This is a genomic window from Pedobacter nutrimenti (genome assembly GCF_032678445.1).
GTDB classification, from domain to species: domain Bacteria; phylum Bacteroidota; class Bacteroidia; order Sphingobacteriales; family Sphingobacteriaceae; genus Pedobacter; species Pedobacter nutrimenti_A.
Map to the genome: position 1 here is coordinate 1 of NZ_JAVTSQ010000015.1, position 115,343 is coordinate 115,343.

Annotated in this window: 87 protein-coding genes, 4 tRNA genes and 1 riboswitch (1 of these 92 running past the window's edge); of the genes, 46 read left to right on the forward strand and 45 right to left on the reverse strand. The window is 41.7% G+C overall.

Features of this window, described 5'->3' with window-relative positions:
• The first annotated feature begins 59 nt into the window (after positions 1–59).
• Positions 60–1,898, forward strand: a complete 1,839-nt coding sequence (glmS, locus tag R2S08_RS24165) for a glutamine--fructose-6-phosphate transaminase (isomerizing) (protein WP_316837542.1) — start codon at positions 60–62, stop codon at positions 1,896–1,898.
• 310 nt (positions 1,899–2,208) lie between these two features.
• Here the strand turns inward: glmS (R2S08_RS24165) and R2S08_RS24170 are convergent, their stop codons facing one another.
• Entirely contained in the window at positions 2,209–3,210 is a 1,002-nt protein-coding gene (locus R2S08_RS24170) for a helix-turn-helix domain-containing protein (protein ID WP_316837543.1), read from the reverse strand.
• A gap of 289 nt (positions 3,211–3,499) precedes the next feature.
• Between R2S08_RS24170 and glmS (R2S08_RS24175) the strand changes: the two genes are divergently transcribed.
• A complete protein-coding gene (glmS, locus tag R2S08_RS24175; protein WP_316837544.1) occupies positions 3,500–5,338 on the forward strand; it encodes a glutamine--fructose-6-phosphate transaminase (isomerizing) in 1,839 nt (612 codons plus the stop codon).
• Positions 5,339–5,403: 65 nt separating this feature from the next.
• Here glmS (R2S08_RS24175) and R2S08_RS24180 read toward each other — a convergent pair whose 3' ends face one another.
• From R2S08_RS24180 to R2S08_RS24190, 3 genes are read right to left on the reverse strand one after another with little or no spacing between them, the layout of a single operon-like run.
• Positions 5,404–6,291 carry a PorP/SprF family type IX secretion system membrane protein gene (locus R2S08_RS24180; RefSeq protein ID WP_316837545.1) on the reverse strand — a complete coding sequence of 296 codons (888 nt, stop codon included), beginning with the start codon at positions 6,289–6,291 and terminating at the stop codon, positions 5,404–5,406.
• A gap of 22 nt (positions 6,292–6,313) precedes the next feature.
• Positions 6,314–12,730 (reverse strand): MBG domain-containing protein, encoded by a 6,417-nt coding sequence (locus tag R2S08_RS24185; protein WP_316837546.1) that lies wholly within the window; start codon positions 12,728–12,730, stop codon positions 6,314–6,316.
• A gap of 19 nt (positions 12,731–12,749) precedes the next feature.
• Positions 12,750–13,304: a phage tail protein gene (locus R2S08_RS24190; RefSeq protein ID WP_316837547.1), complete on the reverse strand. Its 555-nt coding sequence runs from the start codon at positions 13,302–13,304 to the stop codon at positions 12,750–12,752.
• 316 nt (positions 13,305–13,620) lie between these two features.
• Here R2S08_RS24190 and R2S08_RS24195 point away from each other — a divergent pair, with 316 nt between their 5' ends.
• Positions 13,621–14,577 carry a hypothetical protein gene (locus R2S08_RS24195; protein WP_316837548.1) on the forward strand — a complete coding sequence of 319 codons (957 nt, stop codon included), beginning with the start codon at positions 13,621–13,623 and terminating at the stop codon, positions 14,575–14,577.
• Here R2S08_RS24195 and R2S08_RS24200 read toward each other — a convergent pair.
• The 4 genes from R2S08_RS24200 to R2S08_RS24215 all read right to left on the reverse strand — a co-directional run bounded on the left by R2S08_RS24200 (position 14,539) and on the right by R2S08_RS24215 (position 17,755).
• Complete coding sequence (locus R2S08_RS24200) at positions 14,539–15,069, reverse strand: adenylyl-sulfate kinase (protein ID WP_316837549.1); 531 nt, start codon at positions 15,067–15,069, stop codon at positions 14,539–14,541. The genes R2S08_RS24195 and R2S08_RS24200 overlap by 39 nt on opposite strands.
• On the reverse strand, positions 15,069–16,025 hold the full coding sequence (locus R2S08_RS24205; RefSeq protein WP_316837550.1) for a phytanoyl-CoA dioxygenase family protein: 957 nt from the start codon (positions 16,023–16,025) through the stop codon (positions 15,069–15,071). The genes R2S08_RS24200 and R2S08_RS24205 overlap by 1 nt, the downstream gene beginning before the upstream one ends.
• Positions 16,026–16,124: 99 nt before the next feature.
• Positions 16,125–17,075 carry a hypothetical protein gene (locus tag R2S08_RS24210; protein WP_316837551.1) on the reverse strand — a complete coding sequence of 317 codons (951 nt, stop codon included), beginning with the start codon at positions 17,073–17,075 and terminating at the stop codon, positions 16,125–16,127.
• A complete protein-coding gene (locus R2S08_RS24215) occupies positions 17,075–17,755 on the reverse strand; it encodes an aspartyl/asparaginyl beta-hydroxylase domain-containing protein (protein ID WP_316837552.1) in 681 nt (226 codons plus the stop codon). The genes R2S08_RS24210 and R2S08_RS24215 overlap by 1 nt, the downstream gene beginning before the upstream one ends.
• A 150-nt stretch (positions 17,756–17,905) precedes the next feature.
• Here R2S08_RS24215 and R2S08_RS24220 point away from each other — a divergent pair, with 150 nt between their 5' ends.
• Positions 17,906–19,087, forward strand: a complete 1,182-nt coding sequence (locus R2S08_RS24220; RefSeq protein ID WP_316837553.1) for an alginate lyase family protein — start codon at positions 17,906–17,908, stop codon at positions 19,085–19,087.
• A gap of 45 nt (positions 19,088–19,132) precedes the next feature.
• The gene (locus R2S08_RS24225) at positions 19,133–21,628 is read left to right on the forward strand and encodes an ATP-binding protein (protein ID WP_316837554.1); all 2,496 of its coding nucleotides are present in this window, start codon (positions 19,133–19,135) and stop codon (positions 21,626–21,628) included.
• On the opposite strand, the gene R2S08_RS24230 is transcribed toward R2S08_RS24225, so the two are convergent.
• The 3 genes from R2S08_RS24230 to dxs all read right to left on the reverse strand — a co-directional run bounded on the left by R2S08_RS24230 (position 21,613) and on the right by dxs (position 25,429).
• Positions 21,613–22,941 carry a sigma-54 dependent transcriptional regulator gene (locus R2S08_RS24230; RefSeq protein ID WP_316837555.1) on the reverse strand — a complete coding sequence of 443 codons (1,329 nt, stop codon included), beginning with the start codon at positions 22,939–22,941 and terminating at the stop codon, positions 21,613–21,615. The genes R2S08_RS24225 and R2S08_RS24230 overlap by 16 nt on opposite strands.
• Positions 22,942–23,025: 84 nt before the next feature.
• Entirely contained in the window at positions 23,026–23,337 is a 312-nt protein-coding gene (locus R2S08_RS24235) for a hypothetical protein (RefSeq protein ID WP_316837556.1), read from the reverse strand.
• A gap of 163 nt (positions 23,338–23,500) precedes the next feature.
• Positions 23,501–25,429, reverse strand: coding sequence for a 1-deoxy-D-xylulose-5-phosphate synthase (dxs, locus tag R2S08_RS24240; protein ID WP_316837631.1), 1,929 nt, complete (start codon positions 25,427–25,429; stop codon positions 23,501–23,503).
• A gap of 233 nt (positions 25,430–25,662) precedes the next feature.
• On the opposite strand from dxs, the gene glyA reads away from it, so the two are divergent.
• Positions 25,663–26,934, forward strand: a complete 1,272-nt coding sequence (glyA, locus tag R2S08_RS24245) for a serine hydroxymethyltransferase (protein ID WP_316837557.1) — start codon at positions 25,663–25,665, stop codon at positions 26,932–26,934.
• Positions 26,935–27,218: 284 nt separating this feature from the next.
• On the opposite strand, the gene R2S08_RS24250 is transcribed toward glyA, so the two are convergent.
• The 4 genes from R2S08_RS24250 to R2S08_RS24265 all read right to left on the reverse strand — a co-directional run bounded on the left by R2S08_RS24250 (position 27,219) and on the right by R2S08_RS24265 (position 30,670).
• Complete coding sequence (locus R2S08_RS24250; protein ID WP_316837558.1) at positions 27,219–27,908, reverse strand: ComF family protein; 690 nt, start codon at positions 27,906–27,908, stop codon at positions 27,219–27,221.
• A gap of 58 nt (positions 27,909–27,966) precedes the next feature.
• The gene (gene rlmN / locus R2S08_RS24255; protein ID WP_133782134.1) at positions 27,967–29,019 is read right to left on the reverse strand and encodes a 23S rRNA (adenine(2503)-C(2))-methyltransferase RlmN; all 1,053 of its coding nucleotides are present in this window, start codon (positions 29,017–29,019) and stop codon (positions 27,967–27,969) included.
• Between the two features lie 67 nt (positions 29,020–29,086).
• A complete protein-coding gene (rluF, locus tag R2S08_RS24260; protein ID WP_316837559.1) occupies positions 29,087–30,088 on the reverse strand; it encodes a 23S rRNA pseudouridine(2604) synthase RluF in 1,002 nt (333 codons plus the stop codon).
• An 84-nt stretch (positions 30,089–30,172) separates the two neighbouring features.
• The gene (locus R2S08_RS24265; RefSeq protein WP_316837560.1) at positions 30,173–30,670 is read right to left on the reverse strand and encodes a DinB family protein; all 498 of its coding nucleotides are present in this window, start codon (positions 30,668–30,670) and stop codon (positions 30,173–30,175) included.
• Positions 30,671–30,787: 117 nt separating this feature from the next.
• Here R2S08_RS24265 and R2S08_RS24270 point away from each other — a divergent pair, with 117 nt between their 5' ends.
• Entirely contained in the window at positions 30,788–33,862 is a 3,075-nt protein-coding gene (locus R2S08_RS24270; protein ID WP_316837561.1) for an AsmA family protein, read from the forward strand.
• Positions 33,863–34,016: 154 nt separating this feature from the next.
• Here R2S08_RS24270 and R2S08_RS24275 read toward each other — a convergent pair whose 3' ends face one another.
• On the reverse strand, positions 34,017–34,802 hold the full coding sequence (locus R2S08_RS24275; RefSeq protein ID WP_316837562.1) for a YafY family protein: 786 nt from the start codon (positions 34,800–34,802) through the stop codon (positions 34,017–34,019).
• Here R2S08_RS24275 and R2S08_RS24280 point away from each other — a divergent pair.
• The 22 genes from R2S08_RS24280 to R2S08_RS24385 all read left to right on the forward strand — a co-directional run bounded on the left by R2S08_RS24280 (position 34,801) and on the right by R2S08_RS24385 (position 63,097).
• The gene (locus R2S08_RS24280) at positions 34,801–35,973 is read left to right on the forward strand and encodes an amidohydrolase family protein (protein ID WP_316837563.1); all 1,173 of its coding nucleotides are present in this window, start codon (positions 34,801–34,803) and stop codon (positions 35,971–35,973) included. The two genes, R2S08_RS24275 and R2S08_RS24280, sit on opposite strands and share 2 nt — an antisense overlap.
• A gap of 7 nt (positions 35,974–35,980) precedes the next feature.
• Positions 35,981–36,952, forward strand: coding sequence for a nitronate monooxygenase (locus R2S08_RS24285; protein WP_316837564.1), 972 nt, complete (start codon positions 35,981–35,983; stop codon positions 36,950–36,952).
• A gap of 1 nt (position 36,953) precedes the next feature.
• Positions 36,954–37,226, forward strand: coding sequence for an acylphosphatase (locus R2S08_RS24290; protein WP_316837565.1), 273 nt, complete (start codon positions 36,954–36,956; stop codon positions 37,224–37,226).
• Positions 37,227–37,228: 2 nt separating this feature from the next.
• The gene (locus R2S08_RS24295; RefSeq protein ID WP_316837566.1) at positions 37,229–38,713 is read left to right on the forward strand and encodes an oligosaccharide flippase family protein; all 1,485 of its coding nucleotides are present in this window, start codon (positions 37,229–37,231) and stop codon (positions 38,711–38,713) included.
• On the forward strand, positions 38,710–39,141 hold the full coding sequence (gene dut, locus R2S08_RS24300; RefSeq protein WP_316837567.1) for a dUTP diphosphatase: 432 nt from the start codon (positions 38,710–38,712) through the stop codon (positions 39,139–39,141). The genes R2S08_RS24295 and dut overlap by 4 nt, the downstream gene beginning before the upstream one ends.
• Before the next feature lie 7 nt (positions 39,142–39,148).
• Positions 39,149–40,513 carry a tetratricopeptide repeat protein gene (locus R2S08_RS24305; RefSeq protein WP_316837568.1) on the forward strand — a complete coding sequence of 455 codons (1,365 nt, stop codon included), beginning with the start codon at positions 39,149–39,151 and terminating at the stop codon, positions 40,511–40,513.
• On the forward strand, positions 40,491–41,282 hold the full coding sequence (locus tag R2S08_RS24310) for a DUF4292 domain-containing protein (protein WP_316837569.1): 792 nt from the start codon (positions 40,491–40,493) through the stop codon (positions 41,280–41,282). Before R2S08_RS24305 ends, R2S08_RS24310 begins: the two co-directional genes overlap by 23 nt.
• Before the next feature lie 18 nt (positions 41,283–41,300).
• Positions 41,301–42,557, forward strand: a complete 1,257-nt coding sequence (locus R2S08_RS24315; protein ID WP_316837570.1) for a murein hydrolase activator EnvC family protein — start codon at positions 41,301–41,303, stop codon at positions 42,555–42,557.
• A gap of 58 nt (positions 42,558–42,615) precedes the next feature.
• Complete coding sequence (locus R2S08_RS24320; RefSeq protein ID WP_316837571.1) at positions 42,616–42,948, forward strand: twin-arginine translocase TatA/TatE family subunit; 333 nt, start codon at positions 42,616–42,618, stop codon at positions 42,946–42,948.
• A 10-nt stretch (positions 42,949–42,958) separates the two neighbouring features.
• Positions 42,959–43,165, forward strand: a complete 207-nt coding sequence (locus tag R2S08_RS24325; protein WP_133782155.1) for a twin-arginine translocase TatA/TatE family subunit — start codon at positions 42,959–42,961, stop codon at positions 43,163–43,165.
• A 37-nt stretch (positions 43,166–43,202) separates the two neighbouring features.
• The gene (gene gatA / locus R2S08_RS24330; protein WP_316837572.1) at positions 43,203–44,645 is read left to right on the forward strand and encodes an Asp-tRNA(Asn)/Glu-tRNA(Gln) amidotransferase subunit GatA; all 1,443 of its coding nucleotides are present in this window, start codon (positions 43,203–43,205) and stop codon (positions 44,643–44,645) included.
• Between the two features lie 102 nt (positions 44,646–44,747).
• The gene (locus R2S08_RS24335; RefSeq protein WP_316837573.1) at positions 44,748–46,016 is read left to right on the forward strand and encodes a lytic transglycosylase domain-containing protein; all 1,269 of its coding nucleotides are present in this window, start codon (positions 44,748–44,750) and stop codon (positions 46,014–46,016) included.
• Positions 46,017–46,080: 64 nt separating this feature from the next.
• Entirely contained in the window at positions 46,081–48,396 is a 2,316-nt protein-coding gene (locus tag R2S08_RS24340; RefSeq protein WP_316837574.1) for an NADP-dependent malic enzyme, read from the forward strand.
• Positions 48,397–48,401: 5 nt separating this feature from the next.
• Entirely contained in the window at positions 48,402–48,986 is a 585-nt protein-coding gene (gene ruvA / locus R2S08_RS24345; protein ID WP_199077060.1) for a Holliday junction branch migration protein RuvA, read from the forward strand.
• A 34-nt stretch (positions 48,987–49,020) separates the two neighbouring features.
• On the forward strand, positions 49,021–56,187 hold the full coding sequence (gene sprA / locus R2S08_RS24350; RefSeq protein ID WP_316837632.1) for a cell surface protein SprA: 7,167 nt from the start codon (positions 49,021–49,023) through the stop codon (positions 56,185–56,187).
• A 52-nt stretch (positions 56,188–56,239) separates the two neighbouring features.
• On the forward strand, positions 56,240–56,620 hold the full coding sequence (gene gcvH, locus R2S08_RS24355; RefSeq protein WP_316837575.1) for a glycine cleavage system protein GcvH: 381 nt from the start codon (positions 56,240–56,242) through the stop codon (positions 56,618–56,620).
• Between the two features lies 1 nt (position 56,621).
• Positions 56,622–57,026, forward strand: a complete 405-nt coding sequence (locus R2S08_RS24360) for a VanZ family protein (RefSeq protein WP_316837576.1) — start codon at positions 56,622–56,624, stop codon at positions 57,024–57,026.
• Entirely contained in the window at positions 57,010–57,144 is a 135-nt protein-coding gene (locus tag R2S08_RS24365; protein ID WP_316837577.1) for a hypothetical protein, read from the forward strand. The genes R2S08_RS24360 and R2S08_RS24365 overlap by 17 nt, the downstream gene beginning before the upstream one ends.
• Positions 57,145–57,253: 109 nt before the next feature.
• Positions 57,254–60,061 (forward strand): outer membrane beta-barrel family protein, encoded by a 2,808-nt coding sequence (locus tag R2S08_RS24370; RefSeq protein ID WP_316837578.1) that lies wholly within the window; start codon positions 57,254–57,256, stop codon positions 60,059–60,061.
• A 65-nt stretch (positions 60,062–60,126) separates the two neighbouring features.
• Positions 60,127–60,342 carry a ferrous iron transport protein A gene (locus R2S08_RS24375; protein ID WP_108555370.1) on the forward strand — a complete coding sequence of 72 codons (216 nt, stop codon included), beginning with the start codon at positions 60,127–60,129 and terminating at the stop codon, positions 60,340–60,342.
• Between the two features lie 4 nt (positions 60,343–60,346).
• Positions 60,347–62,464, forward strand: a complete 2,118-nt coding sequence (gene feoB, locus R2S08_RS24380; RefSeq protein WP_316837579.1) for a ferrous iron transport protein B — start codon at positions 60,347–60,349, stop codon at positions 62,462–62,464.
• A gap of 18 nt (positions 62,465–62,482) precedes the next feature.
• Complete coding sequence (locus R2S08_RS24385) at positions 62,483–63,097, forward strand: SprT-like domain-containing protein (RefSeq protein WP_316837580.1); 615 nt, start codon at positions 62,483–62,485, stop codon at positions 63,095–63,097.
• Here R2S08_RS24385 and R2S08_RS24390 read toward each other — a convergent pair.
• The 13 genes from R2S08_RS24390 to pdxA all read right to left on the reverse strand — a co-directional run bounded on the left by R2S08_RS24390 (position 63,046) and on the right by pdxA (position 76,476).
• Positions 63,046–63,849: a hypothetical protein gene (locus R2S08_RS24390; RefSeq protein WP_316837581.1), complete on the reverse strand. Its 804-nt coding sequence runs from the start codon at positions 63,847–63,849 to the stop codon at positions 63,046–63,048. The genes R2S08_RS24385 and R2S08_RS24390 overlap by 52 nt on opposite strands.
• Before the next feature lie 59 nt (positions 63,850–63,908).
• The gene (locus R2S08_RS24395; protein ID WP_316837582.1) at positions 63,909–65,888 is read right to left on the reverse strand and encodes a thiamine pyrophosphate-dependent enzyme; all 1,980 of its coding nucleotides are present in this window, start codon (positions 65,886–65,888) and stop codon (positions 63,909–63,911) included.
• A 33-nt stretch (positions 65,889–65,921) separates the two neighbouring features.
• On the reverse strand, positions 65,922–67,304 hold the full coding sequence (locus R2S08_RS24400; RefSeq protein ID WP_316837583.1) for a LutB/LldF family L-lactate oxidation iron-sulfur protein: 1,383 nt from the start codon (positions 67,302–67,304) through the stop codon (positions 65,922–65,924).
• A 222-nt stretch (positions 67,305–67,526) separates the two neighbouring features.
• A complete protein-coding gene (locus tag R2S08_RS24405; RefSeq protein WP_316837584.1) occupies positions 67,527–69,143 on the reverse strand; it encodes a M28 family peptidase in 1,617 nt (538 codons plus the stop codon).
• Between the two features lie 27 nt (positions 69,144–69,170).
• A complete protein-coding gene (rpiB, locus tag R2S08_RS24410) occupies positions 69,171–69,605 on the reverse strand; it encodes a ribose 5-phosphate isomerase B (protein WP_316837586.1) in 435 nt (144 codons plus the stop codon).
• A gap of 18 nt (positions 69,606–69,623) precedes the next feature.
• Positions 69,624–70,511 carry a twin-arginine translocase subunit TatC gene (gene tatC / locus R2S08_RS24415; RefSeq protein ID WP_316837587.1) on the reverse strand — a complete coding sequence of 296 codons (888 nt, stop codon included), beginning with the start codon at positions 70,509–70,511 and terminating at the stop codon, positions 69,624–69,626.
• Positions 70,512–70,594: 83 nt separating this feature from the next.
• On the reverse strand, positions 70,595–71,935 hold the full coding sequence (gene accC / locus R2S08_RS24420; protein ID WP_316837588.1) for an acetyl-CoA carboxylase biotin carboxylase subunit: 1,341 nt from the start codon (positions 71,933–71,935) through the stop codon (positions 70,595–70,597).
• Positions 71,936–71,971: 36 nt separating this feature from the next.
• A complete protein-coding gene (accB, locus tag R2S08_RS24425) occupies positions 71,972–72,454 on the reverse strand; it encodes an acetyl-CoA carboxylase biotin carboxyl carrier protein (protein ID WP_316837589.1) in 483 nt (160 codons plus the stop codon).
• A 67-nt stretch (positions 72,455–72,521) separates the two neighbouring features.
• Positions 72,522–73,511, reverse strand: a complete 990-nt coding sequence (locus tag R2S08_RS24430; RefSeq protein ID WP_108555153.1) for a beta-ketoacyl-ACP synthase III — start codon at positions 73,509–73,511, stop codon at positions 72,522–72,524.
• 11 nt (positions 73,512–73,522) lie between these two features.
• Complete coding sequence (gene plsX / locus R2S08_RS24435; protein ID WP_316837590.1) at positions 73,523–74,461, reverse strand: phosphate acyltransferase PlsX; 939 nt, start codon at positions 74,459–74,461, stop codon at positions 73,523–73,525.
• A 100-nt stretch (positions 74,462–74,561) separates the two neighbouring features.
• Positions 74,562–74,753: a 50S ribosomal protein L32 gene (gene rpmF, locus R2S08_RS24440; RefSeq protein ID WP_108555155.1), complete on the reverse strand. Its 192-nt coding sequence runs from the start codon at positions 74,751–74,753 to the stop codon at positions 74,562–74,564.
• Between the two features lie 18 nt (positions 74,754–74,771).
• A complete protein-coding gene (locus R2S08_RS24445; RefSeq protein ID WP_316837591.1) occupies positions 74,772–75,305 on the reverse strand; it encodes a DUF177 domain-containing protein in 534 nt (177 codons plus the stop codon).
• 91 nt (positions 75,306–75,396) lie between these two features.
• Entirely contained in the window at positions 75,397–76,476 is a 1,080-nt protein-coding gene (gene pdxA, locus R2S08_RS24450; protein WP_316837592.1) for a 4-hydroxythreonine-4-phosphate dehydrogenase PdxA, read from the reverse strand.
• Positions 76,477–76,576: 100 nt separating this feature from the next.
• On the opposite strand from pdxA, the gene rsmA reads away from it, so the two are divergent.
• Both rsmA and R2S08_RS24460 read left to right on the forward strand, forming a co-directional pair.
• Complete coding sequence (gene rsmA / locus R2S08_RS24455; protein ID WP_316837593.1) at positions 76,577–77,368, forward strand: 16S rRNA (adenine(1518)-N(6)/adenine(1519)-N(6))-dimethyltransferase RsmA; 792 nt, start codon at positions 76,577–76,579, stop codon at positions 77,366–77,368.
• A gap of 11 nt (positions 77,369–77,379) precedes the next feature.
• Positions 77,380–78,315, forward strand: coding sequence for an NAD(P)-dependent oxidoreductase (locus R2S08_RS24460; protein WP_316837594.1), 936 nt, complete (start codon positions 77,380–77,382; stop codon positions 78,313–78,315).
• Positions 78,316–78,338: 23 nt separating this feature from the next.
• Here R2S08_RS24460 and R2S08_RS24465 read toward each other — a convergent pair whose 3' ends face one another.
• Positions 78,339–80,213 carry a M1 family metallopeptidase gene (locus R2S08_RS24465; RefSeq protein ID WP_316837595.1) on the reverse strand — a complete coding sequence of 625 codons (1,875 nt, stop codon included), beginning with the start codon at positions 80,211–80,213 and terminating at the stop codon, positions 78,339–78,341.
• 290 nt (positions 80,214–80,503) lie between these two features.
• Here R2S08_RS24465 and greA point away from each other — a divergent pair, with 290 nt between their 5' ends.
• The 3 genes from greA to R2S08_RS24480 all read left to right on the forward strand — a co-directional run bounded on the left by greA (position 80,504) and on the right by R2S08_RS24480 (position 84,199).
• Positions 80,504–80,977, forward strand: a complete 474-nt coding sequence (gene greA, locus R2S08_RS24470; protein ID WP_133782200.1) for a transcription elongation factor GreA — start codon at positions 80,504–80,506, stop codon at positions 80,975–80,977.
• An 11-nt stretch (positions 80,978–80,988) separates the two neighbouring features.
• Positions 80,989–81,381: an HIT family protein gene (locus R2S08_RS24475; RefSeq protein ID WP_316837596.1), complete on the forward strand. Its 393-nt coding sequence runs from the start codon at positions 80,989–80,991 to the stop codon at positions 81,379–81,381.
• A gap of 352 nt (positions 81,382–81,733) precedes the next feature.
• Positions 81,734–84,199 carry a DUF5686 family protein gene (locus R2S08_RS24480; RefSeq protein ID WP_316837597.1) on the forward strand — a complete coding sequence of 822 codons (2,466 nt, stop codon included), beginning with the start codon at positions 81,734–81,736 and terminating at the stop codon, positions 84,197–84,199.
• Position 84,200: 1 nt separating this feature from the next.
• Here the strand turns inward: R2S08_RS24480 and R2S08_RS24485 are convergent, their stop codons facing one another.
• From R2S08_RS24485 to rsgA, 3 genes are read right to left on the reverse strand one after another with little or no spacing between them, the layout of a single operon-like run.
• Entirely contained in the window at positions 84,201–84,527 is a 327-nt protein-coding gene (locus tag R2S08_RS24485; protein WP_133782206.1) for a nucleotide pyrophosphohydrolase, read from the reverse strand.
• Positions 84,527–84,979, reverse strand: a complete 453-nt coding sequence (dtd, locus tag R2S08_RS24490; RefSeq protein ID WP_316837598.1) for a D-aminoacyl-tRNA deacylase — start codon at positions 84,977–84,979, stop codon at positions 84,527–84,529. Before dtd ends, R2S08_RS24485 begins: the two co-directional genes overlap by 1 nt.
• Entirely contained in the window at positions 84,976–85,896 is a 921-nt protein-coding gene (rsgA, locus tag R2S08_RS24495) for a ribosome small subunit-dependent GTPase A (RefSeq protein ID WP_133782210.1), read from the reverse strand. The genes dtd and rsgA overlap by 4 nt, the downstream gene beginning before the upstream one ends.
• Before the next feature lie 257 nt (positions 85,897–86,153).
• Here rsgA and thrA point away from each other — a divergent pair, with 257 nt between their 5' ends.
• The 3 genes from thrA to thrC are packed head-to-tail and all read left to right on the forward strand — an operon-like array spanning position 86,154 to position 90,867.
• Positions 86,154–88,601, forward strand: coding sequence for a bifunctional aspartate kinase/homoserine dehydrogenase I (gene thrA, locus R2S08_RS24500; RefSeq protein WP_316837599.1), 2,448 nt, complete (start codon positions 86,154–86,156; stop codon positions 88,599–88,601).
• Positions 88,598–89,533, forward strand: coding sequence for a homoserine kinase (locus R2S08_RS24505; protein ID WP_316837600.1), 936 nt, complete (start codon positions 88,598–88,600; stop codon positions 89,531–89,533). The genes thrA and R2S08_RS24505 overlap by 4 nt, the downstream gene beginning before the upstream one ends.
• A gap of 26 nt (positions 89,534–89,559) precedes the next feature.
• Positions 89,560–90,867 (forward strand): threonine synthase, encoded by a 1,308-nt coding sequence (gene thrC / locus R2S08_RS24510; protein ID WP_316837601.1) that lies wholly within the window; start codon positions 89,560–89,562, stop codon positions 90,865–90,867.
• 29 nt (positions 90,868–90,896) lie between these two features.
• Here the strand turns inward: thrC and R2S08_RS24515 are convergent, their stop codons facing one another.
• The 6 genes from R2S08_RS24515 to murQ all read right to left on the reverse strand — a co-directional run bounded on the left by R2S08_RS24515 (position 90,897) and on the right by murQ (position 98,726).
• The gene (locus tag R2S08_RS24515) at positions 90,897–91,334 is read right to left on the reverse strand and encodes an META domain-containing protein (protein ID WP_316837602.1); all 438 of its coding nucleotides are present in this window, start codon (positions 91,332–91,334) and stop codon (positions 90,897–90,899) included.
• A gap of 61 nt (positions 91,335–91,395) precedes the next feature.
• On the reverse strand, positions 91,396–92,352 hold the full coding sequence (locus tag R2S08_RS24520; protein WP_316837603.1) for a methylenetetrahydrofolate reductase: 957 nt from the start codon (positions 92,350–92,352) through the stop codon (positions 91,396–91,398).
• A gap of 58 nt (positions 92,353–92,410) precedes the next feature.
• Positions 92,411–96,130, reverse strand: coding sequence for a methionine synthase (gene metH / locus R2S08_RS24525; protein ID WP_316837604.1), 3,720 nt, complete (start codon positions 96,128–96,130; stop codon positions 92,411–92,413).
• A 52-nt stretch (positions 96,131–96,182) separates the two neighbouring features.
• Positions 96,183–96,293, reverse strand: a riboswitch (SAM riboswitch).
• A gap of 236 nt (positions 96,294–96,529) precedes the next feature.
• Complete coding sequence (locus tag R2S08_RS24530) at positions 96,530–97,294, reverse strand: Bax inhibitor-1/YccA family protein (protein ID WP_316837605.1); 765 nt, start codon at positions 97,292–97,294, stop codon at positions 96,530–96,532.
• Between the two features lie 49 nt (positions 97,295–97,343).
• On the reverse strand, positions 97,344–97,913 hold the full coding sequence (locus R2S08_RS24535; protein WP_199081212.1) for a hypothetical protein: 570 nt from the start codon (positions 97,911–97,913) through the stop codon (positions 97,344–97,346).
• Positions 97,914–97,916: 3 nt separating this feature from the next.
• Positions 97,917–98,726, reverse strand: coding sequence for an N-acetylmuramic acid 6-phosphate etherase (gene murQ / locus R2S08_RS24540; RefSeq protein WP_133782224.1), 810 nt, complete (start codon positions 98,724–98,726; stop codon positions 97,917–97,919).
• A gap of 344 nt (positions 98,727–99,070) precedes the next feature.
• Between murQ and R2S08_RS24545 the strand changes: the two genes are divergently transcribed.
• Positions 99,071–100,678 carry a S41 family peptidase gene (locus R2S08_RS24545; protein WP_316837606.1) on the forward strand — a complete coding sequence of 536 codons (1,608 nt, stop codon included), beginning with the start codon at positions 99,071–99,073 and terminating at the stop codon, positions 100,676–100,678.
• A gap of 6 nt (positions 100,679–100,684) precedes the next feature.
• On the opposite strand, the gene der is transcribed toward R2S08_RS24545, so the two are convergent.
• Positions 100,685–101,986, reverse strand: coding sequence for a ribosome biogenesis GTPase Der (gene der, locus R2S08_RS24550; protein WP_133782228.1), 1,302 nt, complete (start codon positions 101,984–101,986; stop codon positions 100,685–100,687).
• A 58-nt stretch (positions 101,987–102,044) separates the two neighbouring features.
• Complete coding sequence (era, locus tag R2S08_RS24555) at positions 102,045–102,923, reverse strand: GTPase Era (RefSeq protein WP_316837607.1); 879 nt, start codon at positions 102,921–102,923, stop codon at positions 102,045–102,047.
• Positions 102,924–103,034: 111 nt separating this feature from the next.
• Between era and R2S08_RS24560 the strand changes: the two genes are divergently transcribed.
• The 4 genes from R2S08_RS24560 to R2S08_RS24575 all read left to right on the forward strand — a co-directional run bounded on the left by R2S08_RS24560 (position 103,035) and on the right by R2S08_RS24575 (position 103,443).
• Positions 103,035–103,107, forward strand: a tRNA-Met gene (locus tag R2S08_RS24560).
• Between the two features lie 42 nt (positions 103,108–103,149).
• A tRNA-Glu gene (locus tag R2S08_RS24565) sits at positions 103,150–103,221 on the forward strand.
• Positions 103,222–103,266: 45 nt separating this feature from the next.
• Positions 103,267–103,339, forward strand: a tRNA-Met gene (locus R2S08_RS24570).
• A 32-nt stretch (positions 103,340–103,371) separates the two neighbouring features.
• Positions 103,372–103,443, forward strand: a tRNA-Glu gene (locus R2S08_RS24575).
• Positions 103,444–103,482: 39 nt separating this feature from the next.
• Here R2S08_RS24575 and R2S08_RS24580 read toward each other — a convergent pair.
• On the reverse strand, positions 103,483–103,920 hold the full coding sequence (locus tag R2S08_RS24580; protein ID WP_316837608.1) for a GNAT family N-acetyltransferase: 438 nt from the start codon (positions 103,918–103,920) through the stop codon (positions 103,483–103,485).
• Positions 103,917–106,652: an amino acid adenylation domain-containing protein gene (locus R2S08_RS24585; protein ID WP_316837609.1), complete on the reverse strand. Its 2,736-nt coding sequence runs from the start codon at positions 106,650–106,652 to the stop codon at positions 103,917–103,919. The genes R2S08_RS24580 and R2S08_RS24585 overlap by 4 nt, the downstream gene beginning before the upstream one ends.
• 238 nt (positions 106,653–106,890) lie before the next feature.
• On the opposite strand from R2S08_RS24585, the gene R2S08_RS24590 reads away from it, so the two are divergent.
• The 4 genes from R2S08_RS24590 to R2S08_RS24605 all read left to right on the forward strand — a co-directional run bounded on the left by R2S08_RS24590 (position 106,891) and on the right by R2S08_RS24605 (position 113,282).
• Positions 106,891–107,025: a hypothetical protein gene (locus R2S08_RS24590; RefSeq protein ID WP_316837633.1), complete on the forward strand. Its 135-nt coding sequence runs from the start codon at positions 106,891–106,893 to the stop codon at positions 107,023–107,025.
• 383 nt (positions 107,026–107,408) lie between these two features.
• On the forward strand, positions 107,409–108,332 hold the full coding sequence (locus R2S08_RS24595; protein WP_316837610.1) for an AraC family transcriptional regulator: 924 nt from the start codon (positions 107,409–107,411) through the stop codon (positions 108,330–108,332).
• Positions 108,333–108,516: 184 nt separating this feature from the next.
• The gene (locus R2S08_RS24600) at positions 108,517–111,747 is read left to right on the forward strand and encodes a SusC/RagA family TonB-linked outer membrane protein (RefSeq protein WP_316837611.1); all 3,231 of its coding nucleotides are present in this window, start codon (positions 108,517–108,519) and stop codon (positions 111,745–111,747) included.
• Between the two features lie 53 nt (positions 111,748–111,800).
• A complete protein-coding gene (locus tag R2S08_RS24605) occupies positions 111,801–113,282 on the forward strand; it encodes a SusD/RagB family nutrient-binding outer membrane lipoprotein (protein ID WP_316837612.1) in 1,482 nt (493 codons plus the stop codon).
• A 53-nt stretch (positions 113,283–113,335) separates the two neighbouring features.
• On the opposite strand, the gene R2S08_RS24610 is transcribed toward R2S08_RS24605, so the two are convergent.
• Both R2S08_RS24610 and R2S08_RS24615 read right to left on the reverse strand, forming a co-directional pair.
• Positions 113,336–115,045 (reverse strand): hypothetical protein, encoded by a 1,710-nt coding sequence (locus tag R2S08_RS24610; RefSeq protein WP_316837613.1) that lies wholly within the window; start codon positions 115,043–115,045, stop codon positions 113,336–113,338.
• A gap of 10 nt (positions 115,046–115,055) precedes the next feature.
• Positions 115,056–115,343, reverse strand: partial view of an MFS transporter gene (locus R2S08_RS24615; protein WP_316837614.1) — the 3' end only. The gene runs 1,002 nt beyond the window's last position; 288 of the gene's 1,290 nt are visible here — the last part of the coding sequence; the start codon falls outside the window, past its right edge; its stop codon occupies positions 115,056–115,058.

The window sequence follows — 115,343 nt, forward strand, 5'->3', positions numbered from 1 at the left end:
TGACTACATAAAATATTATGACAATCAATATCAATCATAAACATCTTACCTATTAATTTATGTGTGGAATCGTCGGATACATCGGTCACAGAGAAGCGTGGCCAATTGTCGTTAAAGGACTAAAAAGATTAGAATACCGTGGCTATGATAGTGCTGGTATTGCACTGATCAATAATGCCGGTTTAAATATTTTCAAAAAGGCCGGGAAGGTTGTGGAACTGGAGAATTTTGCCGAAGGTAAAAATTTGACAGGAACCATTGGTATAGGCCATACGCGTTGGGCAACGCATGGTGAGCCTTGTGATCGTAACTCTCACCCGCATACTTCTAATGCCGGTGATTTAACCATTATCCATAATGGTATCATAGAAAACTATGCTACGCTTAAGGAAATGCTCCAAAGCAAAGGCCATGAGTTTAACAGCGATACGGATACAGAAGTATTGATCCACCTTATTGAAGAGATCTACAAAGTTGAAAATGTAGATCTTTTGGAGGCGGTAAGGTTAGCACTTCATAAGGTGAACGGTGCTTACGCGATTGTGGTGATGGATGAGGCGCAGCCTGATCAACTGATTGCTGCAAGAAAAGGCAGTCCAATGGTGATTGGAGTTGGAGATGGCGAGTATTTTATTGCTTCCGATGCCACACCGATCGTGGAATACACGAAAAATGTAATTTATCTGAATGATAATGAAATTGCACTTTTAAAGCGCGACGAGTTGGTGATTAAGCGTTTGGACAATGTGATCCAGACTCCATATATCCAGGAATTGGAACTGAAACTCGAAATGCTGGAAAAAGGCGGCTATGATGATTTCATGTTGAAAGAGATCTATGAGCAACCGAGATCTGTAAGAGACTGTCTGAGGGGCCGTATTTACCCTTCAGAAGGAAGAGTTCAGCTGGGTGGTATCAATGAATATGCAGATAAGCTTAAAAATGTAAAGCGGATCATTATTGTGGCCTGCGGAACATCCTGGCATGCAGGTTTGGTTGCGGAGTATTTAATCGAAGAATATGCGCGTATTCCTGTTGAAGTGGAATATGCTTCGGAATTTAGATACAGGAACCCGATCATCAACGAAAGCGATGTGATTATTGCCATTTCTCAATCTGGTGAAACTGCAGATACGATGGCGGCTATTGAGATGGCTAAAGAAAAGGGCGCAACCATTTTTGGGGTGTGTAACGTAGTTGGTGCTTCTATTCCAAGAATCACGCATGCGGGTGCTTATACCCATGCAGGTCCTGAGATCGGCGTGGCCAGTACCAAGGCATTCACGGCTCAGGTAACCGTATTGACTTTAATTGCCTTTAACCTGGCACAGCAGAGAGGAACAGTAACCAATTCTAAGATGGTTGAACTCTTAACTGAACTGGAGAATATTCCTGAAAAAATTGAATTGGCTTTGCAGTCTGACGCGCTGATTAGAGAAATCGCTGAAAAGTTTAAAGATTCCAGAAATTGTCTTTTCCTTGGAAGAGGAAGTGGTTTCCCGGTTGCCCTGGAGGGTGCTTTAAAATTAAAAGAGATCTCGTATATCCATGCAGAGGGATACCCTGCTGCCGAAATGAAACATGGCCCGATTGCTTTAATTGATGAGGAAATGCCTGTTGTAGTAATTGCAACAAAGAATTCTTCGTATGAAAAGGTGATCAGTAATATACAGGAAGTAAAAGCCAGAAAAGGGCAGGTTATTGCTATTGTTACTGAAGGTGATACTGAAGTTAAAAAGATGGCGGATTATTGTATTGAGATTCCGGATGCGAGTGAGGCATTTTTACCACTACTGGCAACTATACCATTGCAATTGTTGTCTTATCATATCGCTGTTTTGAGAGGCTGTAATGTCGATCAGCCAAGAAATCTGGCCAAATCGGTTACCGTTGAATAAGGCATTGAGAAGAAATAAAAAAAGGCCTTTTGGATATCCAAAAGGCCTTTTTTTATTTCTTCTCAAGTATATGAATCTTTGCCTGACAATTGCTGCATCTGTACCTTTTATAAGGCATCCAAAAGAGAAAATGTTTAAATAGCGGGCCTCTTGGAACTCTGGTGTCCAGTTCTCCCTGACGGCATTTTGGGCATTCCCTATATGTGCGTTCCTTGTTGATCCAGTCCATTTTTATATTACTACTTAACATATTTTCCATTTCAGTGTAAATTTATCACCTTATTTCTACTGTAACTAATCTATTACGATACTATGTAGTCTCAAATTCAAATTCTGGACTTCTTCCTGCCATTCTAGCAAACTCTCCGGGGGTAATTCCGGTTTGTTTCTTAAATTCCGAAAAGAAGACACTCCTGGATTTGAATCCGGCATCCATACCAACAGCTTCTATAGTGAGGTGTTTCCATTCATTTTCTTTGGCTAATTTTTCTTTTACGTAATTAACTCTCAAACTATTAACGTATTTCGTGAAGCTTTTGTTGTATTTATTCTTTAAAAGAAAGTTTAGTTGATTAGCAGGAATATTTGATTCTTTGGCTAATTGTGCCAGGGTCAGGTTATTTTGACGAAAATTCTGATGTTGTGCGATATGCTTTTCTAATTTAGCGTGCAGGTCTATCCATTGTGATTGATCTTGCTCCGCCTGTAATTCTTTTTTGATCCTGATCAGTGTTTCCGGTCTGATGTCCAGATAGCTCGCCGTATGTGCCAGTGGAATGCGGGGAATATGCTCCGGTATATAGGATTGGAGATACAGATATTTTTCTTTTGCCGTATTTAGCCGGATCATATTAGAACGTTCGTGAGCACCTTGAAAATAATCTTCAAAGATTTTACGCAGGACAATATTAAACTCCGGAAAGCGGTCATACATCTCCTGCATGTCATCAGCATGTAAGGCTAAAAGTAAAGCATCCTCTACGGCATACACGGTGTCCTCGGAAGGTACATAGCCATACATTCCTGTTACTGAAGTGACGAAATTGCCATCGGTTACAATAAAAGTAGTCAGTTCTTTATGGTTCCTGTTGGTTGTAGCGACTAATATGCCATTGACCAGAAAATAGAAATAATAACAATGTTCACCCTGTTTCATCAGGAACTCCTCCTTCTTCAGCTTTACGGTTTGGACTCTGGCGGTGATTTCGTTTTTGAGGCCTTCACTGAGGGGATGGAAGGAAGACAAGGCTGCAATCAATTGTTCAATTGCTACGGGTTCATTTATGGTTTGAAAGGTTGATTCAGGTGACATGAATTGTTAAAGCAACAGGAAGCAAGTAATTGTAATATAATTGTTATGCAATGTAGTGTTATTATTAATTAAAAGGATATTAATCATGTTAAAATTTGATTAAAATTTTGGAAAATGTAAATATTGTTAATTTCTAGGATTCTCTGGATCTGAATGGAGTTGAATAGAAATGTAACGTGGCTGGTAAAAAAATGAGCGGATGTACATTGCTGATGTTAAGTAATATATATAAATTTACAGTACCATTTAATTTAAAATTAATTCATAGAAATTATATAAAAAGGACCATATGTGTGGAATTGTAGGATATATTGGTTACAGGGAAGCCTGGCCAATCGTTATAAAAGGACTAAAAAGACTGGAATACAGGGGATATGATAGTGCGGGCATCGCGCTGATCAACGATGAGGGGATGAATATCTTCAAAAAGGCGGGTAAAGTGATTGAGCTGGAAAATTTTGCAGAAGGAAAGAACCTGTCGGGTACTATTGGGATAGGACATACCAGATGGGCTACCCATGGTGCGCCATCTGACCGGAATTCACATCCTCATACTTCAAATGATGGTAAATTGAGTATCATCCACAACGGAATTATAGAAAATTATGCCACCCTTAAAGAAGAACTGGAGCGCAGAGGGCATGTATTTAAGAGTGATACGGATACTGAAGTACTGATCCATCTGGTAGAAGATATTTACAAGTCTGAGAGTGTAGATCTTCTGGAAGCAGTAAGGCTTGCACTTAACGAAGTGAGTGGTGCTTATGCCATTGTGATTATGGATGAGGATCAGCCGGATCAGCTGATTGCGGCAAGAAAAGGAAGCCCTATGGTGATTGGTGTTGGTGCAGGAGAATATTTTATTGCTTCTGATGCCACACCTATTGTAGAATATACCAAAAATGTAATCTATCTGAATGACAACGAAATCGCATTTTTAAAACGCGATGAATTGGTGATCAAGCGTCTGGATAATGTCGTTCAGACACCATATGTTCAGGAACTCGAGCTGAAACTGGAGATGCTGGAAAAAGGTGGATATGATCATTTTATGTTAAAAGAGATCTATGAACAACCACGCTCTATCCGGGATTGTATGAGGGGTAGGATCTATCCTTCTGAAGGGAAAGTACAATTGGGTGGAATTAAGGAGTACGCGGAGAAGCTCAAAAATATAGACCGGATCATTATTGTGGCCTGTGGTACTTCCTGGCATGCTGGTTTGGTTGGAGAATACCTGATTGAGGAATATGCACGTATTCCTGTTGAAGTAGAATATGCTTCTGAATTCAGGTACAGAAATCCGATCATTACGGAGAAAGATGTGGTTATCGCAATTTCACAGTCAGGGGAAACGGCAGATACGATGGCAGCTATTGAAATGGCCAAAGAAAAAGGGGCAACTATATTTGGTGTATGTAATGTGGTGGGTGCATCTATTCCACGTATTACACATGCAGGTGTCTATACGCATGCAGGCCCTGAGATTGGTGTGGCTTCGACAAAGGCATTTACAGCCCAGGTGACGGTATTGACGCTGATGGCATTTTATATGGCTCAGCAAAAAGGTACGGTAACCAATTCTAAACTGGTCGAGTTGTTAACCGAGCTGGATAATATTCCACAGAAAATCGAAGTTGCTTTAAAATCAGATACCCTGATCAGAGAAATTGCTGAGAAGTTTAAAGATTCCAGAAACTGCCTGTTCCTGGGTAGAGGAAGCGGCTTTCCTGTGGCGCTTGAAGGTGCCTTGAAGTTAAAAGAAATCTCTTATATCCATGCCGAAGGTTATCCGGCTGCGGAGATGAAGCATGGTCCGATTGCTTTGATTGACGAAGAAATGCCGGTTGTCGTAATTGCAACCAAAAATTCTTCTTATGAAAAAGTGATCAGCAATATTCAGGAAGTGAAAGCGAGAAAAGGAATTGTGGTGGCTATTGTTACAGAGGGTGATACCGAGGTGAAAAAGATGGCCGATTATTGTATTGAAATACCTGATGCGAGCGAAGCATTTCTGCCGCTGCTGGCAACGATTCCTTTGCAGCTGCTTTCTTATCACATCGCAGTGTTGAGGGGCTGTAATGTAGATCAACCAAGAAATCTTGCCAAATCAGTTACCGTAGAGTAACTGAATTTTATCCATAAAAAAAGCCGGTCTGAAATACTCAAACCGGCTTTTTTTATGGATGCTGGTTACCTGAAACTGATTCTTAGATCAAGTTCAAAGCTTCCGTTGGTATAATTGGTCAAAGCAGAAGTTTGGGTGGTATAGGTACCGCTGATCATATATTTATTCTGGTAATCCATACCAACTCCAAAAGTGGCATTTTTGGTGCTGTGGTATAGGCCCAAAAGAAAAACCTGTTGGTTTGCAAATCCAAGCTGCGCACCGGCATCTACGATATTGCTGTGGTTTTTAACACCTCTAAAGGCAACTTTGGGTTCTATCTGTGCTGGTCTTTCATCTGCATTTAAATTGATCTTGTAACTGATTGCACTGTAAAAAGTAGCGACATCGGCCATTTTGATCTCATCCTTTTTGAAGAAGGTTTTTAAATTTGGAATGGAGGCCTGAATGTTCAGGTGGTTGCTGGTATAAGCCACGCCGAAATCTCCGTCAAGATAGGTTTTGCGATCATTGTACTGTCCAACTGAAGGGTCGTTAGGATCACCATTGATGTCGGCGGTTTCGAGCCTCTGGTTTAAAAAGCCAAGGGATACACCGAAATTCAGTTGTTGACCATCTCCGTTAAGTGGCAGGTGGTAAGCATAACTGCCTACTACCCTTGTTTGCCTCAGGAGACCTGCCTTTTCGTTGTAAACATTCAGACCAATACCGACCTTCTGGAAACCATAATCTGCGGTTACGTTTTGTGTAAGTGGTGCTCCGGGAACATTGTTCCAGAGTTTACGGTAGGCTGCATTTATTTTTACGCCTGGTGTATAACCGGCGAAGGCTGGGTTGATCAGGTATTGGTTGGTAAAGTATTGGGCACTTAAGGGGTTCAGCTGCGCTTTTGCAGCTGTTCCCATAATTGTGATTAGAACCAGGTTAATTAATATCTTTTTGATCGTGTTCATAATGTCTAAATCTTTGTATTAGTTAATTGTTTCTAACTACGGTGATGAATCCTTTTTGCTTTAACTGGCCGGTACCAAAATCAATAATGTAATAATAAGTGCCTTCCTGTAGGGGTACACCATTATAGGTTCCATCCCAGGTATTGTTATAGCCTTTCTGTCCAAAGACGATCCGTCCTGCACGGTCAAATACTTTAACCTCATTGTTTGGATAAAGGTCTATGTTTCTCACTACCCAAAGATCATTCTTGCCGTCTCCGTTAGGGCTTAGGATGTTTGTTGCATCGACAGCCTGGTAGTCAGAACGGACTTCAAGAGTAAAGCTCTCTGTCGTACTGCATCCGCTGGCATTGGTGGCCGTTACGGTATAAGTAGTGGTCACGCTTGGCCTCACGCTAAGTTTGGCTGTATTCTGGCCACCCAGGATACCAGATGCTGTTGCCCAACTGTAGCTGGTTCCGCCTGTTGCTGTTAACTGGGCGGTTACACCTTTGGAAATACTCTTACCCTGATCGCTGCTAATGGCCACTACCGGAAGCGGGTTAACTGTGATGGTGAACGTTGTACTGTAACTGTCTGTACCACCATTGGCCTGCCCGCCACTGTCCTTAACGGTAACGGTTAGGGTTGCTGTTCCACTTGCACCGTTTTTAACCTTGTAGGTTAACGTTCCGGCATTGCTGCCATTTTTGACAATATTCAGGCTTTCGAAAAGTGCAGTATTTGTACTGCTGACGCTTAATGTGGTGGTTTGTGCGCTTTCTGGTCCCGGACTGATACCTGTTAATTTAACATTCTGAGATGTGGTTGTATAACAGATGGTCTGGTTTGCAATGTTGTTCAATGTTGGGATTTCGTTTACATCACTGATGTTGATCTGTAGTACTTTATCCAGGCTAAAACCATATTGGGTAGTACTTCTTACCCGAATACTGTAGCTGGACTTGGTTTCGTAATCAAGGCTTGCTGTTGTTTTAACCTGATTTCCAGTAATTGCGAATAAAGCATTGTCCGTATCTCCCGCTCCGCTCACCAGGGTATAACTGAAAGTAGCTAACGGATCATCGGCGGTACTGCTTAATGTACCTGCATTGGTGCCCGCAGGTCTGTTCTCGTATAAAGTAACAGCAGCAAGGCTGATGCTTGTCGGATATCCTGGTTTCACTTTCAGGGTTCCGTCTACATAGGTAATGCTATAGTTTGTTGCAGCAGCTCCTGAGGCTTTGATTGGGTAATCTCCAATTGGACTGCTTGTTGTCGCAGTAGTGCTCAGCATAGGGGCTGTCGTTAAGATTGCACTTGTTTCCTGGTTGACAAAGCCCTGATAGCTGGCTGTTAACGGAGGATTTGCTGTTCCGGCAAATTTCTCTTTATTGTCAGCAGTGATCACCAGTGCTGCGCGTGTAATGGCGAAATTGTTAGGGACAAAAGTAATGGTGTAGTTATTGCCTGCACTTAGTGTTCCCTGGTTAATGGCATAAGCTGTGCCTACGTTTTCGCCTGTCGTTCTTGCCAGTTTACCGGTAAAGGCATCACCGCTTTGCAATGGACCGCCGCTGGTGATTGTGTAAGTGAATAGTGGATCTGCCGAACCATATACCTTGCTTTGACCAGCCGTTGCAGTGACCGTAATTGGTTTTGCAGTAATGGCAAAGATATCAGGTACGAAAGTGATGGTGTAGTTGCTACCTGCACTTAAGGTTCCCTGGTTAATGGCATAAGTAGTTCCTATGTTTTCACCAGCCGCTCTTGCGAGCGCACCTGTAAAGGCATCACCTGTTTTTAGTGGACCACCATTGGTGATCGAGTAAGCGAGTAATGGATCAACTGCACCATATACTTTGCTTTGACCAGCCGTTGCTGTTACCGTGATTGGTTTTGCGGTGATGGCAAAGTTATCAGGTACGAAAGTGATGGTGTAGTTGTTACCCGCACTTAAAGTTCCCTGGTTGATGGCATAGGTGGTTCCTATGTTTTCACCCGTTGCTCTTGCGAGTGCACCTGTGAAAGCATCACCTGTTTTAAGCGGGCCTCCACTGGTAATGGTATAAGCCAATGTTGGATCAGCTGCGCCATATACTTTGCTTTGTCCTGCTGTTGCAGTAACTGTAATTGCTTTTGCAGTGATGGCAAAGTTATCCGGAACAAAAGTGATGGTATAATTATTACCCGCGCTTAAAGTTCCTTGGTTAATGGCATAGGTGGTTCCTATGTTTTCTCCTGCTGCTCTTGCAAGTGTACCTGTGAAAGCGTCGCCTGTTTTCAATGGTCCACCGTTAGTGATCGTGTAAGCGAATAATGGGTCTGCTGTACCATATACTTTGCTTTGTCCTGCAGTTGCAGTAACTGTAATTGCTTTTGCAGTGATGGCAAAATTGTTCGGAACAAAAGTGATGGTATAGTTACTGCCTGCAGTTAAGGTTCCTTGATTGATGGCATAAGTCGTTCCAACGGTTTCGCCGGTTGCTCTTTCCAATGTTCCCGTAAAAGAATCACCAGTTTGCAATGGACCGCCACTGGTGATGCTATAGGCGAATGTTGGATCGGTTGAACCATATACTTTGCTTTGACCAGCAGTTGCAGTGACCGTAATTGTTTTTGCAGTAATGGCAAAATTGTTCGGAACAAAAGTGATGGTATAGTTACTGCCAGCGCTTAGGGTTCCCTGATTAATGGCGTAGGCGGCTCCTATGTTTTCACCAGCCGCTCTTGCGAGTGCACCTGTGAAAGCATCGCCTGTTTTCAGCGGGCCGCCACTGGTAATGGTGTAAGCGAATAATGGATCAACTGCACCATATACTTTGCTTTGACCAGCAGTTGCTGTTACCGTGATTGGTTTTGCAATAATGGCAAAGTTATCAGGTACGAAAGTGATGGTGTAGTTGTTACCCGCACTTAAAGTTCCCTGGTTAATGGCATAAGTAGTTCCTATATTTTCACCAGCTGCTCTTGCGAGTGTACCTGTGAAAGTATCGCCTGTTTGAAGTGGTCCTCCACTGGTAATGGTATAAGCCAATGTTGCATCTGCAGAACCATATACCTTGCTTTGACCGGCAGTTGCAGTAACTGTAATTGCTTTTGCAGTGATGGCAAAGTTGTTCGGAACAAAAGTGATGGTATAATTATTACCCGCGCTTAAAGTTCCTTGATTGATGGCATAGGTGGTACCGATGTTTTCGCCGACAGTTCTTCCAAGTGTACCTGTAAAGGCATCCCCGGTTAGAAGCGGACCCCCACTGGTAATGGTATAAGCGAATGTTGGATCAGCTGCACCATATACCTTGCTTTGTCCAGCCGTTGCCGTTATCGTTATCGGTTTTGCAGTGATGGCAAAATTATCAGGAATAAAAGTGATGGTGTAGTTACTGCCAGCGCTTAGGGTCCCTTGATTGATGGCATAAGTCGTTCCAACGGTTTCGCCGGTTGCTCTTTCCAATGTTCCCATAAAAGAATCACCGGTTTTCAACGGTCCACCACTGGTGATGGTGTAAGCCAATATAGGCTCAATTGCACCATATACCTTACTTTGACCAGCAGTCGCGGTTACAGTAATTGGTTTCGCAGTAATGGCAAAATTGTTCGGAACAAAAGTGATGGTATAGTTACTGCCAGCGCTTAGGGTTCCCTGATTAATGGCGTAGGCGGCTCCTATGTTTTCACCAGCCGCTCTTGCGAGTGCACCTGTGAAAGTGTCACCTGTTTTCAGTGGTCCACCACTGGTAATGGTGTAAGCGAATAATGGATCAACTGCACCATATACCTTGCTTTGCCCTGCTGTTGCGGTAACTGTAATTGGTTTTGCAGTAATGGCAAAGTTATCCGGAACAAAAGTGACGGTATAATTATTACCAGCGTTTAAGGTTCCCTGGTTAATGGCATAGGTGGTACCGATGTTTTCGCCGACAGTTCTTCCAAGTGTACCTGTAAAGGCATCCCCGGTTAGAAGCGGGCCCCCACTGGTGATGGTATAAACGAATGTTGGATCAGCTGCGCCATATACCTTGCTTTGCCCTGCTGTTGCAGTAACCGTAATTGCCTTTGCAGTAATGGTTAAAGTTTGAGATACTTGTGGTGCAGCAAGGTACTGACTGTTACCTGTCTGATCCGCATAAACAGTTACTGTACCTTTTCCAACAATATGGATTTTTCCGGCGATAACTGTAGCAACTGCAGGATCACTTGTGCTGTAGGTAACAGGAAGGAGGCTTGTGCTGGTTGCCCCAGGATCAAAATCTGATGTTCCGTAAATGGATGAGGCAGTTGTTGCTAAGGTAATGCTTTGCGTTAGTTTCGCAATAGTCAGGCTATAAGAATTGCTGACTGAAAAAGGGCTGCCGGTTCCGGTAGATGCATCTGTTGCTTTTACAACAAAATTATAATCCCCGGCAGTAGTTGGCGTGCCAGACAGGGTTCCGGAAAGCAAGTTGATCCCCGGAGGTAAACTTCCTGAAGATATAGTGTAGGAATAAGGAGCTGTTCCTCCAGATGCCGTTATCGCCTGGCTGTATGCGGAGTTCAGACTTCCATTTGGAAGGCTGGCGGGGTTAAGTACAATGGTAGGTATGAGTATGGTTACCGTATAAGCTTGCGATCCTGTGAACGAAACGGCGTCTGTACTTGTGATGGTAAAATTGAATGCACCAGAGGCTGTAGGTGTACCGCTCAGTACTCCACCAGAAGACAAGGACAGGCCGGTGGGCAAAGTACCTGCCATTACAGTATAGGTGTATGGAGTTGTTCCTCCTGACGAAGTTAACGTTGTACTATAGGTAACGCCTATTTGTGGATTTGTTAAAGTTATGGGTGTAAGGGCAATAACAGTAGGTGCGGCTTTGGTAATGATAATGGTATAGGTTTTGGCTGTAGAGCCATCTTGCGCGGTTACAATTGTTGTAATCGTGTTGCTGCCAGCTGCAAGTGCTATGGCTCCGGAAGCCGCTCCGCTGGCCACCGTAGTTCCGTTTACTTTTATGGTTGCATGGCTCTCTGCAACGGTAGGGGTTATGGTTACGCTTGCTGTAGAGTTTGGTACACTTGCCGTATACGTTAGTGTTCCGGCTGCAAAAACAGGGTTTAACGCTCCGGAACTTAAAACAAGAGCATTTAAATCTGCGTTGTTACTTAATGCAACTGAAGGTGTATTTACCTTAATGTCATTTAAAGCAATATAAGCACCCGCGCCGTCTGCACGGGAAAGCCTCACTTCATCAATGTTTTTAAAGAAAGCCGGTAATTTAAAGGAGGGGTTGCCGGAAGTCTGGGAAAGTGGAATGAACGCGACACTGGTGTTTCCCGGGAAGGTAAAAGAGCCTTTGGAAACACCGCCATCAAAACCCTCTATTTTGAACACGATTCCAGGAGTTTGATCGCCCCAATCCATGAAATTTAAAGATTCAAGGGAGAAATTGGTTCCGCTTGTGGATTTAATAGTCCAGCCATAATTGGGGTTGATATCACCGTAGGTAATAATAGGTGGATACCCTGTCCAGCTGGGTTGGCTTGAATCATGATATTGCAGAGGATCTGCGGCTAACAACACAGCTGAGCTGTTGATCGGGTAGGTTTGAAGGTCAAGATCTGTTATGGTTACAGATCCTCCATCTCCATCTTGTGCGATATGGTCTCCAAAGCCAGTTGCATTTGAGAATGTAAGCGTTGGAGCGGTAGATAAAGCTACGCCTGGCGTGGTAATGGTAAAGGAGGGGTTGGGTTGTGTAAATATCGTCCCTCCAGGATTCAGATTTTTTGGCGTGTCTTCGCTGCTTTGCCAGGAGCTGGTCGTTCCTATGGCAGCGAGAATTTGCGCTTTGGTACCACTGATAATACCTGTGTAAACCGTATTGTCTCCATGCAATGTGCTACCGGTTAGGGCCACAGCTGTAGTTCCTGAAGTAAGGCCAGATGGTTTATAGGAGGTGGTCGCAGAAGGCGTTCCAGAACTTAACCAGTTTCCTCCCCCGGCAAGGTCTGTAGACCAGTTTGCAAAGCCATAAATAAAAGTAGGAGCGGCTTCCGTTCCAGTATAAATGAACCAATTGTCTCCTCCGCTGGCTACTGCAAAATCTGTCCAGCCCGAATGACTTACTGTTCCGTAGGAGGTCAGGGTACCGCCGGTACCACCACCTGCAGCAATAGTGAGTTTAAGCAAGGTCCCGGCAGGAATAACCGAGGTTGTTGTCCATGTTAACAGCCCTTCGGCCGTGGTATTGCTCACGTCAAATGCATTTGACCCCGTCCATGCCCTGTCGGTTATTTTAATGACCTGGCCCGAGGGGATACTGGCCAGGGTAACCAAGGCGAGTTCATCGGGTTCTGTGTCAGAATTAAAACCGACGATAGCGATGTCTCCCGGACTGAGTTGAGCAAAAGTTCTTAAAGAGCAAAGAACAATGAATAGAAATGTGGTGAGAATGAGGCGTAATGAAGATGACTGTTTCATGGACTTTATATCTTTTGAATTAGTTCCTTGATGGGAAAATGCCTACCAAGGCAATGATATAGTTCACACAAAGAACCGGTTGGAGGAGGGAAAAGGGTTGGCTGCCGCCGGCCATGCCATTTGTGTTTGTAACGGCATTGGTTAAGCCTATATCTGGAGTCTGGGAACTAAAACCCTTGGCTGGATCACCATTAATGTCTTTAACTGCTGAAATAGAACTGGCTGCTACTGGTGTTACCTGGTCACCCTGCTGACTGCTTACTTTCATCGCAGTTGTGGCAACATGCGTATGCATAGGCATTTGATTGACGGTTAAAGTGGTGTTTTCTACCCCAGTTTTTTCCCCTAAAACATAATTGGAAAGTCCAGGTCCCTGCCCTTGTCCAACAGGTACTCTTCCCCTCAGATCGGGTAATGCGAATGTGGTCACTCCATCTCCTCCATAAGTAGTGCCCAAGATGGAAAAGAGTGCTTGATTCTGTGAAATTGCCATGAGTTGGCCCAAGCAAAGCGCCCAGCCTCGTGGGGCAAAATTACCAGCGAAAATGATAACTGTTCCTAGTATAGGATCCATAAAATTTGATTTTGATATGTGTACTGAATAAACCGAATATGCCGATGGGGATTTAACGGGCGAAGTATCTCACTATGGACAGAAGATAAACCAGTGATGGAGAAGATTGCTTTCATAAAACAATTCAAAAGGCCCGTTAATTTGGTGTGTCAAAAATTTAATTCTGTTGATTGATGAATTCACTCAATAAAATTAAATTTAAATATAAGACAATATTAAATTCTTTCAAATAGAATTTGAATAAAAATATAATATTTATACAAATGTTGCGTTACCTGCTTTTTTTCCCTATAATTACTTTATAAAACTATTAATTATGTCCTCTCCCAGAAGATCATTTTTGAAAAGCTCGGGCATTTTAGCTGGAGTTACTATGCTTGGTAAACCCCTACAGGCATTAGCTGATGTTAGTAAAAAGATCAATACTGTTGATGCAGGAAAGTGTATCAATATCTTTCAGACCAATGATATGAACAGTCAGATCAAAAGTAATCAGGACGGTTTTGGAGGCTTGGAGAAAGTTCTTGCTTTGATGGCCAATGAAGATGTATCTGGATTGGTTGTTGATGCAGGTAATTTCCTCGATGGGCAACAAAGCCGGGAAAGGCATGAAAAAGCGGTTGGTCTGATGAACAAAATTGGCTACCACGCTGTAACCATCGGAATTAACGAGTTGTCTATGGGCCAGGCCGGTTTTTCGGAATTGATCCCACAGATGAATTTCTCCCTGGTGAATTGCAATTATAGGTTTAGCCATTCCGTATTGAGCTCTGCAATTAAACCTTACATAGTGATCAAAACAAAGGGATTGAAAGTTGGTGTAACAGGTGTCGGCCCGCGGCTGGATATAGAAGGGGTTTTGTTCGAAAATCCTTATACTGCAGCCAACAGAACTGCGGAATATCTAAAGGGGGAGGTTGGTTGTGATCTGGTGATTTGCTTGTCCCAACTGGGTTTTGACGAGGATAAATTTAGCAGTAAGGAATTGGCAGAGGTCTCTGCTCACATTGATTTTATAGCCAGTGGCAGCAGCAATAAGATTTTGCAGGGTGCAATGATCTTAAAAAACAAGGAAAAGTACGATGTTGTATTAAGTCAGGCCGGAGAAAATGGAATGATCATAGGGAAAACCAGGTTTGGTTTTAACGAAAATAAGCAAAGAATTGATTTTCATCATAAATACCTTATTACGGGTTTAGCGCATAAAGATCAGTTTGCTCTGGCACACGTGGTGCTAAGGAATCTTTCTGCTGCTCAGAAAATCAACAGTTAACCGGAGGCATTGATCAAGGTTTAATGTGCTGGTGTCCAGGGTTAAATCTGCCAGCTGCGGCGTTTCAAAAGTGTCGTTGAGACCGGTAAGATTGTATATTTTGTCGGGATGACCATTTGGAAGCATTGCCTTTTTATATAAGCCCTTGGGATCTCTCTGAATAAGTGTTTCCAAATCACACTTGAGCCAGATTAATAAGGCTCCATATTTTAGTTTCAGCTGTAGCCTTCCCTCTTCGTATGGATTAATAGCGGCTATGCATATGAAATCATAATCTGTTAGAAGACTTGAAGCATAATTGCCCAGGCGGAAGATGTTCTCAAGACGGTCTGCTTTGCTAAAACCCAGATCCTTGCAGAGGGTTTGACGATAAACGTCTCCGTCTATGAGTTTAATTCTTAGACCAGATTGCTTTCCCCATTGAAGAAGGGCATTTGATAAAGTTGTTTTCCCGCTTCCGGATAAACCTGTAAACTGAACAATATGACCCATTATAATTTTGAGAAACTGAGGTATTGAACAAATCTTGGCAAAGAGGAGTGGTTGGCACTTGCTGCATGAGGAAGCGTATTGAGCCAGACAATGATATCTCCTTTTTTTCCGGGTACTGGTGTGCCTTGTACCTGGCTTCGCATAACATGGTGCGCGTCTTCAAGAGTTCTGAACGATTTTATCCATTCGTTAAATTGACGGTGTACTCCTGGAACCAAAGTTAATGGTCCCCGGTCTTCTGGAACATCGTCCAGGTAGATGAGTCCCTGTATGGTATATTCTACCGGCTTGTCCAGATCTATATCCCAGTGAAGATCACCGCTTCTGAACAGCCAGTATGGGGTTTCGGGCGGGTTGAAGCTCACTTTTTCTGTATTGGCAATGATTTGCTGGCCAGCGTAAAGTTCTGAAAACAGCTGATGTACATTTGGATGTCTCCTGATCGCTTCTTGTCTGGTGTCCTGATAGACTTGTACCATAAGCCCTTGCCAGTCTGGATGTGGCGTATACCAGGTATATGGATTTGATAAATTGATGCCCAGGTGTGTGCAGATCAATTCTTTGACTTCATCACAAAGTTCTGGTTCAATGAGATCACTTATTTTGAGGTAGCCATATTGCTCCCAGAACTGCAATTGCTCTTCATTGAGTAATTGTTTTTGCGTAGGGAGGGGGGCTGGATCGGAATCTGGTTGTTGTGTTAGCCAGTTGTTGAACTGAATTGCGGCCTTTTCCAGGAATTCGTTGCCCTTAAGCTGATCTAACCATTGATTGAAATGATTAAAATGTCTGCATTCTGCATATATAAAATGATAGGTTTCGTACTTTCCCAGGCCATAAATGCTTAGCCATATGTTTTCAAGGTGATCAAAATTGGGGTACTCAGGCGTAAGGTCTCTTTGTTTTTTACTTTGATGAATTTCATAAAAAACACGAAGGAAAGTGCACTCTGTCATTTTTAATAGGATATTCTTAAATGGTATATTCGGTTTAAATTTGAACTGCAATCTACAACATTAAACCTTGCGGAAAAAGAAAAGCTTGGTTGATTGTGCTTAGCTATTGATGGCTCTTAAATGTTCATAACTGTGGTGGCAATCGTCGAAGTAGAATCTTCCGGGCTCGGGACTGGCTTCGGGTCTGAATGATTCATTTGAAGATTTGCTGTGGTAATTTAACCGTCCGAGCAGATTCTCATTTACTGGTATTCCCGTAAAGGAACTGAAAGCGAATACCATTTCTTTTACACCCTTTGCATAATCAAAAAACAGGTTTTCCGAATGTTTCAGCTGATGTATTACGGCCAGTTTTTGATAGTACTGCTGTAAGACTTCTGCTGTATAACCGTTAAAGTCACTTCCATAATGGTCCGGCCTTTTGGTCTTAAGGAGGATGTTACTGACCATTCCGGGAACACTGTGAATACCTCTTCGCTTATCATGAGAGGCGATTACTTCTTCTGGTTTGCGGTAAAGGAAGAAAAAGGGAGTCGTTGGAAACCATTGACGCAAGGTCTCATAAAAGTGAATATGCCAGCTGTCCAGTTTGATGAGGTAATTGCTTTCCTTAAAATTCCGGTGCTGGCCCATTAAGTGGAGTGCAGATCTGAACCAGGTTTCCAGAACAGGTAATTGGATTTCAGGTTGTTTTTCCCCGGCCCTTAAAATCTCGTCGAGTAAGGGTGCTTCTGCAATGACGATATTTTCGTCTGACTGCGAAAAAGCTTGTGAAAGTAAAGTCGAGCCGCATCTGGATACATGAAAAATGAAAGCTGAGGGCGCCAGAAAATGTAATCCTTTGCAGGCCTCAATCATAAAATCTGGGTTGGAAAGGCTTTGTAAAGCAGATCGTTCTCTTTGTTTGGAACGGCAAATTTGTATGGTCTCGTCAAAAAAAGGGTCGTCTATGATTTTTTTTCCGAGGTCAAGCCATTTGAGCATCCAGCCGCTTTCACTGGTGTAGTTCATCTGATAGGGGATCCAATTGGCTATTGGAGTGATTTGCATTATATTTCTGTTCTTAATTGAGCAATTAAACGTCTGGCGGTTTCTGTATTCATTTGTTCCAGTTCCCGGATCATGCCATTTCTTGTCGCCTCATCATGGACCACTCCGGCAGATTTTTCGCTGAGGTTATACCCATGTTGGGCAAAGTACTGGTCTGTCCAGTCGTTGCGTATCCCATCAATGATCAGGTGTACTCTTGCGGAACTACCTGCGTTAACAATGCTATGTGTGGCACTGAAATCCATATACCAGCATTCTCCCTCGGCCAGATGGAGTCTTTCATCTTCAATGGTGAAGTATACCTCTGGATTGGTTACAATCGGGATATGAATTCTGAATTGCCCATCTGCGTAACTGCATCCCTGGTCTTGATGAGGTTTGATGAAACTTCCGGGTGCCAGCGATAGCAGGCGTACGGCTTCTTTGTCGCACTTCCAGGAATCAAGAATCTCTTTTACATAGGGCATCAGACCAAGTGCAGGTGTGTCTTGATAGGTAACGTCCGGATGGGCGTAGATGTCTTTGTTTTGTCCACTGGCGGAACGAAGGGAAATACTCCTCCAGTCGCCATTAAAATCCCTTGTATTAAAATGTAAAGGCCATTCTTCTTTTAGAACCTCCGTTAATTCTGACTGGAGTTTTCCGGTATGGTAAGAGGTAGAGAACTTTATATAATTCATGAGCTGGAAAAAGAAAGACTAAGATAGTTTTAATGCTTAATGAATGAACAGGCCAGAAATAAATTAATTTGAAATAACAAATGTGTTACAATTTGTATGGTGGCTTTGATCCTGATATCTTAACTTTGATTTAATCTAACCAAATTATCTATGTTTTTACGCAGAGGCAGGTTCCTGTTGATACTCAGTCTTATTTTATCAGGATGTTCAGTTATAAAGAACAACAAAAATTCTTCACAAGTATTTCAGACTGCAGAATCCGTACTTAAGGAACAAATATTACGGGAAGCCAATGCTGCTCTAAAGGCAGATCCGATCACTGTAACTGCGGCCTCTTCTCCAAGAAGCGCAGGAGGGAAGCATGATTTCTTTTCTGAGGGTGATTACTGGTGGCCGGATCCAAAAAATCCAAACGGGCCTTATATCCAAAGGGATGGTATGACCAATCCGGAGAATTTTACTGCACACAGATTGGCCATGATCCGGTTTAGCCGGATCATCGGGGCACTGGCCTCGGCCTATAAAATTACAGGGAATGCGAAGTATGTTCAGGCTGCGGAGAAACATTTGAGGGCCTGGTTTATTGATGAACAGACCCGGATGAACCCTAATCTCTTGTATGCGCAGGCGATAAAGGGGTTGTATACAGGAAGGGGTATTGGAATTATTGATACCATTCATTTGCTGGATGTGGTGATGGGAATTCATGTGATGCACAGCAAAATGCAGGGTGAGGACCTGCAGAAAATTAAACAATGGTTTGCTGATTATACCACCTGGCTTATGGAACATCCCAACGGCAAAGCAGAAATGAACGCGAAAAATAATCATGGGACTTGTTTTGTGTTGCAGATTGCTGCTTTTTCCGGGCTGACCAATAATACAGCACTGCAGAAATTCTGTATTGACCGGTATAAAAATGTACTTCTGCCAGACCAAATGGCAGCAGATGGAAGCTTTCCACTTGAACAGGCCAGAACCAAAGCCTATGGATATTCGCTTTTTAACCTGGATGTAATGACCACCTTATGCAGGGTGCTGTCTACGCCCGAGAACAACCTGTGGAATTATTCTACACCAGACGGGAGATCCATTAAAAAGGGAATTCAATACATGTTTCCTTACGTTGCTGATAAATCCTTATGGAAGTTGAAGCCGGATGTGATGCACTGGGACGAATGGCCGGTGGCACAGCCGTTTTTGGTGCTGGGGGCGGCTGCTTACGGTAATGAAGAGTGGCTGGCCACCTGGGTAAAGCTGGACCACGATCCGAAAGGAGAAGAAGTCATCAGGAATCTTCCGGTAAAATATCCGCTAATTTGGCTGGATTAACACAGATCTCAGAGCTTGGCATCATTTTTCCTGTAATAAATGCATATGATGCGTGTTTCTAAGGAAGGTTTTATTCATGCCATAAGAGGTAAAGTGATTTTGGCACTTGTACTGGCCTGCTTTGCCCTTTTTATGGCCTGGTTGGTGAGTAAGGTAGCTTTTCGGGAAATGATGAATACGGTGGAGAACATCTCTTCGCCAAATGAGAAGCTTCGTGTGGTTAACGAATTGTCCCGGAGAATATCTGCACTGGACCAGGTGCAGAAAAAACAGGCCCTGAATGATCCGGGTAATTATAATAAGTTTTTTAAAGATTCAAAGCAATTGAGAACGTTGCTGGATACACTTGCGGGCTTATATGCGGGCGATTCTGTTCAGCTCCGGAGGATTGCCTCTATTGATGGACTTTTGACGGTTAGAGATAAACAATTTGTAAATTATTTAAAAGTTCGCGAAAAACTGATCAATAACAAGTCTTTCTCAACCCAGGTGCAGAAGTTCAATGATCTGGTCAATAAAAATTCGGCAGAGGCAGACAGTACAGTCGTGACTTCTGAAAAAAGGACCTCTACCACTACTGTGATACCCTCGGAAGAGAAGCCGAGAAGTTTTTTTAGTAAAATTTTTGGAAAGAAAAAGACGGAAGGCGAAGAAGATAAAACCTTTAAGATTGTTAATGAAGAAAAGGTAAAAAGAGATACCATCGCTTTATCCAACGAAAGAAAAATTGTGAAGGGAATGGAAGAATCCCTTCGGGCCATAGAAAAAGAGCAAAAAATCAAGAGTCAACGCTTTTTGAACAGAGAGGCGGTTCTGGCCAATGCCAATAGTTTGCTCATCAGCCAGATGCTGGGCATCCTTAAAAAGGTAGAAAGTGAAGCTGTGGCACAGATAGAACAGAACGGTATCCAGGCAAAAAAAGTGGTCAATACGGGTATTAACCGGATCAGCATTATCATGGTGGTTTTCTTTCTCCTTATGGTGTTGTTGCTTTACCTGATTCTGACCGATATTACCCGGAGCAATAAATACAGGAAGGAAATGGAGGCCGCTACAGAAGAAGCGGAATATCATGGAAAGGCCAAGCAACGTTTCCTGTCCAATATGAGTCATGAGATCCGCACGCCCCTTCAATCTATTATTGGTTATGCGGAGCTGATCAAACAGCAGGAAAATCCTGGCAGGAAATATATTGATGCCATTTACCATTCTTCAGAGCACCTGTTGCAGATCGTGAATGAAATCTTAGACTATAACCGTTTGATTTCCGGCAAATTTACATTTACGAATAAGGTTTTTAACGTCAGGGAACTGCTCGACGAGGTTGTGCTTATTGTGAAACAACAGGCCGATCGGAAGGCTTTAAGCCTGGCTGTTAATTTTGAGCTTAACGGCATAGAATACATACAAGGGGATCCCTTCCGTCTGAAGCAGATCCTGTTTAACTTACTGAGCAACGCCATTAAATTTACTGTGGAGGGTGAGGTGCTTTTTTCCGTGTTTTATAAGAGACAGGGAGATTTGCTTCATTTTACTTTCCTGGTAAAGGATACAGGAATTGGTTTGTCTGAGGAGGAAACCCAATATATTTTTAATGAATTCGAGCAGGCCGAAGCTCCGGAGAAATCTATTTTGAATCAAACCGGGGCTGGCCTTGGATTAACCATTGTTAAATCTCTGGTAGAGAATCAGGGTGGAAGAATCTATGTGAAAAGTAAAAAGGGGCTGGGGAGTAGTTTTACGGTTTATTTGCAGTTTGCAGTGGCAGAAGCGCCAGAACTAGATGCTGTAAAAGAGCGGCTGACCTTTCCATCCGGGGGAAATAAAGTATGGGTGATTGACGATGATCAGTTGATCCTGAACCTTTGTAGTTTGATCTTCAAAAATCACCAGATCAACTATACCTGTTTTAATAAACCGGGCGATATGTTGAATGCGGAATGGGATCCTGAAGTGCAATTTATTTTTATGGATATCCGGATGCCGGAAATTCCGGGAACTGAGCTTTGCCGCCTCATGAGAGAAAAGATTGGAAAAGAAGTGAAGATTTATGCCATGACGGCCCAGGTCATGCCGGAGGAGCGTGCCGGACTTCTGGCTGGCGGTTTTGATGGCCTGATTATGAAACCTTTTAAAGAGCTGGATTTATTGTCTGTACTGGAAAATGAATTGCCTGTCCCTTTGGATACGGAGCCAGATATCGTTTTTGACCCTTCCTATATAGAAAAAATGACCTTTGGTGACCAGGAACAGTTCGATAAGATCATGAACCGTTTTGTTCAGGACTGCATTCAGGACGACCAGGAAATAGAAGATGCGATTGCTGGTGAAGATGTTGCGCATGTTTCTTTGGTCACTCACCGTCTTGCGGGCCGTATTGCACAGATGGGAAGCAGGGAGCTTGCGGCTGCTTTTAGAAAAATGGAAATCGAACTGAATGAATCAAAAAAAATAGCCCCCGCTCAGGTTAGACAAGTAAGAATGCTGCTGGGAAGATTGAAAAAGTTAATCTATGAGATTGAGCATTACTCGATCTCATAGCGTTCCATTTTACTGTATAGCGTTTTCCTGTCTATATTAAGAAGTCTTGCAGCCTGGGATTTATTGTATTTTACTTTGATCAGGGTTTCAATAATCAGAGACTTTTCATTCACTTCATTGATGGCTTTAAGGTCTGATGTATTGGGCTTAGGACTTTGGTTTACAGAAATGATCATTTCATCCGGGAGCGAAGTGGCTTCCGCAGTTTCTCCTGCGGTTAGCAAGACCATTCTTTTGATCACGTTTTTCAGTTCCCGAAGGTTTCCCGGCCAATCGTATTTATATAACAGTTCTTTTGCTGCATCTGAGAGGTATTTTACATTCCTGCCCAGTTCTGCATTAGAAATTTCAATAAAGTGGTTGATGAACAAGTCGATGTCTTTTCCCCGGTCACGCAGGGCAGGGAGCTGGATCTTGAATTCATTCAGGCGGTGGTAAAGGTCTTCCCTGAAAGTCCCTTTGCTTACACTGTTGTTGAGGTCATCGTTGGTTGCAGCTATAATCCTTACGTCTACCGCAATGGTCTTGGTGCTGCCTATAGGCTGTATCACTCTTTCCTGTAAGGCTCTAAGTAGTTTTACCTGTACTTCATAACTCAGGTTTCCCACTTCATCCAGGAATAATGTGCCGCCATCTGCGGCTTCAAATTGTCCCTTTTTGTCGTTCAGGGCACCCGTAAAGGCCCCTTTTACATGTCCAAACAATTCGCTTGCTGCAAGGTCTTTGGACAGGGCGCCACAATCTATGGCCACAAAGGGTTTGTTGCTGCGTTTGCTTTGCAAGTGAAGGGTCCTGGCCGCATATTCTTTTCCGGTGCCACTTTCGCCCTGAATCACCACAGACATGTCGGTAGGGGCGACCAGACTAATGTGCTCATATAGTTTATCTGAAGTGGAACTTTTTCCTTTGATGGTGTCTGCATGCTGTTCCTGGTTTACAGGTTCAGCCGGATCATTTTTGTCCAGTGCACTTTTTACGATCATCAGCAGTTCATCGGGATTTACAGGCTTGGTGATGTAATCAAAAGCGCCCAGCCGGATAGACTTTACTGCTGTCCTGACATCGTTAAAGCTGGTCATGATCACCACTGGAACGGTGGATCCTTTTTCCCGTAAATGAGACAATACGTCAAGACCAGTTCCATCGGGTAAGCGGTAGTCTACCAGGAACAGGTCGAAATCCTGTTGATTTATGATCTTCAGACTTGCTTTCACATCGTGAACTGCTAGTGGCTCATATTGATGCTTTTTAAGAAAGCCTTCTAACAACTGAGAGAACGTAAGATCATCTTCAATAATCAGTATTTTTGCCATAGGGTAGTTTTTCATGATATAGCAAAAATACAAAAGCCGGAACGATATCCGGCTTTTGTTGATGTTATTTGTTTAATTTGTGGTTTATTCTACAACTTTACCATCTTTTCCAACTTTTAAAGAAGCAGTTTGTTCTCCTTTTTTAACATCGATCTGATACCATGAAGTTTTATCTGCTGCGGTAATCAGGAATGCAGTTTGAGGTACCCATTCTTTATACTTGTCTGATTTTAAGGTTGTTTTAACCGCATCAGGCAACTCTTCCAATTTAACAGGAACTTTTGTAGTACTGTCTTGTGGTACGGTAATAGCTACAGGAGCTTTAATGTCGTTTGCCTGAACTGATGCTACTCCTGCGAATGCTAAAAATGCTGCTGATAAAATGAACTTTTTCATAACTATTTATTTTAAATTTAATTATTCTTGTTAATATGATTAGTTAGGTTACATAATGATGCCACAAACTAATTTATTTTTAACAAGCTGATAAATAGCTATTTAAATTTTTGTATTCAGCAAAGTGCTGTAGAGAAACTCCACAGCTTGATGCGCTTTTCCTTTAAGATGCAATGGTTTCTGTGGTTCTTCTGACCGCCATCGTTTTAACCGTTCTAATGATGGCTGCTGTATCATAACCGCATAAGGCCCACAATTCCGGCTGTTCACCATGCTCTACCAGTTCATCCGGCATGCCCAGGCGTACAACTTTTGAGCTATAGTCATGATCCGCCATGAATTCCAGCACTGCCGAGCCCATTCCACCTTGTAAGCAACCATCTTCAACAGTGATCACATTTTTGTAGCGGCTGAAAACATCATGGAGCAAAGCCTCATCCAGAGGTTTTACAAAACGGAGATCATAGTGAGCAGGATGAATACCCTCGCTGTTTAGCTCTTTACAGGCTTCAACAGCAAAATTTCCTACGTGTCCTATGGTCAGAATGGCTACATCTTCACCGTCGCATATTTTTCTTCCCTTACCTACCTCAAGTTCCTTTAGCGGTCGCTTCCAATCTGGCATCACACCATTTCCACGAGGGTAGCGAATAGAAAAAGGTCCTTTGTTTTCCTTTTGAGCGGTATACATCAGGTTACGGAGTTCTTCTTCATTCATTGGAGCCGCAACGGTCATATTTGGAATACACCTCATATAAGCAAGATCATAGGCACCATGATGTGTTGCGCCGTCTGCACCTGCCACGCCAGCGCGGTCCAGGCAGAATACGACATTCAGGTTTTGAATGGCAACATCGTGGATCACCTGGTCATAAGCCCTTTGCATAAAGCTGGAGTAGATATTGCAAAATGGAATTAAGCCTTGAGTAGCCAGTCCTGCAGAAAAAGTTACCGCATGCTGTTCTGCTATCCCCACATCAAATGCCCGGTCTGGCATCGCTTTCATCATGATGTTCATGGATGATCCTGAGGGCATTGCAGGTGTTATTCCAACAATGTTTTTATTGGCTTCTGCAAGTTCTACCAGTGTATGGCCAAATACATCCTGGTATTTTGGAGGCTGAGGCTTATCACTTACACTTTTCTTAATTTCTCCTGTAATCTTATCAAACAGACCTGGCGCATGCCATTTGGTTTGATCTTTTTCTGCAAGAGCAAAGCCCTTTCCCTTTAAGGTTACGCAGTGCAGCAGTTTTGGACCAGGAATATCTTTCAGGTCACGTATAACTGCGGCTAGTTTTTTTACATCATGTCCGTCTACCGGGCCAAAATATCTAAAATTCAGGGCTTCAAATAAATTGCTTTGCTTCAGTAGTGTACCTTTGATGCTTTTTTCTATTTTCTTAACAAACTTGTGTGCATTTGGCCCAAGTTCAGAAAGTTTGATGAGCATATTAGAGATGTCATCTCTGAAACGGTTGTATGATTTTGACGTGGTGATGCTGGTCAAATATTCTTTTAATGCACCTACATTGGGGTCAATGGACATGCAGTTGTCATTCAGGATCACCAAAAGATTCGAGTTCTCGATTCCAGCGTGGTTGAGGCCTTCAAAAGCAAGGCCAGCAGTCATTGCACCGTCTCCGATTACAGCGACATGTTGTCTGTCTGTTTCTCCTTTGTAGTGCGAAGCTACTGCCATACCCAAAGCGGCAGAAATGGAGGTGGATGAATGGCCAACGCCAAAGGTATCGTATTCACTCTCTGCCATATTCGGGAAGCCACTGATGCCGTGAAGCACGCGATTGGTATGGAATACAGACTTTCTTCCTGTTAATATCTTATGGCCATAAGCTTGGTGCCCTACATCCCATACGAGCTTGTCGTAAGGGGTATTGAGCACATAATGAAGCGCTACGGTTAATTCTACTACACCAAGACTGGCAGCAAAATGGCCTCCGTTTACACTCACAGTGTCAATGATATACTGACGGAGTTCCTGGCTGATCTGCTCCAGGTCTTCTTCTTTATACTGCTTTAGGTCAGCAGGATAATTAATGTTTGGTAATAATGGACGCTTACTGTCTTCCATATAGGTCTTAATAGAATTTACAAAGTAAGGGATTTTGTTTAATATAATCAGCATAAATATTCCCTGTTAACAGGCTGCAAGTCCAGATTTCGATGAATAGATTTTGGTTAACAACATTTTACTAACCAAACTCCGCCAGAAATCATTATTTTTACCGAAGAAAACACAGGGCTGTACAGAAGCTTTCTTTGTAGGCTTTATTCATGCGTAATAAATAAAAACAAAACATATAAATGAAACGTGATACTTTAATTTTTGATTTGATTGACAAGGAATTAGATCGTCAGGAAAATGGACTTGAGCTGATTGCTTCTGAAAATTTTGTAAGCAAGCAGGTCATGGAAGCTGCAGGTTCGGTTTTAACCAATAAATATGCTGAAGGCCTGCCTGGCAAACGTTATTATGGCGGTTGTGAAGTTGTAGATGAAATTGAAAATATAGCGATTGAACGTGCTAAAAAATTATTTGGTGCAGCATGGGTAAATGTACAGCCACACTCAGGTGCGCAGGCAAATGCAGCTGTAATGCTTGCCGTTATACAGCCAGGAGATAAAATATTAGGTTTTGATCTTTCTCATGGAGGACACCTGACACACGGATCGCCGGTAAATTTTTCTGGTAAATTGTATCATCCGTTATTTTATGGTGTTAAAAAAGAAGACGGTTTAATTGACTATGCCAAGCTGGAAGAAGTTGCTTTGGCAGAGCGTCCAAAATTGATCATTTGCGGTGCATCGGCCTATTCAAGAGAGTGGGATTATGCATTTATCCGTAGTGTTGCAGATAAAATCGGCGCTTTGGTTCTTGCTGATATTTCTCATCCGGCAGGTATGATCGCGCGTGGATTGCTGGCTGACCCGCTACCGCATTGCCATATCGTAACCACAACTACACACAAAACTTTACGCGGTCCGCGCGGTGGTATGATCATGATGGGCAAGGATTTTGAAAACCCGTTTGGATTAAAAACACCAAAAGGAGAAGTGAGAATGATGTCTTCTGTATTGGATATGGCTGTTTTCCCAGGAACTCAAGGTGGTCCTTTGGAACACATCATTGCAGCAAAAGCCATTGCTTTTGGCGAAGCCTTAAGTGATGAGTACCTGGAGTATATCAAACAGGTAAAATCGAATGCACAGGCAATGGCGAAAGCCTTGGTAGCAAAAGGTTATGGTATCATCTCTGGTGGTACAGATAATCACCTGATGCTGATCGATCTTCGCAATAAAAACATCAACGGAAAAGTGGCTGAAGCTGCTTTGGGTAAAGCTGATATTACAGTAAACAAGAACATGGTTCCTTTCGATGATAAATCGCCGTTTGTAACCTCGGGAATTCGTGTTGGTACTGCAGCTGTAACCAGCCGCGGACTAAAAGAGCAGGATATGGAAACCATCGTGGATCTGATTGATCAGGTATTGGTTAATCCTGAAGATGAAGCCAGTCTTGCAAATATTAAAAAACAGGTTTTAGCTTTGATCAGCAAATTTCCTTTATATAAATAACAGGAAATGATTTTATAATCTGGCTGTTGTACAATGGCCGGATACAATTTTCTAAAGAAGCAGTAGTTTAAGTAAAAAAGCTACTGCTTTTTATTTGTACAAAAGCCATCAGGCTGAATTTTACCGGTGAAATTGTCTAAGGATATTTGGAATAAGACGTAATCTGTATGGGCTTAAAGAATAAAGGGCCGATGTCTTCCGAAGGAATTATCGACCCTTAAATTAACGCTCTCGTAACAAAGGAACAAAAATATTTTTATTCTACCTCATTTAATTTGAAATATTTAACGCACATAGGCGGCGGCTGCAATACTGAGTTTTTTTACACTATATTTTTGAAGTTCAGTTGCACAGGATTCCAAAGTAGCGCCGGTTGTTACCACATCGTCTACAAGCAGGATATGTTTGCCCTGGAGGACATTCTTGTCCATCACTTTAAAGGTGTGTTGTAAGTTTTGAAACCTGGTATACCGGTCCTTTTTCGTTTGGCTTTGCGTCGCTGTTTTTCGAATTAAGGTTTTGTTGTTGATCTGTATGCCAAGTATTTCTGCAATGCCCTCTGCAAGAAACTGGCTTTGGTTATAACCTCTTGCCCGCATTTTACGGGGATGTAAGGGTACGGGGATGATCAGATCAATATCCTGATAATGTTCTGTATTTAACAAGTGTTCACCTATCTTTCTTCCTAAGAACAGGCCTATTCCGGTTTGCTGCTGGTACTTTAGGTTGTGGATCATCTTTTGTGTCTTACCTCCCTTGTTGAAATAAAGAAGCGCTGTAGCGCCATGTAGGGGTACTCTTCCCCAGAATTGCCTGGCCAGAGGATTATCAACAAAAAGATGGAAATCTGTATAGGGAAGATCATACCCGCATTTTAGGCAAATTATCCGTTCTGCTTTGAGCAGAGGACTGCCGCAAGCATTACATAGCCTTGGAAAAAGCAGGCCCGCCAGATCATAAAATAAATTGAACATTGACCACATATGGCCAATGTAGATTTCTTTCCAGGAAGACTAACTATTCAAACGGAATTTATTTTGCCTGATCTTTTACCGCCAGCTGACCGCAAGCCGCATCGATGTCTTTTCCACGGCTGCGTCTGATATTGGTATTAATGCCCTGGCTTTTCAGGTAATTTGAAAAGGCATCAATTTTATCCCCTTCCGCATTGATAAAATCAGCAAACTGAATTGGATTGTATTCAATCAGATTCACTTTACAAGGCACATGTTTGCAAAACTTTGCCAGATCCATGGCATCTTCAATTTCATCATTGAAATTGTTGAAAACAATGTATTCGTAAGTAACCGGATTTTTGGTTTTAGAAAAATAATACTTTAATGCCTCTTCGAGTGCCTTTAAGGAGTTTTGCTCATTAATTGGCATGATCTCGTTGCGCTTTTTATCGTTCGCCGCATGAAGTGAAAGTGCAAGATTGAACTTAACACCATCATCACCTAGTTTTTTAATCATTTTGGCGATGCCGGCAGTAGAAACGGTAATCCGTTTATAAGACATGTTCAGGCCGTCAGGTGCAGTGATCCTTTCAATAGACTTTAATACGTTCGCGTAATTCAGCAGGGGTTCTCCCATACCCATATATACGATATTGGTTAAAGGAGCATTGTAGTTTTGTTTGGCTTGCTGGTCAATAAGAACCACCTGATCATAGATCTCATCTGCATTCAGGTTTCTTTTGCGGTCCATATAGCCCGTTGCACAGAATTTACAGGTCAGACTGCAGCCTACCTGCGAACTTACACAAGCGGTCATTCGCTCTTCCATAGGAATCAGAACACCTTCTACAATGTTTCCATCATAAAGTTTAAAGGTGTTTTTTATCGTATGGTCGTTGCTGAACTGGGAGTTGTTTACTTCTACTACATTAATCGCAAAGTTCTCATCCAGTTTTTTACGCAAGTCTTTGGATAAGTTGCTCATCTGTTCAAAAGTGCGGGCAGATTTTTCCCATAACCACTGATACACCTGTTTGGCGCGATAAGAGGGTTCCTGAATAGAAATAAAATGCTGCTGTAACTGATTCAGGTCTAGCGCACGAATGTCTGTTTTTTTAGTGATAGCCATTTGGCTGCAAAGTTACCTAAAAAAACGTGATTATTTGTCATAAGGACTTACTAATCAATTCACCTGGTTAACGCTTTGGGCTTCTGGTCTTAGCAGCTGGTGCACCTGGTCTTCCTTTGGATGGTCTTACCGGTCTTTTGCTTGGGCCATTAGATTTATGCCAGTCGGTTACACCTGCAGCGTTTGTTGCTCTTTTGGAAGAAGAAGCATTTCTGCCCTCTGTCTTCGGTTTTCCTGCGCGGGAGGAGGCTGCCGGCTTTGGCCTTGAAGAGGTTGTGCGTTTGGTTACCGGAGCTTCGGGTGCTTCAGCTCCTTTTTTAGTGATTCTCTTAGGTGCAGCTGATTTTTCAGAGCTGGATTTGGCCACCATTTTATAGATTCCGTCCTGTTCTTCAGGTGTAAGCTCCCTCCATTCTCCTAATGGCAGGCCTTTCAGGCTAATGTTCATGATCCTTACCCGCTCCAGTTTGGTTACTTCGTACCCAAAATGTTCGCACATCCTTCTGATCTGTCTGTTCAGGCCCTGGATTAAAACAATTTTGAAGACTTGGGGAGCCTCTTTGGTTACTTTACATTTTTTGGTCATCACACCCAGTACAGGAACGCCTTTTGACATACCTTCTATAAAACGATCGGTGATTGGCTTATTGACCGTCACAATGTATTCCTTTTCGTGGTTGTTGCCTGCTCTTAATATCTTGTTGACAAGGTCGCCATTATTGGTGAGGAAAATTAAGCCCTGGGAATCTTTATCCAACCGGCCAATCGGGAAAACACGTTCACTATGGTTTACATAATCTACTATATTGCTTTTAACACCAGCTTCTGTTGTGCTGGTAATGCCGGTAGGCTTGTTAAAAGCCAGTAAAATGGAGTTTTCTGCAGCTTTAGGCTCTATCGTCTGGCCGTTAACAACAACAACGTCTCCAAAAAACATTTTATCGCCAACCTTGGCCTTTCTGCCATTAATATATACATTACCCTGTTCTATATATCTGTCTGCCGCCCGTCTGGAGCACAAACCGCTTTCACTAATGTATTTATTTAATCTTGTAGTAGAATCTGACATGGGGAAGGGTTTAAATTGATTTCCTTTTGCAAAGGAATCAATTTAAACCCATATATACTATCAAAATGTTTTTATAATAGGATTTTAGAAGGCATTTTCATCGGCGCTTGGACCATAACTTCCCGGAATTGGAATGTTCAAAAGACGAAGATAAACCCCTAATTGTGCCCTGTGATGTACAATTTGGTTCAGCGACATCCGGATCACCGCATATTTAGGCGACACATCATAAATCTGGTCAGCATTTCTAAGCGTCCATTTTTCTTCGAGTTTGGTTTCGTTCCCCGGCACCAGCTGAGCTCTGGATTTAGCCAGGCTTTTTTCAAGAAGGGAAAGTAGTTCCTGAGGAGTATTCACATCGTCAACCTGGTAAGGCATATTAGAAAAATCCAGTTCATCTGTGCTCAGTACCAATCCAATCCAGCTGTGCAGATCTGCCAGATGTGTAGCAAGAGTTTTAATGTTCATGCTTTTTTCATGTGGTTTCCATCCAAATTTATCCTCCGGAATTCTTTCCAGCATTTTTCTTGAAGTCAGGGCTTCCTGGTCCAGTTCTTCCAGGTACATTTTTATCAGTTCCATAGTTTTATTTTGTTTTATAACACAAAGTAAATAAGCGGCACTGACAGCCCTATGGCAGCGTGTTTTTTTGAGGAAAACAATTAACTTTGCACCGTCTATATTTACAGACTCCTCAGATTGAAAAAAGTTCTTAAAATTACAGGCATAAGCCTGATCACGATCGTATTGCTTGCGTTTGTAACGCCTTACCTGTTACCTGATACCATTTCTAAGGAAGCGCAGAAATGGGTAAATAAAAATATACAGGGGGAAGTGAAATTCGGGCACAGCAGCCTTTCCTTTTTTAAGCATTTTCCTTCTTTAACTTTAAGCTTAAATGATTTTACTTTGAAAGGTGCGGCGCCTTTTCAAAAAGATACACTTCTTTATGCAAAAGAATTATCATTCCGGGTAAACCTCGGCTCTCTTTTGTCTAGCGAGATAAAGATTGACCAGATCTTTTTAGACCAGGCAAATATTCATGTAAAGGTGGATGAAAAGGGAAATGCGAATTACAATGTCTTTAAAAGCAAAGCAGATACTTCTGTTAAAGTGCAGGACACCAGTTCTACGGCGGTGAAGATTGAAGGGATATTTATCAATAAAAGTAACCTGATTTATGATGATCTGTCTATTCCGATGATGGTAAAGGCTACAGGCTTGAACTATTCGGGAAAAGGAGACTTAAGCAAGGCGATCTTTGACCTGAAAAGTAATGCCATCATTGATACACTTGACCTTTACTACGATCGGCAACCTTATCTGGTTCATAAAAAGATCAACGCTAAACTGCTGACGAAGATCAATACGAATTCCCTGGACCTGATCTTTAATGAAAATGATCTGAAAATCAATTCACTGCCGATCCAGTTTGTGGGCCGTTTTTCTTTTTTAAAAGATGGTTATGATATCAATTTTAAGACAGTAGCTAAGGAAACAGATTTGCACAATATTTTTACTGCCCTTCCACCAGCTATTGCTGAACGCATGGAAAAAACCAATATTAAAGGTTATGCCGAAATTAATGCTTCCCTGATCGGGAAATACCTGGTCAAAAGCAAAACCATGCCTGCCCTTGCTTTTAATATGAAAATACGTGATGGGGAAATCAACAATCCGAAAGCCCCATTGCCGATTCGCAACCTGTTTTTGAACCTGCAGACACGTCTCCCAAGTTTAAATCCAGATAGCTTATATATCAATATGGATAGTCTGTACTTTACCATGGGAAAAGACCATGTGAATGCGGTGGTGAAGCTTAATGGCTTAAAAGATCCCGAAGTTCATATTAAAACCAGGGCCGCTATTGATCTGGAAAAGTGGGCCAGGGTTTTTCAGCTGGAACATTTAAAGGGGCGTTTGGTTTTGGATCTTAAAGCAGATGGTAAATACACCAAAAAAGTGGTTAAAAGTGGAATCAGACAGGTAGATACGGTTATTGCAACGATTCCAAGGTTTGAGCTGAAATCTTCTCTAACCGGAGGATATTTTAAATATGCTTCCCTTCCGGTAGCTATTGATCATATTAATTTTAAGCTTACCGGGGAAAACAAGGATGGACAATATAAAAGTACCTGGTTTGATGTCAGTCAAATTCATATCCAGGCATTGGATAATTATATTCGTGGTTTTGTGAATTTCCGGACTACAGATAACATCACTGTAAACTCAGACCTAAAATCTGTGTTTAATTTCGCTGAACTGAAAAGTTTTTATCCGGTAAAGGATCTTGATTTAAACGGCGTGCTGAATCTGGATGTAAAAACAAAGGGAAGCTATAATAAACGTAAGAGATTATTTCCGGTCACAGAAGCTACAATTCATTTGAATAACGGACGGATAAAGACCAAGAATTTTGATCAGGCTTTAGAACATATTGTAGTTGATGCTTCACTGGTTAATCAGGATGGTACGCTGAAAGGTACCCGCTTAAATATTAAGCCTGTTTCCTTCCAGCTGGGCACGCAGCCCTTTTTATTAAAAGCGGATGTGAAGAATTTTGACAATGTAGCGTATCACGTTCAATCGAAAGGGACTATAGATATAGGTAAAATCTATAGGCTTTTTGCATTGAAAGGTTATGGCGTAAAGGGAACTGTTTTTACCAATGTATCTCTTCAGGGTTTGCAAAGTGATGCGGTGGCGGGCCGGTATGCTAAACTCAATAATAAAGGAAAGGTTGTTGTTCACGATCTGGCCCTCCAATCTGATCTTTTTCCAAAGTCTTTCCTGATTAAAAATGGGGTATTCTCTTTCTTTCAGGATAAAATGAAATTTGAACAATTCAATGCGACTTACGGCGCATCAGATTTTAAACTGGATGGGGAACTCGGAAATGTGGTTAATTATGCGCTGAGTAAAACAGCCAAGCTGACCGGACAGTTCAATTTAAAAAGTAAACATCTGTTTGCAGATGAATTTATGGTGTATAACGAGGGGCCTGGAACAACAGCACCATCTTCTGGCTCCGGAGTGATCCTGATCCCTGATAATTTGAATGTTTCTTTAACGGCAAGTGCCGATGCGGTACATTATAAAGGTATGCTGATTAAGAACGCTAAGGGGAGTCTTGGCTTAAATGCTGGCGTGATGACTTTAAGCCAGACAGGTTTTAATATCATTGATGCACCGGTAACTATGGATGCGACTTACAAAAGTTTAACGCCTAAATCTGCCCTTTTCGATTACCATATTCTGGCCAAAGAATTTGATATTGCCAGGGCTTATAAAGAAATCAAAATGTTTAGAGAGCTGGCCAGTTCAGCAGGCAAGGCTAAAGGGATTGTTGGCCTGGACTATCAATTGTCTGGTAAATTGAATCAGGATATGGCGCCGGTTTACCCTTCTTTAAAGGGAGGAGGGACCTTGTCTCTTAAAAAGATCAGCCTAAGTGGATTTAAATTTATGAATGCAGTGGGTAAAGCCACAAAAAGAGATAGTTTAAGTAATCCTGACCTTTCAGAAGTCAATATAAAAAGTACGATCAGTAAGAATATCATTACCATTGAGCGGTTTAAAATGCGTGTTGCCGGATTCAGGCCAAGGTTTGAAGGACAGGTGAGTTTTGACGGTCGGCTTAATATGAGTGGGAGGCTTGGACTTCCTCCTTTTGGTCTGATTGGTATTCCATTAAGTATTACAGGGACCCAGGAAAAACCGAAGGTGAGCTTAAAGAGAAATAAAGAAGGTAAGCTGGAAGAAACAGAGGAATAACCGGGTTAAAGCAGGAGGCGTATGACTCTGCTTTTACAAGATGAGAAGTCTATATCTAATCCGCATTTTATCGTGAAAACGCGGACTAGATGCGGATTATATGCGGAGTATATGCGGATTCATATGCTCTTTGCCTCTTTTATTCCTGGTTTCATTAATAATTGACAGGTAGTTTTTTCATATAATCTGCAACCGACATGTGATCTTGTTTTCTAAAAGGCAATTCCAGACATCTGATCCTTCCAATTCTGGAAACTCTGAAATCACGGTATTCTGCACGCAGATGGCACCAGGCAATCAGGTGCCAGTTAAAGGCATAAAAAATGAGGCCTATGGATTCCACAGTCCTCAAACTGCTTTCGTTATTGTTATTGATGTAGTCCAGTTCTATAAGTATTTTGGAGGAGATTACATGTTGAAGAACTGATAAATGCTGAAATTCGTTCTTTATATAATCAGGTAATTGCAGTTTGATGTTTTCGTTTAAAAATTCCAGTTTTTCTTTTTGCTGACTTCTGAGTACTGCTTTGACTTTATTCAGCGCGCTTGAATAATGTGTCTGGATGGACTGGTCTGTAAATCCGGCAACAAGCCTTTCCATAATGAGCAGGGCATTGGCTTCTTCTGTATTAAAAGAAACCGGCGGCAGGAAATATCCCTGTACTATAAAATAGCCTTTCGGCTGTTCAAAGCTGATGGGTATACCTTGTTCAATCAGTGCCTTTATATCTCTGTACACCGTTCTTATGCTGATCTGGTAATGATCTGAAATTTTTTCTGCTGTAATGTATTTCTTCGTTTGAAGTAAGACTAGTATTCCAAAAAGCCTGTCTATCCGGTTCATTAGGGTGAGGTTGATGATGTATGCAAATGTAATAAATTTGAAAGGCCTCCGGCTTAATTTGCTGGATTGATTTGTATAGCCGTAATTTGTGCCCATGCTTCAATATATATCTGCGTCTGTTGTTTATCCGGTTTCTTCTCCGCCTATAGAAAATGGGGTAATTGCCCTTAAAGAGGACGGGACAGTTCATGCTGTCCTCCAGGCACAACAGGCAAGGGAACAGGATATTGAAAATATAAAGCATTACCATGGTTTTTTGGTTCCAGGCTTGGTCAATACGCATTGTCATTTAGAGTTGTCGCATCTTTTTGAGAAAATTCCCGAGCAAACAGGACTCCAGGCTTTTGTTCAGCAGGTGATTAAACATCGCGATAGCAGTGAAGAAATGATTTTAGAGGCGATGCAAAAGGCTGACCGGGAAATGCTGGCAAATGGCATTGTGGCCGTAGGAGATATTTCCAACCAGCTGGTGTCTGGGGCCACTAAGACAGGAAGCAGATTATATTACCATACTTTTATTGAAACATTAGGCTTTAATCCTGCGCAGGCCAAAACAATATTTGAAAGGGCATTAAAGATGAAAGAGGAGTTTGCGCCTTTAAAGGCCTCGATTGTTCCACATGCGCCTTATTCTATATCTAAAGAACTCTTTGCAGCTATTAAAGATTATAGCCTGAAGGAGGATAATCTGGTGAGTATGCACAATCAGGAAACGGAGGACGAAAATCTTTTTTTCCAATTCAGGCAGGGTGCATTTTTGAAATTATATGAATTTTTAGGGCTGGATATTTCTTTTTTTTCTGCTACAGGGAAAAGTTCCCTGCAAAGTGTTGTTGAAGAATTACCCGGGAGTAAAGTGCTCCTGGTTCATAATACTTTGACCACAGCAGAGGACGTTCGTTTTGCGGAGTCCGTCCATAGCGGTTTGTACTGGTGTTTGTGCCCTAATGCCAATCAATATATAGAAAACAGGCTGCCTGATGTGCCGATGCTTGCCGAAGCAGGTGTTAAAATAACCCTGGGGACAGACAGTCTGGCGAGTAATCATCAATTGAGTATACTGTCGGAAATGAAAACACTCCAGGAAAATTTTAACTTAAGTTTTGAAACCTTGCTGAAATGGGCTACATGGAATGGGGCTGCTTTCTTGGGTATTGAGGGAGAGTACGGAACGTTGGAAAAGGGAAAGCGACCTGGAATTAACCTCGTGGAATTTGCTCCTGAAGGAAAAATTAGTGATAAAACCAGTATTAGAAGGATAATTTAATTTGCACATGTCCAACAGAATAACTGATTTATTTAAGATAAAATATCCGGTGATACAGGCCGGAATGATTTGGTGCAGTGGCTGGAAACTGGCTTCTGCGGTTTCGAATGCCGGAGGTTTAGGGATCATTGGGGCAGGCTCTATGTATCCTGATGTGCTTAAAACGCATATTCAGAAGTGTAAAGCAGCAACGGTTTATCCCTTTGCGGTGAATGTACCCCTGCTTTATCCAAATGTGGAAGAAATTATGCAGATCCTGGTTGAAGAGGGTGTAAAGATTGTTTTTACTTCTGCGGGAAATCCGGATACCTGGACGGGTTTTTTGAAGCAACACGGCATTACCGTAGTGCATGTGGTGGCCAATAGAAAGTTCGCGCTTAAAGCAGAATCCTGTGGAGTAGATGCAGTTGTTGCCGAAGGTTTTGAGGCCGGGGGACATAATGGAAGGGAAGAAACAACGACTTTATGTCTGATTCCACTGGTTAAAAATGAAGTTAAAATACCTGTTATTGCTGCTGGAGGAATAGGCAGTGGTGCAGCGATGCTGGCTGCTTTTGCTTTAGGAGCGGAAGGTGTACAGGTCGGGTCGGCTTTTGCTGTTGCCCGGGAATCGTCGGCCCATGACAATTTTAAAAAGAAGATTATTGGTGCCGGAGAGGGCGATACAAGATTAAGCCTGAAAAAATTGGTGCCGGTGCGGTTATTAAATAATACTTTTGCAGAAAGAGTAATAAAAGCAGAAAATGATGGGCTTGATGCCGACCAGTTGCGAGCGTTGCTGGGGCGGGCGAGAGCTAAGGCCGGAATGTTTGAAGGCGATATGGAAGAAGGCGAACTGGAGATTGGTCAAATCGCTGCTGCATTAAACCAGGTGGAGCCTGCTGCTGATATTTTGCAGCGCATCTGGAAAGAATTTTTATCAGAAAAAAAGAGAATTAGTGAAATGGACTTTGAAGTTCATGGTGAAAAGCAAGTATAAAATGAAGCATATTAATATCAGAATAACGGGAAAGGTACAGGGTGTTTCCTTCAGGGCTACGACCAAAGCTATCGCAGATCAGATGGGGGTAAAAGGCTTGATCAGAAATGAAAAGGATGGCTCTGTCTATATAGAAGCGGAAGGCGATGACCTGCAGCTGGAGGTTTTTACCGAATGGTGCCATGAAGGACCGGACCGTTCTAAAATTGAACTTGTAGAGGTAAGCCCTGCAGAGTTTAAAAACTATCGTAATTTCGAAATTCTTAAAAGGTAGCCGTGTCTGTATTTAAAAAGTTTCTGGGCCAGACAGCCATTTATGGTTTGAGTACTGTATTCTCCAGGTTATTTAATTTTATACTTACGCCGATTTATACAGGTAAGTTTGCTGCGGGTACTTACGGGATATTTACCACCATGTACGCCTATGCGTCAATGATCAATGCGGTCCTGGCCTTTGGGATGGAAAGCACCTATTTTCGTTATCTGAACAAACATGAAGATAAGAAACAGGAAGTCTATAATAATTCTTTTCTGTGCATCGCTTTCATTTCTACGCTGTTTTTAATTACAGGATTGGTTTTTTCCAATCCAATTGCGGCTTATCTGACAGATGATCCTCATCAGCTCGCAGACTATAAACGTTATCTGCAGTTATTTATCTGGATCTTGTTCATTGATGCGATATGTGTCATTCCGTTTGCAAAGTTAAGGGCTGATGATAAGGCCTTTAAATATAGCCTGATCAAATTTCTGAATATTGGGTGTTTTGTAGGCTTTAACCTGGTCTTTATTTATATTATTCCACTGATCATTAAACATCACTGGCCCTTGTCAGAGTGGCTGGGATCCTGGTACCGGGGTATTTGGGTAGGTTATGTATTTGTGGCCAATCTGATTGCGAGTATCGTTACTTTCTTTATGCTGCTTCCTGAATTTTTAAAACTGCAGTTAAGATTTGACAAAGAATTGTTTGGAAAGATGTTTTCTTATTCCTGGCCGATCCTTGTGGCTAATTTATCTTTTATTGTCAATGAAAACCTGGATAAAATTGTATTGAGCAGGTTGTTGCCACATAAGATTGCAGATCATCAGGTGGGGATTTATGGTGCGGTATGTAAAATTGCCATTTTTATGAGCATTTTTATTACGGCTTTCAGACTGGGGGCGGAACCCTTCTTTTTTAGCCATGCAAAAAATGCAAATGCAAAAAAGACCTATGCTATTATATTGCATTATTTTGTCATTGCCTTAGCCGTTTTATTTGTTGGCTTGATTGCCAATATTGAGATTCTAAAGTATTTTATACGTAAGAATGAATATTGGGTAGGCTTACCAGCAGTGCCGTATTTACTGTTTGGCTACGTTTGTCTGGGGATTTATATGAACCTTTCTATTTGGTACCGTTTATCCGACCAAACCCGTTTTGGCTTATATATTTCCATCATAGGGGCAATTATTACCATTGTTCTGAATTTTGTACTGATTCCAAAATACAGTTATATGGGCTCTGCATGGGTGTCTATGCTGGCTTATTTTGTGATGATGGTCATCTCTTATGTACTCGGACAAAAATATTATCCGATTCCTTATGACTTGAAAAGAATTTTAAGTTATCTGCTCATCTCTGTTGTCCTGGTTGTTTTATCCTTTTGGATATTTAACAGGAATATTTATATTGGAAATGCCTTGCTTCTTGCTTTTATTGGAGGTATTTTCTATTTTGAAAAGGATCAATTGAAAACTATATTATTTAAAAAATGAAGATAAATATTATCAATAATTCAGGCCATGCGTTGCCAGCTTACGAAACAGAACATGCAGCAGGTATGGATATGCGTGCCTTTGTTGAACAGGAAGTTGTGATTAAGCCTTTGCAAAGGGTTTTGATCCCAACCGGACTCCATATAGAATTGCCTGTTGGTTATGAGGCTCAGATTCGTCCAAGAAGCGGCTTAGCGTATAAACACGGGATTAGTATTGTAAATTCGCCTGGTACGATTGATGCGGATTACAGGGGAGAGATTAAGGTGCTTCTGGTCAATCTTTCTGATACAGATTTCGCAGTGAACAATGGGGACCGCATTGCTCAGATGATCATTGCTAAACACGAAACAGTGAGCTGGGCTCCTGTAGAAGAGCTGAACGATACGGCTCGTGGTGCAGGTGGATACGGTCATACTGGTAAATAAAAAGAAAATGAAATACAGGGCCTTAACTATTTTTCTATTTGTTGCGTTTCCTGCTTTTGCTCAAAAGCCGGTTCAACCAGATAGTAATCTGGTTAAGGGCTTTTTTTTTGATGGCATCCGCTACAAAATCAATGAAAACTATATTAAAGCCGTAGAGAGCTTTAATAAGGTGGTTAGCCTGGACCCTAGACAGGCAGATGCTTATTACGAGATTGCCAGTTTGGATTACCGGCAAAATAAACTGCAGGAATCTGAGTTCGCGCTGAAGAAGGCCATGGACCTTAATTCCAATAACATCTGGTATTGGAAACTCTGTGCCGAATTGTACAAGAGAAAAGGAGATATGCCTGGTTTGGTACAGGTACTTGAACGCCTGATCGTCATGGAGCCTGATGTCGAAGCTTATTATTTTGACCACTGCAATGCACTGGCCATTTCCGGGAATGTACCGGGTGCTTTGAAGGCCTATGATGAATTAGAGAAAAAATTCGGTGTATCTGTGGAATCTTCCAGAGGGAGAAAACGTTTAAATCAGGAGAAAAAGTCAAAGACGGCAGAATATGAAGCCGGCGAGGTGATTGCAGACAACCCTGAAGATATAAAAAGCTATTTGTACGCCGGTAATTTGCTGCAGAAAGATGGTAAAAAGTCGGAAGCGCTGAACATGTTAAAGAAAGCTAAAGCTTTGGATCCTTCCAGTCTGGAGGTGGATCTGGCTATGGTGGATTACTATGTGGCTGAGGGGCAAATCCCTTCGGCAGGCAATATCTTGAGAGACTTGGTTGCTGTACATCAGGACGACCCTCGTCTGTTTGCAATGTACGGTGATTTGTTGTACAAACAAGGTGATGCAAAGGAAGCATTGGTCCAGTATTTAAAATCTCTGCAGCTATCTGAGCAGATTTATGTAGTTTGGGAGCAGGTCTTGAATATATATCTTTCTCAAAAGGAATTTAAAAAGGCAATAGAAACGGGTTCTGCGGCAGTATCTGTTTATCCTAATCAAGCGGTTTTATATTATTATCTTGCCTTTGCACAGCACCGTGAAGATCAATATGCGGCTGCACTCGAAAATATAGCAACGGCAGAGGAACTGGCGGCGGGAGAACAGGAATTGCTGGCTTCTGTGGAAGATGTATATGCCCTGGTATTGATGAACCTGGCAAAATTTGATCTTGCAGAAGCGAAAATACAGAAGGCATTACAGTTGAACCCGGTTAAAAAGATGCTTTATCTGGAGCATTATGGCGATATTCTTGCTTTAAAAGGAAATAAGGAAAAGGCTCTTGATCTGTGGAAACAGGCCAGGGACCTGGGAAGTAAATCGGAGAAATTAAAACAGAAGATCAATGAGAAAAGATATTTTAAATAGGGGCCTGCTCTTCACTTTTGTCATCATTTCCATGGCAGCCTGTAGACCGAAGAAGGCTATTGTTGTGGCACCTCCGGTGCTGAAGTCAGATACGGTTAACGTAAAGAAAAAGGAAAATCTGCAAATGCTCAGGGATAAGGATTTGGTTTTCAAGACTTTGTCTATGAAGGGGAAAGCCCAGATCAGTATCAATGGGAACAGCAACAGCGCTTCTGTAAATGTACGGATGTTAAAGGATAAGAAGATTTGGGTAAGTGTGACGGCTTTTGCCGGGATAGAGGTTGCCAGGGCTTTAATTACTCCAGACAGCGTGTTAATGATGAACCGCGTAGATAATATTTACCTGAGTAAGCCCTTTAGTTATATCCATAGTTTTACCAATAAACAGGTGAATTTTAAGATGCTACAGGATGTTTTTACAGGAAATGCTATTGGTAGTTTTATGGAAGAAGATGCAGACCTTGATTTGCAAAATGGGGTCTGGTTGTTGAAGGGAGAAAGAAAAAGCCTTGCTTATCAGATCTTATTTAATACGTTGCTGAAGTCTTCGGAGACGAATCTTAATGATGTCCAGTCTGGTCAGGCGCTTAAAGTTGTTTATGGTGAATATCAGCAGGTTGGAGATTATTTGTTCCCGTCCAATATTCAGATCAACTCTCAGGCGGGGTTGAAAAAGGCGGCTATTGAACTTGCCTTTTCAAAAATAGAAAGCAATGTAGAACTGGATTTTCCGTTTACTGTTCCTAAAAGGTTCAAAGTAATAAACTAATTTTATACTTTTGAGTTAATGAAGCTATACAAAATATTTTTCTTCTTTTTATTGATATCCATTACTTCGCAGGCTGTTGCCCAGAACAGTGCAGAACTTAAAAGGAAGAAGGAAGCGATACAGCGGGAAATTGAATTGCTGCAGAAAAATCTGAATAAAGCGGCAAGTGCAAAGAAACTCACCCTTGGGGAAATCAGAGCCTTAAATGCCAAGATTAGCTTGATGCAGGGCAAGATTACAGTGATCAATTCAGAAATTAAGAATCTGGACCACCAGATTCATGAAAACACCAATACGGTGCACTCTCTTCAGGAACAACTGGGCTTGTTGAGAAAGGAATATGCAGGTATGATCCGTTTTGCCCAACGCAATAAGAATGCTTATGATAAGATGATGTTTGTGTTTGCGGCCAAGGATTTTAATCAGGCTTATAAGAGAATCAAATACCTGCAGCAGTTTGGACAATATCGAAAAAAACAGGCCGACTATATTCAGGGAACGGAAAAAAACCTGAAGAATAAGATTGGTGTGCTGGATAAGAACCTGAAAGAAAAGAGTAATTTATTAAAAGAGCAGCAAAGCGAGCAGCAAAAGCTTGGTAAGAATAAATCAGAACAGTCTGCCGTCCTTAAGACTTTCAGTAAACAGGAACGACAATTTAGTCAGGATATCGCCAAACGTAAAAAACAACAGCAGGCTATAGACAGGGAGATCAGGAATGCCATTCAGCGGGAAATTGCCCTGGCCAAACAGCGGGCCGAAGAAGAGGAACGCCTGGCTGCGGCGAAAGCCAAAGCAGAGAATAAGCCGGTTCCAGTAGCTTCTAAAGCTAAAACAAGTGGTGGGTATCTGACGGCTACTCCGGAGGCGGCAAAGTTATCTGCTGCATTTGAGAGCAACAGAGGTTCGCTTCCTTGGCCGGTGGCACAGGGGTCTATTACCGAAAGTTTTGGCCGGCACAAGGAAGGGCAGGCCAACTATGATAATACGGGTATCACGATTCAAACTGCAGAGGGCGCGAGTGTAAGAGCTGTATTCAATGGTAAAGTTCTAAGGGTAATGAGTTCTCTGGGTAAATATTTTGTGCTGATCAAACATGGCGAATATTTTACAGTCTATCAGAATTTACGTTCTGTAAGTGTAGCTGCGGGTGATAATGTAGCTACTAAGCAGTCTATTGGGGTTGTAGCTGCTTCTGAGGAAATTCCTGAACTGCAGTTCCAGATCTGGAGAGGTACAGTTGCGCAAAATCCTGAAGCATGGATTGCTAAATAAATTTTTGGAGATTAAAAATGCATATATTTGTTTTATAAAACATTAAATACAGCTTAAAATGTACACAGGAACATTATTGGAATTCTTAAATATGGGAGGGGGAGAGGTAATGCTGATCCTTGCTGTCGTACTTTTGTTATTCGGAGGTAAAAAATTGCCTGAACTGGCACGTGGGTTAGGAAAAGGGATCAGAGATTTTAAAGATGCATCGGAAGGTGTAAAAAGAGAAATCCATCGCAACATTAATGCCGTAGATATAGATGAGGATCTTAGAAGAGAGACTCCTAAAGCAGACACTGAAGTGAAAAATGATTTGCCTAGAGAAACGCCAATTGAAAATGCGACTGGTGCCAGTCATTTGGAAAGTAGTGAACCAAGTAATAAAATTTAATTAAATAATCATGTTAAACACAACGGTATTGGCCGCATTAGGCGCTCCGGAAATCGCAATTATTCTTGTCGTGGTATTACTGCTTTTTGGCGGTAAAAAAATCCCTGAGCTGATGCGTGGATTAGGAAGAGGTGTTAAGGAATTCAAAGAAGGTAAAGATGGAGCTGATGACGATCACTATGACCGTGACCGTTCAAATACCAATAAACCTTTGTAATTTTCCTGTAGCTTAACCCTTAATCTATTTTGTAGTTTTGAAGAAGTATAACTCTTTACAAGAGATAAGAACTCTTATTGACCAAAAAAAAGTCAGCCTGACTGAATTGCTGGATTATTATTTCGCTCAAATAGAGCAATTCAAAGATTTGAATGCATTCAATGAGGTTTTTTTTGATTCGGCAAGAGACCAGGCCACGGAAATACAGAAAAAGATAGACAATGGCACTGCTGGGAAACTGGCAGGAATGGTCATTGGGATTAAGGATAATATTTGTTATAAAGGACATCAGGTCACGGCTTCTTCCAAGATGCTGGACGGATTTGTTTCGCCCTACTCTTCGACAGTTGTTCAGCGTTTGCTCGATGAAGATGCTGTTATTATTGGTCGTCTGAACTGCGATGAGTTTGCTATGGGCGGTTCCAATGAAACCTCTTATTTTGGTGCGGTGAAAAACGCAAGAGACCCGCAACGGGTTGCAGGCGGATCTTCTGGTGGTTCTGCTGTTGCAGTACAGGCTGATATGTGTTTGTCTGCACTTGGAACAGATACCGGTGGCTCGGTACGACAACCTGCCGCTTTTTGCGGCTGTATAGGTTTAAAACCTACCTATGGACGGATTTCCCGTTATGGTGTTATTGCTTATGCCTCTTCATTTGATCAGGTTGGTACCATTACCTCTTCTGTAAGTGATGCGGCGGTTTTGCTGGAAGTACTGGCCGGGGCAGACGATCAGGACTCGACGGTTTCAACCTTGCCCGTTCCAGATTACAGCGCTTTAATGACAGGTGAGAGGAAATACCGGGTAGCTGTTTTAAAAGAGACCCTGGAGAGCGAGGCACTTGACCCAAGTATAAAAGAAGCCATATCTGCATCCATTGAGAAATTAAAATCGCAGGGGCATACGATTGATTATGTGTCATTTGATCTGCTCGATTATTTAGTGCCTTCTTATTATGTGTTAACCACGGCAGAAGCATCTTCTAATCTTTCCAGGTATGATGGGGTGCATTTTGGTTACCGCAATACTTCTGCTAAAGACCTCAATAGTTTATATAAACTATCCAGAGCAGAGGGTTTTGGAGAAGAGGTAAAAAGAAGGATATTGCTGGGGACGTTTGTTCTGAGCGCTGGTTATTATGATGCCTATTATCAGAAAGCCCAGAAGGTAAGGCAGCTGATCAGGCAAAAAACAGAGCAATTACTGGAAAAATACGATGTAATTCTGAGTCCTGTGGCACCTACCCCTCCGTTTAAGATCGGAGAAAACATTGAAGATCCCCTGGTCATGTATATGGCCGATATTTATACCGTTCTGGCCTCTTTGGCCGGAATTCCTGCTATTGCTATTCCACTGGGCAATAATCAGGAAGAACTGCCGTTAAGTTTACAGTTAATGACCAAACATTTCAAAGAAGAAGTTTTGCTCAACTTATCAGAGAATTTCTTAACTTCATCTTCTGAACATGCTGGGAATTAGTGTATACCAAACATAAACCGGGTTTAAACCGCCTGTGAAACCACCATACTGAACCAGGGCAGAAATAGAAATGCTTGTGGTGGCTTCCTAAGAAAATAGCCTATGAAAAAAAATGTACTCCTGCTCTCATTTTGTATTGTAGTTTCTATTCACTTCGGTGTAAAAGCACAGCAGATCAATCCGGTTTCTTCAGATACCAGTAGCCTACCAGTTTTGGTGGAAGAAGCCCCTACATTTAACAATTACAATTTTGTTTATAAGCAACGCCTGGATTCTATTCAGAAAATGGTGCCGTTGAAATACAATGAATTTGTTCAGAAGTATATTGATATTTACAGCAGCCGTAAAGACATGATTGGTAAAATGCTGGGTTTGTCCAGTTATTATTTTCCAATCTTTGAACAGGCGCTCAGGGCTTATAATGTTCCCGAAGAAATTAAATACCTGCCTATAATTGAATCTGCCATGAACCCACATGCGGTATCGAGGGTGGGTGCTACCGGTTTATGGCAATTTATGTTTAGCACAGCTAAAGGCTATGGATTAAACATGGATAATTTTGTGGACGAGAGAAAAGATCCGGTGCAGGCGAGCAATGCTGCAGCAGCTTATTTTAGAGATGCTTATGCCGAACTTGGAGACTGGCTACTGGCCATTGCCGCTTACAATTGCGGAAAGGGAAATGTACAGCGTGCAATTGCGAAGGCAAATTCCCATGATTTTTGGGAGATTCGGCCATATCTTCCATTAGAGACCCGGAATTATGTGCCTGCATTTATCGCAGCCATGTACATCATGAACTATTCAAAGGCACATCAGATAGAACGTTTAAGTCCGTCAATGGCCATTAAGACAGATACTGTGCAGGTAAACAAGTTCGTTTCCCTACCTTTATTGGCGCAGGCCCTTAAAATGGAAGAGGAAGATCTTTGCATCCTGAATCCTTCTTACAAAAAGAAAATTGTGAACGGAACGGAGGAATCTCCAAGGCGAATTGTGATGCCGCGGGTGACCGGGGGTGATTTTGCAATGATCTATGAGGTGTTAAACAACCGTCCGCCGGAGGTAAGTACACACGTGGTACTGGCTTCCAATGATGACCGCAGGCTGCATAAAAAGCATACCTCCGTAGCGTATCACCGGGTAACCCGCGGGCAGAATCTGCAGACAATTGCGGACAAGTATAACGTTGAGGTTCAGGATATTAAGGTTTGGAATAAGCTGAAGGGATCTCAGATCATGCCGGGGCAGCGTTTAATTGTATCTAAAAATTCAGGTACGGGAAATGCGGTTTCTGCCTCAAAGCATTCCAGACAATATATGTCTTATAAAGGAGATAAAGAACGATCACAGCGGGAGGGGAAGATTTAGGATCTTTTTTATTTTAGGCTCATTAAAAGAATTGTAACTTTGGCGCTTTACAACGCAAAATTTTATGAGTAAGACGAATAGAAAACAAGACGCTTTAGATTACCACTCGCAAGGGAGGCCTGGTAAAATACAGGTTATACCGACCAAACCAACGAATTCTCAAAGAGATTTAACGCTGGCATATTCACCGGGGGTAGCTGAGCCTTGTTTAAAGATCGCTGAGAACACAGAGGATGTCTATAAATATACAGCTAAAGGTAATCTGGTGGCTGTAATCAGTAATGGTACTGCTGTACTTGGTCTTGGAGATATCGGCCCGGAAGCAGGAAAACCTGTGATGGAAGGTAAAGGCCTCTTATTTAAGATTTTTGCGGATATTGATGTCTTTGACCTGGAACTGGATACAAAGAATGTGGATGATTTTGTAAAGATCGTTAAAGCACTGGAGCCTACTTTTGGCGGGGTGAACCTGGAGGATATTAAAGCTCCCGAATGTTTCGAAATAGAACGCCGCCTGAAGGAAGAAATGAAAATTCCTGTCATGCACGATGATCAGCATGGTACAGCGATTATTTCTGCTGCGGCTTTGATCAATGCTTGTGAACTACAGAAAAAAAAGATAGATAAAGTTAAGATTGTGGTCAACGGTGCTGGTGCCGCTGCAATTTCCTGCTCGAGGTTATATGTTTCTTTGGGTGCTAAAAAGGAAAACATTGTGATGTGCGACAGATCTGGTGTGATCAGGGATATTCGTGAAAACCTGGACCCGATCAAAGCAGAGTTCGCCACAAGCAGAACGGTCAATACGCTGGAAGAGGCGATGAAGGATTCTGATGTCTTTATTGGTTTGTCTTCTGCCGACTGCGTAACTGCAGACATGTTGAAATCAATGGCCAAAAACCCTATAGTTTTTGCAATGGCCAATCCTAACCCGGAAATCGCCTATGACCTGGCCATCAGTTCCCGTAAGGATCTGATCATGGCTACAGGCCGTTCAGATTATCCGAACCAGGTAAACAATGTTTTAGGTTTCCCATATATATTCAGAGGGGCGCTTGATGTCAGATCAACGAGCATCAATGAGCCCATGAAAATAGCCGCTGTAAAAGCAATTGCTGAACTGGCTAAAAAATCTGTTCCTGAAGCCGTGAATATGGCTTATAATGAAAAGAACATTAAGTTTGGAAAGGAATATATCATTCCAAAGCCAATGGATCCGAGGTTGATCACGAATGTTTCTATGGCAGTTGCAAGGGCCGCTATGGAATCTGGTGTTGCGCGTAAAGCGATTACAGACTGGGATGCTTACGCTGAGGAATTGAAGCTTCGTTTAGGTAAAGACGATGCCATTATGCGCGCCATTACCAATAAAGCAAAATCTGACCCTAAGCGTGTTGTTTTTGCTGAAGCAGACAACTATAAAATTCTGAAGGCTGCTCAGATTGTTAAAGATGATAACATTGCGATTCCAATATTATTAGGGAATAAAGAAATCATCCAGCAAATTATTGAAGAGAATGCCCTGGATCTTGAAGGTGTGCAGATCATGGATCCGTTTCAGGAGCCGGAGCGCATGCAGAAATATTCGGAATCTCTTTATCAGAAGAGACAAAGAAGAGGGGTTACCTTATTTGAGGCTACAAAACTGATGCGCGACAGGAACTACTTTGGTGCCTCTATGGTGGAGTTTGGTGAAGCGGATGCGATGATCTCCGGATTGACGAAAAACTATGTTTCTACCATAAAACCTGCTTTACAAATTATCGGTACAGAAGCGGGCGTAAACCGCGTTGCAGGGATGTATATGATGATGACGACTAAAGGTCCGGTATTTTTTGGGGATACTACTGTCAACGTGGATCCGACAGCTGAAGAATTGGTGGATCTGACCATTTTACTGGAGCGTGCAGTCAATAAATTCAATATCCAGCCAAGGGTGGCGCTGTTGTCTTATTCAAACTTTGGGTCCAACGAAGGAATCGTTCCGGAAAAGGTTAGAAAAGCTGTAAAGATATTACACGAGAAACACCCGGAGATTTTGGTAGACGGGGAAATGCAGGGAAACTTTGCAATAAATAATTCTTTACTTAAAGATAATTTCCCTTTTAGTAGATTAGCGGATGCGCCGGCGAATACACTGGTTTTTCCAAATTTGGAATCTGGAAATATTGCCTATAAATTGTTACAGGAACTTGGCGGGGCAGAGGCGGTTGGGCCAATTTTGCTGGGCTTGAAGAAACCTGTACATATTGTGCAGTTGGGAAGTTCTGTAAGGGAGATCGTCAATATGGTGACCATTGCCGTATTGGATGTACAAGGAAAAGAGAGTGAGGCCGGTGAAAAGAAAACTGGTTTATTGAGACGTAAGACTAAAGTTTAAAAAATATGTTTGAGTATATTGATGGAAAACTAACCTTTAAATGTCCTACTTACATTGTTGTAGAGGCGGGGGGGATAGGATATCACATCAATATCTCTCTTAATACCTACAGCGGCCTGGGAAATGTGGAGCGGTGCAAAATATATACCTGGCTGCATGTAAAGGAAGATGCGCATACCCTTTATGGCTTTGCTGATGAAGGGGAGCGCAGACTTTTCCTGCACCTGATCTCCGTTTCCGGGATTGGGCCAAATACCGGAAGAATGATGCTTTCTTCCATCACACCTAATGAAATCCAGACGGCTATTGTTAACGGCGACCTACCTTTGATACAACGGATTAAAGGTATTGGTGTTAAGTCGGCACAGCGCCTGGTACTAGAATTACAGGATAAATTAAAAAAAGAAGGTACAGGATCTTTGATCGCTGCGCCGTTAAACCATACCGTCAAAGAAGAGGCACTCTCTGCACTTATGATGCTTGGCTTTTCCAAACCTCCAGCGGAAAAGGCAATCGATAATGCAATTAAGAGTGGTGGTTCGGAACTGACGGTTGAAGAAATGATAAAAATAGCTTTGAAGAACCTCTAAACCCTAATCGCTCTTGAGAAAACTATCTATCTTAATGATCTCTTTGGTTGTTACCTTTTGGGGACAACAAACTTTTTCTCAAGTTAAGCCGGCAAGATCCAGATCAGATACGACCAGGAATGACTTCAGCTTAAAAGAGAAACAACGCCTTGGTTTAAGACAGGGTTACAATCCTTTTGACCCATTGCCGACCAATGTGACCCGGGAGGTCGAATTTGATGCGGTCAATAAACGTTACATCATCAGGGACAGAGTTGGTGGCCGCTTTCTTGGGCCCCCGCAATACCTGACCATAGAAGAATATCAGCGTTTGATCAATAGCGAGATCAAAAGGGAGAACTGGAGGCAGTTTTCGAATACGGAGGTGGAGGGTGTAAGACGAACGGGTATCATTCCGAGCTTAACGGTGAACAGCAGGTCTTTTGAAAGAATTTTCGGGGGAACAAATATTGATATTCAACCCCGGGGAGAGGCTGAGCTGACGCTTCTGGGCAGGATTAACAAAAATGAGAACCCTTTATTTAATGAACGTCAGAGGGTTCAGAGTAATTTTGATTTCAACCAGCGGATCCAAATGGATGTGATCGGTAATATCGGTTCCAAGCTGAAGATCAATATGAACTACAATACTGAGGCGCAGTTCGACTTTGAGAACCAGGTGAAACTGGATTATACGGGTGGGGAGGATGACATCATTAAAAAGATCGAAGCAGGTAATGTCAGCCTGCCTTTAAGCAGTACGCTTATCCATGGTACCCAATCTCTTTTCGGGATCAAAACTCAGCTGCAATTCGGAAAGCTGAACGTAACCTCGGTTTTTTCCCAGCAGAAATCGCAGACCCGGCAGATCAATATTAACAATGGTGCCCAGCAAAATGAGTACCGGATAACGGGGGATAACTATGAGGCCAATAAGCACTATTTCCTGGCCCAGTATTTCAGGGACAACTACAATAAGGCCCTGGCCAGCGCACCTTTTGTGACCTCAGGAGTCAACATTACAAAGATAGAAGTCTGGGTAACCAATAAAACGGGGGCAACGCAGGATTCACGGGACATTCTGGCCTTCCTGGATTTAGGGGAGAATAAACCTTATAACAGAACCCTAGTAGGCGGCGGATCTGCACTGCCTTCTGGCTTTACTTCCACACAGTTTCCGAGGCAATCCAATAATTTACTTCAGCAGGTTCCTGCAGATGCCCGGTTTACGAATTCAAATGCCATCATTCCATTCTTTCAGGCTACGGGCGCTACAGATAACTATGCAAAGTTAACCTATGCCCGGAAATTATCTGACAGGGAATACAAGTTGAACCCACAGTTGGGTTATATTTCCTTAAACACCGCTTTAAACTCAGATGAAGTGTTGGCTGTAGTTTACCGGTATACCTATTCTGGTGTAGAATACCAGGTGGGGGAGTTTTCAACCGATGTGCCTTTTGATCCGACCACACCAAAATTGCTGTTTGCAAAATTATTGAAGAACGAAACCACCAAGACCAGTCTGCCTACCTGGAACCTGATGATGAAAAATATTTATTCTATTGGCGGATATCAGATCAGCCAGCAGAATTTTAAACTCGATATCTACAGGATTGATGAAACGAATGGTGTGGAGAGCCCCTTGATCCTGGAAGGTGAAAAGATAGATAATGAGACAAAAACGCCGCTGAAAAACAAGCAATGGATCCAGGTGACCCGCCTGGATCGTTTAAATATGCAGGGTGAAAAAAAGCCGGATGGTGTTTTCGATTTTCAGGTGGAAAACAAACCTTTTACGGTGGGTAATACACCCAATGCAAATGACATTAACACGCCCATAACGTCCAGTACGGTTAATTCTAATGCGAGTCTGGCGAGCTTTGGTTCCAACACCAGCAGCGGGTACATCACCATTGATCCATTGAACGGAAGGATTATATTTCCTGTACTGGAGCCTTTTGGAAGGGATCTGGCAAGCCAGTTTTTACCGGGCGAACAGAATTTAATCGATAAGTATACCTATACAGCTTTGTACGATTCCACGAAGGTGATCGCACAGCAGTTGTTCACCAATAAGAACCGTTATGTAATTAAAGGAACTTATCAGTCTGAGATTTCAACAGAGTTTTCTTTAAATTCCATTAATGTTCCTCAGGGATCGGTTAAAGTACTTGCGGGAACCATGCCTTTGCAGGAGGGTGTAGATTATACCGTAGATTACCAGGGCGGAAGGGTGAAGATTCTTAACGTGGGCCTGCTCACTTCGGGACAGCCCATAAAGATCACAACGGAGAATAATGAAATGTTTGGTCTTCAGCAGCGCAGTTTATTCGGGACGAGGATGGATTACCGGGTAAACAATAAACTGACGCTGGGTGGAACATTTATGAACCTGAGTGAAAAGCCATTGACGGCAAAGGTGAACATCGGGGAAGAGCCCATTTCCAATACCATGTGGGGGCTTGATCTGAACTACAGTTCCCCTTCCAGGTTTTTGACAAAGATGGTGGATAAGTTGCCATTTATTTCTACTAAAGCACCGTCGAGCATTACTTTCTCTGGAGAGTTTGCGCAGTTGATCCCCGGGCATCCCAGCGCAATTAATGCAGATGGAAGTAAGGGCGGTACAAGTTATCTGGATGATTTTGAAGCTTCCCGTTCGGTCATTGAGTTAAAAGGTGCCATATCCTGGCAGCTATCGGGAACACCGCAGTTGTTTCCGGAAGCGGCGCTTATTGATAACCTGGCTTATGGATACAACAGGGCAAAGATTGCATTTTATAATATAGACCCCAGCTTTTATAATAAGATTTCTTCCAACATTCCTGATTATCTTAGAAATGATAAAACGGAATTGTCGAATCATTATGTAAGGGAGATCCTGGAACAGGAGGTTTTTCCTTTTAAAGAGATTCCTACAGGGCAACCTACAACCTTACCTACACTTGATGTGGCCTTTTATCCTATGCTTCGTGGTCCTTACAACTATACCCCGACAGGTTTTAATTCGGATGGAACTTTAAAAAATCCTAAAACCAGATGGGGGGGGCTTTTCAGGCCTATTTCTACCAATGATTTTGAAGCGCTTAATATTGAGTATATAGAGCTTTGGGTAATGGATCCTTATATCTATAAACCTGGTTCTGCTGGTGGGGACCTTTATTTTAATCTTGGGAACATCTCTGAAGATATTTTGAAGGATGGGCGTAAGTCTTTGGAGAATGGCTTGCCTGCCGATGGAGACCCCAGTAAATACGATGAAACCAATTGGGGCAGGGTACCCAAGCTTCAGCCGGTGGTGCAGGCTTTTGATAACGATCCTGATGCAAGAAAGGCACAGGATGTAGGACTTGATGGTCTGTCCGACAATGATGAAAGAAAGAAATTCAATGCGCAGATCAATCAGATCAGAGGACAGCTGAATCCGGATGCAGCGGCTAAATTTGAAAATGATCCATCTTCCGATGACTATGCTTATTTCAGAGGCACGGCACTGGATCAGGCGCGTGCAAAGATTTTAAGAAGGTACCAGGACTATAACGGACCAGAGGGGAATTCCAAGACCTCAAAACAATCTCAGGATGATTTTGGAGTTGATAACTCTGCTTCAACTTCTTTGCCGGATGGGGAAGACATCAACAGGGACAACAACATGACCCAGTCTGACGAATACTTCCAATACAAGATATCGATGCGCCCGGCAGATCTGATGGTGGGTAAGAAATACATTACGGACAAGGTGACTTCGCAGGTTAAACTGGCCAACGGGCAAACACAGGCCGTCAACTGGTATCAGATTAGGATCCCTATTGCTGATTTTGATCAGAAGATAGGTGGTATACAGGATTTTAAGTCTATACGTTTCATCCGGATGTTCATGACAGATTTTGCAGATACGACGATATTGAGGTTTGCGAAAATTCAACTGGTGAGGGGAGAGTGGAGACAGTACAATTCGAACAATGATCCTTCTCAGATTATTGTCGATCCATCGGTGGGTGCCGTAGGTCCTGACAACTCTACTATAGAGATTGCGACGATTAATATCGAGGAGAATGGCAAACGTTCGCCGATTCCTTACGTGGTTCCTCCTGGTATTCAACGTCAAAAAGACTATACCAATTATCAGAACAATACGCAGTTGAATGAACAGTCATTGACCCTTACAGTAAAGAATTTAAGGGATGGCTATGGTCGGGCGACATTCAAAACGGCTTACAGTGATTTCCGTTCATATAAAAGGCTGGAGATGTTTATCCACCTGGAGGCGGTGGGTAATTCGGTGGTTAATGACCGGGACTTGAGCGCGTTTTTAAGAATAGGTACAGATAACCAGGACAACTATTACGAGTACAATCAGCCTTTGGTGGTTACACAACCTGGAACCAGTAATCCTTACTCCATATGGCCGGACCAGAATAAAATGGACATCCAGCTGGAGCTGTTCCAAAAGGCCAAGCTGGCCAGGAACAATGCCCGTACATCGGCTGGACAGTTATGGCCGCCAAATATTCCTTTTGTGTATATGGATGGTGAGCGTTCGGTTATCATTAAAGGGCAGCCTGATATGAGTAAGGTCAGGGTATATATGCTTGGGGTTAAAAATCCGCATAAAAACCTGGCCAATCCGGGATCTGATGATGGTCAGGATAAAAGTGCTCAGTTGTGGTTTAATGAATTGCGGTTAACCGAGTTTGATGAGAGAGGGGGCTGGGCAGCAACTGCGCGTGTCAATGCCAAGCTGGCGGATTTTGCTGATGTGAACATTTCAGGTAGCAAATCTACAGTGGGTTTTGGTGCGCTGGAGGATCGTGTAAGTGAGCGTAACCGGGCCGATAATATCTTTTTTGATATTTCTTCGAGTATGGAGCTTGGTAAGTTTTTTCCAAAGAAAACGGCCCTGAGAGTGCCTATGTTTATCAGCTATTCCAAGCAGGTGAGTACGCCTCAGTATGATCCGATGAAACCGGATATAGAACTAAAAAATTCCCTGGATGCTGCGACTAAAGAAGAGAAGAAAGCCATCCTGAACTATGCCCAGGATTACACCACGCGGAACAGTATCAATTTCACCAATGTGAGAAAAGAACGTACAGATGCAAGTAAAAAGGTGCATCTGTGGGATGTGGAAAATCTAAGTGCGAGCTATGCTTATACCAGTTATTCGCACAGAGATTTTATTAATGAGAATTCCATACAGCGTACTTACAGGGCGTCGCTTGCCTATAATTATGCGGGTCAGTCCAATTCGATTACCCCATTTGATAAGATTATCAAGTCGAATACCATGGCCTTGCTGAGGGATATTAATTTTAGCTTATTGCCAAGTTCCATCAATTTCAGGATTGATGTAGACCGCTATTACGCGGAGAATAAACTTAGGGACAATAGCCCGGTGAACGGAATACCGATCAATACCACCTATAATAAGAATTTCCTGATCACCAGGGTGTATGGGATTTCCTGGAACCTGACCCGTTCATTAACATTGGATTTTGATGCGACTAATTATTCCATCATCGATGAACCTGATGGTAAAATTGATGGGATGAAAAGGGATACTGTATGGCAGAATTTGAAACGGCTTGGGCGTACAACGGATTATAGTCATAACCTGAATATAACCTATAACTTGCCAATGAATAAAATTCCGGGTATGGATTGGGTGAATGTGGCCACCCGGTACGGAACGAACTTTAACTGGCAAACCGAGCCGCTGGCTACTTTGAATGATCCAAATATCAATTTAGGGAATACCATTCAGAATTCCAGAACAATTCAAATTAATCCTACACTGAATTTAACCAGCCTTTATAATAAATTTGGTTTCATCAGACGGAACTCCGGACCTGATAAAAGTGGGGCTTCAGCATTCTTCGTTAATCTTTTAACCAGTATCAAGACCATCAATGCTGCTTATACGCAGACTAAAGGTATCTTTCTTCCGGGTTATCTTCCCAGAACGAAGTTCTTTGGTATTGACGGGGCTACAGGTGCTCCTGGATTGGGCTTTGTATTTGGTAGTCAAAGGGATATTAGTCAGATGGCTATTAACAATGGCTGGATTACGACGGATACGCTGCAATCGCAATTGTACATCAATACACTTCGCGAGGATTTGAGTTTAACGAGTACGGTGGAGCCTATTCGTGATCTGCGGATTACCTTAACCGCAAATAAGAACCAGACACTGAATTATTCTACCAATTTCAGATACAGGGAAAGTACACATAGCTTTGACGAGCTCAGTCCAACTACGACGGGTGATTACAGTGTGAGTTTTATTTCTCTTGGAACTGCTTTTTCTGATAAGAATGGCAGTATTGTTTCCAAGTTGTTTGATAAATTCATGGCCAACAGGCAGGTTATTTCTCAAAGGCTGGGTGGTCAGAACCTACATTCAAGTGGCAGTGTAGATGGATTTGCAGATGGGTATGGGAAGGAAGCTCAGGATGTAGTGGTTTCTGCATTTATTGCGGCCTATACAGGGAAGGATGCTTCTTCAGTGAGCCTGAATTCCTTTCCTAAAATACCGTTGCCTAACTGGAGGATCAATTACAGTGGACTGACGAGAATTCCTTTCCTGGAGGAGTATTTTAAATCTATTGACCTGAGACATTCTTATCGTTCTATATACAGTGTAACAGGGTTTAATTCTCTTTTGAAGTATGCGGAACGGGATGGTTCGGTAACCAGCAGAGATGACAATCAGAATTTCCTTCCGCGTTATCAATATTCGCAGGTCACTATTGCAGAGCAGTTTGCTCCGCTTATTGGAATAGATACCCGTTTAAAGAGCAATATCACGGCTAATTTTGAAATTGGAAGGACCCGCTTACTTGGATTGAGCCTGGCCAATAGCCAGCTGGCCCAAATGTCAGAGAACAATATGATCTTTGGTCTGGGCTACAGGACTTCAAAGTTCAGGTTCCCTTTTGGTTTATTCAAACAGCTCAAGATGAACAACAATATGGATTTTAAACTGGATGTAGCGGTAAGGGATAACAAGACCGTGATCTACAGGGCGGATGTAACGGAGGCAGAGGTTTCTTCAGGTGCCAAAAATATTACATTCAGGCCAAGCGTGGATTATATCTTGAACCAGCGTTTTAACGTTAAATTGTTTTATGACTCCAATGTTACTAAACCCTACACGTCACAAACATTTAATACGTCCTTTAGTAATTTTGGTTTTAGTTTAAGGATTACACTGAATTAAGGTTGGTATAAGAGCACAAGATTAATTAACTTTGACATAAAAATAAATAAGAATGAATTTTCCATCAGAATTAAAATACACTAAAGACCACGAATGGGTTAGAGTGGAAGGCGCTGAAGCTTATGTAGGTATAACTGATTTTGCGCAGCGTGAGCTGGGTGATATTGTTTATATTGATATCAACACCGTTGGCGATGAAGTTAAAAAAGATGATGTTTTTGGAACTGTAGAAGCTGTAAAAACAGTGTCTGATTTGTTTATGCCGGTAACTGGAACTGTTACTGAAGTAAATGCGGCGCTGAATGATAATCCTGAACTGGTAAATTCTGATCCTTATGGAGAAGGATGGATGGTAAAGGTAAGTTTAACAGATGTTGAAGCTGTAAATGAATTGTTAGATGCAGATGCTTACAAAACTTTAGTAGGAGCTTAGAATGAATTATTTAAAAGGGTTAAAATACCAGGTCTGGGCAATTCTCTGGACTATATTTATTTTAATACTTTGTTGCATTAAGATGCCAGACTCTAAAGAGACTGGCATTTTTTTTACAGGGTTTGATAAGTTGGTGCATCTTGGTTTTTTTTATGTGCTTACAGTCCTGTTGCTGTATGGCAAGATCAACCATCAACATAGTTATAGTTTCCGCTCGCTTACTATATTTAAAATCATTTTAATCACTGCTTTAGTTGGGGGTGGAATAGAGATGATCCAATATGCGTTTTTTCCTTACCGCTCTGCAGAATGGTGGGATTTTGGCTGTGATATGATTGGTGTTGCGATGGGAATTTTTAGTTATATTTTATTGCATAAATCAGATTATCATGAAAAGAAAGCTTAGTATTGCTGCACTGCTCTGTATGGTTTTGCTGAGCAGTTGTAGTGTGTTTAAACCAGGTTGTGGCTGCCCTAAAGTGAGTGCTTTAAATAGCCGTCAAAAGAAAACGGGGAACTCTTAAGGGAGGACCATCATCCGTGTATTTAAATTGTTACCAGGATTTTCTGACCTTCAACTAATCCATTGCCGTCCTTAAAGGTCTATAAGGATAAATTGTATATATTTAATTTATGACTAAAATTTTTACGCCCGGACTGGTATTCGTTATACTGGTGTTTTTAAGCTCACTTTTATCAGCTCAAACCAAAAATGGATCTGTCGCCGGAAGAGTAATTACAGCCAAGGACAAACAGCCTGTTGATTATGCGACAGTTGCTATAAAAAGTTTAAAAGACTCTAGTGTTGTTGGAACGATCAATACGGAAAAAGATGGTCGTTTTGAAGTAAAAGGACTTGCTCCAGGTGCATATCGTCTGTATGTGGCTTATCTGGGGCTTCAAAATGTAACCAAAGATTTTACAGTCACAGCTGATGCTGCTGCGGTTAGTCTGGGTGATCTTGCGATGCAAAATACAGGTCTTGATTTAAAGACGGTAGAGATTAAAGGCCAGGCGCCACCTATAGTAGTTAAAAAGGATACAATTGAATTTAATGCGAGCACGGTAAAAGTAAGGGAGAATGCAGTTGTAGAAGATGTTTTAAAGAAGTTGCCGGGTGTTGAAGTTGCTAAAGATGGAAGCATTAAAGCACAGGGAGAGACGGTTACCAAAATCAAGGTAGATGGCAAAGAGTTTTTTGGGAGTGATCCCTTGCTGGCCACAAAAAATTTACCGGCAGATATGGTGGATAAAATACAGGTGATTGATCAGATGTCTGATCAGGCCCAGTTTACAGGTGTGGATGATGGTAACAGGGAAAAAATCATCAACATCACGACCAAAAAAGATAAGAAGAACGGAATCTTTGGAAACAGTTCTGCCGGGTATGGAACTGACGGTAGATATGATGTTAACCTGAATGTCAATAAATTTAAGGGTGATGAGCAGATGTCTGTTGTTGGCCAGTTTAATAATGTGAATAAACAAAACTTTGGCGGCGGCGGCGGAACAGGTGGCGGAGGTGGAAGAATGGCACAACTGGTTAGTGGCAGTGCTGCTCCGCCTCAGGGTATTACAACAACTAATGCTGCCGGTTTTAACTTTGCGACCATTACGAAGAATAAGACGGAGATCAACGCCAGTTACTTCTTCAATAAGACATCATTGTTCAATGAACAGAACAGTTTAACGCAAAATTTGCTGGGCAATACCAAAACGACTTTTGGAAATGACCTGAACAGCACGACTGACCGTCTTAATCACAGATTGAATTTTCTTATAGATACTAAAATTGATTCGGCCACCTCGATCAAAATACAGCCAAACCTGAGCTATACGGATACAAAACTGAATCAGAAGAGTACCTATACCAATCAATATGCTCAGTCTTCGACAAATGGTACTCAGGGCTATAATACAGAATCTACTTCTCCTACATTGTCCAATAATTTGTTGTTGCGCCATAAATTTCTTCGTAGGGGACGTACAATTTCCCTGAACGTGGGTACAAATATTAACGACAATACTTCAGATAATTATAATAATATTGTTGCCAATACCATTGATGCTACAGGAACATCACAATCGCTGACAAACCAGTTTAATGACGTAAAAACGAATTCTATTGGTAATACAGCCAGAGTGGTTTATACAGAGCCATTGTCAAAAACGCTGAACCTGGAGTTGAATTACCAGAACGGTTATAATCACGACAGATCGGAACGATTTACCTACAATTTTAATCCGCTTACTTCTCAGTATGATCTGATAGATAATACCTATTCTAACACCTATGAGAATACGACCCTGACGAATTCCCTTGGTTTCAGCTTTACAAAAACCGGGAAGAAATACAATCTGAATGCGGGTGTTGCTGTGCAGAATACAGATCGGAAAAATGACAACATCACGACTGGAAATGTGTTCAATCAGAATTTTTATAATATTACGCCAAGTGCGCAGTTTAGATATACTTTTAGTAACAGCAAACGTTTAAGGATCAATTACCGTGGTTCTACCACACAACCCACAATTTCCCAGATCCAACCAGTCCCGGATAATTCCAGTACACAAAGTATTGCATTGGGAAATCCTCAGCTTAAACCTTCATTTACCAATAACCTGAGTATTTTCTATAACAATTTTGATTTCGCCCATTTCAGGTCATTGTTTGTTTTTGCGAATATCTCGCAGACCTTTAATGCTATAGGGAACAGCAGTACATTGATCGTTAATGATCCGGATACGACAAAGAATGGAAAGATTGCGGTACTTCCTGTTAACGTTAAGGGTGTTTATCAGTTTAATGCAGGTTCTTTTGTTGGGCTCCCTATCATTCCGGAAAACAAATTAAATGTGAATATTAATTTAAGTACATCGTTTTCAAAAGGAGTGAACATTACCAATTCCATCAATAACGTTTCCACGAATTTCAGTGTGACAAATGGCTATAAACTGGTTTCCAATTTTGAGAAGTTTGATCTTACAGCAGGTATTAACGGAACTTTAAACAGAAGTATTTACTCGGCACAGCCCAATGCAAATACAACTTATTATACTTTAAATCCGACCATGGATATCAGTTATGTATTTCCCGGCGATATTCGTTTAGCGGCCAATGTGGATTATTTTCAAAATACTGGAAGGGGTGAAGGCTATGATAGCAAATACACACTGCTTAATTCTTACATCAGCAGACAATTCTTTAAAAACAGAGGAACATTTAAATTTGAGGTATACGACCTGCTGAACCAAAACCGTGGTGTGAGCCGTACTTCTACCAGTAACACGATTACTGATTTAAATTACAATGTGCTTAAGCGCTATTGCTTATTGTCATTTACCTACTCGTTGAACCGGATGGGCGGCAAAAATATGCAAGGAGATATGAAAATGCCAGGCAGAGGTGGCGATAGAGGTGGTATGCGGATGAGAATGTAACATAAGTCGGCCTTTATTTGGAATTATTATCAATAAAGGCTAACTTGCCGACCTAATTTAGGACAATGAAACTTTCGCAGTTAAACGTAGGAGAAACAGGAACTATAGTCGCATTTACAGATTTGGAGATGTCAGTGAAGTTAATGGAAATGGGATGTTTGCCTGGAGAACTCGTTGAAGTGGAACGTTTTGCACCTCTTGGTGATCCTATGGCTATACGTGTAGCCGGCTATCAGCTTTGTTTACGTAAAAATGAAGCATCCGTTATCATAATACAATAAAGATTTGGCTTCTGTTTTTAAAATTGCCCTGGTTGGTAATCCTAATACAGGAAAATCGACTCTGTTTAATCTGTTAACTGGTTTAAACCAGAAAATCGGGAACTTCCCGGGGATTACTGTTGATAAAAAGGTAGGTTATTGTAAGCTTTCTAGTCAGCAGCAGGCCGAGATTATAGATCTTCCCGGAACGTATAGTTTGTATCCGAAGAGCAGGGATGAGAGCATTGTTTTCCAGGTGCTTGCCGATAAAAGTAATTCCAGCCATCCGGACTTGGTTATTTTGGTTGCTGATACCACCAATCTCCGCAGGAACCTGTTGTTGTATTCGCAGGTTGCAGATTTAGGCTTGCCGGTAATTTTGGTGCTGAACATGACAGACATGGCTAAAAAGGAAGGCTTGACTGTAAATATTGATCTGTTGTCCAAAAGACTCGGTATCCAGGTTGTGGCCATATCCGCCAGAAGCAATATCGGTTTAGAGGAACTTAAGCAGGCCATTGTCAACAGTACAAGTATTCCGACTCAGCTGGATGGAACAGATGTACACGTGCTTGCGCCTGAGGCCGTTGATAAGGCTAAGGCTTTATTAAATACAGAAAACGATTATTTTGCCTTACAGCTGCTTCATCAGCATCAACACCTCGATTTTTTATCTGCAGAGCAACATAAAACCCTTGATGAGATAAAAGCAGGAGCTGATTTCGAATCTTCGAAACAGCAGGGAGCAGAAACGATTGCCCGTTACAGGTATCTGAGTACCGTTCTTTCTGGTGTGATAGAGGATACTGGTGCCAAACGTAAATTTATCTTTAGCGATAAACTGGATGCCATATTAACCAACCGTTTCTGGGGATTTATTATTTTTATAGCGATCCTGTTCTTCATTTTTAACTCTATTTTTTCCTGGTCATCCTATCCGATGGAACTGATTGAAGGAAGTTTTGCCTGGTTAACAAATTATGGGCATCAGCACCTTCCGGATGGTATTTTGACCAATCTTTTTCTGGATGGAATTCTTGCTGGTTTGGGAGGGGTAATGATCTTTATTCCTCAGATTGCTATTTTATTTGCTTTTATCTCTGTATTGGAAGATACAGGTTATATGGCAAGGGTGACTTTTATGATGGATAAAGTGATGCGTAAATTTGGGCTGAGCGGAAAATCGGTTGTACCGATGATCGGCAGTCTGGCCTGCGCTGTGCCTTCTATCATGAGTGCCCGGAATATTGAAAGCTGGAAAGACCGGATCATTACGATTATGGTGTCTCCATTGGTGAGTTGTTCTGCCCGTTTACCTGTTTATACCTTGCTGATCTCCCTGATCATTCCTAATAAACATGTTTTTGGATTTATCAATCTGCAGGGCCTGACATTAATGGGCATGTATGTGATCAGCATCCTTGCCGCTGTATTGGTGGCCTTTGTCATGAAGTTTCTGATCAAAGCGAAAGAAAAATCGTATTTCATTATGGAGCTGCCGGTATACCGGATGCCAAGGTGGAAGAACGTGATCTTTACGATGTATGAGAAATCAAAAACCTTTGTTTTTGAGGCAGGTAAAGTGATTATCGCGATTTCTATTATTCTGTGGGTGCTGGCAACCTATGGGCCGCCAAAGCGTATGGAGCAGATTGAAAAAAAATATGCGCAAATTGAGGCTTCAAAAGATAGCGTACAGGTGAGTACACTGGAAAGGGATAAAGCTGCAGAACGTCTTGAAAATTCTTATGCGGGGATATTGGGACAGACCGTCGAGCCTGTGATCAGACCTCTTGGTTTTGACTGGAAGATTGGTATAGCTCTAATTACCTCTTTTGCTGCCAGGGAAGCATTTGTGGGTACAATGGCTACAATCTATAGTGTAGAAGGCGGTGATGCGCAGACGGGTACGATCAGGGCTAAAATGCTGGCGGCAAAAGATGCCAATACCGGATTACAGATTTTTACATTTGCGACTGGTTTTTCTTTGATGTTGTTCTATGCTTTTGCCATGCAATGTATGAGTACTGTTGCTGTTGTATTCAGGGAAACGAAATCCTGGAAATGGCCGCTGATCCAGATTGTATATATGACAGGGATGGCCTATATAGCCAGTCTGATTGCCTATCAGTTATTAAAGTAATTTTCTATCTTAGCCTCTGTGGAAAAGGTACAGGTTCTTACGCAATATATGCCGCCGGCTGCTGCGCCGCTGATCGCGAAATGGATAGATTATTTCCAGTGTGAGTTTAAAATATCCAGAAACAGGGCAACTAAGCTTGGGGATTACCGGCATCCATTTAAAGATGCGGGGCATAAGATTTCTGTCAACAATGATTTGAACCGCTACGCTTTTCTGGTCACTACAGTTCATGAATTTGCACATTTGCTGACCTGGAATGAATATAAGAATAAGGTAAAACCTCATGGACAGGAGTGGAAGAACAATTTCAAAAGGATGATGAGTCCTTTTTTGGAGCAGTCCGTTTTTCCGGAAGATATTCACCGGGCGATTTTAACTTATCTGAGTAATCCTTCAGCATCCAGCTGTACTGATCTACAGCTCTCCAGGGCGCTTAAAAGGTATGATCAGGCATACAACTCCTCAAGACTTGAAGAAATCCCTTTAAACACTGTATTCACCATTAAGGACGGCCGGAAGTTTCGCAAAGGAGAAAGACTCCGAAAAAGGTACCGGTGCCTTTGCCTGGACAATGGAAACATTTATTTGTTCAATCCTTTGGCCGAAGTAACTTTGCTGGCCACTGGAACATAGATGGCCTGTTTGTCTTTGATGATCCAGTTGAACCGGATCTTTTCACCTTTGTATTTTAGCGGGTCTGCGATAAGACTGTCGATGAGTGCGTCCTTTTCTTCTATAAGAAGGGTGGCCTGATAAGCGCTGTTGGTTTTACTTTTTAAACTCATATAGCTTTCCTCGGGGAGAATGTGGATGGCCTCAAATACCATCTCAAATTGATTTTGCTGCGCCAGGGCGTCTTGTAAAAATTTGATTTGTTGCTGGTAGGCCTCTGGATTTCCTGTATTGGAAGTGCTGATTATTTTATAGGAAGGTTTTTTTTGCTGATTTTCATTGGAGCTTTCCCTTTGCGTCATTTTAAAAATGGTGTTGTTTCTTAAATAGGTTAGTGTGTCTTTTAACATAGTTCCCTGAATGTTGCTGGTTTTTACCAAAATAAGGCTGTCATTTTTAAAATAGAATGCTTTTCTTGTGTTCTTTAGGGCGCCATTGTCTCCATTGGAGAGGAGTAATATGGTGTTTCCGTTGTCCTGGTATTGTTCAACGTAGAGAGAATGGTCTCTGATGGTATAAAGAAGGCTGCTTTTCTTTTCTGTCTTGTCTATATTTTTGTCGATAGAATCAGTATAGCTGTTGATGATCTTTTCGTTTATTGCAGTTGCAACCGAGTCTTGTGCAAGTTCAGCCTGCGGATGATTGGATTTAAGGTTACAACTGTAGAGTACACACAAGAGGTAAACGGAAGCTGAGGCAGTAAAGAATTTCATAACAGGAAATTTATGTAGATATGGATTCTGAATTACAGACCATTATCGTGCCAATGCCGCTAATAGGTCCGTAGCTTCTCTACATTCTCGTGAAGTCTGCTTTTTGCAAGAAAACTGTCTTCCAGTACTTTATTCATTGGGATTGCAGTGTCCAGGCTTCCGCACCTGATCACTGGAGCATCGAGGTATTCAAAGCAATATTCGGAGATCCAGGCGGAAATTTCTGCACCAAATCCAGAACCCAGTGTATCTTCATGAAGAATTAATACTTTTCCGGTGGTTTGAACAGCGGTTTTTACTGTTTCTTTATCCCAGGGCTGTAAACTGCACAAATCTATCAGCATAATGGAATATTCTGGGTATTGGTTGAGATAGGAGAGTGCCCAGTGTACCCCCAAGCCATAAGTGATGATTACCATGTCTTTTCCTTCCTTCAGGATATTGGCTTTTCCAATTTCAACAGTATAATGGCCCTCGGGTACTTGTCCGGATAGACTTCTGTAAAGGTATTTATGTTCAAAATAGATCACTGGATTGGGATCTTCAACTGCGGCGAGCAGCAGACCTTTGGCGTCATAGGGGAATGCAGGGTAAACGACTTTAAGTCCCGGAGTTTTGGTAAACCAGGCTTCATTGCTCTGAGAATGGAAGGGACCTGCGCCGGTGCCTGCTCCGGTTGGCATGCGAACGACCACATCTGCCTTTTCGCCCCAGCGGTAGTGTGTTTTGGCCAGATTGTTTACGATTTGGTTAAAGCCACAACTTACAAAATCGGCAAACTGCATTTCTACAACGGCTTTATATCCATTAATGGAAAGGCCGAGTCCTGCGCCAACAATTGCAGATTCACAAATTGGGGTGTTGCGAACCCGAGCTTTGCCGAAGGTTGTACTGAACCCATCAGTTATTTTAAATGCGCCCCCGTAATCGGCAATGTCTTGTCCCATTAACACCAGATTAGGGTATTGCTGCATGGAAATTTTCAGTGCATCGCTGATGGCGTCCAGGTATCTCATTTCTGAACTAACTTCTCCTGGAGGAGCTACTTTTTGCTGATAGGGAAAGTACATATCCCGAAGTTCATTCTCTGGATTTGCAACAGGCTCGGCTTCCTGAAAAGCACTTTCTACTTCCTGTTCTATTTCTTGTTTTAGACTGGACTTTAAGGCATCAGCCAATTGGTCGTTGAGTATACCCTGTTCATAGAGGTAGGTTTCAAAAGTTTTTACAGGATCTTTTTTTTCCCATTCTTTAAACAATTCTTCAGGCACATATTTTGTTCCGGAGGCTTCTTCGTGCCCCCGCATTCTAAAAGTAAGGCATTCCACGAGCACTGGTCTGGGGTTTTTCCTGATGCTTCCGGCAACCTCGTGTATGGTATCGTATACCTCCAGCACATTGTTGCCGTCCACCTGGATGCCTTCAATGCCGTATCCTATGGCTTTGTCTACCAGATTTTTACAGTGGTATTGTTCTGCAACAGGGGTCGATAAGCCATATCCGTTGTTTTCAATCAGGAAGATGACCGGAAGGTTCCATACTGCAGCAACATTTACGGCTTCGTGAAAATCACCTTCACTGGTTGCACCTTCGCCTGTAAAAACTAAGGTAGCCTGTGGTTTTCCTTCAATCAGATCCGCCAGGGCAATTCCATCTGCTAAAGCCATTTGTGGCCCAAGATGAGAAATCATTCCTATGATTTTGTAATCCCGCGTACCGAAATGAAAGGAGCGGTCTCTTCCTTTGGTAAATCCGGTTAATTTGCCCTGCCATTGGGCCATTAATTTTTTAAGGGGAACTTCCCTTGCTGTGAAAACCCCCAGGTTGCGGTGCATAGGAAGGATATATTCAGTTTCCTTCATAGCCAGTGTACTGCCAATGGCAATGGCTTCCTGTCCAATTCCTGAGAACCATTTGCCTATGCGGCCCTGACGAAGTAAGATGAGCATTTTTTCCTCTATCATTCTGGGATAGAGCAGTTGTTCATATAAGTTTAATAAAGTTGCATCATCCTTACTTTTTCTGTCAAAACGCATCATACTATTTGGTTTTTAGCAATCGGTTTAGGTTTTTTATTTCTGCTCCTTATTCCTTTCTTCCCATTGTTTAGAGAAAGATTTCGGGGCAATTTCCGGCATGGAACGATATTTACCCCACACTTTTTTGAACAGAAATTTAAGGAAAAAATTCTTCAGTTTTCCACCGATCATGTCCATTCTGGATCTTTTCTGCATACCTGCCTTCCAAACCTTCCAGCCCATATCTTCCGATTTGGTGTTGTCGTGTTGAGCTGCAGCATCTCTTCGGTTCAGCAGGAGCATTTTGTGAATGTCGATTTTAACCGGGCAAACTTCAGAGCATTTTCCACATAAGCTGGAGGCATAGCTCAGGTGTTTAAAGTCTTTCATTCCCTTTAAATGAGGGGTAATGATGGAGCCTATAGGCCCGCTGTAAGTGGTGTTATAAGTATGGCCTCCTATATTTTTATAGACAGGGCAAGCATTTAAACAAGCACCGCATCTGATACAATACAAACCTTGGCGTTGTTCCTTCTGCGCCAATAGATTGGTTCTGCCATTGTCGAGCAGGATGACATACATTTCTTCCGGCCCATCAGTTTCGCCGGCTTGTCTGGGGCCACTTAATATGGTATTATAAACGGTGAGGTTCTGTCCGGTTCCATGGCTTGCGAGTAATGGCCAGAAGAGGTCCAGGTCTGCCATAGAAGGAATGATCTTTTCAATGCCCACAATGGCAATATGTATTTTTGGAAAAGTAGTACATAACCTTGCATTACCTTCATTTTCTGTCAATGCAATACTTCCGGTATCGGCAATCAGGAAATTACCGCCACTAATTCCAATATCTGCTTTCAGGTATTTTTCGCGAAGTAATTCCCGTGCCTTTTGTGTCAGTTGCTCTGGTGTAGCATCTAAAGGGGTTCCGAATTTTTCGTTGAAAAGTTTGGCGATGTCTTCCTTGCTCAAGTGCATTGCAGGGGTAACAATATGGTAAGGTGGTTGCCCCAATAATTGAACGATATATTCTCCAAGGTCACTTTCCAGTGATTCTATGCCTTGTTCTTCCAAAAAATCATTTAAATGGATTTCTTCTGTCGTCATCGATTTTGACTTGATGACCGATTTGCCTCCACTTTTGCTAATGATGTTCAGAATCTCTTTCTGTGCTTCATTTGCATCATTGGCCCAGATCACTTTGCCCCCTCTTCGCTGAAAATTGGACTCGAATTCCGGTAAGAATTTATCCAGGTTCTCCATCACACGCCATTTGATTACATGGGCTTTTTTCTTGGAATTGTCCAGGTTTTCAAATTTAGACAATCCTCTTTCCACAGCAATATTGTATTTGCCAATATTGTGGTTGATCGTTTTACGATGTTCCAGATCAAACGCCTTCTCGTCAGCCTTTACCAAAAAATCCTCAGCAGTTTTCATCGTTATATTTTTTTATAGGTTATGAATCTCTCCTGGTAGCAGGCTTATGCAGGCCACTTATGGAGATTTCATTAGAATATATTTGTTTTTCCTTAGCAGGTGATGATTTCATCACGTTCAAATATAAATAATTAGGGTATAGCTAAAAGAATTAAATCTTTGAAATGGTTTTAAAATAGAAAAACCTGCTTGGACGGCAGGTTTTTCTATTCATAAATTTATTTAGTGCTTTGGCGTTCCATCTTCATTCTTGTCTACAACGGGTCTTTTCAGGCCGTTGGCGAGTTCCCATGCAGTATAGTAAACCAGCTGTGCTCTTCTGGCCAGTAAAGGGAAATTAATCTTGCTCACTTCGTCTCCGGGTTGGTGATAGTCTGCATGTACCCCATTAAAATAGAAGATCACCGGAATATTATGTTTTGCAAAATTATAGTGGTCTGAACGATAATAGAATTGGTTAGGATCTGTTCTGTTGTTGTATTTCATGTCCAGATTCATTTTGACATAATCTGCATTTGTCTTTTTACCAATCCGGTCCAGGTCAGAACTCAACATGTCAGAACCAATGATATAGATGTAATCGGGTTGTTTTTCGTGTTCAGGATCTACGCGGCCGATCATGTCAATGTTCAAATTGGTAATTGTTTTCTCCAATGGGAAAACCGGATGTTCTGAATACCATTCCGAACCTAGCAAACCTTTTTCTTCCCCAACTACAGTCATAAAAAGAATACTTCTTTTTGGGCCTTTTCCTGCTTTCTTTGCCTTAGAAAAAGCCTCTGCAATCATAAGAACTCCGGTTGTTCCTGAGCCGTCATCGTCCGCGCCGTTGTTTACTTTATCCGGGCCTGAAGAAGTCAGACCGATATGATCGTAATGTCCTGTAACAACCAGGATTTCTTTTTTAAGCTTTGGATCTGAACCTTCCAGAAAACCAAGGACATTTTCTGCCCTTACTTTAACTTCCTTTTTTACGGCTGTAGCACATAAGGAAACCTCTACTTCTTTAGAAGCGGGTTTTTTGGTTTCGGCAATCTGCTTCTGTAAAGATTCGATTGTTACGCCACCTGATTTTAACAAATCATTGGCCAGGGCGGGAGAAATGGAAATAACGGGAAGTGTCTTCTGGCTCTTTATTCTGGCTTCCAGTTCAGGTGTTTTTAACATGGGCTGCCCTTCACCGTTGTTATAACTCCCCTTTATTTGATCCCGGTTTTTTTCCCATGAAGCATCGATCAGTAAAACGGCACTTGCCTGAAGATCCAGAAGGTTTTTTAATCTGGCCTGTTTGGCTACCATGGCTTTGCGCATAGCGGCCCGGTCTGCAGGCTTTTCTTCGTTTTTGAAAGGATCTCCATCGGCGAAAATCATCACAACTTTGCCCTTGAGATTTAAGCCTTCCAAGTCATTGTATCCCTCTCTGTTTAAACCATATCCGGCAAACAGAACGGAATTTTTATTGAATGTAAACCCATTCAGGCTAACATTATTTGGATAGATGATGAAATCTTTAAGGACTTGCCTGGGTTCACCGTTAACAGTTACAATGCTCTGGGTGAGGTTATAAGTAACCATGTCGATCGGCTGAAAATAATCGCCATTTACCGGCCCCTTTAGTCCGAATGATTTAAAGTGATTTCTGATATAGTCTGCAGCCATCCATGCTCCCTTTTTACCAGTTTCTCTTCCTTCATATTCATCAGATGCCAGAACTGACAGGTGCTTGTAAGCGTTATCTTTAGTTATGCTTTGACTAAATCTAACTGCAGTTTTGTTTTGTGCATATGTACTTATACCAAGGAAAAGTACGAAGCTGGTGTAGAGGAAGTGTTTCTTCATGAGCGGGTGAATTTACAGAACTTAGTTTTAACAGGATATTTTATCTACGCGGTTGGCATGTCTGCCACCTTCAAATGCTGTGCTTAGAAAAGTAGTTACCATTTCTTTCGCCAGATCTTCGGAAACAAACCTTGCGGGGATACAAATGATATTGGCGTTATTGTGCTGCCTGGCCAATGAAGCAATTTCATTTTCCCAGCATATTGCTGCACGAATGTGCTGATGTTTATTGGCAGTGATAGCTACGCCGTTTGCGCTTCCGCAAACGAGTACGCCAAAATTAAATTCACCGCTTTCTACTGCATTTGCAACAGGGTGTGCAAAATCAGGATAGTCAACAGATGCCGGGGAGTGGGTACCAAAGTCTTTTACTTCATATTCAGCTAAATAGGCTTTTATGATTTCTTTGTACTCATACCCGGCATGATCGGCCCCGATTGCAATTTTAAGTTTAACAGACATATTTAGTTTTAAATGGTTTTAATTTGGACGTTTTGAAGTTCCGTATAATTCTTTATTTCTTTTTCTTTCAATGTGAGCGGAGATAAAGATACTCAGTTCGTATAAGATGAATAATGGAAAAGCAACCACCAGCATCGTAATGATATCGGGAGTAGGGGTAACCACTGCTGCTATAATTAAAATAACCACTGTAGCATATCTTCTGCTGGCACGCATAAATTTGGGCGTCATGATACCAAATTTAGAGAGAATGTAAATCACCACAGGTAATTCAAATATAATCCCTGTTCCAATGGTTAGCGTTGCAACAGACGATAAATAGGAATCGATAGTAAATGTATTTTCAATTTCAGCACTCACTGAAAAGTTGGTCAGAAAGTTAATGGATAGCGGGCAAATGACAAAGTACCCAAACAGGATACCAATGATGAACAAGCTGGAGGCAAAAAATACAAATCCACTTGTCGACTTTCTCTCATTTTCATGCAGGGCTGGTTTGACGAACAACCAGAGTTCAAACAGAAGATAAGGAATTCCAAAGATGATCCCGGTCATTACACAGGAGTTGATCTGTAAGGTAAACTGACCTGCCATTTCGGTATTGATAATTTTCCCCTTGATGGTTTTAATGCAGAAGTCGGAACCCAAAGAAGGGAAATAATCAACCATTCTACACATCATTCTATATGTCCAGAAATCGGGCTTTTTAGGGCCCATGATAACGGTATTGAAAATGAAATCATAGAACCAGAAAGCTAGCCCTGTAAAGATCACAATCACCAGCAAAGCCCTTAATAAATGTTTTCTCAATACATCAATGTGGTCAAAGAAAGACATTTCTGATTCCAGATTTTTACCCTTGTTTTTTATGGAATCAATTAGATCCTGTGTTTTATTATCGCTCATGTAAATTACTAGTTAAACAAAAATACCATTCTGTTTTATATAGAATGGTATTTACGTTTTAAATATTACAAATAGATTTTTTCTTACTCAGAAAAAACAAAAGTTTCCATAAACTTCGTAGTAAAGTTACCCGCTCTGAAGTTTGGATCTTTCATTAATTTCAAATGAAAAGGAATCGTTGTTTTAACACCTTCGATCACAAATTCACTTAATGCTCTTTCCATCGTACTGATGGCCTCTTCCCTGGTTTGTGCAACACAGATGAGCTTGGCGATCATTGAATCGTAGTTAGAAGGGATTTGATAACCTGCATAAACATGCGTATCCACCCGTACACCATGACCACCTGGTGAGTGGAAATTAGTGATTTTTCCAGGACAAGGTCTGAAATTATTAAACGGGTCTTCTGCATTAATCCTGCACTCAATAGCATGCATATCCGGCAGGTAATTTCTTCCCGAAATTGGTACACCTGAAGCCACTTTAATTTGTTCTTTGATCAAATCATAGTTAATGACTTCTTCGGTTACAGGATGTTCTACCTGAATCCGGGTATTCATCTCCATGAAATAGAAATTACGGTGTTTATCTACCAAAAATTCTATGGTTCCTGCACCTTCGTATTGAACTGCAATAGCACCTTTGATGGCTGCTTCTCCCATTTTCTCCCTTAATTCCGGGGTCATGAAAGGAGATGGTGATTCCTCTACCAATTTTTGGTGCCTGCGCTGAATAGAACAGTCTCGCTCAGATAAATGGCAGGCTTTACCGTATTGATCTCCGATGATCTGGATTTCGATGTGGCGGGGATCTTCAATGTATTTTTCTAAATAAAGGCCATCATTGCCAAAAGCAGCACCAGACTCTTGTCTCGCACTGTCCCATGCATTTTCAAAGTCCTCATCTTTCCAAACTACACGCATTCCACGGCCACCACCACCAGCAGTTGCTTTCAGAATAACCGGATAGCCCATTTCATTGGCAATTTGAATTCCTTCTTTTACGCTTTCCAGCAAACCGTCTGAGCCAGGAATGGTTGGAACACCAGCCTTTTTCATCGTCTCTTTTGCTGAAGCTTTATCACCCATAGAGTTGATCTGCTCCGGTGTTGCTCCAATGAATTTAATTCCATAATCGCGGCATACAGATGAAAATTTTGCATTTTCTGATAAAAATCCATAGCCTGGATGTATAGCGTCTGCATTGGTCAGCTCCGCGGCAGAGATAATATTTGGAATGCTTAAATAAGAATCCTTACTTGGTGGCGGACCTATACAAACGGCTTCGTCTGCAAAGCGAACATGTAAGCTTTCCCTGTCAGCCGTAGAGTATACAGCTACAGTCTTAATGCCCATTTCCTTACAGGTCCGTATGATACGTAAGGCAATTTCGCCCCTGTTGGCAATTAGTATTTTTTTAAACATATAATTGATTGGATAATGATCTGCCCAAGGCAAATATTACATAGGTTCTACTAAAAATAATGGTTGGTCATATTCTACCGGAGATGCATTATCAACCAGTACTTTAACAATTCTTCCTGATACTTCACTTTCAATTTCATTGAATAATTTCATGGCCTCAATAATACAGATGACCTTGCCAATACCGATTTCATCTCCCACATTTGCGAAAGAAGGCTTATCCGGACTTGAAGAACGGTAAAATGTTCCTATCATTGGCGACTTTATAGTGATGTATTTTGAAGTATCCTCTGCAGGAGCTGCCGGTTTACCATCTGTTGCAGATACAGGCTGAGGTGCTACTGCAGCAGGCAATACCTGGGCTGGAGCCGCTGCCGGAGCAGGAACTGTAGCTGTGATAACTGTAGGAGTCTGATTAGTTTTAATCGTGATCTTGAAGTCTTTTTGCTCAATAGCTACTTCATTTACGCCTGAACGAGAAACAAATTTAATAAGTTCCTGAATTTGCTTAATATCCATTTTTAAGTGATTTTAAAAAGATTTATGCCTTAGATTAAACTAAGTTAAGATTAATTATTGTATAAAATTAATATGCCCATTTCAAGTAAACAGATCCCCAGGTGAAACCGCCGCCAAAAGCAGCCAATATCAGATTGTCACCTTTCTTTAACTTACTCTCCCATTCCCATAAACAGAGAGGGATAGTTCCATTGGTTGTATTACCGTATCTTTCTATGTTGATCATGACCTTATCTGCGCCCAAGCCCATTCTGGAAGCGGTGGCATCAATGATCCTTTTATTTGCCTGGTGTGGCACAAGCCAGGTCACCTGCTCAGAAGTGAGCTCATTACGTTCCATGATTTTTGCTGCTACATCAGCCATGTTGGTTACTGCAAATTTAAATACAGCCTGACCTTCCTGGTGTACAAAGTGCTCATGATTATCAATTGTTTCATGGGATGCCGGTCTGGCAGAACCACCAGCTTTCTGATGCAGGTATTGTCTGCCCGAACCATCAGAATGAAGTACAGAGTCTATGATTCCGTTACCTTCCTCATTGGGTTCCAAAAGAACTGCACCACAGCCATCTCCAAAAATAATGCAGGTAGTGCGGTCCTGGTAATTAATAATAGACGACATTTTATCTCCGCCTACGACCAGTACTTTTTTATGCTTGCCAGATTCAATGAATTGAGAGCCCGTAGATAATCCGAATATAAAACCCGAACATGCGGCCTGTAAATCATATCCCCAGGCATTTTTTGCCCCAATTTTATCTGCAAGAATATTTGCAGAAGCCGGAAAAGGCATATCAGGTGTAGTCGTACAGAAAATGATCAGTTCAATTTCTTCCGCAGAGATCCCCCTTTTTTTAAGTAAACCATTTACGGCATGAACAGCCATATCTGATGTGCCCAATCCTTCACCTTTTAATATTCTGCGTTCCTTGATACCCGTTCTGGAAGTGATCCATTCATCAGTGGTTTCAACAATGGATTCAAGTTCCTTATTGGTTAGAATATATTCAGGAACATAACCATGAACCGCAGTAATAGCGGCGTGGATTTTACTCATTTTTTCAAAATTTATTTAAAAGCAGCTTGTATCTTTCCTACCAAGCCAGTAGTTATCATATCTCTTGATTGCAGGATCATATTTTTTACCGCAGTAGGAGTAGAGATCCCATGGCCAATAATTACTGGAGCATTGACGCCCAAAACAGGACTTCCGCCATAGTTCTCGTAATTAAACCGGTCAAAGAATTCATCCTTCAGGCCCTTTTTAATGGTCATAATATAAAAGGACTCTGCAAGTTTAAGCATAATATTTCCGGTAAAACCATCACATACAATGACGTCGGCCTTTTGGTTGAAGAGATCACGACCCTCAATGTTTCCGATGAAATTAAACAGATTAGATTCCTTCATTAAGGGAAATGTGGCCAAACTGAGCATATTTCCTTTTTCGTCCTCTTCTCCAATATTAATTAAACCGACTTTTGGGTTTTTGATCTGCATCACGTTTTCAGCGTATAAACTGCCTACGGCTCCAAATTGAACCAGAACATCAGGCTTACAATCCGCATTTGCACCTACATCAAGCATTAAGCCTCTGCCGCCGTCCAATTTTGGTACAATAGTACACAGACAAGGTCTGATGATACCGGGTACCGTTTTTACACTAAATACAGCACCGACCATCATGGCTCCTGAGTTACCTGCACTGGCAAAGGAATCCAGTTTACCTTCTTTGAGTAAATTGAATCCAACAGAAATACTTGAGTTTGGTTTTTGGGCTAATGCCCTTGTGGGATGTTCCCCCATACCAATCACTTCTTCGGTATGAACGAATTCGAAATGGTCAGGGTTAAAGCCTTTTTCTGAGAGCAGGGGCTTAATCTGGTTGGTATCACCAATGAGCACAATGTGCTCTCCGGGCGATAGAAGTTGATGAGCAGCTATTGCTCCCGAAACATTTGATTCGGGAGCATAGTCTCCGCCCATTATATCGAGACCTATTTTCATAGTAAAAAATCAGTTTGTGTAAACAGCATTATTGTGCTTCTTTCAAGTGTCTAAGATAAACTTAAACCCTGGCAAAACACAAACTATTTTTCAAGAAAAATTACCCTATAGAGGTGTTTTCAATAACTAATTTTCCGTTGTAGTATAAGTTACCATCAACGTTATACGCACGGTGAGGTACGTGGATAGCGCCAGTTGTTTGGCAAGTAGCCAGAGAAGGAGCTTCTGCTTTATAGTGTGTTCTTCTTTTGTCTCTTCTACTTTTAGAAACCTTGCGTTTTGGATGTGCCATTACTAATTTATTTAATTATTATTTTAATTTCTTTAATGCCGCCCACCTTGGGTCATCACTCGTTAATTCTTCTTTTTTATCTGCTCCGTGAGAGAGGCTTTCCAGTCTTGCAATCATTTCCTGGTCGCACTCCTGGCCATCGCCATTCTGTCCGCAGATCTTAATGAATGGTACTGATACGTTAATGAACTCGTAAATGATTTCAGAAATATCAATAGCACTCTCCTTTTTATTCAGTACAATGATCTCCAGATCATCGCTTTCTAATTCATCCTCAGCAAATTTCACAATCTGCCTTTCTTTAATATCCAGAGGCGAATTAAATTCTGCCAAACATTTGTCACATTCTAGTTTTACAGTTCCTTTTACATGGATTTGTAAAATTAGCATTGTTTCCTGTTTATCCAGCTCTACCGTTGCATTTAAACTGCCCTTTTTGACTAAAGAGTACTCAAATGCCTCAAAAAAGCTGTTATCAATTTCAAACTCAAATTGATGTTTGCCAATTTTTAAGCCTGTAAAGGGGATTGAAAATTGTTTTAACGGTTTCAATTGTAACAAAATTTTAGCCCGCAAATGTATGAATTATTTTGATAGATGTAAAGTGTTTTTTGTATATTTTTAAAAAAGCTTTCCAGAAGGGTTAATTTGCATCATCTTTTATATCCAGCGCAGTCTCAATGATTTTGCCTCCGGTTTTAAGCTGATTGCTTAATAAACTTTCCTGCTCACGCCTGTTCTTTACAATATGGGTAGCTGCAAAAATGGCTTCAATAAAAGAAGTCGGATCTGCCAGATTCTTACCTGCAATATCATAACCGGTTCCGTGGTCTGGAGAGGTACGTACAAATTTTAATCCGGCTGTATAATTTACACCTGTGCTGAAAGCGATGGTTTTGAAAGGAATTAGTCCCTGATCATGATACATCGCCAGAACAGCGTCAAACTGTTTGAAAGTACCGTTGCCAAAAAAGCCATCGGCCGGGTAAGGTCCAAAACAGATTACCCCCTTATCGAAGGCTTCATGAATGGCAGGGGTAATGATGTCTTCTTCTTCTTTGCCCAGTAAACCGTTGTCTCCGGCATGAGGATTAAGACCCAGAACAGCAATTTTAGGTTTTTCAATCCAGAAATCTTTTTTCAAACTGTCGTTGATCATCTTTAATTTCTGAACAATCTTTTCTTTTGTAATGCTTCCGGAAATCTCTTTAACCGGAATATGACCGGTAACTACACCAATTCTCAGTTCTTCGCTGATCAGGAACATGAGTACGTCTGAACTCTTGCTGCGTTCCTGAAGATATTCTGTATGACCTGGGAATTTAAAGGTCTCCGATTGTATGTTAAACTTATTGATGGGTGCAGTAACGAGGGCGTCAATTTCCCCATTAATCAGATCTTCGGTTGCTTTCTCCAGGGAAAGAAGGGCATATTTTCCGCCAATCTCGTTAGAGACACCAAGGTCAATCTTGACATCTTCTTCCCAACAATTGATCATATTGGCCTTCTTAGGATTGGCCAGCCCAGCATTCGTAACCACATTGAAACTGAAATCAGATAAACCCAGTGCCTTCCTGTGGTAGGAAGCTACTTTGGTATGCCCATACACAATAGGTGTACAATAATCAAAAATGCTGGTGTGCGATAAGGCTTTCAGGATCACTTCCAAACCTATTCCGTTCACATCACCAACGCTAATACCTATTTTTACTTTATTGCTCATGCTCAACTTTAGAATTTAGCGCAAATTACAGATTTTAACAGTAATCTTACGCCGATACTGGTAAAACTTTGCTTATTTTGCATCTTTAGATCAGGAGCATATGAGTTTGGTAAAGGCAAAGAAACATTTAGGACAACATTTTTTAACCGATAAAAATATTGCAGCAAAGATTGTAAACGGCCTTATTCATACGGATCAGTACCATCAGGTTCTTGAAGTTGGGCCAGGTATGGGTATTTTGTCGGATATTTTGCTGGAACGTACAGATCTCGAAACCCATTTGATAGATATAGATGTGGAATCCTATCATTTCCTGCAGGAAAAATATCCAAATCTGGGAAGTAGGCTCATCAATGGGGATTTCTTAAAACTTGACCTGGGTACTGTGTTTCCCGGAAAGTTTGCCATCATTGGAAATTTCCCTTATAATATTTCTTCTCAGATTCTTTTTAAAGTACTGGAGCATCGGGATCATGTTGTTGAAATGGTTGGGATGTTCCAAAAGGAGGTTGCAGAACGCTGTGCTTCTAAATCAGGGACAAAAGAGTACGGAATTCTAAGCGTACTGATTCAGGCCTATTATGATATTGAATATCTTTTTACTGTAAAACCAGGAACATTTAACCCGCCGCCTAAAGTTAATTCCGGTGTGATCCGGTTAAGCCGCAACAAAACAGAACAATTGCCCTGCGATGAAAAGCTGTTCTGGCGAACGGTTAAGGGTGGCTTCAACCAAAGGAGGAAAACTTTGAGAAATGCACTTTCCGGAACTATTCCTAAAGATAAAATGGACAATCATCCGTTTTTCGATAAACGTGCTGAGCAACTCAGTGTGGAAGATTTTATCCATCTGACACAACATCTTACCGCTTTAATGACCACAACAGCTTAGTTTAATTTGTAATGAATCCTAAAATATTAATTGTTGACGACCTTCATCCTGTGTTTAAACAAAAAGCAATGGAGCTGGGTTATGACGTTGATGACCAACCCTTGATCAGCCGGGCTGAAACCCTGTCTGTGATCTCCCAATATACCGGTATCGCGGTGCGTACCAAGTTCAGGATAGACCAGGAATTGATGGATGCGGCACCAAATCTTAGATTTGTTGCCAGAGCAGGTGCTGGTCTGGATAATATTGATGAAGCATACGCCAGTGCGAAAGATATACTATTGATCAATGCTCCCGAAGGCAACAGAGATGCTGTGGGTGAACATGCTATAGGGATGCTGCTGTCCCTGATGAATAATTTTCAAAAAGCTGATGCCGAAATTCGTCAGGGCACCTGGGACAGAGAAGGTAACCGCGGCTGGGAATTAAAAGGAAAAACCGTTGGGATTATTGGCTATGGTTTTATGGGGCAGAGCTTTGCTAAAAAGCTTTCTGGCTTTGAAGTCAATGTTATTGCTTATGATAAGTACAAAACCGGGTTTTCTGATGCTTATGCGAGGGAAGTAAGTATGGAGGAGATTGTAAGGCAAAGCGATGTGCTGAGTCTGCATATTCCTTTAACCTCAGAAACACGGCAAATGGTCAATGATGAATATTTTTTCCATTTCAAAAAACCTTTCTTTTTCCTCAATACGGCAAGAGGTGAAATTGTCAGCACTGCTTCAGTACTGAAAGCTATAGAGAACAAAAAAATTATAGCTGCGGGACTTGATGTATTGGAAACAGAAAAATTTCCTGTACTGGCTCAACAAGACTGGTATCGGGACCTGGTCACTTCGGGAAAGATACTTTTGACGCCTCATGTAGGTGGATGGACCTTTGATTCCTACAGGAAGATATCAGAGGTGCTGGCGCAGAAGCTGGAAGAATTAAGATTAGGGCATTAAGCCCTAATCTCTCTAACAGGAAGTTATTTCCATTTGTTGTCGGCTGGCCTGGCATCCATAAAAATGCCTCCATCGACTACAATAGACTGAATTTTAGCTGTTGCATTGATCTGTACCAATGCCATTTTTTGGTTGCTTTTCCAGATGGCGGGTGATTGATGTAATACAGATTCTTTGCCATCTGCGTAAGTAATTTTGACATCAAATGGGATTGCAAACCCTCCAATGTTTTTTATGGAGACGCTATAATTATTGCCTTTTATTGCCACCTTTTCAATCGCAAGATCAATATAGTTATTGCTAAAAAACCAATTGTTCCAATACCAGTTTAAATCTTGTTTGGTCGCATCATTTATCGAATAAAAGAAATCCCAGGGAATAGGGTGTTTGCCATTCCAGCGTTCCATATATACATGGAGTGCTTTTTTGAAAGTTTCATCACCAAGCATATCTTTTAAACCCAGGTAAGCAAGTGACGGTTTTACATACGAGTTGTTGCCATATCCCAGGCCGGAAACTTGTGTGGATTGAGAGATTACAGGCTGGTCCTCTTCGCCCGAAGGGTCAAAGATCCAGCGTTTCACTCTGAAATCCTGATAGGCCTGGTCAGCGGCCTCTTTTCCGATCTGGTCTATTCCGATCAGATATTCAAGTGTAGTTGCCCATCCCTCGTCCATAAAAGCATAACGGGTTTCATTAATTCCCATATAGAACGGAAAATAGGTGTGAGCAACTTCATGATTCAATACAAATTGAGAGAAGCCGGGGTCGGGTGTGCTTGAATCGTTTACCATCATCGGGTATTCCATGTCGGCAAAACCTTGAAAGGCGGTCATTTTTGAAAATGGGTAGGGAATTCCTGGCCAATTCCTGGAAAACCAATGCAAGGCTTTTTTTCCGAAGTCTACCATGAATGTGAAATCTTTTGCAGTTTCACTGTAGGCAGACTGAACACTTGCCCTTCTGCCTGTCTTTTCATCAACCACCACACTACCTGCATCCCACACATAATGGTTGCTTAAAGAAAAAGTAACATCACTGATGTTTTTGGCTTCAAATTTCCAGGTGTTCCAGGTGTTTTGTTTCGTTACCAGTCCTTTTCTCATTTCCTCCGCAGTAGCCATATGCGTCACTTCATCAGACAGATAGGATTTCCTGAGCTTTTCAGCAAAGGCCGGTTGTAGCACTTCATCCGGATTCAGCAGATCTCCTGTGGCCCATACTACGTAGTTCTTTGGCGCCTTAACAGATAAAGTATAGTCGTTGAAATCATTATAAAATTCGCCTCTGTCAGAATGCGGGAGCCTGTCCCAACCGTTATAATCGTCATATACAGATACCCTCGGATAGGCGTAAGCTGCAAAATAAGTAGTGCTGTCAATCTGACCTTCCCGTCCGCTTTGCTTGGAAAGCGGGTAATTCCAGTTTATATTCAGACTGGCTGTTTGGCCGGGGGCAAGTGGAGTCTTTAATTTGACATCTTCAACTGTGCCCCAGTCCTTGGTATCAAGCTGGTATTTTTGTCCGTTTACCTCAAAGGAGTTGATGACCAGTCCAGTACTCAAAAAGTCTGTGCTTACATAGCCTGATCTTGGGGCTTCAGGTTTATGAATATTGTTTACAAAACGAATGGCCAGTACTTTTAAAGTATCCTTGCTGTTGTTGGTGTATTCTATTTTTTCTGTTCCGCTAACGGTTTTTGTTTGTGGGGTCACTGTTACATTAATAGCGTACTTACCACGGTTTTGCCAGTATTGTTTACCAGGTCTGCCATCGATGGAGCGGGTTTCTTTGTCATAAGCATTCCTGATGTTGCGGGGCATGTATAAATCCTGGGCACTTAAAGAATAAGTTCCCAGCACGATGAAGACCAGCGTGTTGAATAGTTTTTTGTGCATAATAATGGGTTAACGTATTTTAAAATTAGGTAAAAAATGCGGTAATGGAGAGGTGAGTGGGCTTTATATCCTATTTTTTACCTCAGCGTCATATTTCGCTGAAAAGATTTGCTTTTATAAGAATTGGCTGTTATCTTCGTTTTAATTGAAGCAAGACTATGTAGGCTTAGTGCCGATGTAGTCTTGTTTGTATTTTAAAGGAACCCCGTTCAGGTATAAATGATCAGTGCGGACTGGCTCCTTTAACGAGCTAAACAGTATAGTATAATAAAATATAAATTAATCGAGCTATGACAGATGTTACATATTATACCAATGATGGTCTGGAAAAATTAAAACAGGAAATACACTATTTAAAGACTACAGGAAGGCAAATGATATCCAAGCAAATTGCTGAAGCAAGAGATAAAGGAGATCTTTCTGAAAATGCAGAATATGATGCAGCTAAAGAAGCACAGGGCTTGCATGAGGCGAAAATAGCGAAACTGGAAACCACATTATCTACCGCAAGACTGATTGATGAATCTAAACTAGACACAACAAAGGTTTTGGCCTTGTCTATCGTGAAGATCAAGAATGTGAAAAATGGAGCAACCATGACTTACCAGCTGGTTGCAGAATCAGAGGCTGATCTTAAAACGGGAAAGATTTCTGTGAAATCACCTATTGCACAGGGATTATTGGGTAAATCTGTAGGTGATAAAACAGAAATACAGGTTCCTGCTGGTAAAATTGAGTTTGAAATCCTCGAGATCAGCAGATAATTAATAAACCTATGGCAAGTATATTTTCAAAAATTGTTAATCGTGAAATTCCGGCGCATATTGTGGCGGAGACAACAGAGTTTCTGGCCTTTCTTGATGTGAGTCCGCTCACAATGGGGCATGTGCTCGTGATCCCAAAAAAAGAGATTGACTATATTTTCGATATGGACGAGGAGAGCTATTTTGGACTAACATTGTTTGCTAAAATTGTGGCGCAAGGTTTAAAAAAAGCATTTCCGTGTGTGAAAATTGGCATGGCGGTGATTGGGTTGGAAGTACCTCATGTACATATTCATTTGATTCCCATGAATAATGTGAGTGATATGAATTTCAGCAGAGAGAAGTTAAAACCAAGCCAGGAAGAGCTGGAAGCAGCAGCGGCAAGGATTAAAGCAGAATTATAAACTGTTATTTTTCATAAAAAAAAGGCATTCAATTATTATTGAGTGCCTTTTTTTTATGAAATTAGGGTGATGATTTACATGTGGGGTATTTGGTTTTTAAGCGAATACAAATAGAGCCTCGAAAAAGTTTTAAAATATTTCAAAATTAATTCATCTTTATGTAAAACTTTACATTGCAATGTTATATTTGTAACGGGTTTGTTTCAATTCGCTACACCTCATCCCGGGGGCAAAACTGATAACGCTACCGGCTTAACTATCTAATTTTTCTCTTTAAATGAAGGCAACCAGGGCGATTTTATACAGGTTCACAAATATATATACAGGCCTTTTGCTGCTAATGATGCTTTGCATGGAGAACAGTTTAAAAGCCCAGGAGCTCAGAACGCTGACCGGAAAGGTTACGGATGCGCAAACCGGAGAGGCGATTCCTTATGCAACGATTTATGTAAAACTCACAGATGGAAAGAAGAAGGCTGCTGCCTCTGACTTCGATGGCCTGTACCGCTTGACTATTCCTCAGAACCTAGCCACCGATTCTGTTTACACTGCATACGTTAGTTACACCACAACAAGGAAATTGTTACCCCATGGTAATCATCCCATATTGGATTTCCAGCTTTCAGAGGGTGGCCGTTTATTAAACACGGTAACCATAACTCCAAAATCCTATGTAAACCCTGCCTGGGAGATCATGGAGAACCTGGTGAAAAACAAGCCTCAGAATGACCAGCGCTACTTAAAAAGTTATGGCTACCAAAGCTACAACAGGATAGAGATTTCTGTGGTCAATATTGGGGAGAAGATGAAGAAAAACAAAGTCATCAGGCAGGTACTTCCACTAATGGACGATTTACAGAAAATTGCGGGAGAAGAAGGATCGCCAAGCCTGCCTATATTTATGTCCGAGACCATTTCAGATTACCGGTATATGACCAGCCCGGAACAGAAAACAGAACATGTGCTGCGGACAAAAGTAAGTGGCGTCGGAATAGAAGATGAAACCCTGATCTCTCAGCTGGCGGGTTCCACTTTTTTACAATATAATTTTTATAGCAACTTTCTTAAACTGGCCAATAAAGAATTCATTTCACCTACGAGCAATAGCTGGAAAACTTATTATAATTATGAACTTACCGATGCTCATGATAAGATAGAAGGAAAAGAATACTATAAAATTGAATTTAAGCCCAAAAGATCCCATGATCTTGCTTTTGACGGGGTTATGTGGATCACTAAAGACAGTTATGCCTTATATAGAATAGACTGTACCGTTTCTAAAGATGCCAATCTGAATTTTCTAAATAAAATCAGGATACAGCAAGCCATGGTACAGCCTTCAGGTACAACAGCCTGGATACCCAAACAAACCCGTATTGTGATTAACGTGGGCACAACCTCTAAAAAGCTATCTGGCTTTATTGCTAAGTTCTATTTATCTAATAAAGATATCGAGGTGAACAAAGATTATCCTGCATCTTTATTTAAAGAGCCCATGGTGATGGATAAGGATGTGAATAAAATAGATGAAAAATACTGGGTTAAAAATCGTGCAGATTCACTTACTGCAGCCGATAAAGCTGTCTATAAGATGATAGATACCGTTAAAAACCTGCCCCTGGTTAAAACTTATGCAGACATCGCAGGGATGTTGATCAATGGCTATTATAAGGTTGGAAAGATCAGTTTTGGCCCTTATCCTTATACCTACAGCTACAATGATCTGGAAGGATCTGTATTAAGGATAGGCGCTACAACCAATACCCGATTTAGCGAAAAGCTGATCCTCAGCGGGTTTTTGAGTTATGGTTTCCGAGATGAGAGATTTAAATACAATGGTGCCGTTGACTATATTTTCTCCCGAAAGCCCTGGGTGCAGGCCGGTATTTCTTATCAGCATGATATCGGGCAAACGGGTTATCAGTTTGAAAACTTTGTTCTTGCACAGAATAACGTTTTCAGTGCCTCTATAAGGAACGGTAAAGTGAGTAAAAGAGGACCTTTTACACAAAATATATGGAATACATATGTGCAAACAGATCTTTTCTCCAATGTAAGAGGTAAGCTTAGTTTAGCGCACCGGACCTTTGATCCTTTGTTTAACTTTATGTACCGGGACAATGAGGATAAAATTACATACAACAATTACGAAGTTTCAGAAGCAATTGGTGAAATACAATGGACGCCCGGACGGCGTTTGCTGGAATCCTCCAAAATCAATAAAAGAATCATGATTGGAAACGGCAATGGCAGTCCCATCTTTACCTTTCGCTATACCCATGGCATAAAAGCCGCCGGAGGAGATTTCAATTACAATAAATTTGCACTTAATATTTATCAAAGACCACTGTTGGGTATTTTTGGACGGGGTGAATACTCCCTTACCGCAGGATATATTCCTGATGCATTACCTTATCCCTTACTGGAGAACCACCGGTTTAACTTCAATACCATGCGCTTTCTGGAATTTACGAGCGATAGGTATGTTTCTTTGAATTATACGCAACATATGGACGGATTGATCACCAACAGTATCCCTCTGCTTAAAAAGTTAAATGTACGCACCGTAGCTGTATTGAATGTACTGGAAGGAAGTCTGAGTGATCAGAACAATGAGGCCTTTATAAGAGGCAGAGGCAAGTTGAATCGGAGCCTTGGAGGTATTCCTTATGTGGAAGCCGGTTATGGTGTTGAGAACATTTTCAAAATCTTAAGGGTAGATTTTCTACACCGTCTTACCCATAAACAACATTTAAACGATGCCGGGCTGGAACCCTCCAATTTCGCCATACGGACAACCTTGCAATTCAGGCTATAAATTACTTTAATTTTTCGTTATTCTGATGACGGTCTGCATCCCGGATACTCTTTTTGACGAGGTTTTTTTCCAGCGCAGCAGTGAGGTCTATCCCGGTTTGGTTGGCAAGGCAAATCAGTACGAAAAGTACATCAGCCATTTCATCACCCAAATCTACGGCTTCGTCGCTTTTCTTAAAAGACTGTTCTCCATATTTTCTGGACATGATACGAGCCACCTCGCCAACTTCTTCCATAAGAATAGCGGTGTTGGTCAGTTCATTAAAATAGCGTATTCCGGTGGTGGTGATCCATTGATCAACCGTTTTCTGTGCTTCTTCTATCGTCATTATTCTTTGTTCTTTGTATCAATGATGAGGGTTACAGGTCCATCATTCAATAAGCTGATTTTCATATCTGCACCAAAAATACCGGTCTGAATTTTTTTATTTAAAAGTGCCGTAAGCTTTGAAATCATACTTTCATAAAGGGGAATTGCCTTATCCGGTCTTGCGGCCCTGGTAAAGCCGGGTCTGTTGCCTTTTTTTGTTGAGGCAAACAAGGTAAACTGGCTGATCATCAGAATATTTCCGCCGGTATCAGACAAAGACTTATTCATCAGTCCCTGCTCATCGCTAAAAATCCTTATCCCTGCAATTTTTTGAGCCAGCCAGTCCAGATCCTCCATCGTATCGCTATCTTCTATGCCCAGTAACACCAGTAAACCGCCTTCAATGGTGCCGGTAAGCTCTGTATCAACCCTGCAGCTGGCCTCGGAAACTCTTTGAATTACCGCCCTCATGCCCTGGTCTCGTTTCCGTGGTAAATACTTAAATAACTCTCATATCTGCTCAGTGCGATCTCCTCGTTTTCCACGGCACGGATAACCGCACAACCTGGTTCATTGATATGCCTGCAGTTATTGAATTTACATTCATTCATCAGATCACGCATTTCCCTGAAATAATGACCCAGTTCTTCAGGTCTGATGTCAAAGATCCCCAGTTCCCGAATTCCGGGTGTATCGATCAGGTAGCCTCCGAAAGGTAGTGTATGCATTTCTGCAAAAGTCGTCGTATGCTGTCCTTTGTCACTCCATTCCGAAACTTCACCGGTTTTGATATCTCTTCCAGGCAATAAAACATTGATCAGGCTGGACTTTCCTACCCCAGAGTGACCGGAAAATAAAGTGGTCTTGTCTTTTAATAATTGCTCCACCTGATCAATATTGGTTCCTTCAAGGGCAGAAACCTCATAGCAGGGGTAACCGATATGTTCATAGATGTTTTTATACGCTCCTAGAATCTCCAGGCCTTCCTCGCTAAAAAGATCCAATTTGTTAAAGATCAGCGTTGTAGGGATGCTATAGGCTTCAGCAGTAGCAAGAAAACGGTCTATAAATCCCAGAGATGTTCTTGGAGAGGCAAGCGTCACAATCAGAAAAGCCTGATCCAGGTTAGCCGCGATGATCTGTGCCTGTTTAGACAAGTTAATAGATTTGCGGATGATGTAGTTTTTGCGGTCCAGCAGTTTATGGATTACTCCGGTTTCTGCATTGGGTTCCAGTTCAAATTCTACCTGATCACCAACAGCAATAGGATTGGTGGTTTGAATCCCTTTGATACGGAATTTACCTTTAATTCTGCAGTCATAGTTCCGGCCATCTTCTGCATGTATCAGGTACCAGCTCCCTGTTGATTTAATTACGAGTCCTTGCATATAAGGAGGTAAAGGTAGAAAATATTTTTTTGGCCAATCATTTGGTATTTAGAAAAATATAACTTTACTTTACTCCGCAGCACAGTAAGTGTAAAAAGTACAATAATGTTTAATAGTCAATTATCAATTACAACCATTACCACCACCACCGGGGAATCTCGGAGGAAGGAAAGCTAATGGTGTAAAATTAAAATACATAGAAACCACGAAAAGCGCCTTCCTCTAAACAGGAAGGCGCTTTTTTTTAACCTAAAACCATGAATATTTTAAAATTCGGAGGCACTTCAGTTGGATCAGCAGACAGCATCAAGGCGCTGCTGGGCATCGTTGAACAGGCCCGGCAGAAAGAAGATGTGATCATCGTCCTTTCGGCAATGAGTGGCGTAACCAACCTCTTATTGGAAATGGCAGAGAAAGCTCAGGTCGCAGAAGATTATGCATCACAGCTAAAAGCAATTGAAGAAAAACATTTTGAAGTGATCAGGACCTTGCTGCCCGCTTCGGCACAAAATCCGGTCTTTACCAAATTAAAGATTTATTTTAATGAATTGGAGGATATACTTCAATCGGTTTTTAACCTCCGTGAATTAAGCGCACAAACTAAAGACCTTATTTTGAGCTATGGAGAGCGTTGCTCTGTTTTTATGGTTGCACATATTGCCAGACAAAAATTCGGCAATGCAGTAGCTGTGGATGGCTCGGAGCTCATTAAAACCGACAGTAATTTTGGGCAAGCCAAGGTAAACACTGCGTTGACCGAATTGTTGATCAATGATTATTATCAGTCCAATTCGGATCAGCTGTTGTTTGTTACCGGATTTATTTCCAGTAATGAAGAAGGACGCGTTACTACCTTGGGTAGAGGAGGAAGTGATTTCACGGCTGCCATTTGGGGTTCTGCCTTAAATGTAAAGGAGATCCAGATCTGGACAGATGTCAATGGTATGCTTACTGCCGATCCAAGGATTGTAGAAAAGGCCTTTTCTCTGTCAGAATTAAGTTATACAGAAGCTATGGAACTGAGTTATTTCGGGGCGAAAGTGATCTATCCCCCAACCATGATCCCGGCTTTTCTGAAGAAAATTCCGATTGTGATCAAAAATACATTTGATGTTGAATTCCCGGGAACCTATATCCGTCACAATGTAAAGACCTGTGAATTGCCTATTAAAGGTATTTCTTCTATCGATGAGATCAGTGTATTGAACCTGTCTGGTAGCGGGATGGTAGGGAAAGCAGGCTTTAGTGGTCGCTTGTTCTCTCTATTGTCACGGGAGCAGATCAATGTGGTCCTTATCACCCAGTCGTCTTCCGAACACAGCATTACTTTTGCGGTAAAACCGGCAGATGCCATTAAAGCACTGAACCTGATCAGTAAGGAATTCGAACTGGAGTTACAGGCAAAGAAACTAGAATATCCAGAAGTGGAGAGCGGTCTTTCTGTACTGGCCATTGTTGGAGAGAATATGAAACATACACCGGGCATGTCGGCGAGGCTCTTTAATGCCCTTGGCCGCAACGGAGTTAATGTAAGAGCCATTGCACAGGGTTCTTCCGAATATAATATCTCTGTTATCCTTTCCAAGGCCGATCTGTCCAAAGCAGTCAATGCAGTACATGATTCTTTTTATTCAGACCTTAAAAAGACACTGAATATCTTTTGTCTGGGCACCGGAAATATCGGAAAGACCTTGTTTAAGCAATTGCAAAGCCAAATGCCTTTTCTGGCAAAGAACAATGACCTGCAGGTTAAAGTGATGGGCATCAGTAATTCCCGTCAAATGTACCTCAGTAAAGAAGGTGTAGATCTTTGCAGGTGGGAGCAAACACTGCAAGAGCAAGCTGAACCAGCCGACCTGAAACTTTTTGTGCAGGAGATGAAGGCTATGAACTTGCCTAATTGTGTTTTCGTAGACAACACAGCCAGTGCCAATCCGGTCAATTTTTACCAGGAAATCCTGGAAAGCAGTATTTCTGTTGTAACTTGTAACAAGATTGGTAATTCTGCAGATTACGAACAGTATGCTGCATTTAAAAAAGCAGCAAGAAAATATGGGGTAGACTTTTACTATGAAACCAATGTAGGAGCAGGGCTTCCGATCATTCGCACCTTAAAAGACCTGATGATGAGCGGAGATAAAGTGGCTCGCATTGAAGCCATTCTCTCCGGTACAATTTCTTATATTTTTAATAATTTTAAGGGTGATGCTCCTTTCCATGAAGTGGTTAAAGAAGCTCAAGATCTGGGTTATACTGAACCGGATCCCCGTGATGACCTCAATGGAAAAGACTTTATGCGTAAAATGCTCATCCTGGCCAGGGATGCCGGTTATGCCATGGAAGAGAAAGAGGTGGTTATTGAAAGCATGCTGCCACCAGCCTGTCTGGCTGCGGCCTCAGTGGAGGATTTTTATAAAGAACTGAAAAACAATGCAGCGTATTTCGAGCAATTAAAAAACGAAGCTGAATCTACAGGACGTGTGCTGCGCTATATCGGTAAGCTGGAAGATGGAAAAGTGAACATTACTCTTCAAATGGTAGACGACACACATCCTTTTTATATGTTGTCTGGTAGTGATAATATTATTTCCTTCACAACAGACAGGTATAAAAGCAGACCGTTGGTTGTTAAGGGGCCTGGTGCAGGAGCAGAGGTAACAGCGGCAGGTGTATTTGCAGATATTATAAACGTAGGTAAGAAATGAGGAATTCAGTAAAAGTTTTTGCTCCGGCTACAGTAGCCAATGTAGTTTGCGGATTTGATGTACTTGGTTTTGCAGTTAATGCCCCGGGCGATGAAGTGATCATGAGAATGACCAGCAAACCTGGCGTGCAACTCCTCAAGATTACAGGAGATGAGGGACGGTTGCCTCTGGATCCGAACAAGAATACGGTAAGCGCCAGCGTACAGCATTATCTGGAGCATATCGGACGCACAGACGTTGGTGTAGAAATTGAACTTCATAAAAAAATGCCCATCGGAAGTGGCCTCGGTTCTAGTTCTGCCAGTACAGTAGCGGGCCTGTTTGCTATCAACACCTTGATGAATAATCTACTGAGCAACAAAGAACTCATTCCCTTTGCAATGAAAGGGGAGGAACTGGCCTGTGGATATGGACATGCCGATAATGTTGCACCTGCATTAATGGGTGGTTTTGTACTCATCAGAAGTTACGAGCCCCTGGATGTAATCAGCCTTCCTTTTCCAGAAGATATGTATGCGGCCATTGTTTACCCGGAAGTAGATGTACCAACCAAAGATGCGAGACAAATGATCCGTTCTAAAATCCTGCTCAAAAATGCTGTAACCCAATGGGGCAATGTAGCAGGTCTGGTGAGCGGTCTCTTCATGAAAGATTATGACCTGATTGGAAGGAGTATGATCGATGTGCTTGTAGAACCCACAAGATCAATTCTCATCCCCGACTTCTATAAGATGCGCACACTTGCCCTGGATCAGGGGGCGGTAGGTTTTGGAATCTCAGGATCAGGTCCATCTGTTTTCGCATTAACTAAAAATGAAGAGACGGCCAGAACGATAACCCTTTCTTTGCAGAACCAGCTGAAGGGCTTAAACATAAATAGTCTCAGTTTTGTTTCTCCTGTAAATAAAATGGGCCCGGTGGTCCTTGATTAAACATCTTCAACCTTTAAAAACCAATTATGAAATTATACAGCACCAACAACCACCATTTAAGTGTCGAATTTCCCGAAGCCGTTTTCAACAGCATGCCCCAGGATAAAGGTTTGTATATGCCTGGAAATATCCCCCAGCTGGCTCCGGATTTTATAGAAAACCTGGGTAATTATACTTTGCCTGAAATCGCATTTACAGTTGCTTCTACTTTATTGAAAGACGCGATTCCTTCAGAAGATCTCAAACGTATCGTAGAAGATGCCATTAATTTTGACTCGCCTGCAAATCGTTTGGATAAGAATACTTATGTTCTGGAGCTGTTTCATGGTCCTTCTCTCGCTTTCAAAGACTTCGGCGCACGCTTTATGAGCCGTATAATGGCTTATTTTCTGAAAGATGGAGAAGAGGTGTTAGATGTACTTGTAGCCACCTCCGGAGATACCGGTGGTGCAGTCGCTTTAGGCTTTCTTGGAGTGCCTAATACCCGTGTAACGATACTGTATCCGAAAGGAAAAGTGAGTGATATTCAGGAGCTGCAGCTTTGTACCAATGGACAAAACATCCATGCTATAGAGATCGATGGCACATTTGACGATTGCCAGAAACTGGTGAAACAGGCTTTTGCAGATGATCAGCTGAATGAAAAGATGCGGTTAACCTCGGCCAATTCCATTAACATCTCCAGGCTGATCCCTCAAACATTTTATTATTTCCATGCCTATGCCCAATTGGCCCGACAGGGGAAAACCAATGTGGTGTTCTCGGTTCCAAGTGGAAACTTTGGAAATATAGCAGCTGGATTGCTGGCCTATAAAATGGGCTTACCGGTTAAACAGTTTATCGCAGCAACGAATGCGAATGACACTGTTCCACGTTTCCTGGAAAGCGGTGTTTACGAAACCAGGCCTTCTGTTCAGACCTATGCCAATGCTATGGATGTAGGAGCGCCAAGCAACTGGGTTCGGATTATGGATCTGTTCAACAATGACAGGACGGAAATTCTGAATAAGGTTAAAGGATACACCTACAGCGATGAGCAAACCCTTCAGGCCATTAACGATATCTATAATAAGTATGAATATATTGCCTGTCCACATACAGCTATTGCCTGGCTGGCCTTGGAGGATTATACAAAAACACATGCAAAAGACCAATTTGCAGGCGTATTCCTGTCTACCGCCCATCCATGTAAATTTCCAGATGTTTTTCCTTTAGAGATTTCTACAAAAATAGAAGTACCTGAACAGGTTAAAGAAATCATGGGCCGTGCCAAACACGCAACTGCAATGGATGCCGACTTTGAATCATTTAAAGCCTATCTGTTAAACCTCTAAGGGGCTAGCAGATAGGCTTTTCTAAATGTCTATTTTTTCTTAGTGAACCGCATCACAGCAATATCTCCTGAAATCAGATTGAGCGTGGTGTCGTTCACTATATCATAAGAAGTTACCTGCTCTAATGTTTTGAAGTAAACACCTTCTCCGTTGCCATCCAGACAAGCCATCTTGGTAGAGGCAATTGGTCCTTTAAAACTGATCTTATGGTCGTCTGCTACCAAAACACCACTGTAATTATTGCAGCTGCTGTTTCCGCTTATCTTTTTTTCTTTCGTGTTGACCACTAAGGTGGGCTTCCTGTTCGGGTAAAGCCCGTTAAATGCAATTCTTGGACCGGTAATATAGTTGAGTTCCCAGGTGCCATCCAATTTGGTCAGACCTGAAGATTTAGATCCATGTTTCATGCTGCTGCAGGCAAATAAAATGCTTGTTAAACAAAGAGCGATAACAGATAATTTTTTCATAACTTCATCATTATTTACCCCAATAAGAGCAAATAACGTTCCATAAAGAAATTATAAAGTTTTAAAAGATAGCCTGGGCAATCCTGCGGGTTGGGCCGCTCTTTCCCATGGTGTAAAAATGCAACACAGGAGCCCCCAGTTCTTTCAGGCCTTTACATTGTTCAATCATCCATTCGATACCTACCTCCTTAACCTCATTTTCCGATTTGCAAGAAGTAATGGCTTCGCTTAAGGCCATCGGAATATCCAGGTGAAAGGTTTTTGGAAGGCTGATCAGTTGCTTACTACTGGTGATTGGTTTCAGACCAGGAATAATAGGGACATTTATACCATTCTCCCGGCATTTCTCCACAAACAACCTGTATTTTTCGTTGTCAAAAAACATTTGGGTCACAATAAACTCTGCGCCCAGATCTACTTTCAGTTTCAGGTATTTGAAATCTGTATCCAGGTTTGGCGCCTCAAAATGTTTTTCCGGGTAACCTGCAACGCCTATACAGAAATTCGTTTTCTCCGGATCATCCATATCTTCATGCAGATATTTTCCATTGTTCATATCTGCCACATGCTGTACCAGATCGGAGGCAAAAGCGTGGCCTTCGGGAGTTGGGATAAAAGAACTATCGCTTTTTCGGGCATCGCCCCGTAAAACAAGTACGTTGTCAATCCCCAGAAACTGCAAGTCAATTAACGCATTTTCTGTTTCATCTTTGGTAAAACCTCCACAGATCAAGTGCGGCACGGCATCTACCCGGTATTTGTTCATGATCGCCGCGCAGGTGGCCACAGTACTTGGACGTTTGCGGTAGGCAACCTTTTCCAGCAAACCGCTGGGGTGTTGTTTGTAGATATAATCTTCACGAAGGTAAGTCACATCAATAAAAGGCGGATTAAATTCCATTAAAGGATCTATCGCATCAAAAATACCCTGGATGCTTTGCCCTTTAACAGGCGGTAAAAGCTCAAAAGAAAATAAGGTTTTACCCTTCGCGTTACTAATGTGGTCTATAATCTTCATTGTGATGTTTCCGTATGGTTGGTTCGGTTATTTGTCTAAATTTCTAAGGTCTCTTGTTCTAATACGCTAAATTCGGGCTCAGCCATCTTTCTACTTCCTCTACAGGCATATTTTTTCTAATGGCATAATCTTCTATCTGATCTTTTGTGATCTTGCCCAGGCCAAAATAGCGGGATTGAGGATGTGCGAAATAAAACCCACTTACCGCTGCGGTAGGATGCATAGCGTAACTCTCTGTCAAATGCAGTCCAATCTTCGCTTCTGCATCAAGCAATTCAAATAATACACCTTTTTCCGTATGTTCCGGGCAGGCTGGATATCCAGGTGCAGGGCGAATCCCTGCATATTCCTCTTTAATGAGTTCTTCGTTGCTCAGGTTCTCATCACTGGCATATCCCCAATATTCCTTACGCACCAGTTCATGCATCTTTTCCGCAAAAGCCTCAGCAAGCCTGTCTGCCAGTGCTTTAGCCATGATGCTGTTGTAATCGTCATAATTGGCTTCAAATTCAGCCACCATTTCATCACAACCTATACCCGTGGTTAAGGCAAATCCTCCAAAATAATCCGGTACTCCGGTCTCTTTCTGTGCCACAAAATCAGACAAGGCATAGTAAGGTTGACCAGCTACTTTTTCTGCCTGCTGCCTTAAGGTATGAATCACCACTTCCTTGCCTTCTACATCCAGAACAATATCATCTCCAACGGCATTTGCAGGCCAGAAACCTATAACTGCCTTGGCTTTAAGTAACTTTTCATCTACGATTTTCTTCAGCAGAACTTTCGCGTCATGAAAAAGTTTCCGGGCCTCATCACCCACTTGTTTATCTTCCAGGATCCGGGGATAACTTCCCCGCAGTTCCCAGGTTTGGAAAAAAGGTGTCCAGTCAATATAAGGTACCAGTTCTTCCAAAGGATAATCTTCAAATACCCGGGTTCCTGTAAAAGAAGGAGCAGGGGCAACCAGAGCTGTATCGATCTTGAAATTGTCTGTTCTGGCTTCTTCTATTGTTTTGAAGCGCTTATCAGAACGTTTGTTCAAATGGGCTTCACGCGCCTTGTCGTATTCTTCCCGGATGCCCTGAATATAACTATCGCGGGTATCTTTATTCATTAAGGTGCTGCATACCGTCACACTTCTGGAAGCATCCAGTACATGTATGGCTGGTCCGGAATAATTTGGCGCTACTTTTACGGCAGCGTGGATTCTGGAAGTCGTCGCGCCTCCGATAATCAGTGGAATGGTAAAACCTTCCCGCTCCATTTCTTTGGCAAAGTGTACCATCTCATCCAGTGAAGGGGTAATCAAACCGCTCAGGCCAATAATGTCTGCATTGATTTCTCTGGCTTTTTTAATGATCTCCTGTGCGGGAACCATAACGCCCATGTCGACAATTTCAAAGTTGTTACAAGCCAGTACGACGCCAACTATGTTTTTTCCAATATCGTGTACATCTCCTTTAACCGTGGCCATCAATACCTTTCCAGCTGAAGAACTTTGGTCACCGCCCGGGTTATCCAGCTTCTCTTGTTCAATAAAAGGCAATAGATAAGCTACTGCTTTCTTCATCACACGGGCAGATTTAACCACCTGTGGCAAAAACATTTTTCCTGCTCCAAAAAGATCCCCAACAATATTCATCCCGTCCATCAGCGGGCCTTCGATCACCTGGATCGGACGAGCATACTTTTGTCTGGCTTCTTCCACGTCTGCATCCAGGTATTCAATAATCCCTTTCACCAAGGCATGTGATAACCTTTCCTCAACCGAGGTTTTACGCCATTCTTCGTCACGAACAATCTCTTTGCCCTTAGATTTTATGGTGTCTGCAAATTCTACCAGCCGTTCCGTTGCATCTTCCCTGCGGTTTAGCAACACGTCTTCTACCCGTTCCAGCAGTTCCGGCGGAATCTCCTGGTAAACTTCCAGCATCCCTGCATTTACGATCCCCATATCTAAACCTGCGCGGATGGCGTGGTAAAGAAAGGCAGAGTGCATCGCTTCCCTAACGGTGTTATTCCCCCTGAAAGAGAAGGAGATATTAGATACCCCTCCACTTACTTTGGCATGAGGCAGATTTTCCTTGATCCAGCGTGTTGCGTTGATAAAATCTACAGCATAATTATTATGCTCTTCCAAACCCGTTGCTACAGTTAAGATATTGGGGTCAAAAATGATGTCTTCGGCCGGAAAACCAATTTCATTCACCAATATGTCATAAGATCTTTTACAGATCTCTTTTCTTCTTTCAAAATTATCGGCCTGTCCCTTTTCATCAAAAGCCATCACCACTACGGCAGCGCCATAGGTCATGATCTTCAGCGCGCTTTCCCTGAATTTTTCTTCCCCTTCTTTCAAGGAGATAGAGTTGACAATACCCTTTCCCTGAAGGCATTTTAAACCTGCTTCGATCACTGTCCATTTGGAAGAATCGACCATGATTGGCAATTTGGAAATGTCTGGTTCAGAAGCAATCAGGTTCAGGAATTTGGTCATGGCTGCTTCAGAATCCAGCATCCCTTCGTCCATATTCACGTCAATGATCTGCGCCCCGCCTTCTACCTGCTGACGGGCTACAGTTAAAGCAGCCTCGTAATCCCCGCTTAAAATCAGCTTGGAGAATTTAGGTGATCCGGTAATATTTGTTCTTTCCCCAATGTTTACAAAAATACTTTCAGGGGTAATGGTTACAGGTTCCAGTCCGCTTAAACGCAGGTAAGGTTCCCTTGCCGGAATTTTTCTTGGCTGTATATTTTTAGCCTTTTCGGCGATGCAGGAAATGTGTTCAGGTGTTGTCCCACAGCATCCACCCACAATATTCACAAAACCATGTTCTATAAAATCTTCAACATAATGTGCCGTTTCATGCGGCATTTCATCATAAGCTCCGAATTCATTCGGCAAGCCTGCATTGGGGTAGGCCGATACATAACAGGGTGCTTTCGCAGAAAGTTCTTCAATATGCGGGCGCATTTCCTGTGCACCAAGGGCGCAGTTAAATCCAATGCTTAATGGATTAGAATGTATCACGGAGTTTAAAAACGCCTCTACTGTCTGTCCGGATAATGTTCTTCCGGAAGCGTCAGTAATGGTACCGGAAATCATGATCTCTATTTTACGGCCAATCACTTCCTCATATTTTTTAATAGAGAAAATAGCGGCTTTGGCATTTAAGGTGTCGAAAATGGTTTCGATCAGCAACAGGTCAGAACCACCGTCAACCAGACCGCGAACCTGAGCATCATAGGCATCTACCAGTTCATCAAAGGTCAGCGCCCTGAAGCCAGGGTCATTCACATCAGGAGAGATAGATAGCGTCCGGTTGGTTGGACCAACAGCACCTGCGACAAAGCATTTTCTGTCCGGATGTGTAGCTATAAATTCATTTACAGCTTCTTTTGCAATTCTGGCACCTTCAAAACTCATTTCATAATCCAGTTCTTCCATCTGATAATCGGCCAGTGAAATACGCTGGGTACTGAAGGTATTGGTTTCAATGATATCTGCACCGGCTTTCAAATACTCCAGGTGTATGGATTTGATGATATCCGGACGTGTCAGATTCAGCAAATCATTATTGCCTTTGACATCGCAAGGGTGATTTTTAAAACGCTCTCCCCTGAAATCCTCTTCGGTAAGTACATGGCGCTGTATCATGGTACCCATGGCACCATCTATAATTAATATTCTCTTTTCTAATTCTTTTCTGATACTCATTCTTCGTCTTTCTTCTGTCGTAGAATATTCTCCATAAGAGGCGGTTGATGGCCTGAACATGGAAATACAATACTAAAGGGCTTATTCGAAATTCCGGCTAGGGGTCGACTTTAACTTATCTTTCGGGAACGTTTAGTACACGGTCCAGTAGAATGTAGCACCTTGTAAGCACAGGTTGCTAAGACTTCGCAGGGTCTAATCCCTCCGTCTTTCTCTATAAGCAGTGCAAAAGTGCAACAAAGAAAAATCAATTCCAAAAAATAGAGACTTAAAGCCAATAAAATTGCAAAACAAAGAGTTTTCTGTGTAGGCTTCGGAATTAAATTTTGACTGATGCTTGTTGTCGATTAAAAAGTCAGAGCCGTCACTGTACAAGGAATGTTTGCATGATCAAACCGGGTATAAAAAAGCGGCCTGCAGAATTGCATCTGCAGGCCGCTTTTTTATAAAGAAACAGGATTATTTTCTGCTTCCGAAGATCCTTAACAGGAAAAGGAATATGTTGATAAAGTCCAGGTAGAGCGATAATGCGCCCATAATGGCCAATTTTTTAGCGTCTGTTGCAGCAACCTGATCACCATTTGCTTCAATCCCTGCACCAATCCTTTTTAGTTTCTGAACATCATAAGCAGTAAGAGCAGTAAAAATAGCTACGCCAAAAAAGCTCATGATATAGTCAAAGCCAGAACTTTTAAGAAACATATTGATCACACTGGCAATCACCAGGCCGATTACACCTACCATCAGGATAGATCCGAACTTGGTAAGGTCTGTATTGGTTGTATAACCAAGAAAAGCCATGATTCCAAATATACCTGCTGCACCTGCAAAACAAGCAACAACAGACCCGGAGGTATAAATTAAGAGGATGAAACTTAAGCTGATACCGGTAAGTACAGAATATAAAACAAATATACCTAATAAGGCCCCATAAGAAAGACGACTTAATCCGGCACTCATTAACATTACAAGCGCCAGTGGTGCGAACATAGCAACATATCCAAGGATGGATAAGCCTCCTCTGCTGGTTTCTGAGGGCTGGTTAACCAGGTAACTCAAAGCTGCAGGGCTGTTTGCCATAAATAACGCCGCTAAAGATGATACACCTAAAGCAACAAACATCCATAAGAAAACATTAGCAAAGAAATTCTTTGCAACTGCTCCGCTTTGCTGTTCTACAAAAACGGACTTTTGTGCCCATTCATAATTATTGTTGTTATCCATTGTATTCTAATTTTAGTTAAAGATATGAATTGTTTGATTCATACAAAAGCTATGCCCCGAGTCTTTTTGTCAGGATTTCTTCAACTTTTTTGAAAATTTGCAAAGGTTTTAAGGTTCTCCATGCCAAATCGTCAAGTTCACCACCAAAGTTGATATAGTAATCTATATTACTATTGCGGAACTCATCAATCACATGAGGTGTAAAATTGATACCCGAAATCCAGCCATCTTCAACCTCCTGAAACCATTCTTCATAATAGCTGTCTTCGGAAGAATGAAAATTAAGTATGTTTTCTCCGATTAAAATAAATTTGTTGATGCCTTCATCCATCATGAGCTCTAGTATCTCACGTTTCAGCAGCATGATATCGTTGTTAATGGCATCATTCCACTCTCCGATAAATTCTATAATGGCATACTGCCGGTCGTAATCGGCAAACAGAACTTTCAGGTAGAGGGTATTTGAACCAAAATCGTCCCACTGCGGGTGAATCAGGAAATTATACAGCTGTTTGTCAAAATAGAATTCTGAATATTCAGTGTTGAAAAAGGGTGAACGCTCATCTTCTGCCGCAATGTAATCATCGCGCCACTGATAGTAGGGTTCAATTTCGTGCATGATCTATTTATTATGACTGGCTTCTACTGCTTTGCGCACACTTCCATAACGGTTCAGAAGGTCGGCAGCATGATCATAGTCTATGTTTAATTCATCCATGACCATTTGGGTACCGCGGTCAACCAGTTTATGATTGGTCAGTTGCATATCTACCATTTTATTGCCTTTGACTCTGCCCAACTTAATCATTACTGTTGTGCTGAGCATATTCAGTACCAACTTTTGCGCTGTACCTGATTTCATGCGTGTAGAACCGGTCAGAAACTCCGGACCTACAATAACCTCTACAGGAAAGTCACTTTCCTGGGCAATTGGCCCGCCTTCATTACATACAATACAGCCAGTCAGAATACCGTTTTTACGGGCAGTATTTAGTCCGCCAACAACATACGGTGTAGTGCCCGACGCGGCCAGTCCGATAAGACAATCCTTCTCGTTAATGTGGTATTCCTGCAAATCAATCCAGGCCTGTTCCGTGTCGTCTTCTGCATTTTCTACCGCTCTGCGGATAGCTGTATCGCCGCCAGCAATAATGCCAACTACGTAATCGAATGGAACACCAAATGTAGGAGGACATTCTGAAGCATCCACTACTCCCAAACGCCCGCTGGTACCAGCGCCGATATAGAATAAACGACCGCCGTTCTGCATCTTTTCTGATACCGCAGAAGCCAGTTTTTCTATTTGTGGGATGGCATTTTCCACGGCTGAGGGTACACTTTTGTCTTCATGGTTAATCCCTTTCAAAATTTCAAGAACGGACATTTTATCAATATCATTGTACCTGGACTCTTGCTCGGTTACTCTTATCATATACTATATTTTTGCTAAAATTCGTCAATTTCTTTCTAAACCGGAAATCCTGAGGCTGGTTTCAACGGATATCAGCAAAAAAATTAAATTCCCTGTTGTGTAAAGTAGCCATTACTTAAATCATAAAGTTGAATCAGGCTTTGATTTTATTCAGATGATCTTTCCCTAAAAAGAAGATCAAAAACAATTCTGTCGTTCAGGGAGTTATTTAATTATGGAATTTTAGGCAGTGCTGAAATGATCTAAGTCTTGGTACAACCAGATTTACAAATTTATTAAAAATGTACCTGCCTTATTTGTGTTATTAACAGGGTTATTTCCTAACTTTGTACAACATCTGCTGCATGAATAAAATTACCCGTCAAAATCTGATTATAGCACTCACTTATTCTGTAACTTTAATAGGTGGGATGTATCTTGGATTTAAGTTTTTGAAAGACCAAGGGTATAATTTACAAAAGCAAACACTCAAAGCAGACAACAATAAGGAAAAAGTAGCAGAAATTATTCACTTGATTGATAGAAACTATGTCGATGAGGTCAATACGGATACTTTAAACCACCTGCCAATAGACAGTATTCTGCATCAGCTGGATCCCCATAGCATGTATCTTCCACCAGAAAAAGCGGCTGAACAATCTGATGCACTTGAAGGGAATTTTCAGGGGATTGGTATTGAATATTACATCTTGAATGATACACTCATGGTCACCAATGTGATTAAAGATGGGCCGGCTTATGGTTCAGGAATGCGTCCCGGTGATAAAATTCTGAAAGTAGACAGTGCTTTTGTAAGCGGGAAGCAGTTGCCAAGAGACCAGATGATCGGAAGAATAAGGGGTAGGAGTGGCACCCCGGTACAATTGCTGGTGATGCGTGCCGGTACCAGTCAGTCTGTTTTACTGAATGTTAAAAGGGGACGGGTACAAGTGAGCAGTATTGATGCAGCCTATATGGTAAACCCTTCTACGGCTTATGTCCGGATCAGTAAATTTGGTGCAAATACTGATGTCGATTTTACAGAAGCGCTCCGGGGTCTGAAAACAAAAGGGATGTCTAAACTGATCCTTGACCTCAGAGACAATGGAGGAGGTTACCTTACTGCAGCTACTGGATTAGCCAACCAGATCCTTCCTGAAAATAAACTAATTGTATATACTGAAGGAAAGCATGAACCAAGAACGGATTATATTGCTACCGGAGGCGGGGAATTTGAACATGGCAAACTGGCCATACTGATCAATGAAAATACAGCATCGGCAAGTGAGATTCTTGCAGGCGCTGTTCAGGATCTGGATCGTGGGTTAATTATTGGGCGTCGTTCTTTTGGAAAAGGCCTTGTTCAGGAACAGTTTCCATTTGGAGACGGTTCAGCATTGAATTTGACCATTGCCAGGTATTATACTCCTTTGGGCCGTAGTATACAAAAATCCTATAAAAAAGGCTATGCAGCTTATCAGAACGAACTGGAAGAAAGATTTAACGATGGTGAGCTGACGGATAAAGGATTGGGACCAAAAGACACCTTAAAGAAGCATCCTTCTTTTATAACCGGGGCCGGAAAAGTTGTTTTTGGGGGAGGAGGCATACAACCGGATATTTACGTGAAGATGGATACGGTTGGTGTTAATAAATTCTATAACAGCTTGATTTCAAAAAAAATACTGTTTGATTTTGTATTTGATGTGCTGGCCAACCGCTACAACAGCCACTATCTCGAACAGAATATGAGTACGTTCAGCATCAGTCATGAAGATTTTAATGCATTGGTAAAATATATCCAAAATAGGAAGATCATTATAGATCAGCATCAGCTGATGGCAGCCAAACCTGTGATCTGTAATGATCTTAGAGTTTTATTGTATAAATATCATCTCGGCGATGCAGGCTATTACAAAGCGCTGAATCTGAATGATAGTATGGTAAAGCAGGCCTTAAACAGCCTGCAGTAGTCGTTTCTATTTCTGTCTGAAGTAAATCTGAATCGGCACCCCACTGAAATCAAAATTTTCCCTGAGTTTGTTTTCAATGAAACGTTTGTAAGGTTCTTTAATGTACTGTGGCAGGTTACAAAAGAAGGCAAACATTGGCGAACTCGCATTGATCTGGGTAGCGTATTTCACCTTGATGTACTTTCCTTTCATGGAAGGTGGAGGATAGTTCTCGATAATCGGAAGCATCACGTCATTCAATTTAGAGGTCGGGATTTTCTTGCTTCTGTTTTTATACACATCCAGGGCAGTTTCAATAGCCTGGAAGATCCTCTGCTTGTTCAGTACAGAGATAAAGATGATCGGAACATCTGTAAAGGGCTGTAATTTCTGACGAATCTGCTCTTCGAACACCTTAGCCGTCTTGTTATTTTTCTCTACAAGGTCCCATTTGTTCACCAGGATCACAATACCTTTCTTGTTTTTTTCTGCCAGGTGGAAAATATTAACATCCTGCGACTCCAGGCCTTCCATAGCGTCAATCATCAGGATCACCACATCAGCTTCCTCCAATGCTTTAATTGTCCGCATCACGGAATAGAACTCGATGTTTTCCTTTACTTTGGTCTTCTTACGTAAACCGGCAGTATCAATAAACATGAATTCATGTCCAAACTGGTTGTAGTGGATATGAATCGAATCGCGTGTTGTTCCTGCAATCGGGGTGACAATATTTCTTTCTCTTCCAATCAGTGCATTGATCAGGGATGATTTTCCAACATTCGGACGCCCTACGATCGTAATCTTAGGTAAGGCATTCTCTTCTTCAACTACATCTTCGAAATGGGTGATCACGTCATCCAGCAAATCTCCTGTGCCCGAACCGGTCATAGAAGAAATGGAATAGATCTCGCCCAGACCAAAACCATAGAATACAGAAGCTTCATTTTCCAGGGAAGTATTGTCTACCTTATTGACTACGGTAAAAACAGGTTTATTACTTCTTCTTAATAAAGAAGCGATCTCGTCGTCCAGGTCTGTAATTCCTGTGGTTACATCGACCATAAACAGCAGTACGGTAGCTTCTTCAATAGCGATGATCACCTGTTCGCGGATAGCTGCTTCAAAAACATCTTCTGAATTGGCTACATAACCGCCTGTATCGATAACTGTAAAATTCTTGTCGGTCCACTCTGCAACACCGTAGTGGCGGTCACGTGTAACGCCGCTAAAATCATCTACAATAGCTTTACGACTTTCAGTTAAGCGATTAAAAAGGGTAGATTTGCCTACGTTTGGTCTTCCGACGATTGCGATAATGTTACTCATATGGGGTGTGAATTGTATTAATTATGGTATTAATTATTAAGGGGTTGCAAAGGTAGGTTTAATTTTCGTACCCGAAACTTTTTAAATAATTCTTTTTGCTGCGCCAATCTGGCAATACTTTTACAAAGGTTTCAAGAAAAACCTTCTGATCCAAAAATTTCTCAATATCCTTGCGGGCCTCTGTACCAACCTTTTTAAGCATAGAACCACCTTTTCCAATCAGGATGTTTTTCTGAGAATCCCGCTCTACAATAATCTCTGCGCTGATTCTGGTGATTTTTTCCTCTTCTTTAAAGGAGGTAACCACCACTTCTGTACTATATGGAATTTCTTTTTGATAATTGTTAAAGATCTTTTCCCGGATGATTTCCGAAACAAAAAACCTTTGATTACGGTCAGTCAGATCTTCTTTGTCATAGTAAGCCGGGTGTTCAGGAAGAAAGTTTAAAACGGTATCCATAATGCCACTCAGGTTGTATTCGTGCAAAGCAGAAATGGCAAAAACATGTTTAGGATTTAATTTTTCTGTCCAGTAAGCGGTTTTTTCTTCCACATCTTCCTGCGTGGCGGTATCAATTTTATTGATCAGCACAATAATCGGAATAGTAGTTTTCTCAATTTTTTCGAGTACATCGTTCTCGTCGTGTCCCTCATGAATGTCTGTAACAAACAAAATAAGGTCTGCATCAGAGAGCGCTCCATTAACGGAACTCATCATAGAATCCTGCAACTGATACTTGGGTTTTATGATGCCCGGCGTATCAGAAAAAACAATTTGATAGTTTTCTTCGTTCACTATCCCCAGAATACGGTGACGGGTGGTCTGGGCTTTCGGAGTAATGATAGAAAGCTTTTCACCGATCAGGGCATTCATTAACGTTGATTTACCCACATTGGGCTTACCTATTATACTTACAAAACCTGCTTTGTGCGACATCGAAATATTTTTTAAAATAAATTTGCACTACAAAGAAACGAATTATATCTTTGCATTCCAATTCGGAAGAAGAGTTAAGGATTTAATATTCACTTTTGAAATTGTATAAAGTGCGGGGTGGAGCAGTTGGTAGCTCGTCGGGCTCATAACCCGAAGGTCATCAGTTCGAGTCTGGTCCCCGCTACCTAAGAAGTCGTAATCTTTCGGGGTTATGGCACTTCTTAATGGCCCGTTCGTCTAGGGGTGAGGACGCCAGATTTTCATTCTGGAAACAGGGGTTCGATTCCCCTACGGGCTACAGTATCGCTTATGGTAAATGAGCGGTTTATTTGAAAAGATATAGTGCGGGGTGGAGCAGTTGGTAGCTCGTCGGGCTCATAACCCGAAGGTCATCAGTTCGAGTCTGGTCCCCGCTACCTGGGAAGTATGGATAATACTTCATTTTAATGGCCCGTTCGTCTAGGGGTGAGGACGCCAGATTTTCATTCTGGAAACAGGGGTTCGATTCCCCTACGGGCTACAATCCCGCTTTACGATAAGTAGAGCGGGATTTTTGCTTTTATATAGGTTTAAATAATATGACAAGCGGCTGGACATGAATAAAATTGATGTCCTCGTAGAACTTCATTGCGGGCATAAATTTATGAGTCATTAAAGTAATGGTTGTTAGTTTCTGTTCTAAGGCGTATTTTTCCATATGTTCGATCAGTATCCGGCCAAATCCTTTCTTTTGCAGATGAGGGGCAATGAACAATTCGTCAACATAGAGCTGATTTCCTGTCCACCAGGTTTTGATATGTGCAAAAACAGCTCCGGCTAGCTCCTGCTCGTGGTATAGCGCAAAGCCTGTAAATTGAGCCTGAGACATATACTCACTCAGATAGCTGACTGCATCTTCTGATCTCCAGTGGTAATTCCAGGGCGCCTGATTATAGGCCTTTTTCAAGACCTCAGCACAGCTTTCAATATCATTGCGGGTAATGGGTTCGATGGTCATATAACTTGTTTCTTGGATTGGACTTCATCTAAAGCTTTTTGTAATACCTGGGCAAGCTCTTCTACATTTGGTGCCCTGAACATGGTATCGTGGTCTCCCGTAACTTCAAAAACTTTAACACCTTTTCTGGCATATTTTCGCCAGCCCAGGTATTTAAAATCATCTACAAAATACGGTCGGGTCTTCGCTTTGAAAAGATAAATATAGTTGTCAATTGGGCTGATCTCATAATTCCGCAGTGCAGCTGCGTTTCTTTTACTGATCAATTTTATCTGTCCAGTAATGCCGCTTTCGGCTTCTGTTTCTTTTTGCAGACCGAGCCAATTCAATAATTCTTCTATTTTTTTGGAAAATATATGGCGTTGATACTTTAAGACAGAGGAAGGGGCTTTGATCAATAACTTGAGTTCCCAATAGAATTTTGGGAATTGTCGGATGATCTTCTTAGGAAGTTTAACAGACCAGGATTTGTTGTAGAAAATATTCTCTGCATTTGTATCAAAAATGCCCAGAAGTTTTACTTCCTTGCCGGCAAGCCTAAGTTGCTTTTCCATTTCAATAGCAATGTATCCACCAAATGAATAACCCGCGATCGCATAGGGACCGTCTGGATGATGTTCGGAAATCTCTACAATATAATTCCTGGCGATATCAGCAATCGTCTCTATCTTTTCATCGATTTGATCCAGATCTTTAGGCTGTAAGGCATAAACCGGTTGTTCGGCATCTACATATTTTGCCAGGGCTTTAAAGTTCAGTACATGAAGGCCATCACCATGTATAAGATACAAAGGAGTTTTATTTCCAGTTGATTTTAAGGCAACTAAACTTTCGCTTTTTTTCGTTTTATGCTCCTCTAACGAAGACAGCAGGGACAGGATGGTCGGATATTTAAACAGGGCCGCGACAGGAATCTTGTCTCCGGTTTTTTTCTCGTAAAGAGACATGATTTGCAAAGCCATAAGGGAATGGCCTCCTAATTCAAAAAAATTATCATGAATACCTATATTTTCTATGCCAAATACTTCTTTCCAAATCGTACAGAGAAGCGCTTCATTTTCCCGCAATGGAACTGATGGTTTGGAAATCGGGTCTTCAACCTGACTTATGTTGAGGTCCAGGAGTGCTTTCCTGTCAATTTTGCCATTGATGTTTAATGGAAGTTCGCTGAGTTCTATCCAAATGGAAGGCACCATGTAGCCAGGTAAAATCTCTTTTAAGTGATGGATTACCCCATCTCTGGTAAATGTAGGGGCGGGGACTAAAAAGCAAACCAGGTATTTCTGGCCGGAATTATCCTCTTTTGCCACAACTGTTGCATGTTCTATACCCGGATAGCGGCTAAGCGCATTTTCGATTTCGCCCAGTTCAACCCTGAAACCTCTTATTTTTACCTGATTGTCTTTTCTGCCTAGAAATTCCATGTTCATATCCGGAAGCATGCGGCCCAGGTCACCGGTTCGGTACATCATTTCTCCGAATTTGGGGTCAAAAGGGTCTTTTAAAAAGGCATAAGCGGTTTTTTCGGCTGAATTCGCATAACCCCTCGCTATGCCTGTTCCACCAATATAGAGCTCCCCAATATTCCCTATTGGTACAGGCTTTTGCTGTTCGTCGAGAATATAGAAACAGGTATTGCTGATGGGTTTTCCATAAGGAATACTTTTCCAGTTTGTTTGTATTTGATCAATAATGAAATAATTTGACCAGACTGTGGCCTCAGTTGCGCCTCCAAGTGAAACCACCTGCGCTGCGGGAAAGAAGTTTTTGATCCGCTCTGGCAGCTTTACGGGAATCCAGTCGCCACTTAAAAAAACAATCCTTAAAGTATTTTGCGTATAGCTTCGGTGGTTTAACTCGAGGTCTTTGACCAGATAATCTAAAGTTGAAGGAACCGAATCCCAGAAGGTGATGCGGTGGTCTTGAAGCATAAGTTGTAAGGCTGTAATATCATTTATTTGTGTCTGTCCGGCGATGACCAATGTGCCGCCCGCTGCTAAAATTCCAAAAATGTCATAAACAGAGAGGTCGAAACACATAGAAGTCACAAATAGCAGGCGGTCCGTATAGTCGATATTGAAACGGGTGTTTACCCAGGTAATGAGGTTTACTGCAGAGCAATGCTCAACCATTACACCTTTAGGTCTACCGGTTGACCCGGATGTATAAATCGTATAGGCCATTTGATGGCCATCTGCAGGCAAATTCAAATTACCTGTATCATAAGGAAGTAACAATTCATTTTGTAAATGAACAACTTGTATCTCTGGCAGGTGTGTCTGAGCCGTACAGATTTCATCTGCGACAAGTAATTTTACGGCGGAATTTGAAAGGATATATTGTTGTCTTTCTGCTGGATATTCAGGATCTACCGGCACATAGGATCCTCCGGCTTTCAATATCGCATACATAGCAATAATCATCTCAAAACCGCGGGCAGCTAAAATGCCTGCATTTTCTCCTTGTTTTAACCCCAATTGGATCAAGTGTCTGGCCAGCTGGTTGGCACTTTCATTAAGTTCTTTATAACTCAGAGATGTTTCCTTAAATTCCAGTGCCGTATGCTCAGGATGTTGTAGTGCCTGTTCCTCCAATAACATATGTAGCATTTTTTCTTTTGGATAAGGTGCTGCAGTATCATTGAATCTTTTTATTAACTGAATATCATCCTGCGACAGGCCATTCGTATCCTGCTCATTTTTGTGGTCTGATGGGACGAGATGATTAAGCATAGACAAATTAGTTTAACTCACTAGTTGCCAGAGAAAACTGGTATTGCTTTGTTTAGTGAAAGATAACGAAATTTTCACTTATGTGGAATTTTTTTCATTGATTTTCAAGAGAAAGTATAAACGCTCTTCTTGTTATATCCAGTTATGGAACAAGTCGTTTTATATTGGGAGATGGAAAGCTGTTCCACGTGTCTGCTAAAAATGTTTCAGAAAAGAATGTCTATGTCAATCTGTAAAGCTGAATGGTAAAACGTACAATAAGACTTATATTACCCAGGACAATATTGTAAAGGGGGGTGAACTTGAGTTTGTAATGGGGAGTGAACCCAACTATAAATGGGGTATTGACAAAAAGGACGTTCCCCCAGGTTAGTATGTCCAACTCTGGAAACTGAATATTCTGGACGATGCTGACCCCACTACAATGTGCATAAAGAATAAGTTGATTATCCCACTGGGAGGCAGTATCCAGAATCGGGTCAGCATCACCCAGAAATATTCAGTTAGACACCCTTCTTCGATAATAATAGCTAACGGAGCTTTTAAGAGTGTTTAATGTATTTCCTGATTTTATTTGCTTTTCATATAAATTCATAGTAGATTCAATAATTATGAAGGCATTGCCTTCCGACAAACCCAATATCATTGGGTTATCAGTTAAGGAATCCTGGCTGGGTTCTTAAGGTTCTCTTAGTGGGCTGATGTTATCGGTAGTTTCTTGTTTGAGATGTAGTTTGCTACATACAGGTAAACCAAATGATAAATTCTGTTCACATTAATTATCAAAACGCTATGAAAACACTACAATTTAATGTGCCAACTATTGAGGGTCAAAGCCTGACTGTACAAGAAGATGTAATGGACTCTTTCTATCCGCATTTTCACAGTCATCAAGAAGCGCAATTAATGTGGATCGTAAAAGGCAATGGAGTTTTGGTGGTTGAGAATACGTTGCATCCTTTTAAAGAGAATGATATTTTCTTTTTGGCAGCTAATCAGCCCCATGTATTTAAGTCGGTATCGCAAGATCGTCTTTCAAATGAATCACGTTCCATTTCTGTTTTTTTTGACCCGAATGGAAAATTGAAACCCTTGTTTTCTTTAGGTGAGTTTGATTCCTTAAATCAATTTATCTATAATAATTCCCGAGGGTTTAAAATTCCGGAGTCCCACTTTAAGTCGGTTTCTGAACGTTTGTTGCAGGTTAAGTCGGCGGTTAAGATGGATAAGTTGATGCATTTTTTCTATTTGTTAAGATCTTTGGCCAATATTTCCAAAGAAACTGATCCCCTTTGTGCAGAAAGGATTGAAGATGTGAGCCTCGAAGCAGGGATTGGCGGCAGTCGAATCACCCTAATATTTAACTATATTAAAGAGAATTTCAAAAATGAACTTAGCCTGGCGGATGTTGCTGAGTATGCAAACCTAACCCCACAAGCTTTTTGCAGGTATTTTAAAAAGCATTGCGGAATTACTTTTGTCCATTATTTAAATCGAATTCGGGTAAAGGAAGTCTGCAATCAATTAAATGAAGACCATCTGGATAGTGTGTCTTTTATCGCCTATAACTGTGGTTTTAATAGCATAACCAATTTTAACCGCGTCTTTAAACAAATCACAGGCTGCAACCCGAAGGAATATGTGCAACAATATAAGCAAACTCTTTACTCACTAATCTAAATTGAATTCTATTGAAATGGAGTTATGGCATAAACTGTTTATTTAACATTTGAGGTTAATAATTAAGTAATGATGGTCAAGATACGGTTAGCATTCAAAGTATGGTATGAATAGCTTAGTTTTTGCAAAAACATTAAAGCTATCAACTTAACTAATACTATTGAAAACAACTTTACTAACTTTTATGAACAGAAAAAGTATTCTACTACTAGCTGCGAGCATACTCGTAAGTTCTGTAGTTTATGCACAAACGATTTTGCGGGGAAAGGTGGTTGACGAAGAGGGAAAGCCGATTCCCGGAGTTACAATTAAACTGAAGGGTGGTACAGGTGGTACTCAAACCAGTGCAAATGGCGAATTTACAATTAGTTATAATCAGGCAGGAGTGTTAAGTGTTTCTGCAATCGGCTATGAACACAAGGAGGTAAATATCACCAGTCAAACCTCGGTTCAAGTGACTTTATTGCCGGATAATAAAATTTTAAATGAAGTCGTTGTTACCGCAATGGGTATTAGCCGGGAAAAGAAGTCTTTGGGTTATGCCATCCAGGAAGTAAAGGCTAAAGAACTGACAAGCGCGGGACAGCAATCTTTGACAGGATCACTGACCGGGAAGGTTGCTGGCGTACAGGTCAATCAATTTGGGGGAGCCATAGGTTCTTCTGCGCGAATTTCAATCAGAGGAAATACTTCCTTGTCATCCGATCAACAGCCGCTTATCGTTGTTGATGGTGTGCCTATTACAAATACCAGCCAAAGAAGCGGAGACAATACGTACACGGGAGTCGATTATGGGTCAGGATTAAATGACATCAATCCCGAAGATATCGAAAGTGTAACGGTGTTAAAAGGAGGATCTGCTGCTTTATATGGTATGCGCGGAGGCAAGGGCGTCATTATGATTACGACCAAATCCGGGAAACGTGCAAAGAATGGTGTGCAGATTTCTTATGATGCCAATTTTACCATGGACAAAGCGGCAACGATACCCAAATATCAAAATCTATATGGACAAGGCTCCCGCGGGGATGAATTTAGCTTTAAAGATTCTGGTAATGGATTAACTTACCAGCAATATGCTCAGGAAAAGTCTTTTTCTTATGTGGATGGAGCAGGTGGAGGAGTAAATGATGGATATGATGAATCCTGGGGACCCCGCTTAGATAAGGGGCTGAACCTTCCGCAGTTTAACAGTCCTGTAGTCAACGGAGTTAGACAGGCCACACCCTGGATCTCACACCCTTCCAATGTAAAAGACTTCTTTCAGACTGGCTATTCCCAAAATCATAACCTTTCGCTATTGTCCAAAAGTGATCGTTCGTCGACCAGAGCATCCATATCTTTCCGGGATCAAAAAGGAACAGTACCCAATACCGATCAAAAGAAATACACTGCCCAGTTAAACAACGACTATAAAATAAGTGATAAAGTATCTTATGACATCATGTCAAGCTTCACCAGAACAGAAAGCGACAATTTGATTATGCAGGGATATGACGGTGCCAATCCTATGAATGATTTGATTTGGTTTGGCCGCCAGGTGGATATGAAAGACTTGAAGAGTAAGTGGGATCAACGGGATGCACAGGGTAAATACACCTATTACAATTGGAATTCAAACTACCACATGAATCCCTATTATACCATGAACGAATCTATCAATTCATTGCAAATGAATCGTGTGTTTGGAAAGTCCTCCCTCTATTATCAGCCATTTAATTTCTTGAAATTTGAAGGGCGTTTAGGTTTGGATTATAGCAATGTCAATCGGTTCGAGAGAAACTATTTTAATTTTGATCATCTAAACGGTAGTTTTAGTGAAAATAAAAATAGTCGTACAGAACTTAACCTTGACTTTTTGGCCAATTTTAATAAACAATTTGGTGATTTCAACGTGTTGGGTACTGTTGGTGCAAACTATCGTGACTTTCAACTGACCTCGAATACTCTGGGAGCGAGTGGTCTGAATGTACTGGGGGTTTACACTATAGCCAATAAAATCGGACCTGCGGACGCGTTAATGGATCATCAACATAACCGTTCAAATTCCACTTACGGACAGGCATCGGTTGGCTGGCGAGATCAATTGTATTTGGATTTGACTGCCCGGAACGATTGGTCTTCTACACTGACTAAATCCTTCTTTTACCCATCAGCCAGCTTAAGCTGGATTCCTACGAGTTCTTTTGCAAGTATAAAAGGGGATGTTTTATCTTTTCTGAAATTGAGGCTCAATATTACGAAGGTAGGAAATGCAACAGAACCTTATGCTAATGGAAATTATTATTATGCACAAACTGATGCTTTTGACAATATGGCGCAAATGTATAAAAGCATGACTTATGCGTTGAGGGATTTAAATCCCGAAGCCCTGTACACCTGGGAGACGGGTGCCGAAATAGGGTTATTTAAAGATCGCTTACACGCGGATTTTACCTATTACTATAAAAACGCAAAAAATCAGTTGCTTTCAGTGAGCACCTCCAACACGGTAGGTTTCACCAAATTGTTTTTAAATGCAGGTAATATCGAAAGCAAAGGTGTCGAGCTTCAATTGAGGGGCGATATCCTTAAAAAGGAAAAGGGGTTAAACTGGACCACTACGGTGAACTTTTCTAAAGATAATAGTAAAGTGTTAGAACTAGATCCGCAATTAGGCCTGACAGCCTATCAAATAGGTTGGACCTGGGGAATTGCGAATATGGCGAGAGCAGGTGAACCCTGGGGAACCTTGGTTGGACCAGGATATGACCGGGTAGAAGACGGGCCAATGAAAGGTGCAATTAAAGTGACAAGTGCAGGACTTGTTCAAAGTAAAGATGCGCAAAATATTGGTAATGTAGTGCCAGATTTCTTGTCCAGTATGCGCAATGATTTTACTTATGGAGACTTTAGTTTTGGCTTTATGCTGGATTTTCGTAAAGGCGGTGATATTTGGTCGCAAACCATGTCGCATAGTTATGCAACAGGTGTTGCGGAGATTACAGCGGAAAATGGCGTACGTGAGCGGGCAATTGTTGCGGGCAGAGATGTTATGAAAGGTGAAAGATTTGCGATGTCTGATGGCAAAGGGGGCTGGGTACAAAATACCATAGAAACCAATGCCCAGGATTGGTATGAAGGTGGTGGTATTGCTGCCATGTCTGTTTTTGATGGATCATTTCTGAAATTAAGAGAGGCATATTTAACCTACAATTTGCCTCAACGTCTCTATAGTAAAATTAAGGGGATTAAACGTGCCAATATATCTTTAATTGGATCTAATCTGGCTTTACTCTGGGTGCATAAGTCCAATACCATGCGTCTCGATCCCGAGTCGGGTGGCGTATCAAGTGATTCCAGGGGAGTTGGGTTTGAACAGGCAACGGTTCCAAATTCACGTAGCATTGGTTTGAAACTTGGAGTTACGTTTTAATCTTTTGCACTGTTTGACAAGATTATTTTTCAATGAAATAAAAAATCAGAAAGATGAAGAATTTATTATATAAAATTAGATATACATTCCTACTTGCCTTTGTTTTTATGGCGGGTTGTACAAAGAATTTTGAAAAGATCAATACGGATCCGGATGCATTGCCGGATGTTCCGCCTCAAAATATGTTGATCAATGTGCTTCGAAATGCAGGTGAACAGTTTGGAGGAGACATAGACGGCTACGGGACCTTTGCAGGTTATATTGTTAAAATTCAGTATCCGGATAATATGAGCGGGCTGACTCCTACGAACAATACCTATGGAAATCGTTGGTATGCTTGTTACTACAATAATACCCAAATGAATGATCTGTTAAAGAAGACTGAAGATAAGGCAGCTGGTTTCAAGAATATTAGAACCATTGCGCGCATTTGGCAAAATTATATGTGGTCCTATCTTTTGGATGGTTGGGGAGATGTACCCTATACGGAAGCATTTAAGGGAATGCCTGGGGAGGGGAATCTTCTAAAACCGAAATATGACAAACAAGAAGATATTTTTCCAGCAGTGTTGGCGGATCTAAAAAAGATAGCGGATGAAATGGCCGCAGGATTGGGAACAGATAATGTGGGTGATTATGATATCGTTTATAAAGGGGATATGGTGAAATGGCAGAAGTTCTGTAACTCTTTGCGGCTTCGAATGGCAATGCGTATTTCAGCGGTTGCCCCGGCACTCGCAAAATCAACGATTGAGGAAATTGCCGGAAATATGAATAAATATCCAGTTTTAGAAACAAATGCAGAGAATTGCTACTTATATTGGCCTGGAAATTTGCCTTATATGGAACCCTGGTACAAATCAGGAATTAATGGTAAACGAATTGACAACTGGGGAATGTTCGATATTTTTATTGATCACTTAAATGATGTAAAAGATCCGAGAATTGCCGCTGTAGCACAAAAAGCGAATACAGGAACGTATGTTGGTTATCAAAATGGTCTGCCGTCGGGTCCGGCTGTGTTAAGATCTGTTTCCTGGATAGGGGAATATTATATTAATAATCCGTCAGGATATACACCATTCTACAAATCATGCGAGACCTATTATATTTTTGCCGAAGCGGCAATGCTAGGATATAATGTAGGAATGACTGCCGAAAGCGCTTATAATAAAGCTGTAATGATTTCAATGAAAGACAATGGAGTTTCTGATGCCGACGCCCAAACCTATCTCGCTGGCAAAGGTAAGTTTGACAATACTAAGGAAAGAATATGGTGGGATATGTGGACCGCATTGTTTAAGGAAAATTATGAAGCATGGAGCTTATACCGAAGGACAGGAATACCGTCTACAAATTATCCTGCTATAAATTCGGCTTTTAAAGGTAAACATAATGATCAGCCATGGCGATTGCCTTACCCAAATAATGAATATTTATATAATAAAGCGAATACGGAAGCTGCGGCAGTAGGAGTAGTTGACCAGGTGTGGGGAAAAAGACTATGGTGGGCTAAAGATAATGGTAAACAATAGTTTCGTATGTTTAGTCATGCCCCGAAATTTTATTTTTCGGGGCATGACTATATTTAGTTATAGCTAAAATCTATAATGTGTCCTTCAATATTAAGCTGATGGTTGATCACCTTTTCTTTTTTGCCCGCAGGTATGCTGATCAGTACGGCAGACTGCATAGGCGAAATTGACAATTCAACGCCGGAGCCCATATTTCTGGCGATAAACTTTTTGGTAATTAGATTATAGATGTCAACTTTCCCTTTGGACGCAGGGATATATTTGATCTTCTTCTTTACAGGATAAGGATTGTAAAGTAAGTCTGTTGGAAAGATATTGTCCCCATAAAAATCCGTTGCATTTAAGTCCAGCTGTAAAATTCCTTCTACACTGGTTTTTTTAACGATACCACCAAAGATTCCCACGTGTCCGCTTCCATAAACACTAAACTGGGAAACCTCAGGATTTTTTCCGGGCACCCATTTGGGGCCGTCTCCCTGGGCAACTGGTGCTTTTAAATGGGTATAGAGGGTATCAAAGGTAGAGGCTTTGGCCATACCTTCATAGGCGATCACACCCTTGGTTACATCAGCAAATCCGGGTAGGGTTTGGTGCTCGGCTGGCATATACTGCGGATAGAACAGCCGGGAAGCATTTACCGCATTGAGCATCCATTTACCAATAGCATTGGCATACTGTGGTTGATATTTGACCAAAGGAACAAGGGGCCAGGCAGCATCAAAGGTATTCATCAGGAAACTATAGCCACCATGATCAACCGTACTGCCTACGGTTCCGGAAATGTCAAATCCGTTCCAGTTCCCGGCGAGAAAACCCCAGCCTTCCCTGCATATGGCCGTGCCCGCAAAAGTCCAGTCGAGCATTTTGGCCAGATCGAAATGAGTACCTTGTTCGGCATTCATGCTGGCCGCCAGGTAGGCTCCAAAAGGCATCAGTAGTTCATACGTTGGGTTGATCGTTTGACTTTCCAGGGCATTCATGGCACTTATTGCGCCTTGCAGATATCTTTTGTCTCCAAATTTTTTATAAGCGGCATACAATACATAGGCATGGCCTGCTGCAGCGTCGGGTTGTGCACAAATGGTATTGGTCATCGGTTTCATCTGACCATAGTCAAAATAAGAATAGTGGTAATTGCCGTTCAGTATAGAGTCTGCTTTAAAAAACTTTTCTGCAATACTTCGGGCCATTTCTTTAAATCCGGATTCCTGTGGATATTTTTCCCAGATGGCATAGAAAAGTACATTTGGATAAACGTCATACCACCAGTCTCTTCCATACCCTCCGCCCAGCAGGGCTACTTCGGGTGCGGTGTTGTTCATCATGATGTCCCAGCCGGTGTCTTTATTGAAATAATTTTTCAGCATGGCTACGTAGTTCTGACCATGCTGATTGCTTTTATTGATATTGACTAGGGAAGCACCAAGGACAGCTCCCATATTGGCCAGGGCTTCGTGGAACATACCTTTGTTGTGCGAAGGTCCCTGACGAACATCACCAATGGCCGTATATATGCCCATTACAGGCTGTTTGAAATTCTTTCCGGTACTGTCCATCCAAACCAGGGGCCAGTATTTACCCTTGGCCTGGAAATCATAAACGGTCCGGTCAAAATTAAGGGCCATCTTTTTCCAGTCGATGATTTGCAGAGGACGAGGAAGATCGGCCATTTGCTGTACACGGGAGATTGGGACTTGGCGGATTTGTGCCTGAGTGGTCGCAGGTAATAAAAAAAGGAACAGGAGCTTAAAACTAAATTTCATAATCGGAGTTTTACAAGGTGGATTGGGCAACAGTGGCTTCAATTAAGGGTTCGGTTAGATTTGCAGGGTCGGACATCAGTTTTCCTTGTTTAATAATACCCTTGGCCACCCAGTAAGAGCTGAGCTGGATAATGGCTACGATAATGATGGCATACCGTAAGGCGATTTCATTGGAAAAACAATAAGCTAAAATTAAGAATGTTCCTGCACCGGTTAGCCTGCCGATATACAATCCGGCTTCATGGTTCAGAATATAAGCAAATTCGCTTCTTTTTTCTTTCTTACTGAGTAAATCGAT

Coding starts and splice junctions, on each gene's coding strand:
- glmS (WP_316837542.1), top strand. CDS start 60: ATGTGTGGAATCGTCGGATACATCGGTCACAGAGAAGCGTGGCCAATT.
- R2S08_RS24170 (WP_316837543.1), bottom strand. CDS start 3,210: ATGTCACCTGAATCAACCTTTCAAACCATAAATGAACCCGTAGCAATT.
- glmS (WP_316837544.1), top strand. CDS start 3,500: ATGTGTGGAATTGTAGGATATATTGGTTACAGGGAAGCCTGGCCAATC.
- R2S08_RS24180 (WP_316837545.1), bottom strand. CDS start 6,291: ATGAACACGATCAAAAAGATATTAATTAACCTGGTTCTAATCACAATT.
- R2S08_RS24185 (WP_316837546.1), bottom strand. CDS start 12,730: ATGAAACAGTCATCTTCATTACGCCTCATTCTCACCACATTTCTATTC.
- R2S08_RS24190 (WP_316837547.1), bottom strand. CDS start 13,304: ATGGATCCTATACTAGGAACAGTTATCATTTTCGCTGGTAATTTTGCC.
- R2S08_RS24195 (WP_316837548.1), top strand. CDS start 13,621: ATGTCCTCTCCCAGAAGATCATTTTTGAAAAGCTCGGGCATTTTAGCT.
- R2S08_RS24200 (WP_316837549.1), bottom strand. CDS start 15,069: ATGGGTCATATTGTTCAGTTTACAGGTTTATCCGGAAGCGGGAAAACA.
- R2S08_RS24205 (WP_316837550.1), bottom strand. CDS start 16,025: ATGACAGAGTGCACTTTCCTTCGTGTTTTTTATGAAATTCATCAAAGT.
- R2S08_RS24210 (WP_316837551.1), bottom strand. CDS start 17,075: ATGCAAATCACTCCAATAGCCAATTGGATCCCCTATCAGATGAACTAC.
- R2S08_RS24215 (WP_316837552.1), bottom strand. CDS start 17,755: ATGAATTATATAAAGTTCTCTACCTCTTACCATACCGGAAAACTCCAG.
- R2S08_RS24220 (WP_316837553.1), top strand. CDS start 17,906: ATGTTTTTACGCAGAGGCAGGTTCCTGTTGATACTCAGTCTTATTTTA.
- R2S08_RS24225 (WP_316837554.1), top strand. CDS start 19,133: ATGATGCGTGTTTCTAAGGAAGGTTTTATTCATGCCATAAGAGGTAAA.
- R2S08_RS24230 (WP_316837555.1), bottom strand. CDS start 22,941: ATGGCAAAAATACTGATTATTGAAGATGATCTTACGTTCTCTCAGTTG.
- R2S08_RS24235 (WP_316837556.1), bottom strand. CDS start 23,337: ATGAAAAAGTTCATTTTATCAGCAGCATTTTTAGCATTCGCAGGAGTA.
- dxs (WP_316837631.1), bottom strand. CDS start 25,429: ATGGAAGACAGTAAGCGTCCATTATTACCAAACATTAATTATCCTGCT.
- glyA (WP_316837557.1), top strand. CDS start 25,663: ATGAAACGTGATACTTTAATTTTTGATTTGATTGACAAGGAATTAGAT.
- R2S08_RS24250 (WP_316837558.1), bottom strand. CDS start 27,908: ATGTTCAATTTATTTTATGATCTGGCGGGCCTGCTTTTTCCAAGGCTA.
- rlmN (WP_133782134.1), bottom strand. CDS start 29,019: ATGGCTATCACTAAAAAAACAGACATTCGTGCGCTAGACCTGAATCAG.
- rluF (WP_316837559.1), bottom strand. CDS start 30,088: ATGTCAGATTCTACTACAAGATTAAATAAATACATTAGTGAAAGCGGT.
- R2S08_RS24265 (WP_316837560.1), bottom strand. CDS start 30,670: ATGGAACTGATAAAAATGTACCTGGAAGAACTGGACCAGGAAGCCCTG.
- R2S08_RS24280 (WP_316837563.1), top strand. CDS start 34,801: ATGCTTCAATATATATCTGCGTCTGTTGTTTATCCGGTTTCTTCTCCG.
- R2S08_RS24275 (WP_316837562.1), bottom strand. CDS start 34,802: ATGGGCACAAATTACGGCTATACAAATCAATCCAGCAAATTAAGCCGG.
- R2S08_RS24285 (WP_316837564.1), top strand. CDS start 35,981: ATGTCCAACAGAATAACTGATTTATTTAAGATAAAATATCCGGTGATA.
- R2S08_RS24290 (WP_316837565.1), top strand. CDS start 36,954: ATGAAGCATATTAATATCAGAATAACGGGAAAGGTACAGGGTGTTTCC.
- dut (WP_316837567.1), top strand. CDS start 38,710: ATGAAGATAAATATTATCAATAATTCAGGCCATGCGTTGCCAGCTTAC.
- R2S08_RS24305 (WP_316837568.1), top strand. CDS start 39,149: ATGAAATACAGGGCCTTAACTATTTTTCTATTTGTTGCGTTTCCTGCT.
- R2S08_RS24310 (WP_316837569.1), top strand. CDS start 40,491: ATGAGAAAAGATATTTTAAATAGGGGCCTGCTCTTCACTTTTGTCATC.
- R2S08_RS24315 (WP_316837570.1), top strand. CDS start 41,301: ATGAAGCTATACAAAATATTTTTCTTCTTTTTATTGATATCCATTACT.
- R2S08_RS24320 (WP_316837571.1), top strand. CDS start 42,616: ATGTACACAGGAACATTATTGGAATTCTTAAATATGGGAGGGGGAGAG.
- R2S08_RS24325 (WP_133782155.1), top strand. CDS start 42,959: ATGTTAAACACAACGGTATTGGCCGCATTAGGCGCTCCGGAAATCGCA.
- R2S08_RS24335 (WP_316837573.1), top strand. CDS start 44,748: ATGAAAAAAAATGTACTCCTGCTCTCATTTTGTATTGTAGTTTCTATT.
- R2S08_RS24340 (WP_316837574.1), top strand. CDS start 46,081: ATGAGTAAGACGAATAGAAAACAAGACGCTTTAGATTACCACTCGCAA.
- ruvA (WP_199077060.1), top strand. CDS start 48,402: ATGTTTGAGTATATTGATGGAAAACTAACCTTTAAATGTCCTACTTAC.
- sprA (WP_316837632.1), top strand. CDS start 49,021: ATGATCTCTTTGGTTGTTACCTTTTGGGGACAACAAACTTTTTCTCAA.
- gcvH (WP_316837575.1), top strand. CDS start 56,240: ATGAATTTTCCATCAGAATTAAAATACACTAAAGACCACGAATGGGTT.
- R2S08_RS24360 (WP_316837576.1), top strand. CDS start 56,622: ATGAATTATTTAAAAGGGTTAAAATACCAGGTCTGGGCAATTCTCTGG.
- R2S08_RS24365 (WP_316837577.1), top strand. CDS start 57,010: ATGAAAAGAAAGCTTAGTATTGCTGCACTGCTCTGTATGGTTTTGCTG.
- R2S08_RS24370 (WP_316837578.1), top strand. CDS start 57,254: ATGACTAAAATTTTTACGCCCGGACTGGTATTCGTTATACTGGTGTTT.
- R2S08_RS24375 (WP_108555370.1), top strand. CDS start 60,127: ATGAAACTTTCGCAGTTAAACGTAGGAGAAACAGGAACTATAGTCGCA.
- R2S08_RS24390 (WP_316837581.1), bottom strand. CDS start 63,849: ATGAAATTCTTTACTGCCTCAGCTTCCGTTTACCTCTTGTGTGTACTC.
- R2S08_RS24395 (WP_316837582.1), bottom strand. CDS start 65,888: ATGATGCGTTTTGACAGAAAAAGTAAGGATGATGCAACTTTATTAAAC.
- R2S08_RS24400 (WP_316837583.1), bottom strand. CDS start 67,304: ATGAAAACTGCTGAGGATTTTTTGGTAAAGGCTGACGAGAAGGCGTTT.
- R2S08_RS24405 (WP_316837584.1), bottom strand. CDS start 69,143: ATGAAGAAACACTTCCTCTACACCAGCTTCGTACTTTTCCTTGGTATA.
- rpiB (WP_316837586.1), bottom strand. CDS start 69,605: ATGTCTGTTAAACTTAAAATTGCAATCGGGGCCGATCATGCCGGGTAT.
- tatC (WP_316837587.1), bottom strand. CDS start 70,511: ATGAGCGATAATAAAACACAGGATCTAATTGATTCCATAAAAAACAAG.
- accC (WP_316837588.1), bottom strand. CDS start 71,935: ATGTTTAAAAAAATACTAATTGCCAACAGGGGCGAAATTGCCTTACGT.
- accB (WP_316837589.1), bottom strand. CDS start 72,454: ATGGATATTAAGCAAATTCAGGAACTTATTAAATTTGTTTCTCGTTCA.
- R2S08_RS24430 (WP_108555153.1), bottom strand. CDS start 73,511: ATGAGTAAAATCCACGCCGCTATTACTGCGGTTCATGGTTATGTTCCT.
- plsX (WP_316837590.1), bottom strand. CDS start 74,461: ATGAAAATAGGTCTCGATATAATGGGCGGAGACTATGCTCCCGAATCA.
- rpmF (WP_108555155.1), bottom strand. CDS start 74,753: ATGGCACATCCAAAACGCAAGGTTTCTAAAAGTAGAAGAGACAAAAGA.
- pdxA (WP_316837592.1), bottom strand. CDS start 76,476: ATGAGCAATAAAGTAAAAATAGGTATTAGCGTTGGTGATGTGAACGGA.
- rsmA (WP_316837593.1), top strand. CDS start 76,577: ATGAGTTTGGTAAAGGCAAAGAAACATTTAGGACAACATTTTTTAACC.
- R2S08_RS24460 (WP_316837594.1), top strand. CDS start 77,380: ATGAATCCTAAAATATTAATTGTTGACGACCTTCATCCTGTGTTTAAA.
- R2S08_RS24465 (WP_316837595.1), bottom strand. CDS start 80,213: ATGCACAAAAAACTATTCAACACGCTGGTCTTCATCGTGCTGGGAACT.
- greA (WP_133782200.1), top strand. CDS start 80,504: ATGACAGATGTTACATATTATACCAATGATGGTCTGGAAAAATTAAAA.
- R2S08_RS24475 (WP_316837596.1), top strand. CDS start 80,989: ATGGCAAGTATATTTTCAAAAATTGTTAATCGTGAAATTCCGGCGCAT.
- R2S08_RS24480 (WP_316837597.1), top strand. CDS start 81,734: ATGGAGAACAGTTTAAAAGCCCAGGAGCTCAGAACGCTGACCGGAAAG.
- R2S08_RS24485 (WP_133782206.1), bottom strand. CDS start 84,527: ATGACGATAGAAGAAGCACAGAAAACGGTTGATCAATGGATCACCACC.
- dtd (WP_316837598.1), bottom strand. CDS start 84,979: ATGAGGGCGGTAATTCAAAGAGTTTCCGAGGCCAGCTGCAGGGTTGAT.
- rsgA (WP_133782210.1), bottom strand. CDS start 85,896: ATGCAAGGACTCGTAATTAAATCAACAGGGAGCTGGTACCTGATACAT.
- thrA (WP_316837599.1), top strand. CDS start 86,154: ATGAATATTTTAAAATTCGGAGGCACTTCAGTTGGATCAGCAGACAGC.
- R2S08_RS24505 (WP_316837600.1), top strand. CDS start 88,598: ATGAGGAATTCAGTAAAAGTTTTTGCTCCGGCTACAGTAGCCAATGTA.
- thrC (WP_316837601.1), top strand. CDS start 89,560: ATGAAATTATACAGCACCAACAACCACCATTTAAGTGTCGAATTTCCC.
- R2S08_RS24515 (WP_316837602.1), bottom strand. CDS start 91,334: ATGAAAAAATTATCTGTTATCGCTCTTTGTTTAACAAGCATTTTATTT.
- R2S08_RS24520 (WP_316837603.1), bottom strand. CDS start 92,352: ATGAAGATTATAGACCACATTAGTAACGCGAAGGGTAAAACCTTATTT.
- metH (WP_316837604.1), bottom strand. CDS start 96,130: ATGTTCAGGCCATCAACCGCCTCTTATGGAGAATATTCTACGACAGAA.
- R2S08_RS24530 (WP_316837605.1), bottom strand. CDS start 97,294: ATGGATAACAACAATAATTATGAATGGGCACAAAAGTCCGTTTTTGTA.
- R2S08_RS24535 (WP_199081212.1), bottom strand. CDS start 97,913: ATGCACGAAATTGAACCCTACTATCAGTGGCGCGATGATTACATTGCG.
- murQ (WP_133782224.1), bottom strand. CDS start 98,726: ATGATAAGAGTAACCGAGCAAGAGTCCAGGTACAATGATATTGATAAA.
- R2S08_RS24545 (WP_316837606.1), top strand. CDS start 99,071: ATGAATAAAATTACCCGTCAAAATCTGATTATAGCACTCACTTATTCT.
- der (WP_133782228.1), bottom strand. CDS start 101,986: ATGAGTAACATTATCGCAATCGTCGGAAGACCAAACGTAGGCAAATCT.
- era (WP_316837607.1), bottom strand. CDS start 102,923: ATGTCGCACAAAGCAGGTTTTGTAAGTATAATAGGTAAGCCCAATGTG.
- R2S08_RS24580 (WP_316837608.1), bottom strand. CDS start 103,920: ATGACCATCGAACCCATTACCCGCAATGATATTGAAAGCTGTGCTGAG.
- R2S08_RS24585 (WP_316837609.1), bottom strand. CDS start 106,652: ATGCTTAATCATCTCGTCCCATCAGACCACAAAAATGAGCAGGATACG.
- R2S08_RS24595 (WP_316837610.1), top strand. CDS start 107,409: ATGATAAATTCTGTTCACATTAATTATCAAAACGCTATGAAAACACTA.
- R2S08_RS24600 (WP_316837611.1), top strand. CDS start 108,517: ATGAACAGAAAAAGTATTCTACTACTAGCTGCGAGCATACTCGTAAGT.
- R2S08_RS24605 (WP_316837612.1), top strand. CDS start 111,801: ATGAAGAATTTATTATATAAAATTAGATATACATTCCTACTTGCCTTT.
- R2S08_RS24610 (WP_316837613.1), bottom strand. CDS start 115,045: ATGAAATTTAGTTTTAAGCTCCTGTTCCTTTTTTTATTACCTGCGACC.